This is a genomic window from Klebsiella sp. HMSC16C06 (assembly GCF_001808325.1).
Classification (GTDB): Bacteria; Pseudomonadota; Gammaproteobacteria; order Enterobacterales; family Enterobacteriaceae; genus Klebsiella; species Klebsiella variicola.
On the sequence record NZ_KV793023.1, the window covers coordinates 1 to 86,571 of the forward strand.

General features: G+C 57.1%; 81 protein-coding genes, 6 tRNA genes and 1 rRNA gene. 64 read left to right on the forward strand and 24 right to left on the reverse strand.

The annotated features are described in order from the left end of the window. Nucleotides 1–94: 94 nt before the first annotated feature. The 3 genes from rrf to HMPREF3142_RS23935 all read left to right on the forward strand — a co-directional run bounded on the left by rrf (nucleotide 95) and on the right by HMPREF3142_RS23935 (nucleotide 472). Nucleotides 95–210: ribosomal RNA gene (gene rrf, locus HMPREF3142_RS23925) — 5S ribosomal RNA — on the forward strand. Between the two features lie 57 nt (nucleotides 211–267). Further along, nucleotides 268–344: transfer RNA gene (locus HMPREF3142_RS23930), tRNA-Asp, on the forward strand. 52 nt (nucleotides 345–396) lie between these two features. Then, nucleotides 397–472, forward strand: a tRNA-Trp gene (locus HMPREF3142_RS23935). A 101-nt stretch (nucleotides 473–573) separates the two neighbouring features. Here HMPREF3142_RS23935 and hdfR read toward each other — a convergent pair. After that, entirely contained in the window at nucleotides 574–1,395 is an 822-nt protein-coding gene (hdfR, locus tag HMPREF3142_RS23940; RefSeq protein ID WP_012543255.1) for an HTH-type transcriptional regulator HdfR, read from the reverse strand. A gap of 118 nt (nucleotides 1,396–1,513) precedes the next feature. Here hdfR and HMPREF3142_RS23945 point away from each other — a divergent pair, with 118 nt between their 5' ends. After that, complete coding sequence (locus HMPREF3142_RS23945) at nucleotides 1,514–1,852, forward strand: MaoP family protein (protein ID WP_004886877.1); 339 nt, start codon at nucleotides 1,514–1,516, stop codon at nucleotides 1,850–1,852. A 24-nt stretch (nucleotides 1,853–1,876) separates the two neighbouring features. Here HMPREF3142_RS23945 and HMPREF3142_RS23950 read toward each other — a convergent pair whose 3' ends face one another. Beyond that, on the reverse strand, nucleotides 1,877–3,397 hold the full coding sequence (locus HMPREF3142_RS23950) for a YifB family Mg chelatase-like AAA ATPase (protein ID WP_012969207.1): 1,521 nt from the start codon (nucleotides 3,395–3,397) through the stop codon (nucleotides 1,877–1,879). A gap of 354 nt (nucleotides 3,398–3,751) precedes the next feature. On the opposite strand from HMPREF3142_RS23950, the gene ilvL reads away from it, so the two are divergent. From ilvL to ilvA, 7 genes are all read left to right on the forward strand, one after another. Further along, a complete protein-coding gene (gene ilvL, locus HMPREF3142_RS28630) occupies nucleotides 3,752–3,850 on the forward strand; it encodes an ilv operon leader peptide (protein ID WP_001311244.1) in 99 nt (32 codons plus the stop codon). Between the two features lie 87 nt (nucleotides 3,851–3,937). Continuing rightward, on the forward strand, nucleotides 3,938–3,988 hold the full coding sequence (ilvX, locus tag HMPREF3142_RS30245) for a peptide IlvX (protein ID WP_175426296.1): 51 nt from the start codon (nucleotides 3,938–3,940) through the stop codon (nucleotides 3,986–3,988). 2 nt (nucleotides 3,989–3,990) lie between these two features. Continuing rightward, nucleotides 3,991–5,637, forward strand: coding sequence for an acetolactate synthase 2 catalytic subunit (gene ilvG / locus HMPREF3142_RS23955; protein ID WP_008807982.1), 1,647 nt, complete (start codon nucleotides 3,991–3,993; stop codon nucleotides 5,635–5,637). Then, the gene (gene ilvM / locus HMPREF3142_RS23960) at nucleotides 5,634–5,891 is read left to right on the forward strand and encodes an acetolactate synthase 2 small subunit (RefSeq protein WP_008807981.1); all 258 of its coding nucleotides are present in this window, start codon (nucleotides 5,634–5,636) and stop codon (nucleotides 5,889–5,891) included. Before ilvG ends, ilvM begins: the two co-directional genes overlap by 4 nt. Before the next feature lie 19 nt (nucleotides 5,892–5,910). Continuing rightward, nucleotides 5,911–6,840, forward strand: a complete 930-nt coding sequence (locus HMPREF3142_RS23965; protein WP_008807980.1) for a branched-chain amino acid transaminase — start codon at nucleotides 5,911–5,913, stop codon at nucleotides 6,838–6,840. Nucleotides 6,841–6,900: 60 nt separating this feature from the next. Beyond that, nucleotides 6,901–8,751, forward strand: a complete 1,851-nt coding sequence (gene ilvD / locus HMPREF3142_RS23970; RefSeq protein WP_008807979.1) for a dihydroxy-acid dehydratase — start codon at nucleotides 6,901–6,903, stop codon at nucleotides 8,749–8,751. A gap of 2 nt (nucleotides 8,752–8,753) precedes the next feature. Further along, nucleotides 8,754–10,298, forward strand: coding sequence for a threonine ammonia-lyase, biosynthetic (gene ilvA / locus HMPREF3142_RS23975; protein ID WP_008807978.1), 1,545 nt, complete (start codon nucleotides 8,754–8,756; stop codon nucleotides 10,296–10,298). Here ilvA and ilvY read toward each other — a convergent pair. After that, nucleotides 10,295–11,185, reverse strand: coding sequence for an HTH-type transcriptional activator IlvY (gene ilvY / locus HMPREF3142_RS23980; RefSeq protein WP_012543253.1), 891 nt, complete (start codon nucleotides 11,183–11,185; stop codon nucleotides 10,295–10,297). The two genes, ilvA and ilvY, sit on opposite strands and share 4 nt — an antisense overlap. A 154-nt stretch (nucleotides 11,186–11,339) precedes the next feature. Here ilvY and ilvC point away from each other — a divergent pair, with 154 nt between their 5' ends. Next, the gene (gene ilvC / locus HMPREF3142_RS23985; RefSeq protein WP_008807976.1) at nucleotides 11,340–12,815 is read left to right on the forward strand and encodes a ketol-acid reductoisomerase; all 1,476 of its coding nucleotides are present in this window, start codon (nucleotides 11,340–11,342) and stop codon (nucleotides 12,813–12,815) included. 98 nt (nucleotides 12,816–12,913) lie between these two features. Here the strand turns inward: ilvC and ppiC (HMPREF3142_RS23990) are convergent, their stop codons facing one another. Continuing rightward, on the reverse strand, nucleotides 12,914–13,195 hold the full coding sequence (gene ppiC / locus HMPREF3142_RS23990; protein WP_002883180.1) for a peptidylprolyl isomerase PpiC: 282 nt from the start codon (nucleotides 13,193–13,195) through the stop codon (nucleotides 12,914–12,916). 51 nt (nucleotides 13,196–13,246) lie between these two features. Continuing rightward, nucleotides 13,247–13,528, reverse strand: coding sequence for a peptidylprolyl isomerase PpiC (gene ppiC / locus HMPREF3142_RS23995; RefSeq protein ID WP_008807974.1), 282 nt, complete (start codon nucleotides 13,526–13,528; stop codon nucleotides 13,247–13,249). Between the two features lie 112 nt (nucleotides 13,529–13,640). Between ppiC (HMPREF3142_RS23995) and rep the strand changes: the two genes are divergently transcribed. Next, a complete protein-coding gene (gene rep / locus HMPREF3142_RS24000) occupies nucleotides 13,641–15,662 on the forward strand; it encodes a DNA helicase Rep (protein WP_008807973.1) in 2,022 nt (673 codons plus the stop codon). A gap of 5 nt (nucleotides 15,663–15,667) precedes the next feature. Here the strand turns inward: rep and HMPREF3142_RS24005 are convergent, their stop codons facing one another. From HMPREF3142_RS24005 to rhlB, 5 genes are all read right to left on the reverse strand, one after another. After that, nucleotides 15,668–16,390: a DUF554 domain-containing protein gene (locus tag HMPREF3142_RS24005; protein WP_012969205.1), complete on the reverse strand. Its 723-nt coding sequence runs from the start codon at nucleotides 16,388–16,390 to the stop codon at nucleotides 15,668–15,670. 62 nt (nucleotides 16,391–16,452) lie between these two features. Beyond that, nucleotides 16,453–17,451, reverse strand: a complete 999-nt coding sequence (locus HMPREF3142_RS24010) for an amidohydrolase family protein (RefSeq protein ID WP_008807971.1) — start codon at nucleotides 17,449–17,451, stop codon at nucleotides 16,453–16,455. Nucleotides 17,452–17,581: 130 nt separating this feature from the next. Next, entirely contained in the window at nucleotides 17,582–18,508 is a 927-nt protein-coding gene (locus HMPREF3142_RS24015) for a LysR family transcriptional regulator (RefSeq protein WP_032736939.1), read from the reverse strand. Between the two features lie 19 nt (nucleotides 18,509–18,527). After that, nucleotides 18,528–20,036 carry a guanosine-5'-triphosphate,3'-diphosphate diphosphatase gene (gppA, locus tag HMPREF3142_RS24020; protein ID WP_176747630.1) on the reverse strand — a complete coding sequence of 503 codons (1,509 nt, stop codon included), beginning with the start codon at nucleotides 20,034–20,036 and terminating at the stop codon, nucleotides 18,528–18,530. A gap of 118 nt (nucleotides 20,037–20,154) precedes the next feature. Beyond that, the gene (rhlB, locus tag HMPREF3142_RS24025; protein ID WP_070612794.1) at nucleotides 20,155–21,420 is read right to left on the reverse strand and encodes an ATP-dependent RNA helicase RhlB; all 1,266 of its coding nucleotides are present in this window, start codon (nucleotides 21,418–21,420) and stop codon (nucleotides 20,155–20,157) included. A 341-nt stretch (nucleotides 21,421–21,761) separates the two neighbouring features. Here rhlB and trxA point away from each other — a divergent pair, with 341 nt between their 5' ends. The 20 genes from trxA (at nucleotide 21,762) to HMPREF3142_RS24120 (ending at nucleotide 38,834) form a co-directional block, all read left to right on the forward strand. After that, entirely contained in the window at nucleotides 21,762–22,091 is a 330-nt protein-coding gene (trxA, locus tag HMPREF3142_RS24030) for a thioredoxin TrxA (protein WP_002883224.1), read from the forward strand. Nucleotides 22,092–22,235: 144 nt separating this feature from the next. Further along, the gene (locus HMPREF3142_RS30250; protein WP_049245627.1) at nucleotides 22,236–22,337 is read left to right on the forward strand and encodes a rho operon leader peptide; all 102 of its coding nucleotides are present in this window, start codon (nucleotides 22,236–22,238) and stop codon (nucleotides 22,335–22,337) included. Between the two features lie 86 nt (nucleotides 22,338–22,423). Then, nucleotides 22,424–23,683, forward strand: a complete 1,260-nt coding sequence (gene rho / locus HMPREF3142_RS24035; RefSeq protein ID WP_002883293.1) for a transcription termination factor Rho — start codon at nucleotides 22,424–22,426, stop codon at nucleotides 23,681–23,683. A gap of 240 nt (nucleotides 23,684–23,923) precedes the next feature. Then, nucleotides 23,924–25,027, forward strand: coding sequence for a UDP-N-acetylglucosamine--undecaprenyl-phosphate N-acetylglucosaminephosphotransferase (gene wecA / locus HMPREF3142_RS24040; RefSeq protein WP_004886849.1), 1,104 nt, complete (start codon nucleotides 23,924–23,926; stop codon nucleotides 25,025–25,027). A 13-nt stretch (nucleotides 25,028–25,040) separates the two neighbouring features. Beyond that, entirely contained in the window at nucleotides 25,041–26,087 is a 1,047-nt protein-coding gene (gene wzzE / locus HMPREF3142_RS24045; protein WP_002883296.1) for an ECA polysaccharide chain length modulation protein, read from the forward strand. Nucleotides 26,088–26,143: 56 nt separating this feature from the next. Beyond that, nucleotides 26,144–27,274, forward strand: coding sequence for a non-hydrolyzing UDP-N-acetylglucosamine 2-epimerase (gene wecB / locus HMPREF3142_RS24050; protein ID WP_008807966.1), 1,131 nt, complete (start codon nucleotides 26,144–26,146; stop codon nucleotides 27,272–27,274). After that, a complete protein-coding gene (gene wecC / locus HMPREF3142_RS24055) occupies nucleotides 27,271–28,533 on the forward strand; it encodes a UDP-N-acetyl-D-mannosamine dehydrogenase (RefSeq protein ID WP_008807965.1) in 1,263 nt (420 codons plus the stop codon). Before wecB ends, wecC begins: the two co-directional genes overlap by 4 nt. After that, nucleotides 28,530–29,597, forward strand: coding sequence for a dTDP-glucose 4,6-dehydratase (rffG, locus tag HMPREF3142_RS24060; protein WP_070612795.1), 1,068 nt, complete (start codon nucleotides 28,530–28,532; stop codon nucleotides 29,595–29,597). Before wecC ends, rffG begins: the two co-directional genes overlap by 4 nt. A gap of 18 nt (nucleotides 29,598–29,615) precedes the next feature. Continuing rightward, nucleotides 29,616–30,497 (forward strand): glucose-1-phosphate thymidylyltransferase RfbA, encoded by an 882-nt coding sequence (rfbA, locus tag HMPREF3142_RS24065; protein ID WP_002883307.1) that lies wholly within the window; start codon nucleotides 29,616–29,618, stop codon nucleotides 30,495–30,497. After that, nucleotides 30,475–31,149, forward strand: a complete 675-nt coding sequence (rffC, locus tag HMPREF3142_RS24070) for a dTDP-4-amino-4,6-dideoxy-D-galactose acyltransferase (protein WP_008807963.1) — start codon at nucleotides 30,475–30,477, stop codon at nucleotides 31,147–31,149. Before rfbA ends, rffC begins: the two co-directional genes overlap by 23 nt. A gap of 4 nt (nucleotides 31,150–31,153) precedes the next feature. Next, entirely contained in the window at nucleotides 31,154–32,284 is a 1,131-nt protein-coding gene (gene rffA / locus HMPREF3142_RS24075) for a dTDP-4-amino-4,6-dideoxygalactose transaminase (RefSeq protein ID WP_012543244.1), read from the forward strand. A gap of 1 nt (nucleotide 32,285) precedes the next feature. After that, a complete protein-coding gene (gene wzxE / locus HMPREF3142_RS24080) occupies nucleotides 32,286–33,536 on the forward strand; it encodes a lipid III flippase WzxE (protein ID WP_008807961.1) in 1,251 nt (416 codons plus the stop codon). Further along, nucleotides 33,533–34,609: a TDP-N-acetylfucosamine:lipid II N-acetylfucosaminyltransferase gene (locus HMPREF3142_RS24085; RefSeq protein WP_032734012.1), complete on the forward strand. Its 1,077-nt coding sequence runs from the start codon at nucleotides 33,533–33,535 to the stop codon at nucleotides 34,607–34,609. The genes wzxE and HMPREF3142_RS24085 overlap by 4 nt, the downstream gene beginning before the upstream one ends. After that, nucleotides 34,606–35,952: an ECA oligosaccharide polymerase gene (gene wzyE / locus HMPREF3142_RS24090; protein WP_004886822.1), complete on the forward strand. Its 1,347-nt coding sequence runs from the start codon at nucleotides 34,606–34,608 to the stop codon at nucleotides 35,950–35,952. Before HMPREF3142_RS24085 ends, wzyE begins: the two co-directional genes overlap by 4 nt. 11 nt (nucleotides 35,953–35,963) lie before the next feature. Beyond that, a complete protein-coding gene (gene wecG / locus HMPREF3142_RS24095) occupies nucleotides 35,964–36,704 on the forward strand; it encodes a lipopolysaccharide N-acetylmannosaminouronosyltransferase (RefSeq protein WP_012543241.1) in 741 nt (246 codons plus the stop codon). Nucleotides 36,705–36,909: 205 nt separating this feature from the next. Continuing rightward, complete coding sequence (gene thrP / locus HMPREF3142_RS24100) at nucleotides 36,910–38,295, forward strand: bifunctional threonine/serine APC transporter ThrP (protein ID WP_012969196.1); 1,386 nt, start codon at nucleotides 36,910–36,912, stop codon at nucleotides 38,293–38,295. A 102-nt stretch (nucleotides 38,296–38,397) separates the two neighbouring features. Next, nucleotides 38,398–38,474: transfer RNA gene (locus HMPREF3142_RS24105), tRNA-Arg, on the forward strand. Nucleotides 38,475–38,529: 55 nt separating this feature from the next. Continuing rightward, a tRNA-His gene (locus tag HMPREF3142_RS24110) sits at nucleotides 38,530–38,605 on the forward strand. A 23-nt stretch (nucleotides 38,606–38,628) separates the two neighbouring features. Next, nucleotides 38,629–38,715: transfer RNA gene (locus HMPREF3142_RS24115), tRNA-Leu, on the forward strand. Nucleotides 38,716–38,757: 42 nt separating this feature from the next. Further along, nucleotides 38,758–38,834, forward strand: a tRNA-Pro gene (locus HMPREF3142_RS24120). A gap of 461 nt (nucleotides 38,835–39,295) precedes the next feature. On the opposite strand, the gene hemY is transcribed toward HMPREF3142_RS24120, so the two are convergent. From hemY to hemC, 4 genes are read right to left on the reverse strand one after another with little or no spacing between them, the layout of a single operon-like run. Further along, nucleotides 39,296–40,492, reverse strand: a complete 1,197-nt coding sequence (hemY, locus tag HMPREF3142_RS24125; protein ID WP_008807956.1) for a protoheme IX biogenesis protein HemY — start codon at nucleotides 40,490–40,492, stop codon at nucleotides 39,296–39,298. Between the two features lie 3 nt (nucleotides 40,493–40,495). Beyond that, nucleotides 40,496–41,677, reverse strand: a complete 1,182-nt coding sequence (hemX, locus tag HMPREF3142_RS24130) for a uroporphyrinogen-III C-methyltransferase (RefSeq protein WP_046622493.1) — start codon at nucleotides 41,675–41,677, stop codon at nucleotides 40,496–40,498. Between the two features lie 21 nt (nucleotides 41,678–41,698). Then, nucleotides 41,699–42,439 carry a uroporphyrinogen-III synthase gene (gene hemD, locus HMPREF3142_RS24135; RefSeq protein ID WP_008807954.1) on the reverse strand — a complete coding sequence of 247 codons (741 nt, stop codon included), beginning with the start codon at nucleotides 42,437–42,439 and terminating at the stop codon, nucleotides 41,699–41,701. Beyond that, entirely contained in the window at nucleotides 42,436–43,377 is a 942-nt protein-coding gene (hemC, locus tag HMPREF3142_RS24140) for a hydroxymethylbilane synthase (protein ID WP_008807953.1), read from the reverse strand. Before hemC ends, hemD begins: the two co-directional genes overlap by 4 nt. Before the next feature lie 357 nt (nucleotides 43,378–43,734). Here hemC and cyaA point away from each other — a divergent pair, with 357 nt between their 5' ends. Beyond that, nucleotides 43,735–46,287 (forward strand): class I adenylate cyclase, encoded by a 2,553-nt coding sequence (gene cyaA / locus HMPREF3142_RS24145; protein ID WP_002883383.1) that lies wholly within the window; start codon nucleotides 43,735–43,737, stop codon nucleotides 46,285–46,287. Nucleotides 46,288–46,420: 133 nt separating this feature from the next. Here the strand turns inward: cyaA and cyaY are convergent, their stop codons facing one another. Continuing rightward, nucleotides 46,421–46,741: an iron donor protein CyaY gene (cyaY, locus tag HMPREF3142_RS24150; protein WP_002883389.1), complete on the reverse strand. Its 321-nt coding sequence runs from the start codon at nucleotides 46,739–46,741 to the stop codon at nucleotides 46,421–46,423. A gap of 138 nt (nucleotides 46,742–46,879) precedes the next feature. On the opposite strand from cyaY, the gene lptM reads away from it, so the two are divergent. The 8 genes from lptM to corA all read left to right on the forward strand — a co-directional run bounded on the left by lptM (nucleotide 46,880) and on the right by corA (nucleotide 53,794). Further along, on the forward strand, nucleotides 46,880–47,083 hold the full coding sequence (gene lptM / locus HMPREF3142_RS24155) for an LPS translocon maturation chaperone LptM (RefSeq protein ID WP_004886794.1): 204 nt from the start codon (nucleotides 46,880–46,882) through the stop codon (nucleotides 47,081–47,083). Between the two features lie 35 nt (nucleotides 47,084–47,118). After that, complete coding sequence (dapF, locus tag HMPREF3142_RS24160) at nucleotides 47,119–47,943, forward strand: diaminopimelate epimerase (RefSeq protein ID WP_002883394.1); 825 nt, start codon at nucleotides 47,119–47,121, stop codon at nucleotides 47,941–47,943. After that, nucleotides 47,940–48,647 carry a DUF484 domain-containing protein gene (locus tag HMPREF3142_RS24165; protein WP_008807952.1) on the forward strand — a complete coding sequence of 236 codons (708 nt, stop codon included), beginning with the start codon at nucleotides 47,940–47,942 and terminating at the stop codon, nucleotides 48,645–48,647. Before dapF ends, HMPREF3142_RS24165 begins: the two co-directional genes overlap by 4 nt. Continuing rightward, nucleotides 48,644–49,546, forward strand: a complete 903-nt coding sequence (xerC, locus tag HMPREF3142_RS24170; RefSeq protein WP_008807951.1) for a tyrosine recombinase XerC — start codon at nucleotides 48,644–48,646, stop codon at nucleotides 49,544–49,546. The genes HMPREF3142_RS24165 and xerC overlap by 4 nt, the downstream gene beginning before the upstream one ends. Beyond that, nucleotides 49,546–50,262 carry a 5-amino-6-(5-phospho-D-ribitylamino)uracil phosphatase YigB gene (yigB, locus tag HMPREF3142_RS24175; protein WP_032734014.1) on the forward strand — a complete coding sequence of 239 codons (717 nt, stop codon included), beginning with the start codon at nucleotides 49,546–49,548 and terminating at the stop codon, nucleotides 50,260–50,262. The genes xerC and yigB overlap by 1 nt, the downstream gene beginning before the upstream one ends. A 63-nt stretch (nucleotides 50,263–50,325) precedes the next feature. Further along, nucleotides 50,326–52,488: a DNA helicase II gene (gene uvrD / locus HMPREF3142_RS24180; protein WP_012543235.1), complete on the forward strand. Its 2,163-nt coding sequence runs from the start codon at nucleotides 50,326–50,328 to the stop codon at nucleotides 52,486–52,488. 148 nt (nucleotides 52,489–52,636) lie between these two features. Next, a complete protein-coding gene (gene ysgD / locus HMPREF3142_RS30255; RefSeq protein ID WP_349815745.1) occupies nucleotides 52,637–52,693 on the forward strand; it encodes a YsgD/CorL family protein in 57 nt (18 codons plus the stop codon). 150 nt (nucleotides 52,694–52,843) lie between these two features. Next, on the forward strand, nucleotides 52,844–53,794 hold the full coding sequence (gene corA / locus HMPREF3142_RS24185) for a magnesium/cobalt transporter CorA (RefSeq protein WP_012543234.1): 951 nt from the start codon (nucleotides 52,844–52,846) through the stop codon (nucleotides 53,792–53,794). Between the two features lie 43 nt (nucleotides 53,795–53,837). On the opposite strand, the gene rarD is transcribed toward corA, so the two are convergent. Both rarD and yigI read right to left on the reverse strand, forming a co-directional pair. After that, a complete protein-coding gene (gene rarD, locus HMPREF3142_RS24190; protein WP_002883402.1) occupies nucleotides 53,838–54,731 on the reverse strand; it encodes an EamA family transporter RarD in 894 nt (297 codons plus the stop codon). 48 nt (nucleotides 54,732–54,779) lie between these two features. Next, on the reverse strand, nucleotides 54,780–55,244 hold the full coding sequence (yigI, locus tag HMPREF3142_RS24195) for an acyl-CoA thioesterase YigI (protein ID WP_070612797.1): 465 nt from the start codon (nucleotides 55,242–55,244) through the stop codon (nucleotides 54,780–54,782). A 152-nt stretch (nucleotides 55,245–55,396) separates the two neighbouring features. Here yigI and pldA point away from each other — a divergent pair, with 152 nt between their 5' ends. The 3 genes from pldA (at nucleotide 55,397) to rhtC (ending at nucleotide 58,833) form a co-directional block, all read left to right on the forward strand. Next, entirely contained in the window at nucleotides 55,397–56,257 is an 861-nt protein-coding gene (pldA, locus tag HMPREF3142_RS24200; RefSeq protein ID WP_002883408.1) for a phospholipase A, read from the forward strand. 67 nt (nucleotides 56,258–56,324) lie between these two features. After that, nucleotides 56,325–58,151, forward strand: a complete 1,827-nt coding sequence (gene recQ, locus HMPREF3142_RS24205) for an ATP-dependent DNA helicase RecQ (RefSeq protein ID WP_048268376.1) — start codon at nucleotides 56,325–56,327, stop codon at nucleotides 58,149–58,151. 61 nt (nucleotides 58,152–58,212) lie between these two features. Then, on the forward strand, nucleotides 58,213–58,833 hold the full coding sequence (rhtC, locus tag HMPREF3142_RS24210; RefSeq protein WP_008807945.1) for a threonine export protein RhtC: 621 nt from the start codon (nucleotides 58,213–58,215) through the stop codon (nucleotides 58,831–58,833). Nucleotides 58,834–58,877: 44 nt separating this feature from the next. On the opposite strand, the gene HMPREF3142_RS24215 is transcribed toward rhtC, so the two are convergent. Continuing rightward, entirely contained in the window at nucleotides 58,878–59,786 is a 909-nt protein-coding gene (locus HMPREF3142_RS24215) for an Rpn family recombination-promoting nuclease/putative transposase (RefSeq protein ID WP_012969188.1), read from the reverse strand. A 162-nt stretch (nucleotides 59,787–59,948) separates the two neighbouring features. Further along, on the reverse strand, nucleotides 59,949–60,569 hold the full coding sequence (rhtB, locus tag HMPREF3142_RS24220; protein WP_008807943.1) for a homoserine/homoserine lactone efflux protein: 621 nt from the start codon (nucleotides 60,567–60,569) through the stop codon (nucleotides 59,949–59,951). A gap of 109 nt (nucleotides 60,570–60,678) precedes the next feature. Between rhtB and pldB the strand changes: the two genes are divergently transcribed. The 3 genes from pldB to HMPREF3142_RS24235 all read left to right on the forward strand — a co-directional run bounded on the left by pldB (nucleotide 60,679) and on the right by HMPREF3142_RS24235 (nucleotide 63,504). After that, the gene (gene pldB, locus HMPREF3142_RS24225) at nucleotides 60,679–61,671 is read left to right on the forward strand and encodes a lysophospholipase L2 (RefSeq protein WP_008807942.1); all 993 of its coding nucleotides are present in this window, start codon (nucleotides 60,679–60,681) and stop codon (nucleotides 61,669–61,671) included. Nucleotides 61,672–61,715: 44 nt separating this feature from the next. Next, nucleotides 61,716–62,516 (forward strand): sugar/pyridoxal phosphate phosphatase YigL, encoded by an 801-nt coding sequence (gene yigL, locus HMPREF3142_RS24230; protein WP_070612799.1) that lies wholly within the window; start codon nucleotides 61,716–61,718, stop codon nucleotides 62,514–62,516. Between the two features lie 88 nt (nucleotides 62,517–62,604). After that, entirely contained in the window at nucleotides 62,605–63,504 is a 900-nt protein-coding gene (locus tag HMPREF3142_RS24235) for a carboxylate/amino acid/amine transporter (protein ID WP_012969187.1), read from the forward strand. Here the strand turns inward: HMPREF3142_RS24235 and metR are convergent. Continuing rightward, nucleotides 63,392–64,345, reverse strand: a complete 954-nt coding sequence (gene metR, locus HMPREF3142_RS24240; protein WP_023296876.1) for an HTH-type transcriptional regulator MetR — start codon at nucleotides 64,343–64,345, stop codon at nucleotides 63,392–63,394. The genes HMPREF3142_RS24235 and metR overlap by 113 nt on opposite strands. Before the next feature lie 247 nt (nucleotides 64,346–64,592). On the opposite strand from metR, the gene metE reads away from it, so the two are divergent. Beyond that, nucleotides 64,593–66,857 carry a 5-methyltetrahydropteroyltriglutamate--homocysteine S-methyltransferase gene (metE, locus tag HMPREF3142_RS24245; protein ID WP_048268377.1) on the forward strand — a complete coding sequence of 755 codons (2,265 nt, stop codon included), beginning with the start codon at nucleotides 64,593–64,595 and terminating at the stop codon, nucleotides 66,855–66,857. 58 nt (nucleotides 66,858–66,915) lie between these two features. On the opposite strand, the gene HMPREF3142_RS24250 is transcribed toward metE, so the two are convergent. Then, a complete protein-coding gene (locus HMPREF3142_RS24250; RefSeq protein WP_008807937.1) occupies nucleotides 66,916–67,728 on the reverse strand; it encodes a dienelactone hydrolase family protein in 813 nt (270 codons plus the stop codon). A 272-nt stretch (nucleotides 67,729–68,000) separates the two neighbouring features. Between HMPREF3142_RS24250 and udp the strand changes: the two genes are divergently transcribed. The 9 genes from udp (at nucleotide 68,001) to tatD (ending at nucleotide 75,967) form a co-directional block, all read left to right on the forward strand. Then, nucleotides 68,001–68,762 carry a uridine phosphorylase gene (gene udp, locus HMPREF3142_RS24255; protein ID WP_002883419.1) on the forward strand — a complete coding sequence of 254 codons (762 nt, stop codon included), beginning with the start codon at nucleotides 68,001–68,003 and terminating at the stop codon, nucleotides 68,760–68,762. Nucleotides 68,763–68,897: 135 nt separating this feature from the next. Continuing rightward, nucleotides 68,898–70,346 carry a DNA recombination protein RmuC gene (rmuC, locus tag HMPREF3142_RS24260; RefSeq protein ID WP_012969184.1) on the forward strand — a complete coding sequence of 483 codons (1,449 nt, stop codon included), beginning with the start codon at nucleotides 68,898–68,900 and terminating at the stop codon, nucleotides 70,344–70,346. A 70-nt stretch (nucleotides 70,347–70,416) separates the two neighbouring features. Next, the gene (ubiE, locus tag HMPREF3142_RS24265; protein ID WP_008807935.1) at nucleotides 70,417–71,172 is read left to right on the forward strand and encodes a bifunctional demethylmenaquinone methyltransferase/2-methoxy-6-polyprenyl-1,4-benzoquinol methylase UbiE; all 756 of its coding nucleotides are present in this window, start codon (nucleotides 70,417–70,419) and stop codon (nucleotides 71,170–71,172) included. Nucleotides 71,173–71,185: 13 nt separating this feature from the next. Further along, the gene (gene ubiJ / locus HMPREF3142_RS24270) at nucleotides 71,186–71,791 is read left to right on the forward strand and encodes a ubiquinone biosynthesis protein UbiJ (protein ID WP_008807934.1); all 606 of its coding nucleotides are present in this window, start codon (nucleotides 71,186–71,188) and stop codon (nucleotides 71,789–71,791) included. After that, nucleotides 71,788–73,428 carry a ubiquinone biosynthesis regulatory protein kinase UbiB gene (gene ubiB, locus HMPREF3142_RS24275; protein ID WP_012543220.1) on the forward strand — a complete coding sequence of 547 codons (1,641 nt, stop codon included), beginning with the start codon at nucleotides 71,788–71,790 and terminating at the stop codon, nucleotides 73,426–73,428. The genes ubiJ and ubiB overlap by 4 nt, the downstream gene beginning before the upstream one ends. Before the next feature lie 129 nt (nucleotides 73,429–73,557). After that, nucleotides 73,558–73,809, forward strand: coding sequence for a Sec-independent protein translocase subunit TatA (gene tatA / locus HMPREF3142_RS24280; protein ID WP_002883425.1), 252 nt, complete (start codon nucleotides 73,558–73,560; stop codon nucleotides 73,807–73,809). Nucleotides 73,810–73,812: 3 nt separating this feature from the next. Then, nucleotides 73,813–74,349 (forward strand): Sec-independent protein translocase protein TatB, encoded by a 537-nt coding sequence (gene tatB / locus HMPREF3142_RS24285; RefSeq protein ID WP_023323445.1) that lies wholly within the window; start codon nucleotides 73,813–73,815, stop codon nucleotides 74,347–74,349. A gap of 2 nt (nucleotides 74,350–74,351) precedes the next feature. Continuing rightward, nucleotides 74,352–75,131, forward strand: a complete 780-nt coding sequence (gene tatC, locus HMPREF3142_RS24290; protein ID WP_004886745.1) for a Sec-independent protein translocase subunit TatC — start codon at nucleotides 74,352–74,354, stop codon at nucleotides 75,129–75,131. Nucleotides 75,132–75,163: 32 nt separating this feature from the next. After that, on the forward strand, nucleotides 75,164–75,967 hold the full coding sequence (gene tatD / locus HMPREF3142_RS24295) for a 3'-5' ssDNA/RNA exonuclease TatD (RefSeq protein WP_162493294.1): 804 nt from the start codon (nucleotides 75,164–75,166) through the stop codon (nucleotides 75,965–75,967). Here tatD and rfaH read toward each other — a convergent pair. Further along, nucleotides 75,964–76,452, reverse strand: coding sequence for a transcription/translation regulatory transformer protein RfaH (gene rfaH, locus HMPREF3142_RS24300; protein WP_008807930.1), 489 nt, complete (start codon nucleotides 76,450–76,452; stop codon nucleotides 75,964–75,966). The two genes, tatD and rfaH, sit on opposite strands and share 4 nt — an antisense overlap. Nucleotides 76,453–76,630: 178 nt before the next feature. On the opposite strand from rfaH, the gene ubiD reads away from it, so the two are divergent. Next, nucleotides 76,631–78,100: a 4-hydroxy-3-polyprenylbenzoate decarboxylase gene (gene ubiD / locus HMPREF3142_RS24305; RefSeq protein ID WP_008807929.1), complete on the forward strand. Its 1,470-nt coding sequence runs from the start codon at nucleotides 76,631–76,633 to the stop codon at nucleotides 78,098–78,100. A gap of 55 nt (nucleotides 78,101–78,155) precedes the next feature. Further along, nucleotides 78,156–78,857, forward strand: a complete 702-nt coding sequence (gene fre, locus HMPREF3142_RS24310; protein WP_008807928.1) for an NAD(P)H-flavin reductase — start codon at nucleotides 78,156–78,158, stop codon at nucleotides 78,855–78,857. 106 nt (nucleotides 78,858–78,963) lie between these two features. Here fre and fadA read toward each other — a convergent pair whose 3' ends face one another. After that, complete coding sequence (gene fadA, locus HMPREF3142_RS24315) at nucleotides 78,964–80,127, reverse strand: acetyl-CoA C-acyltransferase FadA (protein WP_008807927.1); 1,164 nt, start codon at nucleotides 80,125–80,127, stop codon at nucleotides 78,964–78,966. Between the two features lie 9 nt (nucleotides 80,128–80,136). Further along, nucleotides 80,137–82,326, reverse strand: coding sequence for a fatty acid oxidation complex subunit alpha FadB (gene fadB / locus HMPREF3142_RS24320; RefSeq protein WP_012543218.1), 2,190 nt, complete (start codon nucleotides 82,324–82,326; stop codon nucleotides 80,137–80,139). A 191-nt stretch (nucleotides 82,327–82,517) separates the two neighbouring features. Here fadB and pepQ point away from each other — a divergent pair, with 191 nt between their 5' ends. The 4 genes from pepQ to hemG are packed head-to-tail and all read left to right on the forward strand — an operon-like array spanning nucleotide 82,518 to nucleotide 86,499. Beyond that, nucleotides 82,518–83,849, forward strand: a complete 1,332-nt coding sequence (pepQ, locus tag HMPREF3142_RS24325) for a Xaa-Pro dipeptidase (RefSeq protein ID WP_012969182.1) — start codon at nucleotides 82,518–82,520, stop codon at nucleotides 83,847–83,849. Then, nucleotides 83,849–84,463: an IMPACT family protein gene (locus HMPREF3142_RS24330; protein ID WP_008807924.1), complete on the forward strand. Its 615-nt coding sequence runs from the start codon at nucleotides 83,849–83,851 to the stop codon at nucleotides 84,461–84,463. The genes pepQ and HMPREF3142_RS24330 overlap by 1 nt, the downstream gene beginning before the upstream one ends. Before the next feature lie 39 nt (nucleotides 84,464–84,502). Further along, entirely contained in the window at nucleotides 84,503–85,954 is a 1,452-nt protein-coding gene (trkH, locus tag HMPREF3142_RS24335) for a Trk system potassium transporter TrkH (RefSeq protein ID WP_008807923.1), read from the forward strand. An 11-nt stretch (nucleotides 85,955–85,965) separates the two neighbouring features. Continuing rightward, on the forward strand, nucleotides 85,966–86,499 hold the full coding sequence (gene hemG / locus HMPREF3142_RS24340; RefSeq protein ID WP_012543216.1) for a menaquinone-dependent protoporphyrinogen IX dehydrogenase: 534 nt from the start codon (nucleotides 85,966–85,968) through the stop codon (nucleotides 86,497–86,499). Nucleotides 86,500–86,571: the final 72 nt, after the last annotated feature.

An 86,571-nucleotide genomic window follows, 5' to 3' on the forward strand; every position in this document is an offset into this window, starting at 1 on the left:
CAACGCCGAAGCTGTTTTGGCGGATTTGAGAGAATTTTCAGCTCTGATACAGATTAATCGATGCGTCCGTGAGACGTGTTGAAAACAGAATTTGCCTGGCGGCGATAGCGCGGTGGTCCCACCTGACCCCATGCCGAACTCAGAAGTGAAACGCCGTAGCGCCGATGGTAGTGTGGGGTCTCCCCATGTGAGAGTAGGGAACTGCCAGGCATCAAATTGCAGTAAGCCGGGGTGACAACCGGTGGTAATAAAGCGAAGAAATTCGGTGGAGCGGTAGTTCAGTCGGTTAGAATACCTGCCTGTCACGCAGGGGGTCGCGGGTTCGAGTCCCGTCCGTTCCGCCACTTATTAAAATTAAGCCTGCTATATTAGCGGGCTTAATAGCGAGAAAGATTTAGGGGCGTAGCTCAGTTGGTAGAGCACCGGTCTCCAAAACCGGGTGTCGCGAGTTCGAGTCTCTCCGCCCCTGCCATATATAATCCTTTGCTTAGGCAAAGGATTTTTTTTGCTTGTAATTTTTCCATTCCTCTCTCTTCCTTGCTTTCTGAGCACTCCATCCATGGAGTCAGATCTTTATTCCAGTATGCTGCTTTTCAGGATCTCGCGAATATGCGCTTGTTTATCACTATTTTGTAGCCAAATGGCATACAGAGGACGTGAGAGCGTTACGCTATCGGTCACCGTATGCAGACCACTTTTCTGCTGCGCCCAACTGACGGGTAACCAGGTACAGCCATTCAAGGTACTGAGTTGCTGATAAGCCAGTTCTGCGGAGCTCGTCGTTAACAGTGGCACATCATCGCTACCAATCAGCCCCACTTCGTTTTGCTGGAAATCCGGCCCCCATTCCAGACGCAGGTAGTTCAAATCATTCTTATTTTTCCCTGGGGCGGCACAATAGAGCGCCAGGGTGAAATTACCCAGCAACTGGCAGCTTAATTCATCCATCTTCGGTGATTCAGTTGTGATCAGGAGATCGAGCTGGCGTTCATGCAACTGTTTAACTAATGACTGACGTTGGGCGATCCGCGCCTCGAATTGCAGGTTATAGGGATCTTTGTAGAGAGTCCCCAGCCAGCCGTTCAGTAGACATTCCCACAGCGACGCGCTGGCCCCGATGGAGAATTCGTTATGTCGCGAAGAGTGAGCGACCTCCTTGCGCGCGGCCTGCCAGGTGTTCATCAACGTTTCGGCGTAGGGCAGTAGCTTTTCTCCGGCGGTCGTCAGACGAATGTTATTACGATGGCGGGTGAACAGGTTCACACCAAGTTGATTCTCCAGCTGACGAATACGAAAGCTGACCGCTGACTGCGTCAGGTAAAGTGCCTCTGCTGCCCGCCCAAAGTGACGAGTTCTGCTCACTTCCAGGAAAGTCTTGAGCAATTCCGTATCCACACCGTTCTCCACAAAATTATTTGTCGTCATGATTTAAATGTTTTGTTTGACGCTCTGTCAAGCGTAACTAATACTCCGCGCCATAAATAGCTCGGCCAAAGAATCAGGAGCGTGTAGGATGGCGGAAAGCTTTACGACGACTAATCGTTTTTTCGACAATAAAAATTATCCACGCGGGTTCTCCCGTCATGGTGATTTCACCATCAAAGAGGCGCAACTGCTGGAACGTCATGGTTATGCCTTTAACGAACTGGAACTGGGTAAACGCGAACCTGTTACCGATGATGAAAAACAATTTGTCTCGGTGTGCCGTGGTGAACGTGAGCCGGTAACGGAAGCAGAACGCGTATGGATTAAGTATATGGCACGCATTAAGCGGCCGAAGCGTTTCCATACTCTTTCCGGCGGCAAACCGCAGATGGAAGGCGCTGACGATTACACCGAAAGCGATGACTAAGAAAAAAGGGCGTAAGCCCTTTTTTTACGCCATCATTTTCTGCAGATGGTTTAGCATCCGGTCTATTGCCCGATAGCTGAGCGCCTCCTGCAAATGGCGGCGTTCAATCTCTTCAGCTTCTGCCAGATCGGCAATGGTTCTTGCCACCTTTAACAGACGCTGCCAGGCCCGTATAGAAAGCCCCAGCTGCGTTAACGTCTGTTCCAGCCAAAGCGCATCCTCCTGGCGCAAGTGACAGCAGCTCTTCATTTCACGATTCTCAAGATGCGCATTCAGCTTATTTTGCCTGAGCATTTGACGTTCACGTGCCGCCAGCACACGCTGACGGACCGTCGCACTCGATTCTTCGCCCTGCGTGCCCTGGCTCAGTATCCCCGGCGGCGGGAGCGGGATCTCTAAAGAAAGATCGAAGCGGTCGAGAAAAGGGCCGGACAGGCGCCCAAGGTAGCGCAATGTCTGCTCAGGCGACGCGCGATTATGTTTGCCCTGATAATGCCCGGTAGGGCTTGGGTTCATTGCCGCGATAAGCTGAAAACGCGCCGGATAGTCAATCTTGGCGCGCGATCGTGATATGTGGATCTTGCCTGACTCAATTGGTTCACGCAGCGCGTCCAGCACCCGTCGTTCAAACTCTGGCAGTTCATCAAGAAACAGCACGCCATTATGGGCCAGTGAAATCTCGCCGGGGACAGGTATTGAGCCTCCGCCTACCATCGCTGCCAGCGAGGCGCTATGGTGAGGGGCGCGAAACGGCCTCTGACGCCACCGGGTCTTCGCAGTCTGGAGGTTGACCAGACTTTGAATGGCCGTGCTCTCCAGCGCTTCCTGGTTGCTTAATGGCGGCAAAAGGCCGGGGAGCCGGCAGGCAAGCATTGTTTTGCCGGTACCGGGCGGGCCAATCAGCAGCAGGTTGTGGCCACCGGCCGCCACAATCTCCAGCGCTCGCTTGCCTTGTTGTTGGCCGATAACATCACGTAGATCTTCACAGCGTTCATCAACGGCGGGCACGTCGGCGAGAGGCGGCGAGAGCGATGCTTGCCCTGCGAGAAACGCGCACACCTGTTGCAGATGGTCGGCGACCAGGCAATCGCTGCCGCCGATCAGACCCACCTCAGCCGCATTGTCAGAGGAGACGACAATGCGCCGGCCGGCTTTGATGGCTTCCATTGCGCTGGGGATCGCCCCTGGAACGCCGCGTAAGCCGCCTGTAAGGGCGAGTTCGCCCACAAACTCATATTGATTCAATCGGGTAGTGTTGAGCTGCTCTGAGGCGACGAGAAGCGCGAGAGCGATGGGAAGGTCATATCGCCCGCCCTCTTTGGGCAGATCCGCAGGTGCCAGGTTAATGGTTATTTTCTTCGCAGGGAAAGCGTAACCGCTGTTGATCAAGGCGCTGCGTACCCGGTCGCGGGCCTCTTTCACGGTGGTCTCCGGTAGCCCGACCATGGTCAAGCCAGGCAGACCGCTACTGAGATGAACCTCGATAGTAATCAATGGCGCTTCGATACCGAGCGCCGCGCGTGTGTAAACGATGGCGAGCGACATAAAACCTCCTGGACAGAGAAGGATTATGACGAGCCTGCCGTGAAACGGCAGCGGCAATAACACGAAGTTAGAAGCATAAATCCATTATTTTCACGCCATCTCGTTACATTTAGCCGAAAATGGAAGCGTGATCGAAAAACGTGGTGCATCCGAAACAGAGATGGGCGCTGAGCGTACAGCGTGAAAGAAAACTGAATTTTTTTCATTTCTGATTTTCTTCATATAAAACAATTATTTTTCCTGAAACTGTTAGGCTGCTCAGAAACCAGGATATAAAAAAATCTTGTGTTTTATGTGATGTCTGTGGTACCTCTTTAGGTATTCCTTCGAACAAGAAGCCAGAAAGTACAGAAAATGACAGCCCTTCTACGAGTGATTAGCCTGGTCGTGATTAGCGTGGTGGTGATTATTATCCCACCGTGCGGGGCTGCACTTGGACGAGGAAAGGCTTAAGAATCAAGCCTTAACGAACTAAGACCCCCGCACCGAAAGGTCCGGGGGTTTTTTTATAACTGAAATAACCTAAGCGAGGAGCAGATGATGACTTTTAGCATAAAATTCTGTTTCTCCCGATTTATGACGGGGAACTAACTATGAATGGCGCGCAGTGGGTGGTACATGCTTTGCGGACACAGGGAGTCGACACAGTTTTTGGCTATCCGGGTGGCGCAATTATGCCGGTTTACGATGCACTGTATGACGGCGGCGTGGAGCACCTGCTGTGTCGGCATGAGCAAGGGGCAGCCATGGCGGCTATTGGCTATGCGCGAGCAACCGGGAAAACCGGGGTGTGCATAGCGACGTCCGGCCCGGGCGCGACCAACCTGATCACTGGCCTGGCGGACGCCCTGCTTGATTCCATTCCCATTGTCGCTATCACCGGCCAGGTGGCCGCTCCCTTCATCGGCACGGATGCGTTCCAGGAAGTAGACGTTCTTGGTTTGTCACTGGCCTGTACTAAGCACAGTTTCCTCGTGCAGTCTCTGGATGAGCTGCCGCGGGTTATCGCTGAAGCTTTCCAGGTGGCAAACTCAGGCCGTCCGGGCCCGGTGCTGGTTGATATCCCTAAGGATATTCAGATGGCCCAGGGCGAGCTTGATCCTCATTTCTCTACCGTCGACGATGAGATGGCGTTCCCGCAGGCGGAGGTTGCTCAGGCTCTGCAGATGCTGGCTCAGTCACAGAAGCCGATGCTGTATGTTGGCGGCGGGGTAGGTATGGCGCAGGCGGTACCGGCTTTGCGTGAATTCCTGGCGGTAACCCGAATGCCGGCAACCTGCACGCTGAAAGGGCTGGGCGTGGTGGCCGCAGATTATCCGTATTATCTCGGTATGCTGGGCATGCACGGCACTAAGGCGGCCAACCTGGCGGTACAGGAGTGCGATCTGCTGATCGCTGTCGGCGCGCGCTTTGACGATCGTGTGACCGGTAAGCTCAATACCTTCGCTCCGCATGCCAAAGTGATCCACATGGACATCGATCCGGCGGAGCTGAACAAGCTGCGTCAGGCGCACATCGGTCTGACCGGCGATCTGAACCGCTTGCTGCCGGCGCTGCAGCAGCCGTTAGCTATCGATGCCTGGCGCGAGCATAATGCCGCACTGCGCACCGAGCACGCCTGGCGTTACGATCATCCCGGCGAGGCGATCTACGCGCCGCTGCTGCTGAAGCAGCTTTCCGACCGTAAGCCGGCGGATAGCGTCGTGACAACCGACGTTGGCCAGCACCAGATGTGGTCGGCTCAACATATGACCTATACCCGCCCGGAAAACTTTATCACCTCCAGCGGCTTAGGCACGATGGGCTTTGGCCTGCCAGCCGCCGTTGGTGCCCAGGTGGCGCGCCCGGACGATACGGTGATCTGTATCTCCGGTGACGGTTCCTTCATGATGAACGTGCAGGAGCTGGGCACCGTCAAGCGCAAACAATTACCATTAAAGATCGTGTTACTCGACAACCAGCGGTTAGGGATGGTTCGACAATGGCAGCAGCTGTTTTTCCAGGAACGTTATAGCGAAACCACTCTGACTGATAACCCTGATTTCCTCACGCTGGCCAGCGCCTTCGGTATTCCTGGCCAACACATCACCCGTAAAGACCAGGTTGAAGCGGCACTCGACACCATGCTTTCGAGCCAGGGGCCATACCTGCTTCATGTCTCAATCGACGAACTTGAGAATGTCTGGCCGTTGGTGCCGCCCGGCGCCAGTAATGCAGAAATGCTGGAGAAATTATCATGAAGCAACATCAGGTCGCTTTGCAGGCGCGTTTCAATCCGGAAACCTTAGAGCGCGTGCTGCGCGTGGTCCGCCACCGTGGTTTTCAAATCTGCGCAATGAATATGGAAACCGCGTCGGATGCGCAAAATATAAATATCGAATTGACCGTTGCCAGCCCGCGGCCCGTCGAATTACTGTTTAGTCAATTAAGTAAACTGGTCGACGTCGCCTGCGTCGAGATCCAGCAACCCACATCACAACAAATCCGCGCCTGAGCGCAGAGGAATAAAAAAAATGACGACGAAGAAAGCTGATTACATTTGGTTCAATGGCGAGATGACCCCATGGGGCGAGGCGAAAGTGCACGTCATGTCCCATGCGTTGCACTACGGGACTTCGGTATTCGAAGGCATCCGCTGCTACGATTCTCACAAAGGGCCAGTGGTGTTCCGCCATCGTGAACACATGCAGCGTCTGCATGATTCAGCCAAAATCTACCGTTTCCCGGTTTCTCAGAGCGTTGACGAGCTGATGGAAGCCTGCCGCGAAGTTATCCGTACCAATAAACTGACCAGCGCTTATATTCGTCCGCTGGTGTTTGTTGGCGATGTTGGCATGGGCGTTAACCCGCCGGACGGTTACAAAACCGACGTTATCATCGCGGCGTTCCCGTGGGGCGCCTACCTCGGCGCAGAAGCGCTGGAGCAGGGGATCGATGCGATGGTTTCTTCCTGGAACCGCGCGGCGCCGAACACCATCCCAACCGCAGCGAAAGCGGGCGGCAACTATCTCTCCTCTCTGCTGGTCGGCAGCGAAGCGCGTCGTCACGGTTATCAGGAAGGTATCGCGCTGGATGTTAACGGTTATATCTCCGAAGGTGCAGGCGAAAATCTGTTTGAGGTAAAAGATGGCGTGCTGTTTACTCCGCCGTTCACCTCTTCCGCGCTGCCGGGCATTACCCGCGACGCGATCATCAAACTGGCGAAAGATCTTGGCATCGAAGTGCGCGAGCAGGTGCTGTCCCGTGAATCGCTGTACCTCGCGGATGAAGTGTTCATGTCCGGCACCGCGGCAGAAATCACCCCGGTACGCAGCGTTGACGGCATCCAGGTCGGCGCAGGCCGCCGCGGGCCGGTGACCAAACGCATTCAGGAAGCCTTCTTTGGCCTCTTCACCGGTGAAACAGAAGATAAATGGGGCTGGTTGGATCCGGTAAGTAAGTAATTAAAAATGGGACGGCACGCACCGTCCCATTTAATAAACAGAGATGGGAGTAAAAAGAGCATGCCTAAGTACCGTTCCGCCACCACCACACATGGCCGCAACATGGCGGGCGCCCGCGCGTTGTGGCGCGCAACCGGAATGACCGATGCCGATTTCGGCAAACCGATTATCGCCGTCGTCAACTCCTTTACCCAGTTTGTCCCCGGGCACGTGCACCTGCGCGATCTCGGCAAACTGGTTGCCGAGCAGATTGAAGCGGCAGGCGGTGTCGCCAAAGAATTTAACACCATCGCGGTGGATGATGGGATCGCCATGGGCCACGGGGGTATGCTCTATTCACTGCCATCCCGCGAGCTGATCGCCGACTCGGTCGAGTACATGGTTAACGCCCACTGCGCCGATGCCATGGTCTGTATCTCCAACTGCGACAAAATCACTCCGGGGATGCTGATGGCCTCTCTGCGCCTGAACATTCCGGTGATCTTTGTTTCCGGTGGCCCAATGGAAGCCGGGAAGACCAAGCTGTCAGATAAAATCATCAAGCTCGACCTGGTGGATGCGATGATCCAGGGGGCGGATCCGAAAGTGTCCGACGAACAGAGTAACCAGGTGGAACGTTCCGCTTGTCCGACCTGTGGTTCCTGTTCCGGGATGTTCACCGCGAACTCCATGAACTGCCTGACCGAAGCGCTGGGCCTGTCACAGCCGGGTAACGGCTCGCTGCTGGCGACCCACGCCGATCGTAAGGAGCTGTTCCTGAACGCCGGTAAACGTATCGTGGAGCTGACCAAACGCTACTACGAGCAGGATGACGCTTCCGCCCTGCCGCGCAATATCGCCAGCAAGGCGGCATTTGAAAACGCCATGACCCTCGATATCGCGATGGGCGGTTCAACCAATACCGTACTGCACCTGCTGGCGGCGGCGCAGGAAGCCGAAATCGACTTCACCATGAGCGATATCGACAAACTGTCCCGCAAGGTCCCGCAGCTGTGTAAAGTGGCGCCGAGTACGCAGAAATACCATATGGAAGACGTGCACCGGGCTGGTGGCGTTCTGGGCATTCTGGGCGAGCTGGACCGCGCGGGGTTACTCAACCGCGATGTGAAAAACGTCCTTGGCCTGACGCTGCCGCAGACCCTGGAACAGTACGATGTAATGGTGACCCAGGACGACGCGGTGAAAAAAATGTTCCGCGCCGGCCCGGCCGGGATCCGTACCACTCAGGCATTCTCGCAGGATTGCCGCTGGGATACGTTGGATGACGATCGCGCCGAGGGATGTATCCGTTCTCTGGAACATGCCTACAGTAAAGACGGTGGCCTGGCGGTCCTGTACGGTAACTTTGCTGAAAACGGCTGTATTGTCAAAACCGCCGGTGTGGACGATAGCATCCTGAAATTTACCGGCCCGGCGAAAGTTTATGAAAGCCAGGACGAAGCGGTTGATGCCATCCTCGGCGGCAAAGTCGTGGAAGGCGACGTCGTGGTTATTCGCTATGAAGGGCCGAAAGGCGGGCCGGGGATGCAGGAGATGCTCTATCCGACCACCTTCCTGAAGTCCATGGGTCTTGGCAAAGCGTGCGCGCTGATCACCGATGGTCGTTTCTCCGGCGGCACCTCCGGGCTTTCCATCGGCCACGTATCGCCGGAAGCGGCGAGCGGCGGCAACATCGCGATCATCGAAGATGGCGACATGATTGCTATCGATATTCCGAACCGCGGTATTCAGCTGCAGCTCAGCGATGCCGAAATCGCCGCCCGTCGCGAAGCGCAGGAAGCGCGTGGCGATAAGGCGTGGACGCCGAAAGACCGCGAGCGCCAGGTCTCCTTTGCACTGCGCGCTTATGCCAGCCTCGCGACCAGCGCCGACAAGGGCGCGGTGCGCGATAAATCAAAACTGGGTGGCTAATTATGGCGGACTCACAACCCCTGTCCGGTGCCCCTGAGGGCGCCGAATACCTGAGAGCAGTGCTGCGCGCGCCAGTTTATGAAGCGGTGCAGAAAACGCCGCTGCAAAAAATGGAGAAGCTCTCTTCGCGGCTGGATAACGTTATTCTGGTCAAACGCGAAGATCGCCAGCCGGTACACAGCTTTAAGCTGCGCGGCGCCTACGCGATGATGTCCAGCCTGACGGCGGAACAGAAATCGAATGGGGTGATCACGGCGTCGGCAGGCAACCATGCGCAGGGAGTGGCTTTCTCAGCCTCCCGGCTTGGGGTTAAGGCGCTGATCGTGATGCCGGTAGCGACCGCCGATATCAAAGTCGATGCCGTTCGCGGTTTTGGCGGCGAAGTGCTGCTGCATGGCGCCAACTTTGACGAAGCGAAAGCTCGGGCGATTGAACTGGCGCAGCAGCAGGGCTTCACCTGGGTGCCGCCGTTTGATCACCCGATGGTGATCGCGGGTCAGGGAACCTTGGCGCTGGAGCTGCTGCAGCAGGATGCCCACATCGACCGTGTATTCGTCCCGGTGGGCGGTGGCGGTCTGGCGGCGGGCGTGGCGGTGCTGATCAAGCAGCTGATGCCGCAGATTAAAGTGATAGCGGTAGAAGCGGAAGACTCGGCATGTCTGAAAGCGGCGCTGGATGCCGGTCATCCGGTGGATCTGCCGCGCGTCGGTTTGTTTGCTGAAGGCGTGGCGGTGAAGCGCATCGGCGATGAAACCTTCCGTTTGTGCCAGGAGTATCTGGACGACATCATCACTGTCGACAGCGACGCTATTTGCGCGGCGATGAAAGATCTGTTCGAAGATGTGCGGGCGGTGGCGGAGCCTTCCGGCGCGCTGGCGCTGGCGGGGATGAAGAAATATGTCGCCCAGCACAATATTCGCGGCGAGCGACTGGCTCATATTCTGTCCGGGGCCAACGTTAACTTCCACGGCCTGCGCTACGTGTCTGAGCGCTGCGAGCTCGGGGAACAGCGCGAAGCGCTGCTGGCGGTGACGATCCCGGAAGAGAAGGGCAGCTTTCTGAAGTTTTGCCAGCTGCTGGGCGGGCGCTCGGTGACGGAGTTCAACTACCGCTTTGCTGATGCTAAAGACGCCTGCATTTTTGTCGGGGTACGCCTGAGTCGCGGGCTGGAAGAGCGGAAAGAGATCCTCCAGTTACTGAACGATGGCGGCTACAGCGTCGTTGACCTTTCCGATGACGAAATGGCCAAGCTCCATGTGCGCTATATGGTCGGCGGCCGGCCGTCCAAAGCGCTGCAGGAGCGGCTGTTTAGCTTCGAGTTCCCTGAATCGCCGGGGGCGCTGCTGAAGTTCCTGCACACCCTTGGCACCCACTGGAATATTTCGCTGTTCCACTACCGTAGCCACGGCACCGACTATGGTCGGGTGTTAGCGGCCTTTGAGCTGGGCGAGCACGAGCCGGACTTTGAAACCCGCCTTAATGAACTGGGCTATGAGTGCCACGATGAAACGCATAACCCGGCGTTCCGCTTTTTCCTCGCGGGCTAGTGGTTAGGCAGGATTTTCCAGAAAGCATCAATAAGCGGCTCATGCAGCCGCTTTTTTTGTGCGCAAACGCCCAGCTCAAACGGGGTTTGCTCATCACTGCGCTCCAGAATCATCACCCGGTTGCGTACCGGTTCCGGGCTGTTTTCCAGTACCACCTCCGGTAGCAGCGCCACGCCGCAGCCGAGGGCGACCATCGACACCATCGCTTCGTGTCCCCCGACGGTGGCATAGATCGACGGGTTGCTGATTTTATGGCGTCGAAACCACAGCTCGATGCGCCGACGTACCGGCCCCTGGTCAGCCATGATAAACGGCACTGTCGACCAGTCCGGACGCTCAACGGTCACCTGGTTACGCACCGGGCAGGGAAGGGCCGGGGCAATTAACACCACGGCGAGGTTCTCCAGCATCGAAAACGCCACCGATCCCGGCAGGGTCTCTGGTTTACCGGCAATCGCCAGGTCGGCTTCGCCGGTGACGACCTTCTCCATGGCGTCAGCGGCATCGCCGGTCGATAATTTTATCTCAACCGAAGGATGCGCGGCGCGAAAGCGGTCGAGGATCGGCGGCAGATGGCTATAAGCGGCGGTGACAGAGCAGAAGATATGCAGCTCACCGGAGAGCGACGGTCCCTGCTGATCGATGGCGTGGCGAAGCTGCTGATACTGCAGTAAGGTCTGCTGGGCAAAGGTGCGGAGTTCTTCGCCGGCCTCGGTTAGGGTCACGGTGCGATTATCGCGAACGAACAGCGGCTGGCCGAGGTCCTCTTCCAGGCGTTGGATCTGCCGCGAAAGGGTCGAAGGACTGACGTGCATGGCCCGCGCGCTGCGGCCAAAATGGCGGCTTTCCGCCAGATGCAGAAAGGTTTTCAGATCGCGTAAATCCACGGCGCATACTCCCCGATTTTGTGTTTCATAAATTGCAACGTGACGTTGTGAATATATCAATTTCCGCAATAAAATTCCTGTCATATAGTAAGTTCATTCTCGCAAAAGCGAACCGAACAATAAGCACGACAACACAACATCACGAGGTATCACCATGGCTAACTACTTCAACACACTGAATCTGCGCCAGCAGCTGGCACAGCTGGGCAAATGCCGCTTTATGGGGCGCGATGAATTTGCCGATGGCGCAAGCTATCTTCAGGGTAAAAAAGTAGTCATCGTCGGCTGTGGCGCGCAGGGCCTGAACCAGGGTCTGAACATGCGTGATTCCGGCCTGGATATCTCCTATGCGTTGCGTAAAGAAGCGATTGCCGAGAAGCGCGCTTCCTGGCGTAAAGCGACCGAAAACGGCTTCAAAGTCGGTACCTATGAAGAGCTGATCCCGCAGGCCGACCTGGTGGTTAACCTGACGCCGGACAAACAGCACTCTGACGTTGTGCGTTCCGTACAGCCGCTGATGAAAGACGGCGCGGCGCTGGGTTACTCCCACGGCTTCAACATCGTTGAAGTGGGCGAGCAGATCCGCAAAGACATCACCGTGGTGATGGTGGCGCCGAAGTGCCCGGGTACCGAAGTTCGTGAAGAGTACAAACGCGGTTTCGGCGTGCCGACGCTTATCGCCGTCCACCCGGAAAACGATCCGAAAGGCGAAGGCATGGCTATTGCCAAAGCCTGGGCAGCGGCGACCGGCGGCCATCGTGCGGGCGTTCTGGAATCCTCCTTCGTGGCGGAAGTGAAATCTGACCTGATGGGCGAGCAGACCATCCTCTGCGGCATGCTGCAGGCGGGTTCTCTGCTGTGCTTCGACAAGCTGGTGGCGGAAGGTACCGATCCGGCGTATGCGGAAAAACTGATTCAGTTCGGCTGGGAAACCATCACCGAAGCGCTGAAGCAGGGCGGTATTACCCTGATGATGGATCGCCTGTCTAACCCGGCGAAACTGCGCGCTTATGCACTGTCCGAGCAGCTGAAAGAGATCATGGCGCCGCTGTTCCAGAAACACATGGACGACATCATCTCCGGCGAATTCTCCTCCGGTATGATGGCAGACTGGGCGAACGATGATAAGAAACTGCTGACCTGGCGTGAAGAGACCGGCAAAACCGCGTTCGAAACCGCCCCGCAGTATGAAGGCAAAATCGGCGAGCAGGAGTACTTCGATAAAGGCGTGCTGATGATCGCGATGGTGAAAGCGGGCGTTGAGCTGGCCTTCGAAACCATGGTTGATTCCGGCATCATCGAAGAGTCCGCTTACTATGAATCACTGCACGAGCTGCCGCTGATCGCGAACACTATCGCCCGTAAGCGTCTGTATGAAATGAACGTGGTTATCTCTGATACTGCAGAGTACGGTAACTACCTGTTCTCTTACGCTTGCGTACCGCTGCTGAAAGAGTTTATGACTACCCTGCAGACCGGCGACCTGGGCAAAGCGATTGCTGAAGGCGCGGTAGATAACGCTCAGCTGCGCGATGTGAACGAAGCAATTCGCAGCCACGCTATCGAGCAGGTAGGTAAGAAACTGCGCGGTTATATGACTGATATGAAACGTATCGCGGTAGCCGGCTGATAAAACAAAAGGTGCGGGCGGATGCCCTCACCCCAACCCTCTCCCTGTGGGAGAGGGGGCAAACATTAAAGGCCTTCTCTTTGAGAAGGCCTTGTTGTTTATTTCCGGTATAGCACTTTGATGATGTGGTAGCCGAACTGGGTATGCAGCGGGCCGGTTGGCTCCAGTTCCGGGCAGGAGAAGACCACTTTATCGAAGGCCGGTACCATCTGGCCCTGGCGGAACTCACCCAGATCGCCGCCGCGTTTGCCTGACGGACAAATGGAGTGTTTCTTTGCCAGCTTGCCGAAGTCGGCGCCGTTTTTGAGCTGCTCGAGCAGATCGAGCGCCAGTTTCTCTTCTTTTACCAGGATGTGCAGTGCTGCCGCGGTTTTAGCCATGATTGCGCCTTGAGTGAGTTGGGATAAATCAGGGCGCCATAGTAGCACGCGTTACCGACGATACAGCACCTTGATGATATGGTAGCCGAATTTGGTTTTCACCGGGCCATAGGGTTTGAGCAGCGGACAGCTGAAGACAGCTTGATCAAACGGGCCGACCATCGTCCCCTGCGGGAATTCGCCTAAATCACCGCCATGACGTCCGGACGGACACTTTGAGTAACGCTTCGCCAGATGATCGAAGCTGATGCCCCGTTCCAGTTTGGCGAGGATCTCGTGCGCCAGTTTCTCTTCTTTAACCAGAATATGCAGGGCCGCTGCGCTTTTTGCCATTACCAGATCCTCAGGATGAATTGCGTGGCTGACACTTTACCATCAGCCGGTAAATCTCGGCCTCGCTTTCTGCTACAATCCACACCCCGTTCGAAGATTGAGCAATATTCCCATGCGTTTAAACCCTGGCCAACAACAAGCCGTCGAATTCGTTACCGGACCGTGCCTGGTGCTGGCGGGCGCCGGTTCCGGTAAGACCCGCGTTATTACGAATAAAATCGCCCACCTGATCCGCGGCTGCGGCTATCAGGCGCGCCATATCGCGGCCGTCACCTTCACCAACAAGGCCGCGCGCGAAATGAAAGAGCGCGTCGGGCAAACGCTGGGGCGCAAAGAGGCGCGCGGGCTGATGATCTCCACCTTCCACACCCTGGGCCTGGATATCATCAAACGTGAATACGCCGCGCTGGGAATGAAGTCTAACTTTTCCTTGTTCGATGATACTGACCAGGTCGCGCTGCTGAAAGAGCTCACCGAAGGGTTGATCGAAGATGACAAAGTGGTGTTGCAGCAGCTGATCTCGACGATCTCCAACTGGAAAAACGATCTGAAAACCCCGTCGCAGGCGGCGGCTGGCGCGAAAGGCGAACGGGACCGCATTTTCGCCCACTGCTATGGGCTGTACGATGCGCACATGAAGGCCTGCAACGTCCTCGATTTTGACGATCTGATCCTGTTGCCGACGCTGCTGCTGCAGCGTAATGAAGAGGTGCGCGAACGCTGGCAGAACAAGATCCGTTACCTGCTGGTGGATGAGTATCAGGATACCAACACCAGCCAGTATGAACTGGTGAAATTACTGGTGGGGCAGCGCGCGCGTTTTACCGTGGTGGGGGACGATGACCAGTCGATCTACTCGTGGCGTGGCGCGCGGCCGCAGAACCTGGTGCTGCTCAGCCAGGACTTCCCGGCGTTGCAGGTGATCAAGCTTGAACAGAACTACCGCTCCTCCGGGCGTATTCTGAAAGCCGCTAACATTTTGATCGCTAATAACCCGCACGTCTTTGAAAAGCGGCTGTTCTCAGAACTTGGCTACGGTACCGAGCTGAAAGTACTCTCCGCCAACAATGAAGATCATGAAGCGGAGCGCGTGGCCGGGGAACTGATCGCCCACCACTTTATTAATAAAACCAACTACAAAGACTACGCGATCCTTTACCGTGGCAACCACCAGTCGCGGGTCTTTGAAAAGATGCTGATGCAGAACCGCATCCCGTACAAAATCTCCGGCGGCACGTCGTTCTTCTCGCGTCCGGAAATTAAAGACCTGCTGGCCTATCTGCGCGTGCTGACCAACCCGGATGACGATAGCGCCTTCCTGCGTATCGTCAACACGCCGAAGCGCGAGATCGGCCCGGCGACGCTGCAAAAGCTGGGTGAGTGGGCGATGAGCCGCAATAAAGGCTTATTCACCGCCAGCTTTGACATGGGGTTAAGCCAGACGCTGACCGGGCGCGGGTACGAATCCCTCACGCGCTTTACCCACTGGCTGCGGGAAATTCAGCAGCTGGCCGAACGCGAGCCCGTTGCCGCCGTGCGCGATTTGATTCGCGGGATCGACTACGAATCCTGGCTGTATGAAACCTCGCCCAGCCCGAAAGCCGCGGAAATGCGGATGAAAAACGTCAACCAGCTGTTTACCTGGATGACCGAGATGCTGGAAGGCAGCGAAATCGATGAGCCGATGACCCTAACGCAGGTGGTCACCCGCTTTACCCTGCGGGACATGATGGAGCGCGGCGAATCGGATGAAGAGCTCGATCAGGTGCAGCTGATGACCCTCCATGCCTCAAAAGGGCTGGAGTTCCCGTATGTTTACCTGGTGGGAATGGAAGAGGGATTGCTGCCGCACCAGAGCAGCATCGATGAAGATAACGTCGATGAAGAGCGCCGGTTAGCCTACGTCGGCATCACCCGTGCGCAAAAAGAGCTGACCTTTACGCTCTGTAAGGAACGCCGACAGTATGGTGAGCTGGTGCGCCCGGAGCCAAGCCGTTTCCTGCTCGAGCTCCCGCAGGACGATCTGATATGGGAGCAGGAGCGAAAAGTTATCTCTGCGGAAGAACGTATGCATAAAGGCCAGGCCAACGTCGCGAATATTAAAGCGATGCTGGCGAAGGCGAAAAAAGGCTAACGCCCTCAGGCGACAAACTGCTGCCAGGCGGCGGAGAAGGGCATTACCAGCAGCAGTGAGGGCAGCATATTGGCGGTGGGGAAGGCGCGGATCCCGCACAGACGAAAACCAGTCGCCAGCATAATGATGCCGCCACAGGCGGTGAAGTCGGCGATCATCGCCGGATTGATCAGCGCCATGATAAAGGTTGCCGCGAAAAACAGGATAATGAAGACAATCAGCTGGGGAATAAAGATCACGGTGATGATATACCCCAGCGTAGAGGCGAAAATCGCGGCAGTGAAAAAGTCGAGTATCGACTTGGTCAGCAGAATGGTTGGGTCGCCGGTCATCCCTTCGGTTAAAGCACCGAAGATGCCGGTGCCGCTGGCGCAGAAGAGGATCAGCACGGCGATAAACTGATTCATAAAATCTTCCGCACTCACGCTGGCGCTGGCCTGCGCCGGGAAAATGCGCTCAATGGGCGTGCGTAGCGTTGTCCCGGCCCGCTCAATCCATTTTTCAATATTCAGCAGACCGCCGATAATCGTGCCGACAATAATGGCCAGGGCAATGGGTGGCAGATTATGCAATTTATTGACAAAGTGGATGCCCATGCTGATGGAGATCAGACCGGCAATCAGCGGCAAGGTTTTCTTGAAGTGTTCCGGAATAAAGCGATTCAGCGAGGCGCCGGCCAGTGCACCGACGAGAAGCGAGCCGCTACAGACAAATATACCTATTGCCATCATTTATTCTCCCTAATAAAAAAAGGGCCTGAATATTCAGGCCCTGAAGTCTGTCTTTAATATTATTGAATGTTAAAGACGCGGCTGGCATTGCCCCAGGCAATTTTATCTTTCAGGCCCGCTTCAAGTTCTAACGGATCAAACCAGTCACAAGCCTGATGAATATCTTCATACGGATAATCGACAGAGAACATCACACGATCGGCGCCCATGACTTCAATGGCATTATTCAGCGAATGGGTATTAAAATGGCCGCTGGTGGTAACAATGAAGTTATTCTGCAGGTAGTGCATTAACGGTTTTTCCGCTTTACCCAGACCGCAGCCGAAACGCTGACGATAGAGGCGGTGCTGAGTGCGCGGCAGCATATGAACCAGCCCTTCGCCGAGGTGGCCCAGTACCAGATTGAGGTTAGGATAACGATCGAACAAACCACTCATCATCAGACGGATAGCATGCACTGCCGTTTCCTGCGCAAAGCCCCACGCGGAGCCGATCAGGCTTTCGTAACCGGTGTAGATGCCGCGCGCAGGACCTTCCAGCGGTTCGCGAGGATGCAGGTACACCGGTACGTTCAGCTCGTTGACCTTATCCCAGAAAACCAGCATCGATTCGTCATCAAGATACAGGCCATGCTCGCTATCTTTAACGTTGGTATAGCCGTTGATCAGCGCGCCTTTCATGCCTAGTTTCTTCACGGCGCGCTCCAGCTCTTCCGCCGCGGCTTCCGGGTTTTGCAAGGCCAGGGTGGCGAAAGCGCTAAATTTATCCGGATTTGGCTTCACATAATTCTCGACGATAAAATCGTTAGTATCACGAGCAAAAGAGACCGCTTTGGCTTTATCTAAAATAGATTGCGCGCCAGGTGAAGTTAGAGAAAGAATGACGTGGTCAATATGACGCTGCGCCATTTCTTCCAGCTGAATACTGCGATCCAGCAGGCGACGTTCAACGTCTTTCATATATTCTGTACCGTTACGGCCGGCTTCACCGGTTGAATCCCACAGACGGTTATTTTCAGGAGTGGAGACGTGTTCTTCTAAAGCGATTTTTCCGCGCATGATATATTCCTTGCGATATTTGTCAGTATGGCTCGATGCAATGAGAATAAAAGCTTTCTCGTATTGCCAGCAATAAACCAAACGTAATAGGGATTATCAGTAAAACTAATACAGCGGTATATTTCGCGGTTTAGATCGTAATAGATCCGCTCTGCTGAGCGGGATCGGCAAGTGCGGCGATCAGCGAACGTAGCCAGATATGCCCGGGATCGCGGTGCAGCCGCTGATGCCAGACCTGACGGATGGCGATCCTGGCGAGAGGAAAAGGTAGCGGCCAGCTGCGGCAGGGATAGCGGCGGGTGATATGCCGCGCCACCTGTTCCGGGACGACGGCAATCATATCGCTTTCGGCCACCAGCTCGCCGGTACCTAAAAAGCTCGGTAATGTCAGCGCGATCCGCCGGGGCATACTGTGCTCATCAAGCCGCTTATCCATATCGCCGTGGGCAGTCCCCTCCACGCGGATCGCCAGATGCTTTTCCTGCCGCCAGTCTTCGGCACGAAGCTGGGTTCGAATACGTGGATGATTTTCCGCCGCCAGGCAGACATACGATTGATCGAAGAGATGCTGCTGGTAGACGCTATCCGGAAGCTGCGTCAGGTAGCCGATCGCGAGATCACACTTCCCGGATTCGAGGGCGTTGAGGGTCTGCTCATCCAGATTCTGTACCGTAAAGGTGATCCCGTCCGCCGCCTGCTGCTGGAGCGCAATTTGCAGCAAAGGCAACAGCGTCATTTGACTGATATCGGTCATTCCAATCGTGAAGTTACGCTGGCTCTGCTGGGGAAGAAATTCAGGTTTGACGGCTAAATCGTTATCGGCAAGCTGGAGAAGGGTAAATACAGTCGGGGCGATCGCGTCCGCTCGCGGCGTCGGCATCATCCGCTGTCCCACCCGGACAAACAACGGGTCAGCAAAATGATCCCGTAGTTTTTTCAGCAAAAGGCTGCCGGTGGGTTGGCTGATATTCAGCGCGTCAGCCGCCGGGGAGACATTGCCTAGCCGGTAGAGCGCGGAGAAAAAGCGTAGCGATTTGAAATCCAGTTCTTCCCGCATCCGCCCTCCTGGCTGGATATTATCTTGGCGTATCGCCGCTGGTGACCCGTAGCGTCCAGTGGACGTAGCTTTGCCATTGACACTCCTGATCGACCATTTCCCGGCCAAGCGGATGTTCAGCCAGCCAGTTCTCCGGCAGCGTCAGCGTTAACTGATCGTCGTGAGCGGCCAACTGAATGGCCGGCAACAAATCGTCGCGCCGCCGGCTGGCAAACAGGATCGCCAGTCGCAGCAGGCGACACAGATGTTCGGCCACTCGCGGCGGGACCGCATTCTGCTGATGAAGCGAAGACAGGTCGATGGCGTTGGTCTGATTCAGGAGCAGCGTGGCAATCAACTTCTTCTGCGCCGGGGTAAAGCCGGGCAGGTCGAGGTTATTGACCAGATAAGCCGCGTGCTGCGGCGCGCGCTTGAAATCCACACTCAGCCCAATTTCATGCAGCGAGCAGGCGCTGAGGAGTAAATCGCGGCTCAGCGGGTCCAGCTCCCAGCTGCCATCCAGCTGACTGAGCAGATGGCTGGCCAGACTGGCGACGCGCTGGGCCTGCTCGGTGTCGATCATAAAACGGCGCTGAATATTGCGCAGGGTGCGGCTGCGGATGTCCTGTTCGACAGAGAGATGCAGCATGCCGTACACCAGACCTTCGCGTAACGCGCCGCCTGCCAGGGTCATACACTGAATATTCAGTTCGCTGAAGATAGCGATCAGGATCGCCAGCCCGCTCGGGAACACCAGCGCCCGCTCAAGGGTTAAGCCTTCGATCTCCAGCTCTTCCAGACGTCCGCACTGGATGGCGCGCTGTTTAAGCTGCTGGAGTTTGGCGAGGGTGATGCGTTCATCCATCCCCTGCGCCATCATAATTTCCTGCAGCGCCTGAACGGTGCCGGAAGCGCCGACGCACACTTTCCATCCGTGATAGCGCAGCACATCGGCGATGGGTAATAACACCTCGCGCGCGGCCGCTTCGGCGAGATCGAAATTCTCTTTCGTCAGGCTACGGTCGGCAAAATAGCGTTCAAGCCAGGTCACACAGCCCATCGACAGACTGAACAGCGAGGTCGTTTGCGCGCCGGTGCCGGTCACCAGCTCGGTGCTGGCGCCGCCGATATCGACCACCAGACGCTGATCGGCGCCGCCGGTGGTGTGGGCGACACCCTGGTAAATCAGGCGCGCTTCTTCTTCGCCGCTGATCACCTGCACTGGCGTGCCGAGGATCTCTTGCGCTTTCGCCAGAAACTCCTCTGCATTGACGGCAAGACGTAGCGTGGCGGTGGCCACGACGCGGATTTGCGTCGGCGGAATATCCTGCAGGCGTTCGGCAAACAGGCGTAAGCACTGCCAGCCGCGCTCCATCGCTTCCGCGGAGAGCGTGTTGTCGCTATTCCGACCGGCGGCCAGACGAACCTTACGCTTAATACGGCTCAGCGTCTGGATGCTGCCCGCCACCTCGCGCACCACCAACATATGGAAACTGTTGGAACCCAAATCAATGGCGGCATACAGCGAGGTGGAGCTCATACTCTTCATCGTTCAGAAGGCTCCCTGGTTGGCGGAGCGCTTAGGCCCGGTCCACATCACTGAGCGGGTTGCCAGAGGAAGGTCGCCCTGGCTGATTCTGAATGATTGAGCGTATGGCATAGATTTCTTAACCTGAACGACGACGATTGCGCGGTGGACCGTTGCGGCGCGGGCCGTTGCCTGGGCGCGCACGGGTCAGACGCAGCGGCTTAGGCAGATCGGTCATTAGCGCGTCCGAGTTGTACTTACTGACCGGGATCGAGTGACCAATATAGGTTTCGATTGCCGGCAGGTTCAGCGCGTACTCTTCGCAGGCGAGGCTGATAGAGTTGCCGCTGGCGCCAGCGCGGCCGGTGCGGCCGATGCGGTGAACGTAATCTTCGCAGTCGTCCGGCAGATCGTAGTTAAAGACGTGGGTCACGGCCGGAATATGTAAGCCGCGCGCAGCAACGTCAGTTGCGACCAGAATATCGAGATCGCCACGAGTAAATTCGTCGAGAATACGCAGACGCTTTTTCTGCGCCACGTCGCCGGTCAGCAGACCTACACGATGGCCGTCAGCGGCGAGATGACCCCAGATATCTTCACAACGGTGCTTGGTGTTGGCGAAGATGATGGCACGATCGGGCCACTCTTCTTCCAGCAGCGTCTGCAGCAGGCGCATTTTTTCTTCGTTGGAAGGGTAGAACAGCTCTTCTTTAATACGGTGGCCCGTTTTCTGTTCCGGTTCCACTTCGACATATTCGGCGTTGTTCATCTGCTCGAACGCCAGTTCGCGAACGCGATAAGAAAGAGTCGCGGAGAACAGCATGTTCAGGCGCTGCGTCGCCGGCGGCATGCGGCGGAACAACCAACGGATATCTTTAATAAAGCCGAGATCGTACATGCGATCGGCTTCGTCCAGTACGACGACCTGAATGGCGCCGAGGTTAATGTGGTTCTGTTTCGCGTAATCGATCAGACGACCAGTGGTACCGATCAGAATATCGACACCGCTTTCCAGCACTTTCAGCTGCTTGTCGTAGCCGTCGCCGCCGTAAGCCAGACCCAGCTTCAGACCGGTGGCCTGCGCCAGCGGTTCAGCATCCGCGTGGATCTGTACCGCCAGTTCACGCGTTGGTGCCATAATTAGCGCGCGCGGTTGGTTAACCTGGCGATCGGCGATAGCCGGGTGAGAGAGAAGATAATGAAACGTTGACGTCAGGAACGCCATCGTTTTACCGGTACCGGTTTGCGCCTGCCCGGCGACATCGCGGCCTTCCAGCGTCAGCGGAAGGGCGAGGGCCTGAATGGGTGTGCAATTATGAAACCCTTTCTTTTCAAGGGCTTCAATGACTGCCGGGTGCAGGGCGAAGTCGGAAAACTTCTGTTCTGTTAAATGTGTTTTGCTCATAGTGTGGTAGAATATCAGCTAACTATTGCATTAAGAAAGCGTATCCGGTGAAATAACGTCAACCTTTCGTTGGCGGTGTACGAAATTATTCAAGGTACGTCTACGGTAACTGAACGAATCCAGGATAGCTTAGACTACTAAGCGAGTCGGGAGCGATAAATCTGCAGCATGCAGTTCGCGTTCGGGCACCCTGGCGTCAACAGGCGAGTCCATGATGGATTGCGCCAGTTGGCAGCCCAGAGAATTGAGGTATCCTGAAGAATAGCGTGCATAACGTAGCCGCAGCACGTCGTTGATGGCTACGACACCAACACACCAGGCTTATTCCTGTGGAGTTAAATATGAGCGATAAAATTATTCACCTGACTGACGACAGTTTTGACACGGACGTACTCAAGGCTGACGGGCTGACCCTCGTCGATTTCTGGGCAGAGTGGTGTGGTCCGTGCAAAATGATCGCCCCGATTCTGGATGAGATCGCTGAAGAGTATCAGGGCAAACTGACCGTAGCTAAGCTGAACATCGACCAGAACCCGGGCACCGCGCCGAAATACGGCATTCGCGGTATCCCAACCCTGCTGCTGTTCAAAAACGGCGAAGTGGCGGCCACTAAAGTTGGCGCACTGTCCAAGGGTCAGCTGAAAGAGTTCCTCGACGCCAACCTGGCGTAAGCGAATTGCTGGTCCGGCGTCCAGATTCCTATTTTTTGCGGAACTCTGGACGCCCGGCAGGAGTCGTGCTAAGTTAATCCACAGACTTCGTTTTAAACATACCTATTGTTTGAATCTTGTTTTACCCAAAGCGTCCCGCAGACGATGCGCGTGAGGCTAATAATTCCGGGCTTATCACTCATTCCGTCTTGTCGTTTCAGTTCTGCGTTCTTTCCTGTGACCAGGCAACGTACAGACACGAGATGAAGCCGCTAACAGGCATGGATGTTCCTGCCATACCATTCACAACATTAAGTTCGAGATTTACCCCGAGTTTAAGAACCCACACCACTATGAATCTTACCGAATTAAAGAATACGCCGGTTTCTGAGCTGATTACTCTCGGCGAAAATATGGGGCTGGAAAACCTGGCTCGTATGCGTAAGCAGGATATTATTTTTGCCATCCTCAAGCAGCATTCGAAGAGTGGCGAAGATATCTTTGGCGACGGCGTACTGGAGATACTGCAGGATGGATTTGGATTCCTCCGCTCCGCAGACAGCTCCTACCTCGCCGGCCCTGACGACATCTACGTATCCCCCAGCCAAATCCGCCGTTTCAACCTTCGCACTGGTGACACCATTTCCGGTAAGATTCGTCCTCCGAAAGAGGGTGAGCGTTACTTTGCACTGTTGAAAGTTAACGAAGTTAACTACGACAAGCCGGAAAACGCGCGTAACAAGATCCTGTTCGAGAACTTAACGCCGCTGCACGCGAATTCTCGCCTGCGTATGGAACGTGGTAACGGTTCTACCGAAGACTTAACCGCTCGCGTACTGGATCTGGCCTCCCCGATTGGCCGCGGCCAGCGTGGTCTGATCGTCGCGCCGCCGAAAGCCGGTAAAACGATGCTGCTGCAGAACATCGCGCAGAGCATCGCTTACAACCACCCGGACTGCGTGCTGATGGTGCTGCTGATCGACGAACGTCCGGAAGAAGTGACCGAGATGCAGCGTCTGGTGAAAGGTGAAGTGGTTGCTTCCACCTTTGACGAGCCGGCATCCCGCCACGTGCAGGTTGCCGAGATGGTTATCGAGAAAGCAAAACGTCTGGTTGAACACAAGAAAGACGTTATCATCCTGCTCGACTCCATTACTCGTCTGGCGCGAGCCTACAACACCGTGGTACCGGCTTCTGGTAAAGTCCTGACAGGTGGTGTGGACGCCAACGCCCTGCACCGTCCGAAGCGTTTCTTCGGTGCGGCACGTAACGTCGAAGAGGGCGGCAGCCTGACCATCATCGCCACGGCGCTGATCGACACCGGCTCCAAAATGGACGAAGTGATCTACGAAGAGTTTAAAGGCACCGGTAACATGGAGCTGCACCTCTCTCGTAAGATTGCCGAAAAACGCGTCTTCCCGGCTATCGATTACAACCGTTCCGGTACCCGTAAAGAAGAACTGCTCACCACTCAGGAAGAGCTGCAGAAAATGTGGATCCTGCGCAAAATTATTCATCCGATGGGTGAGATCGATGCAATGGAATTCCTCATTAACAAGCTGGCGATGACCAAGACGAATGATGACTTTTTCGATATGATGAAGCGCTCGTAAGGTAAAAAAAGCCAAAAACGCCACGCCTTTGCGTGGCGTTTTCATTTTTGGGTTTGTATGATCCAGAGACAGAGAAAGCGGGACGAAAGTTGTCGTATAATGGCGCCGGATAGCAGGCGGAGACAGCTTTAACAGACTAAAATCTATACAATAAATTTGTAATGTTCTGCTTTTCCCCTTCTGGAGTTGGGGCATCATCGCTATACTTCCCGGATTAACTATGCTGAGAGCACATGCGTTGTGAATTTACTCACTGCTATTACTGAATTAATCAGTATTTTCTTATTCACGACCCTCTTTATTTTTGTCGCGCGGAAAGTGGCAAAAAAGATCGGGTTGGTGGATAAACCAAACTATCGCAAACGGCATCAGGGGTTGATTCCGTTGGTCGGTGGTATCTCAGTTTATGCAGGCATCTGTTTTACTTTCGCCATCGCCGATTATTATATTCCTCACGCCTCGCTGTATCTGGCCTGCGCGGGGGTATTGGTGCTGGTTGGCGCGCTTGACGATCGCTTCGATATCAGCGTGAAAATTCGCGCAGTCATACAGGCTGCGATCGCCGTGATTATGATGATGGCAGGGAATCTGCATCTGAGTAGTCTCGGCTTTATTTTTGGCTCGTGGGAGCTGGTGCTGGGGCCTTTCGGCTTCTTCCTGACGCTGTTTGCCGTGTGGGCCGCCATCAATGCGTTTAACATGGTCGACGGGATCGACGGCCTGCTCGGCGGTCTGTCATCGGTCTCCTTTGCGGCGACTGGGATCATCCTCTGGTTTGATGGTCAGTACAGCCTGGCGATGTGGTGCTTCGCGATGATCGCCGCCATTCTGCCCTATATTCTTCTCAATCTTGGCGCCCTCGGCCGCCGCTATAAAGTCTTTATGGGTGACGCCGGCAGCACGATGATTGGCTTCACCATTATCTGGATCCTGCTGGAAACCACGCAAGGTAAAACACATCCCATTAGCCCGGTTACCGCGCTGTGGATTATCGCTATCCCGTTGATGGACATGGTGGCGATTATGTATCGCCGCCTGCGCAAAGGCATGAGTCCTTTCTCTCCGGACCGTCAGCATATTCATCATTTGATCATGCGCGCCGGCTTTACTTCCCGTCAGGCGTTCGTCCTGATTACCCTGGCCGCCGCCCTGCTGGCGCTGGTTGGCGTCGCGGCGGAATACACCCGCATTGTGCCGGAATGGGTGATGTTAATTCTCTTTTTGGTAGCCTTCTTCCTTTATGGCTACTGTATTAAGCGCGCCTGGAAAGTGGCGCGCCTGGTTAAGCGCATCAGACGCAGAATTCGGCGACACAGCGGCAATAATCCGAAACTAACCAAGTAAAGCTGGGGATGTGATGACTCAACCATTACCGGGAGCACAAGCAGTGAACGTTGAGAACGAGCTGGATATTCGCGGGCTGTTTCGCGCTTTATGGGCAGGAAAAGGCTGGATAGTCGGCGGCGCCGTACTCTTCGCCGCCATCGTGCTGGTATATACCTTTTTTGCTCGCCAGGAGTGGAGCGCCACGGCGATCACCGATCGGCCTACTGTCAATATGTTGGGGGGGTACTATTCCCAGCAGCAGTTCTTACGCAATCTGGACATTAAAGCCGACCTTGCCTCGGTCGATCAGCCTTCCGCCATGGATGAAGCGTATAAAGAGTTCATCATGCAGCTGGCCTCCTGGGATACCCGGCGCGATTTCTGGCTACAAACGGACTACTACAAGCAGCGTCAGTCGGGTAATGCCCGCGCGGATGCGGCGATGCTGGATGACCTGATTAACAATATCCAGTTTATGCCAGGCGATGCGGCCAAGAGCATTAACGACAGCGTCAAACTGACCGCCGAGACCGGGCAGGATGCCAATAATCTGTTGCGCCAGTATGTGGCTTTCGCCAGCCAGCGGGCGGCAGGCCATCTTAATGACGAACTCAAAGGCGCCTGGGCGGCGCGGACCGTGCAAATGAAAGCGCAGGTGAAGCGCCAGGAAGAGGTGGCCGAGGCCATCTTCAACCGTCGGACGCACAGCGTGGAGCAGGCGCTGAAGGTGGCCCAGCAGCACAATATTTCACGCAGCGAAACGGATGTTCCTGCCGATCAGTTGCCGGATTCAGAGCTATTTTTATTGGGCAGGCCGATGCTGCAGGCCAGGCTGGAAAACCTGCAGGCCGTCGGGCCGGAATATGACCTCGATTACGACCAGAACCGCGCCATGCTGAGCACGTTGAACGTCGGTCCAACGTTAGATCCGCGTTTTCAGACTTACCGGTATTTGCGGACGCCGGAAGAACCTGTAAAACGCGATAGCCCGCGCCGTGTATTTCTGATGGTGATGTGGGGGATTGTGGGTGCGCTCATCGGCGCAGGCGTGGCGTTATCACGTCGTCGTGTCCTGTGATTGCGGCCTGTGGTGAAGGGCAGATGACCTTCATCGCCTAATCGAAGAGAATCGATGTGAAAGTACTAACTGTATTTGGCACGAGGCCGGAAGCCATCAAGATGGCGCCTCTGGTCCATGCGCTGGCAAAGGATCCTCATTTTGAGGCGAAAGTATGCGTGACCGCGCAGCATCGGGAGATGCTCGATCAGGTGTTGAAACTTTTCTCTATTGTCCCGGACTACGATCTCAACATCATGAAGCCGGGGCAGGGGCTGACCGAGATCACCTGTCGCATCCTTGAGGGGCTGAAGCCGGTTCTGGAGTCGTTTAAACCCGACGTGGTGCTGGTGCATGGCGATACCACGACCACCATGGCGGCGAGCCTGGCGGCGTTTTATCAGCGGATACCGGTGGGCCACGTAGAGGCCGGCCTGCGCACTGGCGATTTAAGTTCGCCGTGGCCGGAAGAAGGCAACCGTACGTTGACCGGCCATCTGGCGACATACCATTTCGCCCCCACGGAAACCTCGCGGCAGAACCTGCTACGGGAAAATATTGCCGACAGTCGCATCACGGTCACCGGGAATACGGTCATTGACGCCCTGTTCTGGGTGCGGGATCGGGTTCTGGGTGATGAAGCGCTACGGGAGACCCTGCTGCAGCGCTATCCTTTCATTAGCCACGGTAAAAAGATGATTCTGGTTACCGGCCACCGGCGGGAAAGCTTTGGGCTCGGCTTTGAACAGATCTGCCAGGCGCTGGCGGAGATAGCCCATACCCACCCTGAGGTGCAGATTGTCTATCCGGTTCACCTGAATCCTAACGTCAGCGAGCCGGTGAATCGTATTCTCGGTCATATTGACAATGTGATGTTGATTGAACCGCAGGACTACCTGCCGTTCGTCTGGCTGATGGATCGGGCCTGGCTGATCCTGACCGATTCCGGCGGCATTCAGGAAGAGGCCCCTTCTCTCGGGAAACCGGTACTGGTCATGCGCGATATGACCGAACGTCCGGAAGCGGTGGCCGCTGGCACCGTGTGCCTGGTCGGCACCGACAGCCAGCGCATCGTGGCGGAAGTCACGCGACTGCTGCAGGATGATGCCGCATACCAGGCGATGAGCCGCGCGCATAATCCCTATGGCGATGGTGAAGCATGTCGTCGAATTTTGTCTGCACTTAAAAATAATCAGGTAACGTTATGAGTTTTTCTACCATTTCAGTGATTGGCCTTGGCTATATCGGGCTGCCAACCGCTGCCGCGTTCGCCTCCCGGCAGAAGCGGGTGGTCGGCGTTGATGTTAATCAACATGCCGTGGAGACCATTAACCGTGGAGAGATTCATATCGTGGAGCCGGATCTGGCGAGCGTGGTGAAGACCGCGGTCGAACAGGGTTATTTAAGCGCCACCACCACCCCGGTGGAGGCGGATGCCTACCTGATTGCCGTGCCGACGCCGTTTAAAGATCGCCACGAGCCGGATATGGTGTTTGTCGAGTCGGCCGCTAAATCCATTGCGCCGACGTTAAAGAAAGGGTCACTGGTGATCCTGGAGTCCACCTCGCCGGTGGGTTCGACTGAGCAGATGGCCGGCTGGCTGGCGGAGATGCGCCCGGATCTCAGCTTCCCTCAGCAGGCGGGCGACGCCGCTGACGTGAATATCGCCTACTGCCCGGAGCGGGTATTGCCCGGTCAGGTGATGGTCGAGCTGATTAAAAACGATCGCGTTATCGGCGGCATGTCGCCGGTCTGCTCGGCGCGCGCCAGCGAGCTGTATAAAATCTTCCTCGAAGGCGAATGCGTGGTGACCAACTCGCGCACCGCCGAGATGTGTAAGCTGACGGAAAACAGCTTCCGCGACGTCAACATCGCCTTTGCCAACGAACTGTCGCTGATTTGCGCCGACCAGGGCATTAACGTCTGGGAGCTGATCCGCCTGGCAAACCGCCATCCGCGCGTCAATATCCTGCAGCCGGGCCCGGGCGTCGGCGGCCACTGCATCGCCGTCGACCCGTGGTTTATCGTGGCGCAAAACCCGCAGCAGGCGCGTCTGATCCGCACCGCTCGCGAGGTCAACGACCATAAGCCGGAATGGGTTATCGAACAGGTGAAAGCGCAGGTCGCGGACTGCCTGAATGCCACCAACAAACGGGCCAGCGAACTGACGATCGCCTGTTTTGGCCTCGCTTTTAAACCGAATATTGACGACCTGCGCGAAAGCCCGGCGATGGAAATTGCCGCGCAGATTGCCCGCTGGCACAGCGGCACGACGCAGGTGGTTGAGCCCAACATTCACGCGCTGCCGAAGAAACTCGATGGACTGTGTACGCTGGCGACCCTCGATGCGGCGCTGGCCAGCGCCGATGTGCTGGTGATGCTGGTCGATCATAATGAATTCAAAGCCGTTAGCGGCGATAGCGTCACCCAGGCGTATATCATCGACACCAAAGGAGTGTGGCGGTGAGAACCATTCTGGTCACCGGCGGCGCGGGCTTTATTGGTTCGGCGGGGGTGCGGGAGATTATCCAGCACACCGCCGATCGCGTAGTGGTGGTGGATAAACTGACCTATGCCGGCAATTTAATGTCGCTGGCGCCAGTGGCGCAGGATGCGCGTTTCGCCTTTGAACAGGTGGATATCTGCGACCGCGGCGAGCTGGACCGTATTTTCCGTCAGCATCAACCCGATACGGTGATGCACCTGGCGGCGGAAAGCCACGTCGATCGTTCGATTGACGGCCCGGCGGCGTTTATCGAAACCAATATCGTAGGCACCTATACGCTACTGGAGGCGGCCCGCAGCTGGTGGAATACCCTGGCCACGGAGAAAAAATCGGCGTTCCGTTTTCACCATATCTCGACCGACGAAGTGTATGGCGATCTGCACGGCAGCGAGGATTTCTTTACCGAGACCACGCCCTATGCGCCAAGCAGCCCCTATTCGGCCTCGAAAGCCAGCAGCGACCACCTGGTGCGCGCCTGGCTGCGGACCTATGGCCTGCCGACGCTTATCACCAATTGCTCCAATAACTACGGCCCGTATCACTTCCCCGAGAAGCTGATCCCGCTGACGATCCTCAATGCGCTGGCGGGCAAGCCGCTGCCGGTGTATGGCAATGGGCAGCAGATCCGCGACTGGCTGTACGTGGAAGATCACGCCAGAGCGCTGTATCTGGTGGCGACCCGCGGCGAACCGGGCGAAACTTACAATATCGGCGGTCATAACGAACGTAAAAATATCGAGGTGGTGGAAACCATTTGTCAGCTGCTGGAAGAGCTGGCGCCGCATAAACCGCAAAGCGTGGCGCACTATCACGATCTGATCACCTTCGTAGCCGATCGTCCGGGCCACGATCTGCGCTATGCCATTGATGCCTCGAAGATTGCCCGCGAGCTGGGCTGGACGCCGGCAGAGACCTTTACTTCCGGTATGCGTAAGACCGTGGCGTGGTATCTGGCGAACGAGAGCTGGTGGCGCCAGGTTCAGGATGGAAGCTATCAGGGCGAGCGTCTTGGGCTGCAAGGCTAATCATCTCTGGGGGGAATGATGAAAGGTATTATTCTGGCGGGCGGTTCCGGAACGCGACTGCATCCCATCACCCGCGGCGTATCGAAGCAGTTGTTGCCGATCTACGACAAGCCGATGATCTACTACCCGCTGTCGGTATTAATGCTGGCCGGGATACGTGAGATCCTGATCATCACCACGCCGGACGACCTACGTGATTTCCAGCGCCTGCTCGGCGATGGCTCAGAGTTTGGCATTGCGCTGCACTATGCCGTACAGCCGACGCCGGATGGTTTAGCCCAGGCGTTTATCATCGGCGAAGCCTTTCTTAACGGCGAACCGGCATGTCTGGTGCTAGGCGACAATATTTTCTTCGGCCAGAGCTTTAGCCCGAAGCTGCGCAGCGTGGCTGCTCGCACGGAAGGGGCGACGATTTTTGGCTATCAGGTGATGGATCCTGAGCGCTTTGGCGTGGTGGAGTTTGATGACAACTTCCGCGCGCTGTCACTGGAAGAGAAGCCGAAGCAGCCGAAGTCGAACTGGGCGGTCACCGGTCTCTATTTCTACGATGGCAAGGTGACGGAGTATGCCAAACGGGTCAAGCCGTCCGAGCGCGGCGAGCTGGAAATCACCTCCATCAACCAGATGTACCTTGAGGATGGCGCATTGACCGTCGAGCTCCTCGGGCGCGGTTTTGCCTGGCTGGACACCGGCACGCACGATAGCCTGATCGAGGCCAGCATGTTCGTGCAGACCGTCGAGAAGCGCCAGGGCTTTAAAATCGCCTGTCTGGAAGAGATCGGCTGGCGTAACGGCTGGCTGGACGATGATGGCGTCAAACGCGCCGCGAAGCGGCTGGAAAAAACCGGCTACGGCCAATACCTGCTGGATCTGCTCCGTGCCCGTCCGCGCCAGTATTGATCCCCTGGAGTGGGAGAACCGCTTCTTTGCCGTTAACAGCGCCATCGTTCACTTTGATGAACGTGCGCCGCGGCTGACGCCTGAGGCGCTGGCGGGGTGGTCGCGGGTGCAGGCGAAGGTGGCCGCCAGCGACACCGTCCGGCTGGACGCGCTACAGCAGCTGGGTTTTCAGCTGGTGGAAGGCGAAGTTGATCTGGCGCTACCGGTGGGCAACCCTGCTGATGCGGGCGCCGACGTCGCCGTGGAAGCGGATATTGCGCCGCTGCGCGAGCTGGCGGCACAGGCCTTTGCCATGAGCCGCTTTCGCGCGCCCTGGTACGCCGCCGATGCCAGCGGCCGCTTCTATGCCCAGTGGATTGAAAATGCGGTGCGCGGCACCTTCGATCATCAGTGCCTGATTTACCGCCATCCTGAGGGCGATATTCGCGCCTTTGTCTCTCTGCGCCAGCTCAACGCGACCGAGGCGCGTATCGGCCTGCTGGCCGGGCGCGGCGCCGGGGCGCAACTGATGCAGGCGGCGCAGCACTGGGCTGCCTCGCGCGGACTTTCTACACTGCGGGTGGCGACCCAGATGGGCAACACCGCCGCGCTTAAACGTTATATTCTCAGCGGTGCTAACGTGGAAAGCACCGCCTACTGGCTATACAGGTGACCCCATGATCCCATTTAACGCGCCGCCGGTGGTTGGAACCGAGCTTGATTACATGCAGTCTGCGATGAACAGCGGCAAGCTGTGCGGCGACGGCGGTTTTACGCGCCGCTGCCAGCAGTGGATGGAGCAGCGATTTGGCACGGCAAAAGCGCTGCTGACGCCTTCCTGCACGGCTTCGCTGGAGATGGCCGCGCTGCTGCTGGATATCCAGCCGGGCGACGAAGTGATTATGCCCAGCTATACCTTTGTCTCTACCGCCAACGCCTTTGTGCTGCGTGGGGCGAAAATCGTCTTCGTTGATATCCGCCGCGATACGATGAATATCGATGAAACGCTTATCGAAGCCGCCATCACCGATAAAACCCGGGCGATTGTCCCGGTGCACTATGCCGGCGTAGCCTGCGAGATGGACACCATCATGGCCATTGCCGACAAATACAACCTGTTTGTGGTGGAAGACGCCGCGCAGGGGGTGATGTCTACCTATAAGGGGCGTGCGCTGGGCACCATCGGCCATATCGGCTGCTTCAGCTTCCATGAAACCAAAAACTACACCGCCGGCGGTGAGGGCGGGGCGACGCTTATCAACGATCGCACACTGGTGGAACGCGCGGAGATCATTCGTGAAAAAGGTACCAACCGCAGCCAGTTCTTTCGCGGTCTGGTGGATAAATATACCTGGCGCGATATTGGCTCCAGCTATCTGATGTCCGACCTGCAGGCCGCCTATCTGTGGGCGCAGCTGGAAGCGGCGGAGCGGATCAACCAGCAGCGCCTGGCGCTGTGGCAGAACTATCACGATGCGCTGCTGCCGCTGGCGCGTGCGGGGCGTATCGAACTGCCGACGGTTCCGGCCGACTGTGGGCAAAATGCGCACATGTTCTACATTAAGCTGCGTGATATCGAGGATCGCAGCAGGCTGATCGCCTGGCTGAAAGAGGCGGAGATCCTCGCGGTATTCCATTATATTCCGTTGCACAGCTGCCCGGCCGGAGAACACTTCGGCGAGTTCCACGGTGAAGACCGCTACACCACCCAGGAGAGCGAGCGCCTGGTGCGCCTGCCGCTGTTTTACAATCTCTCTCTGGTGAACCAGCGGACGGTGATTAACTCGCTGCTGAGCTATTTCTCCTGATATGTCGTTAGCAAAAGCCTCACTGTGGACGGCGGCATCGACGCTGGTCAAAATCGGCGCCGGTCTGCTGGTCGTCAAGCTGCTGGCCGTCTCGTTTGGGCCGGCGGGCGTTGGCCAGGCCGGTAACTTCCGGCAGCTGGTCACCGTGCTCGGCGTGCTGGCGGGTGCCGGGATATTTAACGGCGTCACGAAGCTGGTGGCTCAGCATCACGACGATCCCCCACGTCTGAAACAGGTGGTGGGTACCTCGTCGGCTATGGTGCTAGGCTTTTCCACGCTGCTGGCGCTGGTGTTTTTACTGGCGGCGGCGCCGATAAGCCAGGGGCTGTTCGGCCATACGCACTATCAGGGGCTGGTACGCCTGGTGGCGCTGGTGCAGATGGGGATCGCCTGGGCGAACTTCCTGCTGGCGCTGATGAAAGGCTTTCGCGATGCGGCGGGTAACGCTTTCTCGCTGATTGCCGGGAGCCTGATTGGCGTCGCGGCCTATTATGCCTGTTACTACTTCGGGGGTTACCAGGGGGCGCTGTTGGGGTTGGCGTTAGTGCCGGCGCTGGTGGTGATCCCGGCGGGCATCATGCTCTGGCGGCGGGGTAATATACCGCTGAGCGCCCTGCGCCCGCGCTGGGATAACAGTCTGGCGGGACAGCTATCGAAATTTACCCTGATGGCGCTCATAACCTCGGTGACGCTGCCGGTGGCCTATGTGATGATGCGTAATCTGCTGGCGGCGCATTACGGCTGGGAGGCGGTCGGGATTTGGCAGGGGGTGAGCAGCATTTCCGATGCTTACCTGCAGTTTATTACCGCCTCGTTTAGCGTCTATCTGCTGCCGACGCTGTCGCGGCTGAGCGCCAAAACGGATATCACCCGCGAGATTGCCAAATCGCTGAAATTCGTTCTGCCGGCGGTGGCGGCGGCAAGCCTGACGGTCTGGCTACTGCGCGATTTTGCCATCTGGCTGCTGTTTTCCGATCGCTTTACCGCGATGCGTGACCTGTTCGCCTGGCAGCTGGTGGGCGACGTCTTAAAAGTCGGCGCCTATGTCTACGGCTATCTGGTGATCGCCAAAGCGTCGCTACGTTTTTATATTCTGACGGAAATCAGCCAGTTCACGCTGCTGACCGCATTCTCACACTGGCTTATTCCGGCGCACGGCGCAATTGGCGCGGCGCAGGCGTATATGGCCACGTATATTGTTTATTTCGCCCTCTGTAGTGGCGTGTTTTTACTCTGGCGTAAACGGGCATGACAGCACTGATACATGTACTGGGATCGGATATCCCGCACCATAACCAGACCGTACTGCGGTTCTTTAACGACGAACTGGCCGCCGACCCGCAGGCCCGGAGATTTTTGGTCGTCGGTGATGAGGCCAGCGTGCGTGATGGATATCCGGCACTGGACATCACCTGCTATCCAGGAAAGAAAGCGCTGGCGCAGGCAGTGATTGCCACCGCGAAAGCCAACCGCCAGCAGCGCTTTTTCTTCCACGGCCAGTTTAATACCGGGCTGTGGCTGGCGCTGTTGAGTGGCGGCATCCGCCCGTCACAGTTTAACTGGCATATCTGGGGGGCAGATCTGTATGAAAACTCTGCCAGCCTGAAGTTTCGCCTGTTCTATCCGCTACGCCGCATGGCGCAGGGGCGAGTAGGGCGCGTTTTCGCCACCCGCGGCGATCTCAGCTGGTTCGCTAACCGCCATCCGCGTGTGCCGGGTGAGCTGCTCTACTTCCCGACCCGTATGGATCCGGCGCTGAATACCCTGGCCGATAACGCCCCGCGCAGTGATACCCTGACTATTCTGGTCGGCAACTCCGGGGATCGCAGCAATGAACATATTGCCGCGCTGAAGGCTATCCATCAGCAGTTTGGCGATACGGTGAATGTCATCGTGCCGATGGGTTATCCGGCGAATAACGACGCCTATATCAACGAGGTGCGCGAGGCGGGGGCGGCGCTGTTTAGCCATGCGCATCTGCAGATCCTCAGCGAGAAGCTTGAATTTAATGATTATCTGGCGCTGCTGCGCCGCTGCGATCTGGGCTATTTTCTGTTTGCCCGCCAGCAGGGGATCGGCACCCTGTGTCTGCTGATTCAGGCGGGCATCCCCTGCGTGCTCAATCGGGAAAACCCGTTCTGGCAGGATATGACCGAGCAGCATGTGCCGGTGCTGTTCACCAGCGACGCGCTGGACGTCAGCGTGGTGCGTGAAGCGCAGCGTCAGCTGGCGAGCGTGGATAAATCTACTATCGCCTTCTTCCGGCCGAACTATCTGACGGGCTGGCAGCGGGCGCTACGGTTAGCGGCGGAGGGGCAGGCATGACGTTAATGCAATTTAGCGGGCTGCTGGTGGTCTGGCTGCTGTCGACCCTGTTTATCGCCACCGCCACCTGGTTTGAGTTCCGCCGGGTACGCTTCAACTTCAACGTCTTTTTCTCGTTGTTGTTTCTGCTGACCTTTTTCTTCGGCTTCCCGCTGACCAGTATTCTGGTGTTCCGCTTTGACGTCAGCGTAGCGCCGCCGGAGATTTTGCTGCAGACGCTGCTGATCGCGGTGTGCTTCTACGCGATCTACTACGTGACCTATAAAACGCGGTTGCGCCCGGCCTCGCGCGAGGTTGCGCATCGCCCGCTGTTTACCATGAACCGGGTGGAAACCCATCTGGCGTGGGGCATACTGATGGGGCTGGCGCTGCTGTGCGTCGGCATCTTCTTCGCTCACAACGGCTTTCTGCTGTTTAAGCTCAACTCCTACAGCCAGATTTTTTCTGCTGAAGTGTCCGGCGTGGCGTTGAAGCGCTTCTTTTACTTCTTTATTCCGGCGATGCTGGTGGTTTATTTTCTGCGCCAGGATTATAAGGCGTGGATCTTCTTCCTCGTCAGCACCGTGGCCTTTGGTTTGCTGACCTACGCCATCGTCGGCGGGACCCGCGCCAATATCATCATCGCCTTCGCCATCTTTCTGTTCATCGGTATTATTCGCGGCTGGATCAGCCTGTGGATGCTGGCGGCGGCGGGCGTGCTGGGTATTGTCGGCATGTTCTGGCTGGCGCTGAAGCGCTACGGGATGAACGTCAGCGGCGATGAAGCGTTTTATACCTTCCTGTATCTCACGCGCGACACCTTCTCACCGTGGGAAAACCTGGCGCTGCTGCTGCAGAACTACGACAAGATCGATTTCCAGGGGCTGGCGCCGATGATCCGCGATTTCTACGTCTTCATCCCCAGCTGGATGTGGCACGGTCGTCCGACGATGGTGCTCAATACCGCCAACTACTTCACCTGGGAGGTGTTAAACAACCATTCGGGGCTGGCGATTTCGCCGACGCTGATTGGCTCGCTGGTGGTGATGGGCGGCGTCTGGTTTGTGCCGCTGGGCGCTGTGGCGGTAGGGTTGATTATTAAATGGTTCGACTGGCTGTATGAGCTGGGCAACCGGGAGAGCAATCGTTACAAAGCGGCTATCCTGCACAGTTTCTGTTTCGGCGCTATCTTCAACATGATAGTGCTGGCGCGCGAGGGTCTGGATTCGTTCGGCTCCCGCGTGGTGTTTTTCCTCGTGATCTTTGGTATCTGCTTGCTGGCGGCGAAATTGCTGTACTGGTTCCTGGATAGCGTGGGACTGATTCATAAGCGCGTAAAACCGCTTTCGCAACCGCAAGTCTGAGAAGGATAGACATGACTGGGACCATTTCCGCGCCGTTGTACCTGTTAAGAGGGCTGCAGCTCATAGGCTGGCGCGATATGCAGCACGCTCTGGATTATTTGTATGCCGACGGCGCGCTCCGGGAGGGGACGCTGGTGGCCATTAATGCTGAGAAAATGCTGGCCGTAGAAGATAACCCGGAGGTACGGGCGCTGATTGAGGCGGCGGAGTTTAAATATGCGGATGGCATCAGTGTGGTGCGTTCGCTGCGCAAAAAATACCCGCAGGCCCAGGTATCCCGCGTCGCCGGGGCCGATCTCTGGGAAGCGTTAATGCAGCGCGCTGGCGCTGAAGGGACACCGGTGTTTTTGGTTGGTGGTAAACCTGAGGTCCTGACGCAAACGGAGTCCAGGCTGCGTCAGCGCTGGCAAGTGAACATCGTCGGCAGCCAGGACGGTTATTTTACCCCTGAGCAGCGCCAGACATTGTTCGAACGCATTCGCGACAGCGGGGCGAAAATCGTCACCGTCGCGATGGGGTCGCCGCGCCAGGAGATCTTCATGCGCGACTGCCGGCGCCTGTATCCGCACGCGCTGTATATGGGTGTCGGCGGCACTTACGATGTCTTCACTGGGCACGTCCATCGGGCGCCGAAGTTCTGGCAGGATCTGGGGCTGGAGTGGTTCTATCGCCTGCTTTTGCAGCCGAGCCGCATCAAGAGACAGTTCCGTCTGCTGCGCTATTTACGTTGGCATTATACCGGCAAGCTCTGATATTCCACTGCAACCAGGCGAGTTTGCATACATATTCTGTGTAATCTCTTCACTCGCCTGATACTTTATTTGCCATTTCCGCAAAATTAATTAACCATTCGCAGGCTTCATACGCGCGGGGGAGACCTGCGCGTCGGCAAGGCTATGGTTTCAGTTAATAACAATAACCGGGAGTACCCGGAATACGGCAAACACAAGAGGATATATGACTGAGAAAAAAGCGGAACTCCAGCGTGGACTGGAGGCCCGGCATATTGAACTGATCGCCCTTGGCGGGACGATTGGCGTGGGGTTGTTTATGGGGGCGGCCAGTACGTTGAAATGGGCCGGGCCTTCCGTGCTGCTGGCGTACATTATCGCTGGCCTGTTCGTCTTTTTCATTATGCGCTCAATGGGCGAAATGCTGTTCCTTGAGCCTGTCACTGGCTCCTTCGCGGTGTATGCGCATCGCTATATGAGCCCCTTCTTCGGCTACCTGACCGCGTGGTCCTACTGGTTTATGTGGATGGCGGTGGGGATCTCGGAGATTACCGCCATCGGGGTCTATGTGCAGTTCTGGTTCCCGGAGATGGCGCAGTGGATCCCGGCGTTAATTGCCGTGGGGCTGGTGGCGCTGGCGAACCTGGCGGCGGTCCGGCTGTACGGTGAAATCGAGTTCTGGTTCGCCATGATTAAAGTGACCACCATTATCGTGATGATCGTCGTCGGGCTGGGCGTCATTTTCTTCGGCTTTGGCAACGGCGGCCACTCCATTGGTTTTGGTAATCTCACCGAACATGGCGGTTTCTTCGCCGGCGGCTGGAAGGGCTTCCTGACGGCGCTGTGTATCGTGGTCGCGTCCTATCAGGGGGTGGAGCTCATCGGCATTACCGCAGGTGAAGCGAAAAATCCGCAGGTGACCCTGCGCAGCGCGGTGGGCAAAGTGCTGTGGCGGATCCTGATTTTCTACGTGGGCGCGATTTTCGTTATCGTCACCATCTTCCCGTGGGATCAAATCGGCTCCAACGGCAGCCCGTTCGTACTGACGTTTGCCAAAATCGGGATTACCGCGGCGGCGGGAATTATCAACTTCGTGGTGCTGACGGCGGCGCTTTCCGGCTGCAACAGCGGAATGTACAGCTGTGGACGTATGCTGTACGCCCTGGCGAAGAACCGCCAACTGCCGGCGGCGATCGGTAAGGTATCGCGCAACGGCGTTCCGGCCGTCGGCGTGGCGCTGTCGATTCTGATCCTGCTGGTGGGCTCCTGCCTGAATTACATCATTCCTAATCCGCAGCGGGTGTTTGTCTATGTCTACAGCGCCAGCGTGTTGCCAGGGATGGTGCCATGGTTTGTGATCCTGATTAGCCAGCTGCGTTTCCGTCGCGTGCATCGGGCGGCAATCGCCAGCCATCCGTTCCGTTCGCTGCTGTTTCCGTGGGCCAACTATTTCACCATGGCCTTCCTGATCTGTGTGCTGGTAGGGATGGGTCTGAATGATGAAACCCGGATGTCGCTGTTTGTCGGCATTATTTTCCTGGCCGCCGTCACCCTGATTTATAAGGTGTTTGGCCTCGGAAGACAGGGGCAAGTCAATAATACGGCTGAATAACCGTCAAAACGAACAAAGCATGAGCAAACGATAATTTTCTTTTAAAAGGCACTAGACAGCGGGGTAGGAAGTCCGTATTATCCGACCCCGCAACGGCGCTAAGCGCCCGTAGCTCAGCTGGATAGAGCGCTGCCCTCCGGAGGCAGAGGTCTCAGGTTCGAATCCTGTCGGGCGCACCATTAACCCGGTGCTGGAGCTGCGGTGGTTTTAATACCGCGTAAAAGGTTTGCAGTGGTGGCTATAGCTCAGTTGGTAGAGCCCTGGATTGTGATTCCAGTTGTCGTGGGTTCGAATCCCATTAGCCACCCCATTATTTGATAGAGTTGTGAATTTGCGAAGGTGGCGGAATTGGTAGACGCGCTAGCTTCAGGTGTTAGTGTCCTTACGGACGTGGGGGTTCAAGTCCCCCCCCTCGCACCACGACTTTAACGAATTGAACTAAAAATTCAAAAAGCAGTATTTCGGCGAGTAGCGCAGCTTGGTAGCGCAACTGGTTTGGGACCAGTGGGTCGGAGGTTCGAATCCTCTCTCGCCGACCAATTTTGAACCCCGCTTCGGCGGGGTTTTTTGTTTTCTGTCGCTGCCCGCCATTATTTATTCCCCTGATCTTGCTGATAAAAAAACGCCTCTCTGCTTGAGAATACGCGTCAGGAAAACTCTCAATTCATCACTGTGGTAGATGCAATTTCCCCGGATCCTGTGCGATAATAACCGGGTAGATGCTCATTCCATCTCTTATGTTCGCCTTCGTGCCTCATAAACTCCGGAATGATGCAGAGCCGTTCTTACGGTGCTTATCGTCCACTGACAGATGTCGCATTTATGCCTCATCAAACACCATGGACATTACGTTGAGTGAAGCACCCAATTTGTTGTCAAACAGACCTGTTTTAACGCCTGCCCTGATTTCAGCGCAGGCGTTTTTTTCTTTCAGGGATCCGTCAACGCGAAGGCGGGGGAGAAGGGCTATCGCCCCGCAGGAGGCGATAGCCATGGCAGGTTACGGCTGAGGATTATTCTGCAGCGTCAGCAGCAGCCCATCGCGGCGCATAGCGGCGGCTTCTTCCGGCTGATGCAGGCGATCCAGGGCATCCGCCAGCCAGGCGTAATCAAAGGCATCCGGACGCTGCTTAAGCGCGGCGCGGAAGGCGATGCTGGCCTCCTGCCATTCGCCGTGCCGCATCAGCGACTGGCCCAGGGTACTCCACAGCAGCGGACGGTCGCCAACGGCTTTGATCTGCTGGCGCAGCACTTTCTCCAGCTGTTCCGGGTTATTGGTCTTCAGACGCGGGATCGGCATCACCAGACGGTCATCATACTGTTTCTTCAGACCATCAATGATAATTTGCTGCGCGGTATCGTGATCGTCGCTCTCGATGAGGCGCTCGGCCATTGCCACCTGCAGCGGCACCAGCGCCCGTGTTTTACGGCTCTGGTTGCGCCACCATTCGCGCAACCCTTCGCTGCCGCCGTCGGCCAGCGCTTTATCCATCAGGCCAACCCAGGCCAGCTGTTCCAGCGCAGCGCGGTGCTCTTCATCGCCGACGTTAGCTTTCGCCATCGACGGAATGATGTCCAGCAGCGACTGCCAGGCGCCGGTGCGGGTGTATGCCTGTTCGGCGAGGCGCAGCACTTCAGGATGACGCGGAGTAATTTCCAGCAGCTTATCGATGCCATGGCGCGCGGCGTGATTTTCATTACGTGCCAGCTGCAGGCGAACGCGGGTGATTTCCACCGGGATCAGGTCATCGCCCGCCAGCTCGGTGGCGCGCTCCAGATGCTGGTTGGCCCGCGCTTCATCGCCGCGCTGCTGGGCCGCTTCCGCCGCCAGCAGATAGTTCACCACCGGTTGTTCGGCGTGATCGGCATTTTTCGCCATCAGCTTCTCAACCTGCTGGTAATCACCTTCCGCCAGCTTGAGAAGCGCCTGCTCGGTTTGCTTACGCGCGCGACGGCGTTTACGGCCGACAAACCAGCCGCGCGTATGCGCTCCGGTGCGGAAAATGCGGCGCAGCAGCCATTCGATGGCGAACAGCACCACCATGGCGAGGATCAGAATGATCACCAGCCCGGTGACGCTGGTCTCGATATTGTAATTATCGGTTTGGATCAGGACGTAGCCCTGATGCCCGGCGATCATCGGGCCAAGCACGATCCCGGCGATCAACAGCGCGAAGAGTAGAAGAATTTTCAGCATGCGTTACTCTCCTTGCGGCGCAGCAGGGGCGGCCGGTGCAGCAGGGGCTGGTGAGGGCGCGCCGCCCGCGGTAAAGGCAGGCTGCGCCATCAGGTTGCGCACCCGGGTCTGCATCAGTTTTTCCAGCAACGCCTGGCTCTGCAGCGTTTCCGGCACCGTCATGGTAATGCTTTGCTGACTGAGCTTATCCACCTCGTCGAGGAAGGCTTTGGTGGTGGCGTCATCAGTATCGTAATAGGCGCGTACCCAGGTCGAGACGTTATCCAGCGACTGTTTCCAGGTCTCTTCCTGATGGCGCGGCACTGCCTGCGCGGCGACCAGCAGGCGAGAGCGAATATTTTCCCGCAGATAGATATCCTGATTCGGCGCCAGCAGCGGGACCGCGGTTTCATCGCGGCGGCGCACGGTGATAAAGCTGTCCATAAAGTTCTGCCAGCTTTTCTGCAGATTGACGCGCCATTCGCTGATAGAGCTGGAAAGCTCGTCGCTATCAGAGTCCATCGGCGAATCGTCATCGTTATTATCGGCCAGCCGCAGGTTGTCGATTTGGTTCGCCAACTGATTCACCTTGAGGATCATGCCGTCGTAGTCCACCTGGCTTACCGCGGAGAGGGTGGCGATGTCGTCGGTGATGGCCCGGCGGGCGCCGATCAGGCTGGGGTCATTCATGTCGGCGAGGCTGGCGTCGGCGCTTTTTAGCAGCGCGGCGGCGGTGGTGACATCCTGATCGCTCCACAGCTTACGTCCCGCCAGCTTGACGAGGAAATCGGCCTGGGCCAGCAGCCAGGTTTTGGCATCGCTGCCCGAAATCACGGCGACTTTCTGCTGCAACTCATCAAGCTGTTTGGTCAGGGTTTCCTGCTCGTGTTTGGCCTGACTCAACTGGTCGGCCTGCTGTTTGATAATGCCTTCCAGTTCGCTCTTTTGGCTCTCCTGCGCTTTTTGCAGTGCCGCAAGCTGGCCTGATAATTCAGAGGTGGTTGCGTTTTGCCGCGTGGCCTGCTGTTTGTTCAGGCCATACAGGCCGATGCCAGCGGCTATCGCAATGGCGATAGCGATCGCGCTGAGCGCCAGGCTGGTTTTGTTACCCGCCTTCTTCTTATCGTTGTTCTCTGGCTGTGGTGTGGTTTCCACGGCCTCCCTGGTCTCTTCAACCACGGCGGATTGATTTTGTTGTTCCGTCATTATGGCTTCCAATGTTGAGAGTTATTGTAATGCGCGTAGCAGCGCATCGTTGTCAGCGTTATCGGCAACCTGAATCTCCTGCCAGCCCAGTTCCCGGGCCTGAAGGGCCAGACGTTCGCTGACAACGACAAGGCGGCAGTGCAGGAGCCACTGTTCGCGATACCATTGCGGTATGAGCGACCACAGCTGCTGCAGCATCTCACCGCTGGTGACCACCAGCGTGGTGACCCCGCGAGACTGCCAGCGCATCGCTTCTTCTGCGCCATCGTAATGTTTTGCACTACGTTGATAACATTCACAAAATGTGACCCTGGCGCCGCGTTCAGCCAGCGTGGCGCCTAAGAGTTCCCGCCCACCATTGCCGCGTAGGATCAGCGCATTTTTCCCGGCAATGTTTTGTAATTCAGGTAATTGTAGCAAGACTTCGCTAATTTCCCGATCTAACGGGTAACGGATGTGCTGCCCGCTGACCGTATGCAGGGCCAGCGCCGTCGTTCGACCAATGGCAAAATAGTGCGGAGAAGTGGGCCATGGCAGGCCTTGCTGCTGCAGACGGGCATGGGCGAATTCCACCGCATGCTGGGATAGCGCAAACAGCAGGTCGTCGGACCCCAGATGGGCAAGATGGTCGCCCAGCACGGGAAGCTCCCGGCCAGGCGTAAATTCTATCAGCGGAAAGCTCCAGGCCACGCGTCCCATGGCCCGCAGACGGCTGACCAGCGCTTCCCCTTGCGGGAGTGGACGAGTGACCAGGATGCTCATCGTGGGGCTTCTCCATCATAAACTGCCGCGAGAATGTCGCGGGCGCCGTTATCCAGGAGCTCTTCCGCCAGCGAGATGCCGAGCGCTTCGGCCTGCTCTGCTGGCCCGCGCCGTTCGCCGCGTACCATCTGCGAACCATCCGGGGCGCCAACCAGCGCCCGCAGCCACAGTTCGCCGTTGACGAGTTCCGCATAGCTGCCAATTGGCACCTGACAACCGCCTTCGAGGCGGGTGTTCATCGCCCGTTCGGCGCGCACGCGTACCGCGGTTTCCGCATGGTTGAGGGGCGCTAACAGCGCCTGGGTCCATGCATCGTCAAGACGGCATTCGATACCCACCGCGCCCTGGCCGACGGCCGGCAGGGATTGCTCCGGCGACAGCGGCTGGCGAATACGCGCTTCCAGTTTCAGGCGCTTCAACCCGGCGGCGGCAAGGATAATGGCGTCATACTCACCGTTATCCAGTTTACTCAGCCGGGTACCGACGTTACCGCGCAAAGAGCGGATCACCAGGTCTGGACGGGTGGCGGCCAGCTGGCACTGACGGCGTAAACTTGACGTGCCAACGACGCTGCCAGCCGGCAGTTCGTCAATTGAGGCATAGTGATTGGAAACAAACGCGTCGCGCGGATCGTCGCGTTCGCAGATGGTGACCAACCCCAGGCCCTCCGGGAATTCCACCGGGACATCTTTCATCGAATGGACGGCGATATCGGCCCGCCCTTCGAGCATGGCGAGCTCTAACTCTTTCACAAATAAGCCCTTGCCGCCCACCTTTGCCAGGGGCGTATCAAGGATGACATCACCGCGCGTAACCATCGGCACCAGCTCGACGTTCAGTCCTGGATGCGCTTGTTCCAGGCGCGCTTTAACATACTGCGCCTGCCATAGCGCAAGCGGGCTTTGCCGTGTGGCAATTTTCAAAACTTTGTCTAACATGCTTGTTACCGTCATTGTCGACCACTATCCATCCTAACATTGTTGTCTTACGGATGTTAGTTTTCACGGTTTATGTGGGAGATGGCTCCGGCCTTCTCTTTTTTAACCTTTCATGCGCGTGGCGGTTGCCGGAGGCGTAGTGAGGAATTTACAGGTAATAAACGGTGCTACACTTGTATGTAGCGCATCTTTCTTTACGGTCAATGAGCAAGGTGTTAAATTGATCACGTTTTAAACCATTTGTCCGTCCGCTGCTCATCACAACCACACCGACGACGAATGGTGACGGTTTTTGTTGAAATACTGAAATCCTCCGTACTATTGTACTTCGGGTTTTTGAACATCAGGCGATATGTCTTGTACCTCTATATTGAGACACTGAAACAGAGACTGGATGCCATCAACCAATTGCGCGTGGATCGCGCGCTTGCTGCCATGGGACCCGCTTTCCAGCAGGTTTACAGTCTACTGCCAACGTTACTACATTATCATCACCCGCTGATGCCGGGTTACCTTGACGGTAACGTTCCCCGTGGCATTTGCCTCTACACGCCTGATGAAACCCAACGCCACTATCTTGAAGAACTGGAGCTGCATCGCGGCATGCAGACCCAGGAGCCGCCGAAAGGCGAGCTGCCGATCACCGGCGTCTACTCGATGGGCAGTACTTCCTCCGTTGGTCAGAGCTGTTCTTCCGATCTGGATATCTGGGTATGTCACCAGGCCTGGCTGGATAGCGAAGAGCGCCAGCTGCTGCAGCGAAAATGCAGCCTGCTTGAGAGCTGGGCGGCCTCGCTCGGCGTGGAAGTCAGCTTCTTCCTGATCGACGAAAACCGCTTCCGTCATAATGAAAGCGGCAGTCTCGGCGGCGAAGACTGCGGTTCGACTCAGCATATCCTGTTGCTCGATGAGTTCTATCGCACCGCGGTGCGCCTCGCCGGCAAGCGTATTCTGTGGAATATGGTGCCGTGCGATGAAGAAGAGCATTACGATGATTACGTCATGGGGCTGTATGCCCAGGGCGTGCTGACGCCTAACGAATGGCTCGATCTCGGCGGCCTCAGTTCGCTGTCGGCGGAAGAGTACTTCGGCGCCAGCCTGTGGCAGCTGTATAAAAGTATCGACTCCCCCTATAAAGCGGTGCTGAAAACGCTGTTGCTGGAAGCCTACTCCTGGGAATACCCCAATAACCGCCTGTTAGCGAAAGATATCAAACAGCGTCTGCACGACGGCGAGATTGTCTCCTTCGGCCTCGACCCGTACTGCATGATGCTGGAGCGCGTGACCACCTATCTGCAGGCCATCGAAGATGAAACCCGCCTCGACCTGGTGCGCCGCTGCTTCTACCTGAAAGTTTGTGAAAAACTCAGCCGCGAACGCGCCTGCGTCGGCTGGCGTCGCGAAGTCGTCAGCCAGTTGGTGAATGCCTGGGGCTGGGACGAAAAGCGTCTGATGATGCTCGACAACCGCGCCAACTGGAAAATTGATGAAGTGCGCAAGGCGCACAACGAACTGCTCGACGCCATGATGCAGAGCTATCGTAATCTGATCCGCTTCGCGCGGCGCAATAACCTTAGCGTCTCCGCCAGCCCTCAGGATATTGGCGTGCTGACCCGTAAGCTGTATGCGGCCTTTGAAGCGCTGCCGGGGAAAGTGACGCTGGTGAACCCGCAAATTTCGCCGGATCTGTCGGAACCGAACCTGACCTTTATCCACGTGCCGCCGGGCCGCGCCAACCGTACCGGTTGGTATCTGTATAACCGCGCGCCGGATATGGAATCGATCATCAGCCATCAGCCGCTTGAATATAACCGTTATCTTAATAAGCTGGTGGCCTGGGCCTGGTTTAACGGCCTGCTGACCTCACGCACCCGCCTGTTTATTAAGGGCAACGGCATCGTCGATCTGGCGAAGCTGCAGGAGATGGTGGCCGACGTGTCGCACCACTTCCCGCTGCGCCTGCCGGCGCCGACGCCAAAAGCGCTGTACAGCCCGTGCGAAATCCGCCATCTGGCGATTATCGTCAACCTCGAATATGACCCGACCGCGGCCTTCCGCAATCAGGTGGTGCACTTCGACTTCCGTAAACTGGATGTTTTCAGCTTCGGCGAAGAGCAAAAATGTCTGATCGGCAGCGTCGACCTGCTGTATCGCAACTCGTGGAACGAAGTACGTACGCTGCACTTTAACGGCGAGCAGGCGATGATCGAAGCGCTGAAGACGATCCTCGGCAAAATGCATCAGGACGCCGCGCCGCCGGACAGCGTGGAGGTGTTCTGCTATAGCCAGCACCTGCGCGGCCTGATCCGCACCCGCGTGCAGCAGATGATCTCCGAATGCATCGAACTGCGTCTCTCCAGTACCCGCCAGGATACCGGGCGCTTCAAAGCGCTGCGCGTCTCCGGCCAGACGTGGGGGCTGTTCTTCGAGCGTCTTAACGTTTCGGTGCAGAAGCTGGAAAACGCCATTGAGTTCTACGGCGCTATCTCGCACAACAAGCTTCACGGGTTGTCGGTGCAGGTGGAAACCAATCACGTTAAGCTGCCGGCGGTGGTGGATGGTTTCGCCAGCGAAGGGATTATTCAGTTCTTCTTTGAAGACGCGGATAACAACGACAGCGGCTTTAACATCTATATTCTTGATGAGAGCAACCGCGCCGAGGTCTATCATCACTGCGAGGGCAGTAAAGAGGAACTGGTGCGCGACGTCAGCCGCTTCTATTCGTCATCGCACGATCGTTTCACCTACGGCTCCAGCTTTATCAACTTCAACCTGCCGCAGTTCTATCAGATTGTCGAGGTAGACGGGCGCACCCAGGTGATCCCCTTCCGTACCCAGGCGATTGCCGCCGCGATACCCACCAGCCAGGACGTTACCGCTTCGCCGGTGCTGCAGCAGCGCTACTCGTAGATTTGGCCCGGATAAGGCGTGAGCCGCTATCCGGAGATATTCCCTGCTGGCGCTGCGCTTAGCAGGGCTACGGTTCTAAGTCGTCGGGTAGCCCGGATAAGGCGCGATGCGCCGCCATCCGGGAAACACGTCATTAACGGAATTTCACCGTCTCACCGGCCTGCTGGCTCGCCGCCTGCTCCAGCAAATCCCAGAAGGTCTCGCCGCTGCGATCGCAGATCCACTCGTCGCCTTTGAGATCAAAATGGTAGCCGCCCTGTTTGGTGGCCAGCCACACCTGGTGCAGCGGCTCCTGACGGTTGATAATGATTTTGCTGCCGTTTTCAAAGCTGATGGTCAGCACGCCGCCGTTGATTTCACAGTCGATGTCGCTATCGCCGTCCCAGTCGTCCAGGCGTTCTTCGATGGTCATCCACAGGCTATCCGCCAGGCGATGGAATTCACTGTCGTTCATGGTTCTATCCTGCTTTTTTGAAGATGGCGGCAGTATAGCGCGAAACAAAAGCGCGCGCAGTCGGATGCTAAACGCTTGCTTTTACGTCTTCTCCTGCGATGATAGAAAGCAGAAAGAATGAATCACGGGCAACTATCAATGAAAAACGTTTTTCCTACGCTTGCCGTTTTGTTTGCGATCTTCAGCCTGACCGGCTGCGGTCTGAAAGGGCCTCTCTATTTCCCGCCGGCGGACAAAACCGCGCCGCCGCCGACCAAACCGGTTAACCCTGGCATTCAGAGCTCAACGCCGGATCGTAACGATCGTGGCGATACCGGTGGTCCGAGCCAGGTCAATTACTAACGATAACGTTCTGTTCCGCGCAACTGGAGTAGATGATGCAGTTCTCTAAAATGCATGGCCTTGGCAACGATTTTATGGTCGTTGACGCGGTAACGCAGAATGTTTTTTTCTCGCCGGAGTTGATTCGCCGCCTGGCAGATCGCCATCTTGGCGTCGGGTTCGATCAGCTGTTGGTCGTCGAGCCGCCCTACGATCCCGATCTGGATTTTCATTACCGGATCTTTAACGCCGACGGCAGCGAAGTGTCGCAGTGCGGCAACGGCGCGCGCTGTTTTGCCCGCTTTGTCCGGCTGAAAGGCCTGACCAATAAACGTGATATTCGCGTGAGTACGGCCAACGGGCGTATGGTATTAAGCGTAACGGAAGACGATCTGGTGCGGGTGAATATGGGCGAGCCTAACTTTGAGCCGTCCCAGGTGCCGTTCCGCGCCAACAAAGCGGAAAAGACCTATATCATGCGTGCCGCCGAGCAGACAGTATTGTGCGGCGTGGTGTCCATGGGGAATCCGCACTGCGTCATCCAGGTGGATGACGTGGATACAGCGGCCGTAGAAACCCTCGGCCCGGTGATGGAAAGCCACGAGCGTTTTCCGGAGCGCGCCAATATCGGCTTTATGCAGGTGGTCGGCCGGTCCCACATCCGTCTGCGCGTCTACGAACGCGGCGCGGGGGAAACCCAGGCCTGCGGCAGCGGCGCCTGCGCCGCGGTGGCGGTAGGGATCCAACAGGGGCTGCTCGCTGAAACGGTACGCGTGGAATTGCCCGGCGGTCGTCTTGATATCGCCTGGAAAGGCCCGGGCCAGCCGCTGTTTATGACCGGCCCGGCGGCCCATGTCTATGATGGATTTATTCATTTATGAAACCAATCGGGGAAGAACAGCAGGAGGTTACCAGCGCGTTGAACGATCGTGCGGTGGTGGACTATCTGTTGCAACATCCTGAATTTTTTATTCGTAATGCCGCCCAGGTTGAACATATCCGTGTCCCGCATCCGGTCCGCGGTTCGATTTCGCTGGTGGAGTGGCACATGATGCGGGCGCGTAACCATATTCATGTGCTGGAAGAGAATATGTCGCTGCTGATGGAGCAGGCGGTCGCTAATGAAAGCCTGTTCCAGCGCCTGCTGCAGCTGCAAACGCGGCTGGCGGCCGCGGAGAGCCTCGATGATATGCTCAACCGCCTTCATCGCTGGGCTCGCGAGCTGGGGTTAGCTGGCGCCACGGTGCGCCTGTTCCCTGACTGCTGGCGCCTCGGCGCGCCCTCGAAGTTTACCCATTTGGCGTTAAGCCGGCAGGCGTTTGAGCCGATCCGTATTCAACGTCTGGGCCAGGCGCGCCACTATCTTGGGCCGCTGAACGGTCCGGAGCTGCTGGTGGTGCTACCGGAAGCGAAGGCCATTGGATCCGTGGCGATGTCGATGCTGGGCGGCGATAACGCTCCGGGCGTGATGCTCTTTAGCAGCCGCGATGCGCAGCATTATCAGTCAGGGCAGGGGACGCAGTTGCTGCAGGAAATTGCGCAGATGCTCCCTGGCCTGCTGGAGCGCTGGATTGAACGCGCATGACCGACTCTCCGCTTTTCGCCTGCGTCGACCGCTTCCTGCGCTATCTCGGCGTTGAGCGTCAGCTTAGCCCGATTACGCTGACTAACTACCAGCGTCAGTTGGACGCGTTGATCGTCCTGGCGGATGAGGCTGGGCTGAAAAGCTGGCAGCAGTGCGATGCCGCTCAGGTGCGTAGCTTTGCGGTACGCAGCCGCCGTGCGGGTTTAGGCCCGGCGAGCCTAGCGCTGCGGCTTTCCGCGCTACGCAGCTTCTTTGACTGGATGGTCAGTCAGGGCGAACTGGCCGCTAACCCGGCGAAGGGGATTGCGGCGCCGAAAATTCCCCGCCACTTGCCGAAAAATATCGATGTCGATGATGTAAATCGGCTGCTGGATATCGACCTCAACGATCCGCTGGCGGTGCGCGATCGGGCGATGCTGGAAGTGATGTACGGTGCAGGTCTGCGTCTGTCTGAGCTGGTCAACCTTGATATTAAGCACCTCGACCTCGAAAGCGGTGAGGTTTGGGTGATGGGTAAAGGCAGCAAAGAACGCCGTTTGCCGATCGGTCGTAACGCGGTGGCGTGGATTGAGCACTGGCTGGATTTGCGCGGCCTGTTCGGTACTGACGACGACGCGCTGTTTTTGTCGAAGCTGGGTAAACGCATTTCGGCGCGCAACGTGCAGAAGCGATTTGCCGAGTGGGGGATTAAGCAGGGGCTGAACAGCCATGTGCACCCGCACAAGCTGCGCCACTCCTTTGCTACCCATATGCTGGAGTCCAGCGGCGATCTGCGCGGCGTGCAGGAGCTGTTGGGCCATGCTAACCTCTCCACCACTCAAATCTATACCCATCTTGACTTTCAACACCTTGCCTCGGTGTACGATGCCGCGCATCCGCGCGCTAAACGGGGGAAATAATGCGTTTTTACCGACCTCTGGGCCAGATTTCCGCACTGACGTTTGACCTGGACGACACCCTATATGATAACCGCCCGGTGATTGACCGGACGATGCACGAATCGCTGGCCTTTGTGCGCAATTACCATCCGTCGCTCAGCCAGTTCGATGCCCATGAGCTTAACCAACTGCGTCAGACGCTGCTGGCATCTGAGCCGGAGATCTACCACGACGTGACCGTCTGGCGCCATCGTGCGCTGGAGCTCGGCATGCGTAACGCTGGGCTCTCCGCCGAAGCGGCAAAAGCCGGCGCCGATGCGGCGATGGAAAACTTCGCTCACTGGCGCAGCCGGGTCGATGTTCCGCAGGAGACCCACGATACGCTGGCGAAGCTGGCGGAGAAGTGGCCGCTGGTGGCCATTACCAATGGCAACGCCCGCCCCGAGCTGTTCGGCCTGAACGACTATTTCCGCTTCGTGCTGCGCGCGGGTCCGGATGGTCGTTCCAAGCCGTTTGCCGATATGTATCACCTGGCGGCGGCGCGTCTGAATTTACCGCTCGGGCACATTCTGCACGTCGGCGATGATCTGACGACCGACGTCGCCGGTTCGCTACGCTGCGGGATGCAGGCCTGCTGGATCAAACCGCAAGGCGCGGACCTGATGCACACCGCGGACAGCCGCCTGCTGCCGCATATTGAAATTTCACGGTTGGCATCTCTGACCTCGCTGATATAATCACCAGTCACTCTGTATATATTAACAGGGGTTCATGGAACCCCTTCTCTTCCGGCGGTGCCAATGGACGTTTCTTACCTGCTCGACAGCCTTAATGACAAACAGCGTGAAGCCGTAGCGGCCTCGCGCACCAATATGCTGGTTCTGGCAGGGGCGGGCAGTGGTAAGACGCGCGTTCTGGTGCACCGTATCGCCTGGCTGCTGAGCGTGGAGAACTGCTCGCCGTACTCGATTATGGCGGTGACCTTTACCAACAAAGCGGCGGCGGAGATGCGCCACCGTATCGGCCAGCTGATGGGCACTACCCAGGGCGGCATGTGGGTAGGCACCTTCCACGGCCTCGCGCACCGCCTGCTGCGTGCGCATCATCTGGACGCCAACCTGCCGCAGGATTTCCAAATCCTCGACAGCGAAGACCAGCTCCGTCTGCTGAAGCGTCTGATTAAGGCGATGAACCTCGATGAGAAGCAATGGCCGCCGCGTCAGGCGATGTGGTACATCAACAGCCAGAAAGATGAAGGGCTGCGCCCGCATCACATTCAGAGCTACGGCAACCCGGTCGAGCAGACCTGGCAGAAGGTCTATCAGGCCTACCAGGAGGCCTGCGACCGCGCCGGGCTGGTGGATTTCGCCGAGCTGCTGCTGCGCGCGCACGAGCTGTGGCTGAACAAGCCGCATATCCTGCAGCACTATCGTGAGCGTTTCACCAATATCCTCGTCGATGAATTCCAGGACACCAACAACATCCAGTACGCCTGGATCCGCCTGCTGGCGGGTGATACCGGCAAAGTGATGATCGTTGGCGATGATGACCAGTCGATTTATGGCTGGCGCGGCGCGCAGGTCGAGAACATTCAGCGCTTCCTCAACGACTTCCCCGGCGCGGAAACTATTCGCCTGGAGCAGAACTATCGTTCAACCAGCAATATTCTTAGCGCTGCCAACGCCCTGATTGAAAACAACAACGGGCGCCTGGGCAAAAAGCTGTGGACCGACGGCGCCGACGGCGAGCCGATTTCGCTGTACTGCGCCTTCAACGATCTCGACGAAGCGCGCTTCGTGGTGAACCGCATTAAAACCTGGCAGGAGAACGGCGGCGCGCTGGAGCAATGCGCCATTCTCTATCGCAGTAACGCCCAGTCGCGCGTGCTGGAAGAGGCGCTCCTGCAGGCCAGCATGCCGTACCGTATCTACGGCGGTATGCGCTTCTTCGAACGTCAGGAAATCAAAGATGCGCTCTCTTACCTGCGCCTGATTGCCAACCGTAACGACGATGCCGCCTTTGAGCGGGTGGTCAATACGCCGACCCGCGGCATCGGCGATCGCACGCTCGACGTGGTGCGCCAGACGTCGCGCGATCGTCAGCTGACGCTGTGGCAGGCCTGCCGCGAGCTGCTGAAAGAGAAAGTGCTGGCTGGCCGTGCCGCCAGCGCTCTGCAGCGATTTATGGAGTTGATTGACGCGCTGGCGCAGGAAACCGCCGATATGCCGCTACATGTTCAGACCGATCGGGTGATTAAAGACTCCGGGCTGCGCGCGATGTACGAGCAGGAGAAAGGCGAGAAGGGCCAGACCCGTATTGAAAACTTAGAGGAACTGGTGACGGCGACGCGCCAGTTCAGCTACAACGAAGAAGATGAAGACCTGATGCCGCTGCAGGCGTTCCTCTCCCACGCCGCGCTGGAAGCGGGCGAGGGGCAGGCGGACACCTGGCAGGACGCGGTTCAACTGATGACCCTGCACTCGGCGAAAGGGCTGGAATTCCCGCAGGTGTTTATCGTCGGCGTCGAAGAAGGGATGTTCCCGAGCCAGATGGCGCTTGATGAAGGCGGCCGCCTGGAAGAAGAGCGTCGCCTGGCCTACGTTGGCGTGACGCGCGCCATGCAGAAGCTGACGCTGACCTACGCCGAAACCCGCCGTCTGTACGGCAAAGAGGTTTATCACCGCCCGTCGCGCTTTATCGGAGAACTGCCGCAGGAGTGCGTAGAAGAAGTGCGTCTGCGGGCCACGGTGAGCCGTCCGGTAAACCACCAGCGACTGGGGGCGCCGATTGCCGAGAGCGATACCGGCTACAAGTTAGGTCAGCGGGTGCGCCATCCGAAGTTTGGCGAAGGCACTATCGTCAACCTCGAAGGCAGCGGCGAGCACAGCCGGCTGCAGGTGGCTTTTCAGGGCCAGGGAATCAAATGGCTGGTGGCGGCTTACGCGCGGCTTGAGACGGTGTAACTTTAAGAAAAATATCATTATTTTGTAATATTCTGCTACCTTTATACGTTAAGGCGCCTGATTTGCGCTTTCGCGTTCCGTTGCGTGTTGACGCCGATTTTGCGCTGGCGTAACATGCGCGCACGATTACGCTAAGAGGACATTCGCCTTGGACACACCCAGTAGATGCTGGCTCAACTTCCTGTCATTCAGGAACAACTCCTAAGGCTATCCTCTTATGCTGATAGCCTTAGCGGTTGTCAGCGACCTGCCCTATTCCTGTCGCGCTGAGTCAGGCTTAATGGTCTGAAACCCAATTTGTTTCTGTGTGCCCACCGAACTGTCCGATAATTTTTTTGCATTGGGAGTCCCGGTCATGCTGAGCGCATTTCAACTGGAAAACAATCGTTTAACGCGCCTGGAAGCCGATGAGATCAAGCACCTCGCCAGCTCGGTGTGGGTCGATCTGGTCGAGCCTGACGACGATGAGCGAAGCCGCGTGCAGACGGAACTGGGTCAGAACCTGGCGACGCGCCCGGAACTGGAAGATATCGAAGCCTCCGCGCGTTTCTTTGAAGATGAAGATGGGTTACACATCCACTCGTTCTTCTTTTTTGAAGATGCGGAAGATCACGCCGGCAACTCTACCGTGGCGTTTACCATCCGCGAAGGCCGCCTGTTCACGCTGCGCGAGCGCGAACTGCCCGCTTTCCGCCTGTACCGTATGCGCGTGCGCAACCAGACGCTGGTCGACGGTAACGCCTACGAACTGCTGCTCGACCTGTTCGAAACCAAAATCGAGCAGCTGGCGGATGAAATTGAAAATATCTACAGCGACCTGGAAAAGCTGAGCCGCGTGATTATGGAAGGCCATCAGGGCGACGAGTACGATGAAGCGCTGTCGACGCTGGCGGAACTGGAAGATATCGGCTGGAAGGTCCGCCTCTGTCTGATGGATACCCAGCGCGCGCTGAACTTCCTGGTGCGTAAGGCGCGCCTGCCGGCGGGCCAGCTGGAACAGGCGCGGGAGATCCTGCGCGATATCGAATCCCTGCTGCCGCACAACGAATCGCTGTTCCAGAAGGTGAACTTCCTGATGCAGGCGGCGATGGGCTTCATCAACATCGAGCAGAACCGCATCATCAAGATCTTCTCGGTGGTGTCGGTGGTATTCCTGCCGCCAACCCTGGTGGCGTCCAGCTACGGGATGAACTTTGAATTTATGCCGGAGCTGCACTGGAGCTTCGGCTACCCGGGGGCGATCGTCTTTATGATGCTGGCCGGCCTGGCGCCATATCTCTACTTCAAGCGTAAAAACTGGCTGTAAAAAAAGGGAGCGGCGGCTCCCTTTTTTACTGGCAGAGGCCGGCTTAGCCTCTGCGCAGCCGGCGCTGGGTATACAGCGCATCGACGATAAATACCGCCAGCGCGACCCAGATAAAGCCGAAGGTCACCATTTTATCCTTGCCCGGCACTTCGCCGTAGAACGTCACCGCCAGCAGGAACATCAGCGTTGGGCCGATGTACTGGAAAAAGCCCAGCGTGGAGAGCCGCAGGCGCGTTGCCGCGCCAGTGAAGCACAGCAGGGGAATGGTCGTGACCACGCCCGCGGCCATCAGCAGCAGATTGAGCGACCAGGGGTTCTCCCCCATATGGCTGGTCGGGCTATCAGTGATGCCAAACAGCCAGATTGCCGCCACCGGCAGTAGCCACAGCGTTTCCACCAGCATGCCGGTCTGCGCGTCGACAGCGATTTTCTTCCGCACCAGGCCGTAAAAGGCAAAACTGAAGGCCAGCCCAAGGCCGATTATCGGCAGCGAACCAAAGGTCCACAGCTGGACCAACACGCCGCAAAAGGCGAGGATCACCGCCAGCCACTGCAGGCGACGGAAGCGTTCGCCGAGGAAAATCATCCCCAACAGAATATTTACCAGCGGGTTGATAAAGTAGCCGAGGCTGGCTTCCAGCATATGGTGGTTATTCACCGCCCAGATGAACAACAGCCAGTTACCGCCGACCAGCACTGCCGAGAGCGCCAGCAGGAAGATCTTGCGCGGCGTCTTCAGCAGCTTTTTCACCTGCGGCCACTGGCGGCTGACGCTGATGAGCGCCACCATGAAGAAGAAGGACCAGATCACGCGATGGGTCAGAATTTCATCGGCGGGAACATAGTAGATAAGTTTGAAGTACGCTGGCGCGATACCCCAGATAAAGTAGGCGGCGAGGGCCAGAATGATCCCCAACCGCGTCTGTTTCGCATCCATCGGTAAAATCCATTGCCAAAGAGAGTGATGTTACTCGATTTTGGCCAATCAACCCACCATATAGGTGGCCGTTGCGCTGGCAATATAGACCTGAGCTTCGTTATGCAGTTCCACGCGGGCTACCGCCACTTTATTGCCGGCGCGCAGCAGGCTGCTGGTGGCGGTAAACCGTTCACCGCGGCCCGGACGCAGGTAGTCTACGCGCAGGTCGATGGTTCCCATGCGGGAGAGGCGTTGGCGCAGCTCTTCTTCGTTGATGGTGTCATGGCGGGGGAGGGTGCTGCCGACGCAGACCAGGCCAGCGGCGACGTCCAGCGCGGAGGCGATCACTCCGCCATGCAAAATACTCTGCGCCCAGTTGCCGACCATCATCGGCTGATTATTAAAGCTGAGCTGGGCAAACGCCTTTTCATAGCGCTCCAGTTCGAGACCGAGGGCACGGTTAAACGGCATGTGATAGACGAAAATCTCCCCCACCAGTTTCAGCGCTGCTTCGGCAGTAAGTTCAGACATAACACCGGTTCCATTCGTTAACAAAATGTTGATTTTATGCTTCTAAAATATTGATTTCCACTTTCGGAGCGGATTAGGGGGCAGGTGATTAATAAACAGGTAGAATGGCTTCAGGTTAAACAAAAATAAAAACTATTTATCAGGAGACCAGCATGCGTATCTCTTTGGCCTGCCTGGTGGCGCTGTGCGCGCTACCGGCCGGTGTTATGGCGCAGGATGCGTCGGTTCACGACAAACCGGCAGTGCGCGGCAGCATTATCGCCAACCTGCTCCAGGACCATGATAATCCTTTCCTGCTCTACCCTTATGAGAGTAACTATTTGCTCTACACATGGACCAGCGATCTCAACAAAGAGGCGATTCGGAGTTATGACTGGGCCGAAAATGCCCGTAAAGATGAAGTGAAATTTCAGCTGAGTCTGGCGTTCCCGCTGTGGCGCGGCATCCTGGGCGATAATTCGCTGCTCGGCGCATCGTACACCCAGAAATCCTGGTGGCAGCTCTCCAACAGCAAAGAGTCGGCGCCGTTTCGCGAAACCAATTACGAACCCCAGCTGTTTTTGGGCTTTGCGACCGACTACCAGTTTGCCGGCTGGACGCTGCGCGACATCGAGATGGGGTATAACCACGACTCGAATGGTCGTTCCGACCCCACCTCGCGCAGCTGGAACCGGCTTTACGCCCGCCTGATGGCGCAAAACGGCAACTGGCTGGTGGAAGTGAAGCCCTGGTATGTGGTGGGCAACACCGATGATAACCCGGATATCACCAAATATATGGGCTATTACCGGCTGAAGGTGGGCTACCAGCTGGGAGAGGCGATCCTCAGCGCGCAGGGGCAATATAACTGGAACACCGGCTATGGCGGGGCGGAGCTCGGCGTGAGCTATCCCATTACCAAACATGTTCGCGCCTATACGCAGATCTACAGCGGTTACGGCGAATCGCTTATCGACTACAACTTCAATCAAACGCGCGTCGGCGTCGGGCTAATGCTCAACGATCTGTTTTAATCGTTGCACTCTGGCTCGCAGGCGCTGAAAATAGCGCCTGTTTTCTTTTCAGGCAAATGGGGTCAACGTGGCACAGGCGGAAGTATTAAATCAGGAATCGCTGGCTAAGCAGGTTTTACAAGAGACCTTCGGCTACCAGCAGTTCCGTCCTGGCCAGGAAACGATTATCGACACGGTGCTTGAGGGCCGGGACTGCCTGGTGGTCATGCCGACCGGTGGCGGTAAATCGCTGTGCTATCAGGTGCCGGCGCTGGTCATGGGCGGTCTGACAGTCGTGGTCTCACCCCTGATCTCGCTGATGAAAGACCAGGTCGATCAACTGCTGGCCAACGGCGTGGCGGCGGCTTGTCTGAACTCGACGCAAAGCCGCGAGCAGCAGCAGGAAGTGATGGCCGGCTGTCGCAGCGGGCAGGTTCGTCTGCTGTATATCGCGCCGGAACGGTTGATGCTGGATAACTTTCTTGAGCATCTGGCGAACTGGAACCTGGCGATGCTGGCGGTAGACGAAGCGCACTGTATCTCCCAGTGGGGCCATGACTTCCGTCCGGAATATGCCGCGCTGGGCCAGCTGCGCCAGCGGATGCCGCAAATCCCGTTTATGGCGTTGACCGCCACCGCCGATGACACCACCCGCCGTGATATCGTCCGTCTGCTCGGGCTTAACGATCCGCTGATTCAGGTCAGCAGCTTCGACCGGCCGAACATCCGCTATATGCTGATGGAGAAATTCAAACCGCTCGACCAGCTGATGCGCTACGTTCAGGATCAGCGCGGCAAATCGGGCATCATCTACTGCAACAGCCGCTCGAAAGTGGAAGATACCGCCGCGCGTCTGCAGAGCCGCGGCATCAGCGCGGCGGCTTACCATGCTGGTCTGGAAAACGCCGTTCGCGCCGACGTGCAGGAGAAATTCCAGCGCGACGATCTGCAGATCGTGGTGGCGACGGTGGCCTTCGGGATGGGTATCAACAAGCCGAACGTCCGCTTTGTGGTGCACTTCGATATCCCGCGCAATATTGAATCCTACTACCAGGAAACCGGCCGCGCCGGGCGTGATGGCCTGCCGGCGGAAGCGATGCTGTTTTACGATCCGGCGGATATGGCGTGGCTGCGCCGCTGTCTGGAAGAAAAGCCCGCCGGACCGCTACAGGATATCGAGCGGCATAAGCTGAATGCGATGGGGGCGTTTGCCGAAGCGCAAACCTGTCGTCGTCTGGTGCTGCTGAACTACTTTGGCGAAGGGCGCCAGGAGCCGTGCGGCAACTGCGATATCTGTCTTGACCCGCCAAAGCAGTACGATGGCTTAATGGATGCGCGCAAGGCGCTGTCAACGATTTACCGGGTGAATCAACGTTTCGGGATGGGTTACGTGGTGGAGGTTCTGCGCGGGGCCAACAACCAGCGCATCCGTGACATGGGCCACGATAAGCTGCCGGTTTACGGTATCGGCCGGGAGCAGAGTCACGAGCACTGGGTGAGCGTGATCCGCCAACTGATTCACCTTGGGCTGGTGACGCAGAATATCGCCCAGCACTCCGCACTGCAGCTGACCGAAGCCGCACGACCGGTGCTGCGCGGCGAGGTGCCGCTGCAGCTTGCCGTACCGCGTATCGTGGCGCTGAAGCCGAAGGCGATGCAGAAATCCTTTGGCGGCAATTATGACCGCAAGCTGTTTGCCAAGCTGCGCAAATTGCGTAAAGCGATCGCCGACGAAGAGAATATCCCGCCATACGTGGTCTTCAACGACGCGACGCTGATCGAGATGGCGGAACAGTCGCCACTCACCGCCGGCGAGATGCTCAGCGTCAACGGCGTGGGGACGCGTAAACTTGAGCGCTTCGGTAAAGAATTCATGGCATTGATACGCGCTCATGTCGATGGTGATGATGAGTAGTCAGCCGCGGGAAAAGGTGCCAGAATAGTTTCCCTCTTCACTATTTTCCTGCGAGTTAACTATGCTGATGCTTTTCCTCACCGTGGCGCTGGTGCATATCATTGCGCTGATGAGCCCGGGGCCGGACTTTTTCTTTGTCTCACAAACGGCCATCAGCCGCTCGCGCAGAGAGGCGATGATGGGTGTGCTGGGGATCACCTGCGGCGTCATGATCTGGGCGGGGGTTGCCCTGCTCGGCCTGAACCTGATCCTCGCGCAGATGGCGTGGCTGCATAACATCATCATGGTCGGTGGCGGCCTGTATCTGTGCTGGATGGGCTACCAGATGCTGCGCGGCGCGCTGAAAAAAGAGGCGGTGGCCTCGGCGGAGCCGCAGGTGGAGCTGGCCCGCAGCGGACGCAGCTTCGTGAAGGGACTGCTGACCAATCTGGCGAATCCGAAAGCGATCATCTACTTCGGCTCGGTGTTCTCGCTGTTCGTGGGTGACAGCGTCGGCGCTGGTGCGCGCTGGGGTATTTTCCTGCTGATTATCGTCGAGACGCTGGCCTGGTTTATGGTGGTTGCCAGCCTGTTCGCCCTGCCGGGGATGCGCCGCGGCTATCAGCGGATGGCGAAGTGGATCGATGGTATCGCCGGTACGCTGTTTGCGGGCTTCGGCATCCACCTGATTATCTCGCGTTAACCGGCATGCTGTTTCCCACCCGGCTGTTTCCGGGTGGGAAAGTGTCAGTGGCGAAGCCGCTGCAGCTCATCTTCAGCCAGACCGGTCATTTCCATGATAGCTGCGTCATCAATACCGCGTTTGCGCATTGCTTCGGCAACCTGCAGCAAGGCCTGGTGTTTACCTTCTTTTATGCCCTGCTGTACGCCTTTCTCCATACCTTCTGCAAGCCATGTTTCCGCCAGCGTCATCAGTAATCCTCCATGCTGCGGCACGCGCTGTGCCAGTCCGTACAAGAGTGTCCGTGTATCCTCGGCATCTCCTGCCTGAGCCATATAGTTTACCAATACGGTGATTTGTTGTCCGCTCATCTGCTCCAGCAGTAAGAGATGGGTCAACTTATCCAGCAATTGCGCCATATCGCGCTGGCGGATGTGCTTTTGCACCAGCGTCAGGGCTGCCATGCTGCGGTGCTGCATGATGTCGTCGTCGGGGATCACCGTGATATCGACCAGCGGAAACGCCCCGCTATAGAGCTGGCGGGCGGTCTCAGGATCGGCAAAATTATCCAGCCAGCGCATCGACCAGGGATAGGGGCTGCGTCGTCCCTGATAAAAGAGAATAGGGATAACCAGAGGCAGCGTTTTATGGCCGCTCTCCAGGTGCCGCTGCATGGCGGCGACAGCATAGCGCATTAAGCGAAAGGCCATCAGCTTATCAGGTGCGCTCTGGTGCTCGATCAGAACATGGACATAGCCCGCACCGCGGGTGGTTTCCAGCGAATAAAGGATATCGCTGTAGTAAGGCCTGAGATCGTCTTCGAGAAAGCTGCCGGATTCCAGACGTAGGGTATCCAGTTTGCAGATCTGTATTAACGACGAAGGCAGGTGGAGCTCGATAAAATCGCGCGCCGTCTCTACCCGCGAGAGAAAGGTTTTAAATACCGCATCATGAGGAGTCGCCGTTTCCGCCATCGCCGTTCATCCGTGAATCACGTATCTGGCGGCATCCTGACACGATGGGTTCAACGCCGACAGCGGGTAAAAAAATTAATTACCCGCTTTGCGTGTCGGCTCGTGCAGAGAGTGCGCGTTTTTCGCCCGGCAAACCTCTCTTTGCGAGCGAGATTCCATGATTCAGGCGTGACGGGCGGAGGCGAGCAGCGCCCCGACCAGCATAAACAGCGAACCAAAGACTTTGTTCAGCGCCTTCATCTGCTTTGGCCCTTTGATCCATGCGGAAATGCGCTGCGCCAGGGTCGCATAGCCAATCATCACAATGATATCGACGACAATGGTGGTGACGCCCAGAACAAGATACTGCATCACCTGCGGCTGGTGCGGCAGGATAAACTGCGGAAACAGGGCGGCCAGAAACACAATGCTTTTGGGGTTGGTGAGATTCACGAACACCGCGCGCTGGAACAGTTTGCCGCGCGTCTGCGCCTTCGCCAGCGTATTCAGGTCGATCGCCCCCGCCGCCCGCCATTGCTGGATCCCCAGCCAGATAAGATAAGCCGCGCCGGCCCATTTCAGCACTTCAAAGGCCAGCACCGAGCGGGAGAAAAGGGTGCCGAGACCAACACCAACCAGCACGATATGAATAACCAGCCCGGTCTGCAAACCGGCAATCGACGCCGCCGCGCCGCGGTAACCGTGGTTAATGGAGGTGGTCATGGTATTAATCGCTCCGGAACCTGGTGACAGGCTGAGAATGATTGATGTCAGCAGGTAGGCGAACCACCACTCAATGGTCATGAGAAACTCCCTGATTGTCTGTTTTTATGCCACAATACGCTATTGTGTCAGCATTGTGTGATACAGGGCAAAAAAACGATTTTCAGCGGTTAACAGGGGTGTAAACCCGATGTTTGGGCAGAAAAAGGACTGGGAAACACGAGAAAACGCGTTTGCGGCCTTTAGTATGGGGCCGCTGACGGATTTCTGGCGACAGCGCGAAGAGGCTGAATTTAAAGGCGTCGATGATGTACCGGTACGCTTTGTTCGCTTCTGCGCGCAAAATAACGATCGTCTGGTGCTGATTTGCCCCGGGCGCATTGAAAGCTACGTGAAGTATGCCGAAGTCGCCTACGATCTCTTTCACAGCGGCTTTGACGTGATGATCATCGATCATCGCGGCCAGGGACGCTCGGGCCGCCTGCTCTCTGATACCCACCGCGGACACGTCGTCAACTTCAGCGACTATGTCGATGACCTGGCGGCGCTCTGGCAGCAGCAGGTGGTCCCCGGACACTGGCGAAAACGGTTTATCCTCGCTCACTCTATGGGCGGGGCGATTGCCACGCTTTTTCTGCAACGTTACCAGGCGCATTGCGATGCGATTGCGCTCTGCGCGCCGATGTTCGGGATTATCATTCGATTGCCGGACTGGATGGTGCGCCATATTCTCGACTGGGCTGAGGGCCATCAGCGCATTCGCGAAGAGTATGCCATCGGCACCGGGCGCTGGCGGGCGCTGCCTTTTGCCGTTAACGTGCTGACGCACAGTCGACAACGCTATCGTCGCAACCTGCGCTTCTATGCCGATGAACCGCGACTGCAGGTTGGCGGCCCGACCTGGCACTGGGTGCGGGAGGGCATGCTGGCCGGCGACGAAGTGCTGGCGAATGTGGAAAAAGACACCGCCCCGACGCTGCTTTTACAGGCAGAGGAGGAGCGGGTGGTCGATAATCTGATGCACGACCGCTATTGTGAATTACGGGCCGCTGCCGGCCATCCCTGTGAGGGCGGTAAACCGCTCGTCATTGAAGGGGCATATCATGAGATCCTTTTTGAAAAGGACGCTATGCGCTCAGTCGCGCTCAATGCCATCGTCGAGTTTTTCAATCGACATACTTAATCCGACGATAACGCTCGTCGCCCTGCTTAGAGGTTAACTTTTTTATGTACCAGGTTGTTGCGTCTGATTTAGACGGCACGCTGCTTTCCCCCGATCATTTCCTGACCCCGTATGCCAAAGAGACGCTGAAATTGCTCACCGCCCGTGGGATCAATTTCGTCTTCGCCACCGGCCGTCACTACATCGACGTCGGGCAGATCCGCGATAATCTCGGCATCCGGTCGTACATGATCACCTCTAACGGCGCCCGGGTTCACGATAGCGATGGTCAGCAAATCTTTGCCCATAACCTCGACCGCGATATTGCCGCCGACCTGTTTGAGATCGTGCGTAACGACCCGAAAATCGTCACTAACGTCTATCGGGAAGACGAGTGGTATATGAACCGCCATCGTCCGGAAGAGATGCGCTTCTTCAAGGAGGCGGTGTTTAACTACAAGCTGTATGAGCCGGGCGAACTGGATCCGCAGGGGATCAGCAAAGTATTCTTTACCTGCGAGGATCACGAGCATCTGCTGCCGCTGGAGCAGGCGATGAACGCCCGCTGGGGCGATCGCGTGAACGTCAGCTTCTCCACCTTAACCTGCCTGGAAGTCATGGCGGGTGGGGTATCGAAGGGGCATGCGCTGGAGGCGGTGGCGAAAATGCTCGGTTACACTCTTGCCGATTGCATCGCCTTCGGCGACGGTATGAACGACGCTGAGATGCTGTCGATGGCCGGCAAAGGCTGCATCATGGCCAACGCCCATCAACGGCTGAAGGATCTGCATCCGGAACTGGAAGAGATCGGCAGTAACGCCGACGATGCGGTCCCGCACTACCTGCGTAAGCTATACCTCGACTGAAAAAGATTGACGACTGGCGAATAACTGTCCAGTCGTCAACCTGACTCTTCGCTACAATGCCTGTTCTTTATCCAACGAGACGACCATTGTGGCGCTGTTAATTATCACCACTATCCTGTGGGCCTTTTCTTTTAGCCTGATTGGCGAATACCTGGCCGGTAGCGTCGACAGCTATTTTTCGGTGCTGATGCGTGTGGGCCTGGCGGCGCTGGTGTTCCTGCCTTTCCTGCGCACGCGCGGCCAGTCTCCGCGCACGATCGTGCTCTATATGCTGGTGGGCGCGATGCAGCTTGGCATCATGTATCTGCTGGCTTTCCGCGCCTATCTCTATCTGACGGTTTCGGAATTTCTGCTGTTTACCGTGTTTACCCCGCTGTATATCACGCTGATCTACGACCTGCTCAGCGGACGTAAGCTGCGCTGGGGCTATCTGCTGAGTGCTGCGCTGGCGGTGCTGGGGGCGGCGATTATCCGCTATGACAAAGTCAGCGATCATTTCTGGACCGGGCTGTTACTGGTGCAGTTGTCAAACCTCTGCTTCGCTATCGGCATGGTGGGTTACAAGCGCCTGATGGAGGTACGTCCGATGCCGCAGCACAATGCCTTTGCCTGGTTTTATGTCGGGGCCTTTATCGTGGCGGTGGCAGCGTGGTTTATGCTGGGCAACCCCCAGAAGCTGCCGACCACCACGCTGCAGTGGAGCGTGCTGGTGTGGCTCGGCGTGGTGGCTTCCGGGCTGGGTTACTTTATGTGGAACTATGGCGCCACGCAGGTGGATGCCGGCACGCTGGGGATCATGAATAACGTCCATGTCCCCGCGGGTCTACTGGTAAACCTCGCCATCTGGCAGGAGCAGCCGCACTGGCCGAGCTTTATTAGCGGAGCGTTGGTGATCCTGGCCTCGCTGTGGGTCCATCGCCGCTGGGTCGCTCCGCACTCCGGACAAACGGCAGATGATCGCAGGCGTGGTTCCGCGCAGAGCGAATAAACGCTTCGGTGACCGGTTGACGCTGTTCGCCATCGCGGACGGCCGCGTACAACCGGCTCCATAATCCCTCACCCAGGGTTTTGGTGACCACCAGACCCTGGCGTTCAAAGCTTTCCACCACCCAGTGCGGCAGCGCGGCGATGCCCATCCTTGCGGCCACCATCTGGATCAGCAACAGCGTGTTATCGACGCTTTTCAGCTGGGGACTGATGCCGGCCGGCTGCAGGAAATGGCGCCAGATGTCGAGGCGCCCGCGCTGCACGGGATAAATCAGCAGTGTTTCCGCGGCCAGGTCCTCTGGCGTAATCAGCGTCTTCATGGCTAACGGGTGCTCGGGCGCCAGCACCAGACGCACCTCATAATCAAACATCGGCGAGTAGTGCAGACCGCTGCGCGGCAGGATATCGGAGGTCATCACCAGATCCAGTTCGCCCTGCTGCAGCGCAGGCTGCGGGTCGAAGGTCACTCCGGAATGGAAGTCGACCTCCACGTGCGGCCAGCGGGCGCGGAAATTCTCCAGCGCCGGCGTCAGCCACTGAATACAGCTGTGACATTCGATAGCCAGGCGCAGCCGGGTCTGCTGTGGTTCGTTACAGTCCTGCAGGGCGCGAGCGATCTGCGGCAGCACCTGATTGGCCAACTGCAGCAGAATTTCCCCTTGCGGCGTGAAGCGTAGTGGCTGGCTTTTACGCACAAACAAACGGAAGCCAAGGCGCTGTTCCAGATCGCTGAACTGGTGAGACAAGGCGGACTGGGTCTGGTGCAGGGCCGCTGCCGCACCCGCCAGTGAACCGCTGTTCCGCAACGCTTGCAGCGTTTTCAGATGTTTAATTTCGATCATGAAAGTCCTTCACTTCGCCATGAGCAATTTGCGCTTGAGGAATATACAGTAACTGTCAATTATGGATGTGTAAACATCTGGACGTCTAAAACTCGTCATATTTCGACTTGCAGATGCGTTGGCTGCCTCGCTTACCCCAGTCACTTACTTCAGTAAGCTCCTGGGGATGCGCATCGTTGCCGCCTTCCTGCAAGCCGAACTATTTAGAGTTTTTCTTCAGATTCAATGAAATAAGAGAGGAACAAAAATGACAATTATTAACCACACCCTCGGTTTTCCTCGCGTTGGCCTGCGCCGCGAGCTGAAAAAAGCGCAAGAGAGCTACTGGGCGGGCAACGCCACTCGCGAGGAACTGCTGACAGTAGGCCGTGAGCTGCGTGCCCGCCACTGGGAGCAGCAGAAACAGGCGGGCGTTGATCTGCTGCCGGTGGGGGATTTCGCCTGGTACGACCATGTTCTGACTACCAGCCTGCTGCTTGGCAACGTGCCGGCTCGTCATCAGAACAAAGACGGATCCATCGATATCGATACCCTGTTCCGCATTGGCCGCGGCCGTGCGCCGACTGGCGAACCGGCCGCCGCTGCGGAAATGACCAAATGGTTTAACACTAACTATCACTACATGGTGCCGGAGTTCGTGAAGGGCCAGCAGTTCAAACTGACCTGGACCCAACTGCTGGATGAAGTAGACGAAGCGCTGGCGCTGGGCCACAAGATCAAGCCCGTGCTGCTGGGGCCGGTAACGTACCTGTGGCTGGGTAAAGTGAAAGGTGAACCGTTTGACCGTCTGAGCCTGCTGAATGACATCCTGCCGGTTTACCAGCAGGTGCTGGCCGAACTGGCGAAGCGCGGCATCGAGTGGGTGCAGATTGATGAACCGGCGCTGGTGCTGGAGCTGCCGCCAGCGTGGCTGGAGGCCTTTAAACCGGCTTATGACGCCCTGCAGGGCCAGGTGAAACTGCTGCTGACCACCTATTTTGAAGGCATTAGCGACAATCTCGCGACCATTGCTGCGCTACCGGTCCAGGGGCTGCACGTCGATCTGGTGCACGGCAAAGATGATGTTGCCGAACTGCACAACCGCCTGCCGGCCGACTGGCTGCTGTCTGCGGGTCTGATCAATGGGCGCAACGTCTGGCGCGCCGATCTCACCGAAAAGTATGCGCTAATTAAAGACCTCGTCGGTAAACGCGACCTCTGGGTCGCGTCATCCTGTTCTCTGCTGCATAGCCCGATCGATCTGAGCGTGGAGACGCGCCTTGATGCGGAAGTGAAGAGCTGGTTTGCCTTCGCGCTGCAGAAATGCGGCGAGCTGGCGCTGCTGCGCGATGCGCTGAACAGCGGCGATACGGCGGCGATTACCGAGTGGAGCGCGCCAATCCAGGCCCGTCGCCATTCGACCCGCGTGCACAACGCGGAAGTGGAAAAACGGCTGGCGGCGATCACCGCTCAGGACAGCCAGCGTGCCAGCCCCTATGAGGTTCGCGCGCAGGCACAGCGCCAGCGCTTTAACCTGCCGAAATGGCCGACCACCACCATCGGGTCATTCCCGCAAACAACTGAGATCCGCGGCCTGCGCCTGGACTTCAAAAAGGGCAACCTTGACGCCAGTCATTATCGGACGGGGATTGCGGAACATATTAAGCAGGCGATCGTCGAGCAGGAGCGGTTAGGTTTAGACGTACTGGTGCACGGAGAAGCCGAGCGGAACGACATGGTGGAATACTTCGGTGAACATCTGGACGGTTTTATCTTCACGCAAAACGGCTGGGTGCAGAGCTATGGTTCCCGTTGCGTGAAGCCGCCGGTGGTGATCGGCGACGTCAGCCGTCCGCAGGCGATCACCGTCGACTGGGCGAAGTACGCGCAGTCGCTGACCGACAAGCCAGTGAAAGGGATGCTTACTGGACCGGTGACCATTCTGTGCTGGTCCTTCCCGCGGGAAGATGTCAGCCGTGAAACCATCGCGAAACAGATTGCGCTGGCCCTGCGTGATGAAGTGGCGGATCTGGAGGCGGCGGGGATCGGCATCATCCAGATTGATGAGCCGGCGTTGCGCGAAGGGTTACCGCTGAAGCGCAGCGACTGGGATGCCTATCTGCAGTGGGGTGTGGAAGCCTTCCGCCTTAATGCTGCGGTCGCCAAAGACGACACGCAGATCCACACCCACATGTGCTATTGCGAGTTCAATGACATCATGGACTCCATTGCCGCGCTGGACGCTGACGTGATCACCATTGAAACCTCGCGGTCCGATATGGAGCTGCTGGAGTCGTTCGAAGCGTTCGAGTACCCCAATGAGATCGGGCCGGGAGTATATGATATTCACTCGCCAAACGTGCCGAGCGTGGAGTGGATCGAAGCGCTGCTGGCAAAAGCCGCGCAGCGTATCCCGGCGGAGCGGCTGTGGGTTAACCCGGACTGCGGCCTGAAAACTCGCGGCTGGCCGGAAACCCGCGCCGCGCTGGCGAATATGGTGCAAGCGGCGCAGAACCTGCGCCAGTCCGCCTGATCGTTACGCAAAAAATCAAAAAGGAGGCATTTGCCTCCTTTTTTCATGCATTGGGTGATTATGCTTTTTTACCGCCATACTGAGCAAACCACGCGAGCATTCGCTGCCAGCCGTCTTTGGCTGACTCTTCATGATAGCTGGCGCGATAGTCGGCGTTAAAGGCATGATCGGCTTCGGGATAGACCACGATTTCCGCTGTGGCGTTGGCCGCCCGCAGCGCCTGACGCATGGTCTCGATGGTGTCCTGTGGAATACTGGCGTCTTTAGCGCCGTACAGACCAAGCACCGGGGCGTTGAGATCGACCGCGATATCTACCGGATGCTTCGGTGAATTCAGCGATTTTTCTCCCACCAGCTTGCCGTACCAGGCCACGCCTGCCTTCAGTTGCGGGTTATGCGCGGCATACAGCCAGGTAATGCGTCCGCCCCAGCAGAAGCCGGTGATTAGCAGACGATGGGCATCGCCGCCGTGGCGCGCCGCCCAGCTGGCGACATGGTCGAGATCTGCCAGCACCTGCGCGTCCGGCACCTTGGTAACCAGCTCTTTGAACAGGGTCGGGATATCGTGGTACTCATTCGGATCGCCCTGACGGAAGTACAATTCAGGCGCAATAGCCAGATAGCCTTCCTGCGCCAGGCGGCGACAAAGATCGCGAATATGTTCATGCACGCCGAAAATTTCCTGTACCACGATAACGATCGGCAGCGGACCGTCGGCATTTTTCGGGCGGGCGTGGTAGGCCGGCATGTTTTCACCCTGAGAGGGAATAGACGTCTCTCCGGCGATAATATGCTCTTCCGGCGTATGAACGGCGGTGGCGGCGTGTGGTGAAGCTGCAGGTGCGAATCCAGGTTGCTTGGTGGTGGTCATGGTATTCTCCGTACCCTTATTTATTAGCGCATCAATAACTATAGACCCTTTACCTTTAGTTCGGGCGGTAATAAAGCACAGTGCCTGAAAGCGGCTATCTTTTGTTCTGTGACGATGAATATAACTTGTTAATGTGATGTGTATCACTATTTACTGAAAAACAACTGCAATCATTATTGGTCTTGGTGACTATCATCACAAAATGTTGCCAGGGGCTTCTGTACAGTACCGTTTTGCTTCTGCTGATAATTCGACCCACAGAGGAGTTTTTTATGTCCAAGTCTGATGTTTTTCATCTCGGCCTCACCAAGAACGATTTACAAGGGGCTACGCTGGCTATCGTCCCTGGCGATCCGGAGCGTGTGGAAAAGATCGCCGCGCTGATGGATAAGCCGGTTAAGCTGGCATCCCACCGCGAATTTACCTCCTGGCGCGCGGAGCTGGACGGCAAGCCGGTGATCGTCTGCTCCACCGGCATCGGCGGCCCGTCGACTTCTATCGCCGTGGAAGAGCTGGCGCAGCTGGGCGTGCGTACCTTCCTGCGTATCGGCACCACCGGCGCGATTCAACCGCACATTAACGTTGGCGATGTGCTGGTTACGACCGCTTCCGTTCGCCTGGACGGCGCCAGCCTGCACTTCGCGCCGATGGAATTCCCGGCCGTCGCAGACTTCGCCTGCACCACCGCGCTGGTGGAAGCGGCGAAATCTATTGGTGCCACCACCCATATCGGCGTGACCGCCTCTTCGGATACCTTTTACCCAGGCCAGGAGCGTTACGACACCTTCTCCGGCCGCGTGGTGAGCCGCTTCAAGGGCTCAATGGAAGAGTGGCAGGCAATGGGCGTGATGAACTATGAAATGGAATCGGCCACGCTGCTGACCATGTGCGCCAGCCAGGGCCTGCGTGCCGGGATGGTCGCCGGGGTTATTGTGAACCGTACCCAGCAAGAGATCCCTAACGCCGAAACCATGAAGCAAACCGAAAGCCACGCGGTCAAAATCGTCGTGGAAGCGGCGCGTCGTCTGCTGTAATTCAACCCCTTCTCTGTCAGGCCGGATCCTCCGGCCTTTCTTTTTTGCGTTGCTCCTCGCAGGAAATCCCTTTTAAACTGGACGTTTGTACAGCACAATTCTATTTTGTGCCATCAGGTTATCGCAGGGGGCGTCGTGGATCTCTCAATCATTATCAGCGCGGTTATCGCACTGGCTGCCGGGTTAATGGTCGGCTGGCTGGCAACCAAAGCGCGCGCCGACCAAATCCGGGCCGATCTCATTGAGGAGCGGCGAGAGCTGGATATTGAGCTGAGCGCCGCCCGTCAGCAGCTGGTGCAGGAGGCCCACTGGCGTGAGGAGTGCGAGCTGCTGAACAATGAGCTGCGCAGTCTGCGGGATATCAATACCTCGCTGGAGGCCGATCTGCGTGAGGTCACCACCCGGCTCGAATCCACCCAGCTGCATGCGGAAGATAAGATCCGTCAGATGGTTAACAGCGAGCAGCGCCTGAGCGAGCAGTTTGAAAACCTCGCCAACCGCATTTTCGAACACAGCAACCGGCGCGTCGATGAGCAAAACCGCCTGAGTCTGCATGGTCTGCTGACCCCGCTGCGCGAACAGCTCGACGGGTTCCGCCGCCAGGTGCAGGAGAGCTTTGGCCAGGAGGCGCGGGAAAGGCACACCCTGGCGCATGAGATCCGCAATCTTCAGCAGCTGAACGCGCAGATGGCGCAGGAGGCACTGAACCTGACGAAAGCGCTGAAAGGTGATAACAAAACCCAGGGCAACTGGGGGGAAGTGGTCTTAACCCGCGTGCTGGAGGCCTCCGGCCTGCGCGAAGGCTATGAGTACCAGACCCAGGTCAGTATCGAGACCGATAACCGCTCGCGGATGCAGCCTGACGTCATTGTCCGCCTGCCGCAGGGCAAGGACGTGGTGATAGACGCCAAAATGACCCTGGTCGCCTATGAGCGCTATTTCAACGCCGAAGACGACTACACCCGCGAAGTCGCGCTGCAGGAACATCTTGCCTCGGTGCGAAACCATATTCGCCTGCTGGGACGCAAGGATTATCAACAGCTGCCGGGGCTGCGCTCTCTCGACTACGTGCTGATGTTTATTCCCGTCGAGCCGGCGTTCCTGGTGGCCATCGACCGTCAGCCCGAGCTCATCAGCGAGGCGTTGCAAAATAATATCATGCTGGTCAGCCCGACGACGCTGCTGGTAGCCCTGCGTACTATCGCCAATCTGTGGCGCTATGAGCATCAGAGCCGCAACGCGCAGAAGATCGCCGAGCGGGCGGGGCGCCTTTACGACAAAATGCGCCTGTTTGTGGATGATATGTCCGCCATCGGCCAGAGTCTGGATAAGGCGCAAGAGAACTATCGCCAGGCGATGAAAAAGCTCGCTTCCGGGCGCGGGAATCTGCTGGCCCAGGCGGAAGCCTTTCGCGGCCTGGGGGTGGAGGTGAAGCGCGGGATAAATCCTGATTTAGTCGAACAAGCCTCTGCCCAGGACGATGAATATCGTCTCGAAGACGAGGATAACCTCCCGGAAAATGACGCATTTTCAGCCGACTCTGCCGAGGCGTTACATAATCGGGAGGCGGCTCCGCCACGTTGAAACGTATGGGAAATGCGCTGAATCTGATACACTCAGTGAACATTTTCTTGAAAAGCAAGCAGGCATAGAGATGGTTGAGGATTCACAAGAAACGACGCACTTTGGCTTTCAGACGGTCGCTAAAGAGCAGAAACAGGACATGGTGGCGCATGTATTCCATTCTGTCGCGGCAAAGTATGATGTGATGAACGACTTGATGTCGTTTGGTATCCATCGTTTGTGGAAGCGTTTCACCATCGACTGCAGCGGCGTACGTCGCGGGCAGACCGTGCTGGATCTGGCGGGGGGGACCGGCGATTTGACGGCCAAGTTCTCCCGTCTGGTAGGAGAAACCGGCCGCGTCATGCTTGCTGATATCAATGATTCCATGCTCAAAATGGGCCGCGAAAAGCTGCGTAATATCGGCATCGTGGGCAACGTTGAGTATGTTCAGGCCAACGCGGAAGCCCTGCCGTTTGCTGATAACACCTTTGACTGCATCACCATCTCTTTCGGTCTGCGTAACGTTACCGATAAAGAAAAAGCGCTGCGTTCGATGTACCGCGTGCTGAAGCCGGGCGGACGTCTGCTGGTGCTGGAGTTTTCTAAACCGATTATCGAACCGCTCAGCAAAGCCTACGACGCTTACTCCTTCCATATCCTGCCGAAGGTGGGGGAACTGGTGGCAAAAGACGGCGACAGCTATCGCTACCTGGCAGAATCTATCCGTATGCACCCGGATCAGGAAACCCTGAAAGGGATGATGCAGGATGCAGGTTTTGAAAGTGTCGACTACCACAACCTGACGGCGGGTATCGTTGCCTTGCATCGCGGTTACAAGTTCTGACAGGAGGGACGCTATGCCTTTCACACCCCTGGTGACCGCTAGCATTGAGACGGCGCTGAATACTTTTCTCTGGCGTGACAAGGCGCTAAAACCCGCTCGTCAGCGCCTGCTGGGTAAGGTATTGCGAGTTCAACTGCAGGACTTCTCCACCCCGATCGTACTGGCGTTCAGCGAACGCCAGGTTGATGTCCTGAGCGCCTGGGAGGGAGAGGCCGACTGCACTGTGATTACCCGGCTCAGCGTGCTGCCCAAACTGCGTAATCGTCAGCAGCTCACGGCGCTTATCCGTAGCGGAGATCTGGAAGTGCAGGGCGATCTGCAGGTGGTGCAGAATATGGTCTCCCTGTGCGATCTGGCGGAGTTCGATCCCGCTGAACTGCTGGCGCCTTATACTGGCGATATCGTGGCTGAAGGCGTTGGCAAAGTCCTCCGCGGCGGCGCTCAGTTTTTACTGAAAGGCGCGCAGCGCCAGCAGCGCTATGTCGCAGAAGCGATCACTGAAGAGTGGCGACTGGCACCGGGGCCGCTGGAGCTGGCATGGTTTGCGGAAGAAACGACGGCTATTGAACGCGCGCTGGCCGCACTGGAAAAACGGCTGGAAACGCTGGAGGGCAAATGACGCCAGGAGAATTACGGCGCCTGTATTTCATCATCCACACCTTTTTGAGCTACGGGCTCGATGAGCTCATCCCCAAAATTCGTCTCACGCTGCCGCTGCGTATCTGGCGGCGGATGCTGTTCTGGATGCCAAATCGTCATCAAGACCAACCCCTTGGCACTCGTCTGCGCCTGGCGCTTCAGGAGCTGGGGCCGGTGTGGATTAAATTTGGCCAGATGCTTTCCACCCGCCGGGATCTCTTCCCGCCGCATATTGCCGATCAGCTGGCGCTGTTGCAGGACCGCGTAGCGCCCTTTGAAGGAAAGCTCGCGCAGCAGCAGATAGAGAAAGCGATGGGGGGCCTGCCGGTGGACGCCTGGTTTGATGATTTCTCCGTAGAGCCGTTAGCCTCGGCTTCCATCGCCCAGGTGCATACCGCACGTCTGAAAGAGAATGGCAAAGAGGTGGTGATCAAGGTTATCCGCCCGGATATTTTGCCGATCATTAAAGCGGACATGAAGCTCATCTACCGCCTGGCGCGCTGGGTACCGCGTCTGCTGCCTGACGGCCGCCGTCTGCGCCCGCAGGAGGTGGTTCGCGAATATGAAAAAACGCTGCTGGACGAGCTGAACCTGTTGCGGGAATCCGCCAACGCCATTCAGCTGCGGCGTAATTTCGAAGATAGTCCGATGCTGTACGTGCCGGAGGTGTACCCCGACTACTGCAGCGAAAGTATGATGGTGATGGAGCGCATCTACGGTATCCCGGTGTCCGACGTGGAGGCGCTGGAGGCCCAGGGGACCAACATGCAGCTGCTGGCGGAGCGGGGCGTGCAGGTCTTCTTTACCCAGGTGTTCCGCGACAGCTTCTTTCATGCCGATATGCACCCTGGCAACATATTCGTCAGCTACGAGCACCCGGAAGATCCGCAGTATATCGGCATCGACTGCGGTATTGTCGGCTCGCTGAACAAAGAAGATAAGCGCTATCTGGCGGAAAACTTTATCGCCTTCTTTAACCGCGATTATCGTAAGGTGGCTGAGCTGCACGTCGATTCCGGTTGGGTACCGCCCGATACGAATGTCGAAGAGTTTGAGTTCGCGATCCGCACGGTCTGCGAGCCGATCTTTGAGAAGCCGCTGGCGGAGATCTCCTTCGGCCACGTGCTGCTTAATCTGTTCAATACCGCGCGGCGTTTCAATATGGAAGTCCAGCCGCAGCTCGTTTTACTACAGAAGACATTACTTTACGTAGAAGGGGTAGGCCGGCAGCTCTATCCTCAGTTAGACTTGTGGAAAACGGCGAAGCCTTTCCTCGAGTCGTGGATCAAAGATCAGGTCGGCATTCCGGCGCTGGTGCGCGCGTTTAAAGACAAAGCGCCGTTCTGGATCGAAAGAATGCCTGAAATACCTGAGCTGGTGTATCAGAGCCTGCAGCAGAGCAAACAGCTGCAGACCAGCGTCGATACCATCGTGCGGGATATGCATGTGCGTCATGTGCGCCAGGGCCAATCCCGTTATCTGTTTGGTATAGGCGCGGTTTTATTGCTCAGTGGTACGCTGCTCTTTATCCATCGCCCTGAGTGGGGAATGATGCCCGGCTGGTTGATGGCCGGCGGTGTGGTGACCTGGCTGATTGGCTGGCGGAAAACCCACTGATCGGTTCGCCTCTTCATGACGCAGGCTTATTTGCGCAAAATCATGCCGGCGGCCTGACGAAGAGGCGGCTCGCAGGATGGCGTGTATAATGCGTCCACATAATTCATCATCTGTCATAGGGGAACGTGTATGGGTGGTATCAGTATTTGGCAGTTATTAATTGTTGTCGTCATCGTAGTTCTGCTTTTTGGGACGAAGAAGCTGAGCTCACTGGGGTCAGACTTAGGGGCATCTATCAAAGGCTTTAAAAAAGCCATGAGTGATGATGATAAACCCGAAAAGTCGGCGCCAGACGCAGATTTCACGGCGAAAACCATCGCCGATAAACAGGATGATGCAAAAAAAGACGAGACAAAACGCCACGACAAAGAGCAGGTGTAACTCGTGTTCGATATTGGTTTTAGTGAACTACTGCTGGTGTTTGTGATTGGCCTCATTGTTCTGGGGCCACAGCGGCTTCCCGTCGCGGTTAAAACGGTGGTTGGCTGGATCCGTACGCTACGCTCGCTGGCGACCACGGTACAAAATGAGCTGGCCCAGGAGCTAAAACTGCAGGAGTTCCAGGAGAGCCTCAAGAAGGTGGAAAAGGCTAGCCTGAATAACCTGACGCCGGAGCTGAAAGCCTCCATGGATGAACTGCGCGAGGCCGCGGAGTCGATGAAGCGCTCCTATAGCGCCCACGATCCTGAAAAGGCCAGCGACGAAGCCAATACCATCCTTAATCCGGTGGTGAAAGGCAGTGAAGCGCAGCGCCAGGACGTCACGCCGGCGACGGCAGAACATCAGGCCAGCGCTCCGGCTCATGCGCCGGGTCCCGTCGTCGATGAGCAACCCGCTTCACCGGCTGAACTTCCGGCAGAGAAAACATCCGCTACGGCGGCAGCCCCTCATTCTTCCCCCGCATCGAGTGATAAACCGTAAACATGGGCGTAGACGATACACAACCGCTAATTTCGCATCTGATTGAGCTGCGCAAGCGTCTGCTCAACAGCATCATTGCTATTCTGGTGATCTTCCTGGCGCTGGTCTATTTCGCCAATGATATCTACCAGCTGGTCTCGGCCCCGCTTATCAGCAAGATGCCGGTGGGCGCGACGATGATCGCTACTGATGTCGCTTCACCTTTCTTTACGCCGATAAAGCTGACCTTCATGGTGTCGGTGATCCTGTCAGTGCCGATTATTCTTTACCAGGTATGGGCCTTCGTCGCGCCGGCGCTGTATAAGCACGAGCGCCGGCTGGTGGTGCCTTTACTGGTATCCAGTACGCTGCTGTTCTATATCGGCATGGCTTTCGCTTATTTTGTCGTGTTTCCGCTGGCGTTCGGCTTCCTGACCCATGCTGCCCCGGAGGGGGTGCTGGTCTCGACCGATATCCGCAGCTATCTCGACTTCGTGATGGCGCTGTTTATGGCTTTCGGGGTCTCTTTTGAGGTACCGGTCGCCATTGTGCTGCTCTGCTGGATGGGCGTTACCACGCCGGAAGAGCTGCGCAAAAAACGGCCGTATGTCCTGGTGGGCGCCTTCGTGGTGGGTATGCTGCTGACGCCACCGGACGTGTTCTCGCAGACGCTGCTGGCCATTCCGATGTACTGTCTGTTTGAAGTCGGGGTGTTCTTCGCCCGCTTCTACACCGGGAAGCGCCTGACGCGTGATGACGACGCTGCGGCCGAAGCTGAAGCCGCTGAGCACAGAGAAGAGTAATACCGCCAACCGCCCGTCAGGGCGGTTGTCATATGGGAGCGATCATGTTTGATATCGGCGTTAATCTCACCAGTTCGCAGTTTTCCCGCGACCATGATGAGGTGGTGGCGCGCGCCCGGGCGGCGGGGGTTCACGGCATGTTGCTGACCGGCACAAATTTGCCGGAGAGCCAGCAGGCCCAGAGAATGGCGAGCCATTATTCCGGCTGCTGGTCCACGGCGGGGGTTCATCCCCATGACGGCAGCAGCTGGTCGCCAGCGGTCGCCGAGGCGATTTATACCCTCGCCCGCGAGCCACAGGTGGTGGCGATAGGTGAGTGCGGTCTGGATTTCAACCGTAATTTCTCCACGCCGCAGGAGCAGGAGGCAGCGTTCAGCGCCCAGCTGGCGCTGGCCGCTGAGCTGTCGATGCCGGTGTTTTTACACTGCCGCGACGCTCACGACCGGTTTCTGGCGTTGCTTAAACCCTGGCTTGAGAAGATCCCGGGCGCGGTGCTGCACTGCTTTACCGGCAGCCGCAGCGAGGTGCAGGAGTGCCTGGATCTGGGCCTGTTTATCGGTATTACCGGTTGGGTATGCGATGAGCGGCGGGGACTGGAGCTGCGCGAGCTGCTGCCGGCGATCCCGGCGGAACGTCTGCTGCTGGAGACCGATGCGCCTTATCTGCTGCCGCGCGACCTCAAGCCGAGACCGGCCTCGCGGCGTAACGAGCCCGCGTATTTGCCGCATATCCTGGCCAGCGTCGCGAGCTGGCGGGGCGAAGAGACGCAATGGCTGGAGGCGCAAACGGACGCAAACGTCAGGACGCTGTTTGGCATCGACGTTAACGGCGTTTAGATTTTCTGGAAGTCGGTATTTTTAACGCTCTGCAGGACTTGCTTATTCAGCAGGTTTAACAGCAACATAGAACGGGCTTCGCCGTCCGGCTCGGTGAAGATAGCCTGTAAGCCTTCGAACGCGCCGTCGGTGATTAGCACGCTATCGCCCTCATGCGGCGTTTCCGGGTCGGTAATGCCTTCCGGTTTGTATATAGAGAGCTGATGGATAACCGCCGAGGGAACGACAGCGGGCAGGGCGCCAAAGCGCACGAAGTTGTTAACCCCGCGGGTGGCGCTGATGGTAGTGGTATGAATCACCTCTGGATCGAACTCAATAAACAGGTAGTTCGGGAACAGCGGTTCGCTGACCATGGTGCGTTTACCGCGAATGATTTTTTCCAGCGCAATCGTCGGCATCAGGCAGTTAACTGACTGACGTTCCAGATGTTCCTGGGCTCGTTGTAGCTGCCCACGTTTGCAATACAGTAAGTACCAGGCTTGCATAATGACTCATTCCACTTCTAATAACGGCAAGCATAACAAATGGCTGGTGTAATCGCGAAAGCCATTATAATTGAAATCCAAATTTCAGCGTTCTTTCACGCTAATTTAACAAAATTACAGCATCGCGCCGTCGAACACCGTATAATTAGCCGCCTGTAGAGAGGTCAATAACACTTTCATGAAATACCACGATCTTCGCGACTTTCTGACACTCCTGGAACAACAGGGCGAACTAAAACGTATCACTCTGCCGGTCGATCCTCACCTGGAAATCACCGAAATTGCCGACCGTACCCTGCGTGCCGGTGGCCCGGCGCTGCTGTTTGAAAACCCGAAAGGCTACTCGATGCCGGTGCTGTGCAATCTGTTTGGCACGCCGCGTCGTGTGGCGCTAGGGATGGGGCAGGAAGACGTCAGTTCGCTACGGGAAGTCGGGAAGCTATTGGCCTTTCTGAAAGAGCCGGAGCCGCCAAAAGGCTTCCGCGATCTGTTTGATAAGCTGCCGCAGTTCAAGCAAGTGCTGAATATGCCGACCAAACGCCTGCGCGGTGCGCCCTGCCAACAAAAAATCATCCAGGGCGATGATGTCGATCTCAACAAAATACCGATTATGACCTGCTGGCCGGAAGATGCCGCGCCGCTGATTACCTGGGGGCTGACGGTGACCCGCGGGCCGCACAAAGAGCGGCAGAACCTGGGAATTTATCGCCAGCAGCTGATCGGTAAAAATAAACTCATCATGCGTTGGTTATCCCACCGCGGCGGCGCGCTCGATTTTCAGGAGTGGTGCGCGGCGCATCCCGGCGAGCGCTTCCCGGTTTCCGTGGCGCTTGGCGCCGATCCGGCGACCATTCTTGGCGCGGTGACGCCGGTGCCCGATACCCTGTCGGAATATGCTTTCGCAGGCTTGCTGCGCGGCACCAAGACCGAAGTGGTGAAGTGCGTTTCCAATGACCTTGAAGTCCCGGCCAGCGCGGAAATTGTGCTCGAAGGTTACATTGAGGCCGGTGAGATGGCGCCGGAAGGCCCGTATGGCGATCATACTGGCTACTACAATGAAGTGGATAGCTTCCCGGTGTTTACGGTAACCCACATTACCCAGCGTGAAGACGCGATTTATCATTCGACCTATACCGGCCGACCGCCCGATGAGCCCGCGGTGCTGGGCGTGGCGCTGAACGAAGTCTTTGTGCCGATTCTGCAAAAGCAGTTCCCGGAAATCGTCGACTTTTATCTGCCGCCGGAAGGGTGTTCCTATCGCCTGGCGGTGGTGACCATGAAAAAACAGTACGCGGGCCATGCCAAGCGCGTGATGATGGGCGTCTGGTCATTCCTGCGCCAGTTCATGTATACCAAATTCGTGATCGTATGCGATGACGACGTCAACGCACGCGACTGGAATGACGTGATTTGGGCGATTACTACCCGTATGGACCCGGCTCGTGATACGGTACTGGTAGAAAATACGCCAATAGATTATCTGGATTTTGCCTCGCCGGTTTCCGGCCTGGGTTCAAAAATGGGGCTGGATGCCACAAATAAATGGCCTGGCGAAACCCAGCGTGAATGGGGTCGTCCAATCAAAAAAGATCCTCAGGTGACGGCGCGCATCGACGCCATCTGGGATGAACTGGCCATCTTTAAATAACAGTAAGCGGGGCTAACGCCGCTGTTTTGCTCTATAGACCCGACAGAGGGGACGCATGACAACCTTAAGCTGTAAAGTGACCTCAGTGGAGGCGATTACCGATACCGTGTATCGCGTTCGATTAGTACCGGAAGCGGCATTCTCTTTCCGCGCTGGCCAGTATCTGATGGTGGTAATGGACGAGCGCGATAAGCGTCCGTTCTCTATGGCTTCCACGCCGTCAGAGCACGAGTTTATCGAGCTGCATATCGGTGCTTCTGAACTCAATCTGTATGCGATGGCGGTGATGGATCGCATTCTGAAAGAGCGTGAAATTGAGGTTGATATTCCGCATGGCGAAGCGTGGCTGCGCGATGACGAAGATCGCCCGCTGATTCTGATCGCCGGCGGTACCGGATTCTCTTATGTGCGTTCTATTCTGTTAACCGCGCTGGCGCGTAACCCGGATCGCGATATCGCCATTTATTGGGGCGGCCGCGAGGCTAAGCATCTGTACGATCTGGCCGAGCTGGAAGCGTTAAGCATCAAGCATCCGAATCTGCGCATCGAGCCGGTGGTCGAGCAACCGGAAGAAGGGTGGCGCGGTCGTTCCGGTACGGTACTGACTGCCGTGCTACAGGATTACGGCACGCTGGCCGAGCATGATATCTACATTGCCGGTCGTTTTGAGATGGCCAAGATTGCCCGCGACCTGTTCTGCAACGAACGCGGCGCGCGTGAAGATCGCCTGTTTGGCGATGCGTTTGCGTTTATCTGAAAATAAAAAACCCGCCCCTGACAGGCGGGAAGAACGGCAACTAAACCTGCTCTCTTCGCCATTGCTGCCTGCTTCTGGTCGCAATGGCGTTGAGATAACCCTTCGATTAAATCCGCTCAAACACAGTGGCAATACCCTGACCTAAACCGATACACATGGTCGCCAGACCGAACTGAGCGTCTTTGCGTTCCATCTGATTGATCAACGTGGTGCTAATGCGCGCCCCGGAGCAGCCCAGCGGATGTCCGAGCGCGATCGCGCCGCCGTTGAGGTTGATCTTCTCGTCAATCTGCTCCATTAAGCCCAGATCTTTAATACACGGCAGGATCTGCGCGGCAAACGCTTCATTCATTTCAAAGACGTCGATATCGCTGGTGGATAAGCCAGCTTTTTTCAGCGCCAGCTTTGAGGCCGGAACCGGGCCATAACCCATAATGGACGGGTCGCAGCCGACCACCGCCATCGAACGGACGCGGGCGCGTGGCTTCAGCCCCAGCTCGCGGGCGCGGCTTTCGCTCATCAGCAGCATTGCCGCCGCGCCGTCGGAAAGGGCGGAAGAGGTGCCTGCCGTTACCGTGCCGGTCACCGGATCAAATGCCGGTCTCAGCGCCGCCAGCGCTTCGACGGTGGTTTCCGGGCGGATCACTTCGTCATAGTTAAAAGACTTCAGTACGCCATCGGCATCGTGGCCACCGGTCGGGATAATCTCGGCTTTGAAGGCGCCTGATTGGGTCGCCGCCCAGGCGCGAGCGTGAGAGCGTGCGGCGAACTGATCCTGCATTTCGCGGCTGATGCCGTGCAGACGCGCCAGCATTTCCGCGGTCAGCCCCATCATGCCGGCGGCTTTCGCCACATTACGGCTGAGGCCCGGATGGAAATCGACACCGTGGCTCATTGGCACATGGCCCATGTGCTCAACGCCGCCAATCAGGCAGACGCTGGCATCGCCGGTCATGATCATACGGGCCGCATCGTGCAGCGCCTGCATGGAGGAACCGCACAGACGGTTAACCGTCGTCGCCGGTACCGAGTGCGGGATTTCTGCCAGCAGCGCGGCGTTACGCGCAATGTTGAAACCCTGCTCCAGCGTTTGTTGCACGCAGCCCCAGTAAATATCGTCAATCGCGCTCGCCTCAAGCGACGGGTTACGCGAAAGCAGGCTACGCATCAGGTGCGCGGAGAGGTCTTCCGCACGCACGTTGCGAAAGGCGCCGCCCTTCGAACGGCCCATCGGGGTGCGAATTGCATCGACAATGACAACCTGTTCCATTGTGACTCCTTAAGCCGTTTTCAGAGCGCCAACCGGACGGGCTGGCTCTACCTGGGGATAATACGCTTCGTTATGGCGCGCTTTGTCACGCAGACCGGCTGGCACTTCATACAGCGGGCCAAGGTGCTGGTATTGCTGTGCCATATCGAGATACTTCGCGCTGCCGATGGTGTCCAGCCAGCGGAATGCGCCGCCGTGGAACGGAGGGAAGCCCAGGCCGTATACCAGCGCCATATCCGCTTCCGCCGGGCTGGCGATAATGCCTTCTTCCAGGCAGCGGACGACTTCGTTAACCATCGGGATCATCATGCGGGCGATAATCTCTTCATCGCTGAAATCGCGCTTCGGCTGGCTGACGTCGGCCAGCAGGCTGTCGACGGCAGCGTCTTCTTCTTTCTTCGGCTTACCTTTGCTGTCTTCTTTATAACGCCAGAAACCGAGGCCGTTCTTCTGGCCGAAACGGTTGGCGTCAAACAGGGCGTCGATGGCGTCGCGATAATCTTTCTGCATCCGCTGCGGGAAGCCCGCCGCCATCACGGCCTGAGCATGGTGGGCGGTATCGATGCCGACAACATCCAGCAGATAGGCCGGGCCCATTGGCCAGCCAAACTGTTTTTCCATCACTTTGTCGACCTTGCGGAAATCCGCCCCGTCGCGCAGCAGCTGGCTGAAGCCGGCGAAGTAGGGGAACAGCACGCGGTTGACGAAGAAGCCGGGACAATCATTCACCACGATTGGCGTCTTGCCCATTTTGCTGGCCCAGGCCACAACTTTGGCAATGGTCTTATCCGAGGTTTTTTCGCCGCGGATCACTTCAACCAGCGGCATGCGATGCACCGGGTTAAAGAAGTGCATACCGCAGAAGTTTTCCGGGCGTTGCAGAACGCTGGCCAGTTCGCTGATGGGGATTGTTGAGGTGTTGGATGCCAGCACGGTATCCGGGCGCACTTTTGCCTCGGTTTCGGCCAGCACCGCTTTCTTCACTTTCGGGTTTTCGACCACCGCTTCAACAACCACGTCGACGCGATCAAAACCGCTGTATTCCAGGGTTGGCTGAATGGTGCTGATCACTCCGGCCAGCTTCAGACCGTCGATTTTGCCGCGTTCCAGCTGTTTATTCAGCAGTTTCGCCGCTTCGGTCATGCCCAGGGTCAGCGATTTGTCGCTAATGTCTTTCATCACCACCGGCACGCCTTTCCAGGCCGACTGGTATGCGATACCGCCGCCCATAATGCCAGCGCCCAGGACAGCAGCATGCTTCGGCGTCTCGACATCTTTGGTCAACTTTTTCGCTTTCGCTTTGACGTACTGGTCGTTCAGGAAGATACCAACCAGCGCGCGGGCCTCATTGGTATGGGCCAGCGGGACAAAGCTTTTATTTTCCAGCACCAGGGCTTCTTCACGACCAAGACGTGCGGCGGCTTCAATGGTTTTCACCGCGGTGATCGGCGCCGGGTAATGTTTCCCGGCCGTTTGTGCGACCATGCCTTTGGCAATCGTGAAGCTCATGGTAGCTTCAATTTTGCTGAGCTTCAGCGGCTCTAGTTTCGGCTGACGTTTTGCTTTCCAGTCCAGATCGCCATTAATCGCCTGACGCAGGATCGCCAGCGCGCCGTCACGCAGTTTTTCCGCTGCGACCACACCATCCACCAGGCCGATTTTCAGCGCCTGATCGGCGCCGACGTCTTTCCCGGCGGCAATAATTTCCAGCGCGCTATCGGCGCCGAGCAAGCGTGGCAGACGCACAGAACCGCCGAAGCCCGGCATAATGCCAAGCTTGGTTTCCGGCAGACCGATACGCAGATCCGGCGTCGCCAGGCGGTAATCGGTCGCCAGGACGCATTCACAACCGCCGCCCAGCGCGTAACCATTGACGGCAGAGATCGTCGGGACGGGAAGATCTTCCAGACGATTGAAAACGCTGTTAGCAAAATGCAACCACTGGCTTAACTGCTCCTCAGGGACCAGGAACAGCGAGAGGAATTCGGTGATATCCGCGCCGACGATAAACGCCGCTTTTTCAGAGCGCAGCAGCAGACCTTTGAGATCGTTTTGTTTTTCCAGTACGTCCAGCGCGTGACCGAGGCTGGCTACGGTTGCGGTATCAAGCTTGTTGACCGAACCTGGGGCATCGAACACCAGTTCGGCGATGCCATCTTCCAGCCAGTCGAGGTACAGGGTGTCGCCTTTGTAGAGCATGTCAGTCTCCTGAATCCAGCAATATGATCTGGTCATACCAGATGAAACGGAGTGTGGAATTTATGTTAAAGAATTGCAAATTACTCTTTAAATAATTGCTGGTCGGATCACATCCGGCGGAAATCACCCGCACGCAGGGTGATGTGCTAAGATGCGGAGTATCACGATCCCATAAAAGCAAAGGATGAAAGATGGAATCCCTGTCCGCGCTCTATAAAAATCATATTGTTACCCTACAAGAACGTACCCGCGACGTGCTGGCCCGTTTTCAGATGGATGCGCTGCTGATTCACTCCGGTGAGCTGGTTAACGTCTTCCTTGACGACCACCCGTACCCGTTCAAGGTCAATCCGCAGTTCAAAGCCTGGGTGCCAGTGACGCAGGTGCCTAACTGCTGGCTGCTGGTGGATGGCGTTAACAAACCGAAGCTGTGGTTCTATCTGCCGGTCGATTACTGGCACAACGTCGAGCCGCTACCGACCGCATTCTGGACCGAAGAAGTTGACGTCATTGCTCTGCCGAAGGCCGATGGCATCGGCAGCCAGCTACCTGCCGCTCGCGGTAATATCGGTTATATTGGGCCGGTACCGGAGCGCGCGCTGGGGCTGGGTATCGCTGCGGATAAGATCAACCCGAAAGGGGTTATCGATTACCTGCACTACTATCGGGCTTACAAAACGGATTACGAGCTGGCCTGTATGCGTGAAGCGCAGAAATCGGCGGTCAATGGTCATCGCGCGGCCTATGAAGCTTTCCAGTCCGGGATGAGCGAATTCGATATCAACCAGGCCTATCTCACCGCCACTGGTCACCGCGATACCGACGTGCCTTACAGCAACATTGTCGCGCTGAATGAGCATGCCTCCGTCCTGCACTACACCAAACTGGATCATCGCGCCCCGGCGGAGATGCGCAGCTTCCTGCTCGACGCTGGCGCAGAATATAACGGCTATGCCGCGGATCTGACGCGAACCTGGGCGGCGCACGGCGACAACGACTTTGCCCATCTGATCAAAGACGTTAATGACGAGCAGCTGGCGCTGATTAGCACCATGAAGGCCGGGACTCGTTATGTTGATTACCATATCCAGTTCCATCAGCGCATCGCAAAGCTACTGCGTAAACACCAGTTGGTTACCGACATAAGCGAAGAGGCGATGGTGGAGAATGACCTGACCGGGCCGTTTATGCCGCACGGGATTGGCCATCCGCTGGGTCTGCAGGTGCATGATGTCGCTGGCTTTATGCAGGATGACACCGGTACGCATCTGGCGGCGCCGTCGAAATACCCGTATCTGCGCTGCACCCGTATTATCGAGCCGCGCATGGTGCTGACTATTGAACCCGGCATCTACTTCATCGAGTCGTTACTGGCGCCGTGGCGTGAAGGCCCGTTCAGCAAGCACTTCAACTGGCAGAAAATTGACGCCATGAAGCCGTTTGGCGGGATCCGTATCGAAGATAACGTGGTGGTTCACGAAAACAGCATTGAAAATATGACGCGCGATCTGAAGCTGGCGTAATGGAAAGCTGGTTAATCCCGGCGGCGCCGGTTACCGTCGTTGAGGAGATTAAAAAAAGCCGTTTTATCACGCTGTTGGCGCATACCGACGGCGTGGCGGCGGCAAAAGCGTTTGTCGAGTCCGTCAGAGCGGATCACCCTGATGCCCGCCACCACTGCGTGGCGTGGGTCGCCGGGCCGCCTGATGATTCGCAACAGCTGGGGTTTTCTGACGATGGCGAACCGGCGGGGACGGCGGGTAAACCGATGCTGGCGCAACTGATGGGGTGCGGCGTGGGTGAGATAACCGCTGTCGTCGTGCGCTACTACGGTGGTATCCTGCTGGGCACTGGCGGCCTGGTGAAAGCCTATGGCGGCGGTGTTCATCAGGCGCTGGCGCAGCTGACGACGCAGCGCAAGACACCGTTAACAGCATATACTTTGCAATGTGAGTATGGGCAACTGGCCGGTATCGAAGCGCTGCTCGCCCAATTCTCCGGGAAGGTAGTCGAAAGCGAATATCTGGCGTCGGTTCGGCTGCGCGTGGCGCTTCCCCGGGCCGAAGTGGCGGCTTTTTCAGCAAAACTGGCTGATTTTAGTCGCGGTTCATTGCAATTACTGAAGATTGACGAATAATCCCCTCTGTTTTTTTGCCTATCAAAGGAAGCGCCAGAGATGCATTTTCGCGCCATAACCCGAATCGTTGGACTGTTGGTCATCTTATTTTCGGGGACGATGATCGTTCCGGGATTAGTGGCCCTGATATATCGCGATGGCGCGGGGCGGGCCTTCACGCAAACCTTTTTTGTTGCGCTGGCGATTGGATCCATGCTGTGGTGGCCGAATCGTAAACAAAAAGGCGAACTGAAATCCCGCGAAGGGTTTCTGATTGTGGTGCTGTTCTGGACCGTGCTGGGGAGCGTGGGGGCCTTGCCCTTTATTTTCGCCGAGCAGCCGAACCTGACGGTGACCGATGCCTTCTTCGAGTCATTTTCCGGCCTGACGACGACCGGAGCGACCACCCTGGTTGGTTTGGACTCATTACCTCATGCAATCCTCTTTTACCGGCAGATGCTGCAATGGTTCGGCGGCATGGGGATCATTGTGCTGGCGGTGGCGATTCTGCCTATCCTCGGCGTAGGGGGGATGCAGCTCTACCGCGCGGAAATGCCCGGTCCGTTGAAAGACAACAAGATGCGCCCGCGTATCGCCGAGACGGCGAAGACGCTGTGGCTAATCTATGTGTTATTGACGATAGCCTGCGCATTGGCGCTCTGGTTTGCCGGTATGCCGGCGTTCGATGCGATTGGGCACAGCTTTGCCACTATCGCCATCGGCGGTTTCTCGACTCACGATGCCAGCGTCGGCTATTTCAATAGCCCGATGATTAACTCTATCATCGCGATCTTTTTGCTGATCTCTGGCTGTAACTACGGTCTGCATTTTTCGTTATTGAGCGGACGCAGCCTGAAGGTGTACTGGCGCGACCCAGAATTTCGCATGTTCATTGGCGTCCAGTTGACGCTGGTCATCATCTGTACGCTGGTGCTATGGCTTCATAACGTGTATGGGTCGGTGCTGACGACGCTGAATCAGGCATTTTTCCAGGTGGTGTCGATGGCGACCACCGCGGGATTCACTACCGATAGCATTGCGCGCTGGCCGCTATTCCTGCCGGTGTTGCTGCTCTGCTCCGCATTTATCGGCGGCTGTGCCGGTTCCACGGGCGGTGGCTTAAAGGTGATCCGTATCCTGTTGCTGTTTAAGCAGGGCAACCGTGAGCTTAAGCGTCTGGTACACCCGAATGCGGTTTATAGCATCAAGTTAGGTAACCGCGCCTTGCCGGAACGTATTCTTGAAGCCGTGTGGGGGTTCTTCTCCGCCTATGCGCTGGTCTTTATCATTAGTATGTTGGCTATTATCGCCACCGGGGTGGATGATTTCTCTGCCTTCGCCTCCGTGGTGGCGACGTTGAACAACCTCGGGCCTGGGCTTGGCGTTGTCGCGGACAACTTTGCCACTATGAACCCGGTCGCGAAATGGATCCTGATTGCTAATATGCTGTTTGGTCGTCTGGAAGTGTTCACCTTACTGGTGCTCTTTACTCCCACTTTCTGGCGCGAATAACAGGAGTGCTCGTGAAAACTTTAATACTCTTCTCCACCCGCGACGGGCAGACCCGTGAAATCGCTTCGTTTCTGGCCTCCGAGCTGAAAGAGCTGGGCATCGACGCGGACACCTTGAACCTGAACCGTACCGATGTCGTCGAATGGCATCACTACGATCGGGTGGTCATCGGCGCGTCGATTCGCTACGGGCACTTTCATCCGGCGGTGGACCGCTTTGTGAAAAAGCATCTGGCATCATTGCAGGCGCTGCCGGGAGCATTCTTCTCTGTTAACCTGGTGGCGCGTAAACCCGAGAAGCGCACGCCGCAGACCAACAGCTATACGCGTAAGTTTCTGCTGAACTCGCCGTGGCAGCCGCAGAGCTGCGCGGTATTTGCCGGCGCGCTGCGCTACCCGCGCTACAGCTGGTACGATCGGTTTATGATCCGCCTGATTATGAAAATGACCGGGGGGGAAACGGATACCCGCAAAGAAGTGGTCTATACCGACTGGCAACAGGTATCCCGGTTTGCTCGGGAAATCGCACAAATGGCGCGCAAATAGCGCGTAAAACTCGCGTTGTGATGGAAAATCGAGCGAACGAAAAGTTTTTTTGAATTTCCCCTTGTCACCTCA

What these genes read in the sequence shown, in the direction of transcription:
- HMPREF3142_RS23945 (WP_004886877.1), top strand. Translation starts at nt 1,514, where the DNA reads ATGGCGGAAAGCTTTACGACGACTAATCGTTTTTTCGACAATAAAAAT.
- HMPREF3142_RS23950 (WP_012969207.1), bottom strand. Translation starts at nt 3,397, where the DNA reads ATGTCGCTCGCCATCGTTTACACACGCGCGGCGCTCGGTATCGAAGCG.
- ilvL (WP_001311244.1), top strand. Translation starts at nt 3,752, where the DNA reads ATGACAGCCCTTCTACGAGTGATTAGCCTGGTCGTGATTAGCGTGGTG.
- ilvG (WP_008807982.1), top strand. Translation starts at nt 3,991, where the DNA reads ATGAATGGCGCGCAGTGGGTGGTACATGCTTTGCGGACACAGGGAGTC.
- ilvM (WP_008807981.1), top strand. Translation starts at nt 5,634, where the DNA reads ATGAAGCAACATCAGGTCGCTTTGCAGGCGCGTTTCAATCCGGAAACC.
- HMPREF3142_RS23965 (WP_008807980.1), top strand. Translation starts at nt 5,911, where the DNA reads ATGACGACGAAGAAAGCTGATTACATTTGGTTCAATGGCGAGATGACC.
- ilvD (WP_008807979.1), top strand. Translation starts at nt 6,901, where the DNA reads ATGCCTAAGTACCGTTCCGCCACCACCACACATGGCCGCAACATGGCG.
- ilvA (WP_008807978.1), top strand. Translation starts at nt 8,754, where the DNA reads ATGGCGGACTCACAACCCCTGTCCGGTGCCCCTGAGGGCGCCGAATAC.
- ilvC (WP_008807976.1), top strand. Translation starts at nt 11,340, where the DNA reads ATGGCTAACTACTTCAACACACTGAATCTGCGCCAGCAGCTGGCACAG.
- ppiC (WP_002883180.1), bottom strand. Translation starts at nt 13,195, where the DNA reads ATGGCTAAAACCGCGGCAGCACTGCACATCCTGGTAAAAGAAGAGAAA.
- ppiC (WP_008807974.1), bottom strand. Translation starts at nt 13,528, where the DNA reads ATGGCAAAAAGCGCAGCGGCCCTGCATATTCTGGTTAAAGAAGAGAAA.
- rep (WP_008807973.1), top strand. Translation starts at nt 13,641, where the DNA reads ATGCGTTTAAACCCTGGCCAACAACAAGCCGTCGAATTCGTTACCGGA.
- HMPREF3142_RS24005 (WP_012969205.1), bottom strand. Translation starts at nt 16,390, where the DNA reads ATGGCAATAGGTATATTTGTCTGTAGCGGCTCGCTTCTCGTCGGTGCA.
- HMPREF3142_RS24010 (WP_008807971.1), bottom strand. Translation starts at nt 17,451, where the DNA reads ATGCGCGGAAAAATCGCTTTAGAAGAACACGTCTCCACTCCTGAAAAT.
- HMPREF3142_RS24015 (WP_032736939.1), bottom strand. Translation starts at nt 18,508, where the DNA reads ATGCGGGAAGAACTGGATTTCAAATCGCTACGCTTTTTCTCCGCGCTC.
- gppA (WP_176747630.1), bottom strand. Translation starts at nt 20,036, where the DNA reads ATGAAGAGTATGAGCTCCACCTCGCTGTATGCCGCCATTGATTTGGGT.
- rhlB (WP_070612794.1), bottom strand. Translation starts at nt 21,420, where the DNA reads ATGAGCAAAACACATTTAACAGAACAGAAGTTTTCCGACTTCGCCCTG.
- trxA (WP_002883224.1), top strand. Translation starts at nt 21,762, where the DNA reads ATGAGCGATAAAATTATTCACCTGACTGACGACAGTTTTGACACGGAC.
- HMPREF3142_RS30250 (WP_049245627.1), top strand. Translation starts at nt 22,236, where the DNA reads ATGCGCGTGAGGCTAATAATTCCGGGCTTATCACTCATTCCGTCTTGT.
- rho (WP_002883293.1), top strand. Translation starts at nt 22,424, where the DNA reads ATGAATCTTACCGAATTAAAGAATACGCCGGTTTCTGAGCTGATTACT.
- wzzE (WP_002883296.1), top strand. Translation starts at nt 25,041, where the DNA reads ATGACTCAACCATTACCGGGAGCACAAGCAGTGAACGTTGAGAACGAG.
- wecC (WP_008807965.1), top strand. Translation starts at nt 27,271, where the DNA reads ATGAGTTTTTCTACCATTTCAGTGATTGGCCTTGGCTATATCGGGCTG.
- rfbA (WP_002883307.1), top strand. Translation starts at nt 29,616, where the DNA reads ATGAAAGGTATTATTCTGGCGGGCGGTTCCGGAACGCGACTGCATCCC.
- rffA (WP_012543244.1), top strand. Translation starts at nt 31,154, where the DNA reads ATGATCCCATTTAACGCGCCGCCGGTGGTTGGAACCGAGCTTGATTAC.
- wzxE (WP_008807961.1), top strand. Translation starts at nt 32,286, where the DNA reads ATGTCGTTAGCAAAAGCCTCACTGTGGACGGCGGCATCGACGCTGGTC.
- HMPREF3142_RS24085 (WP_032734012.1), top strand. Translation starts at nt 33,533, where the DNA reads ATGACAGCACTGATACATGTACTGGGATCGGATATCCCGCACCATAAC.
- wzyE (WP_004886822.1), top strand. Translation starts at nt 34,606, where the DNA reads ATGACGTTAATGCAATTTAGCGGGCTGCTGGTGGTCTGGCTGCTGTCG.
- wecG (WP_012543241.1), top strand. Translation starts at nt 35,964, where the DNA reads ATGACTGGGACCATTTCCGCGCCGTTGTACCTGTTAAGAGGGCTGCAG.
- thrP (WP_012969196.1), top strand. Translation starts at nt 36,910, where the DNA reads ATGACTGAGAAAAAAGCGGAACTCCAGCGTGGACTGGAGGCCCGGCAT.
- hemY (WP_008807956.1), bottom strand. Translation starts at nt 40,492, where the DNA reads ATGCTGAAAATTCTTCTACTCTTCGCGCTGTTGATCGCCGGGATCGTG.
- hemX (WP_046622493.1), bottom strand. Translation starts at nt 41,677, where the DNA reads ATGACGGAACAACAAAATCAATCCGCCGTGGTTGAAGAGACCAGGGAG.
- hemD (WP_008807954.1), bottom strand. Translation starts at nt 42,439, where the DNA reads ATGAGCATCCTGGTCACTCGTCCACTCCCGCAAGGGGAAGCGCTGGTC.
- hemC (WP_008807953.1), bottom strand. Translation starts at nt 43,377, where the DNA reads ATGTTAGACAAAGTTTTGAAAATTGCCACACGGCAAAGCCCGCTTGCG.
- cyaY (WP_002883389.1), bottom strand. Translation starts at nt 46,741, where the DNA reads ATGAACGACAGTGAATTCCATCGCCTGGCGGATAGCCTGTGGATGACC.
- lptM (WP_004886794.1), top strand. Translation starts at nt 46,880, where the DNA reads ATGAAAAACGTTTTTCCTACGCTTGCCGTTTTGTTTGCGATCTTCAGC.
- dapF (WP_002883394.1), top strand. Translation starts at nt 47,119, where the DNA reads ATGCAGTTCTCTAAAATGCATGGCCTTGGCAACGATTTTATGGTCGTT.
- HMPREF3142_RS24165 (WP_008807952.1), top strand. Translation starts at nt 47,940, where the DNA reads ATGAAACCAATCGGGGAAGAACAGCAGGAGGTTACCAGCGCGTTGAAC.
- xerC (WP_008807951.1), top strand. Translation starts at nt 48,644, where the DNA reads ATGACCGACTCTCCGCTTTTCGCCTGCGTCGACCGCTTCCTGCGCTAT.
- yigB (WP_032734014.1), top strand. Translation starts at nt 49,546, where the DNA reads ATGCGTTTTTACCGACCTCTGGGCCAGATTTCCGCACTGACGTTTGAC.
- uvrD (WP_012543235.1), top strand. Translation starts at nt 50,326, where the DNA reads ATGGACGTTTCTTACCTGCTCGACAGCCTTAATGACAAACAGCGTGAA.
- corA (WP_012543234.1), top strand. Translation starts at nt 52,844, where the DNA reads ATGCTGAGCGCATTTCAACTGGAAAACAATCGTTTAACGCGCCTGGAA.
- rarD (WP_002883402.1), bottom strand. Translation starts at nt 54,731, where the DNA reads ATGGATGCGAAACAGACGCGGTTGGGGATCATTCTGGCCCTCGCCGCC.
- yigI (WP_070612797.1), bottom strand. Translation starts at nt 55,244, where the DNA reads ATGTCTGAACTTACTGCCGAAGCAGCGCTGAAACTGGTGGGGGAGATT.
- pldA (WP_002883408.1), top strand. Translation starts at nt 55,397, where the DNA reads ATGCGTATCTCTTTGGCCTGCCTGGTGGCGCTGTGCGCGCTACCGGCC.
- rhtC (WP_008807945.1), top strand. Translation starts at nt 58,213, where the DNA reads ATGCTGATGCTTTTCCTCACCGTGGCGCTGGTGCATATCATTGCGCTG.
- HMPREF3142_RS24215 (WP_012969188.1), bottom strand. Translation starts at nt 59,786, where the DNA reads ATGGCGGAAACGGCGACTCCTCATGATGCGGTATTTAAAACCTTTCTC.
- rhtB (WP_008807943.1), bottom strand. Translation starts at nt 60,569, where the DNA reads ATGACCATTGAGTGGTGGTTCGCCTACCTGCTGACATCAATCATTCTC.
- pldB (WP_008807942.1), top strand. Translation starts at nt 60,679, where the DNA reads ATGTTTGGGCAGAAAAAGGACTGGGAAACACGAGAAAACGCGTTTGCG.
- yigL (WP_070612799.1), top strand. Translation starts at nt 61,716, where the DNA reads ATGTACCAGGTTGTTGCGTCTGATTTAGACGGCACGCTGCTTTCCCCC.
- metR (WP_023296876.1), bottom strand. Translation starts at nt 64,345, where the DNA reads ATGATCGAAATTAAACATCTGAAAACGCTGCAAGCGTTGCGGAACAGC.
- metE (WP_048268377.1), top strand. Translation starts at nt 64,593, where the DNA reads ATGACAATTATTAACCACACCCTCGGTTTTCCTCGCGTTGGCCTGCGC.
- HMPREF3142_RS24250 (WP_008807937.1), bottom strand. Translation starts at nt 67,728, where the DNA reads ATGACCACCACCAAGCAACCTGGATTCGCACCTGCAGCTTCACCACAC.
- udp (WP_002883419.1), top strand. Translation starts at nt 68,001, where the DNA reads ATGTCCAAGTCTGATGTTTTTCATCTCGGCCTCACCAAGAACGATTTA.
- ubiE (WP_008807935.1), top strand. Translation starts at nt 70,417, where the DNA reads ATGGTTGAGGATTCACAAGAAACGACGCACTTTGGCTTTCAGACGGTC.
- ubiJ (WP_008807934.1), top strand. Translation starts at nt 71,186, where the DNA reads ATGCCTTTCACACCCCTGGTGACCGCTAGCATTGAGACGGCGCTGAAT.
- ubiB (WP_012543220.1), top strand. Translation starts at nt 71,788, where the DNA reads ATGACGCCAGGAGAATTACGGCGCCTGTATTTCATCATCCACACCTTT.
- tatA (WP_002883425.1), top strand. Translation starts at nt 73,558, where the DNA reads ATGGGTGGTATCAGTATTTGGCAGTTATTAATTGTTGTCGTCATCGTA.
- tatC (WP_004886745.1), top strand. Translation starts at nt 74,352, where the DNA reads ATGGGCGTAGACGATACACAACCGCTAATTTCGCATCTGATTGAGCTG.
- tatD (WP_162493294.1), top strand. Translation starts at nt 75,164, where the DNA reads ATGGGAGCGATCATGTTTGATATCGGCGTTAATCTCACCAGTTCGCAG.
- rfaH (WP_008807930.1), bottom strand. Translation starts at nt 76,452, where the DNA reads ATGCAAGCCTGGTACTTACTGTATTGCAAACGTGGGCAGCTACAACGA.
- ubiD (WP_008807929.1), top strand. Translation starts at nt 76,631, where the DNA reads ATGAAATACCACGATCTTCGCGACTTTCTGACACTCCTGGAACAACAG.
- fre (WP_008807928.1), top strand. Translation starts at nt 78,156, where the DNA reads ATGACAACCTTAAGCTGTAAAGTGACCTCAGTGGAGGCGATTACCGAT.
- fadA (WP_008807927.1), bottom strand. Translation starts at nt 80,127, where the DNA reads ATGGAACAGGTTGTCATTGTCGATGCAATTCGCACCCCGATGGGCCGT.
- fadB (WP_012543218.1), bottom strand. Translation starts at nt 82,326, where the DNA reads ATGCTCTACAAAGGCGACACCCTGTACCTCGACTGGCTGGAAGATGGC.
- pepQ (WP_012969182.1), top strand. Translation starts at nt 82,518, where the DNA reads ATGGAATCCCTGTCCGCGCTCTATAAAAATCATATTGTTACCCTACAA.
- HMPREF3142_RS24330 (WP_008807924.1), top strand. Translation starts at nt 83,849, where the DNA reads ATGGAAAGCTGGTTAATCCCGGCGGCGCCGGTTACCGTCGTTGAGGAG.
- trkH (WP_008807923.1), top strand. Translation starts at nt 84,503, where the DNA reads ATGCATTTTCGCGCCATAACCCGAATCGTTGGACTGTTGGTCATCTTA.